Here is an 87154-nt window from a genome sequence, read left to right on the forward strand (position 1 = left end):
GACCGAGGGCCTTTTTTTTGCTCCCATACCCTCTGAATTTTTTTCGCTCTTTTCTTGCCGTGAAACCTTCCGAAGCTCTCAAAAAACACGTTGCTGCGGTTCACGCCTGCGACCGTTGTCCCGCCATGCATAAACCGGTGGTTTCGGGGCCAGCGGTACAAAGTAAAGTGTTGCTCGTTGGGCAAGCTCCGGGGGTTAAGGAACCGATCTTGGGGCGCCCGTTTGCGTGGACGGCCGGGAAGACGATGTTTCGCTGGTTTTCCGAGCAATGCGGCGTGGACGAAGCGACCTTCCGGGAGCGGGTCTATATGGCGGCCGTTTGCCGGTGTTTTCCGGGCAAAAGTGCCCATGGCGGTGGCGATCGCGTTCCGTCGCCTGCTGAAATCAAAGAATGTTCGGCTTGGCTGGAGGCGGAATTGCAACTTTTGAAGCCGCAGTTGGTTATCCCCGTGGGGAAGTTGGCGATTGCACAGTTTCTGGAACCAGCTCCACTGGTTGAAATGATTGGGCAAAGTTTTCGTGCCGAACGGGCGGGCGTCCACTTCGATTTGGTTCCGCTTCCGCACCCGAGTGGCGCGTCGCCGTGGCATCGCACCGAGCCGGGGAAGACTCTTCTGGGCCATGCGCTTGGGAAAATCGCCCGCCATGCAGCATGGAAAGAGAGTGTTCTGCGCAAGGGATGATCCCGAGCGGGCAAAAGTGCTCGATTGCCTGAGCCTTGCTTCCGAATTGACCCGGCACAAAGGGCCGTTTAGGCTCTCAGGTCTTCCATGAAGATAAAGCGCGCACTTATTTCCGTTTCGGACAAAACCGGGCTGGCTGATTTTGCCCGTGAGCTCACCCAATTTGGGGTGGAGATCATTTCGACTGGCGGCACCGCCAAACTCCTGCAACGCGAGGGGATCGCTTGCACGGAAATTTCCGACTACACCGGGTTCCCCGAAATGCTCGACGGGCGGGTCAAGACCCTTCACCCTAAGGTCCACGGCGGCCTGCTTTTCCTGCGCGATAACGAATCGCACATCGCGCAGGTCAAAGAGCACGGCATCGAGCCGATCGACCTCGTGGTGGTCAATTTGTATCCCTTCGAAGCCACCGTGGCCAAGGAGGGCGTAACGCTGGAGGAAGCCATTGAGCAGATCGATATCGGCGGCCCGTCGATGCTCCGGAGCGCCTCCAAAAATTACCGTTCCGTGACGGTCATCGTCGATCCTGTCGACTATAAAGACGTGATCGATTCGATGCGCGACAACGAGGGCGAAACCACGCTCAAGCTTCGCGAGCGCCTCGCCATCAAAGTGTTTGTCACTACGTCCAAATATGACGGCGCTATTGCGAACTATCTGAACAAAGAGCAGGAGACCGCCTGCTCTTTTTCCATTTCGCTGCCTTGTGCCGCGCGCCTTCGTTACGGCGAGAACCCGCACCAGCAGGCGGCGCTTTATGGTAATTTCGACGACTATTTCCAGAAACTCCACGGCAAGGAGCTTTCCTACAATAACATTCTGGATATTACCGCGGCCTCGCAGTTGATCGAGGAATTTTCCGAGCCGACGGTTGCCATATTGAAGCATACCAACCCGTGCGGCGTCGGGGCTGATCCCGACCTGCGCGCCGCCTGGGACAAGGCGTTCGCCACGGATAAGCAGGCTCCCTTTGGGGGGATTATTATCTGCAACCGTCCGCTGACCGAGCCGTTGGCCCGGGCGATTAGCGAAATTTTCTCCGAGGTCATTATCGCGCCCGAATTCGAGCCGGATGCCCGCGCGCTGCTGCAAAAGAAAAAGAATCTGCGCCTGATGAAGAAGCTTGCGAGCGTTTCCGACGGCTCGAACCTCGACATCCGCTCCGTGGCGGGAGGCCTGCTCGTTCAGGACAAGGATCGCGCGGATTTGAAGGACATCGAAAATAAAGTTGTGTCCAAACGCCCGCCGACGGCCGATGAAATGAAGGCCATGGCGTTCGGGTGGAAGATCGTCAAGCACGTTAAGTCCAATGCCATTGTCTACGTCGGCAAGGACCGCACGCTGGGCATCGGCGCGGGGCAGATGAGCCGCGTGGACGCTTCGCGTATCGCCATTTGGAAGGCGAAGGACGCGGGGCTTTCTCTCGCGGGTAGCGTGGTGGCCAGCGACGCCTTTTTCCCGTTCCCAGATGGACTTATTGCTGCTGCGGAAGCGGGCGCGACTGCCGCGATTCAGCCGGGTGGATCGGTCCGTGATGATGCCGTGCTGGCTGCCGCCGATGAGCGGAAGATGGCGATGGTCTTTACGGGCGTGCGCCATTTCCGGCACTAGCTAAACCTATCGATCTCACGCAAGGGCGCGGAAGCGTCTTTGCGTGGGGACAAACCACTTCGATCTTTATGAATACCCTTAGGCTGGGAGTGAACATTGATCACATCGCCACGCTGCGCCAGGCGCGTTACCCTGGGATGCTCGATTCGCCGAACTGCGAGCCGGATCTCGTCGCAGCCGCCGCGATTTGCGAACGGGCTGGAGCGGTGGGAATTACCACGCACCTGCGCGCCGACCGCCGCCACATTCAGGACGCCGACGTTTATCGTCTGCGCGAGAGCCTCCAAACCAAGCTCAACCTGGAAATGGGCAATACGCCGGAGATTGTTGAAATCGCCTTGCGCGTGAAACCAGCGGATGTCTGCCTTGTGCCGGAAAATCGGCGCGAAGTGACGACCGAGGGTGGGCTTGATGCAGCCGGGCAGCTTGATGCGCTGACGCCGACGGTCGCACGGTTGAACGACGCGGGAATTCACGTCAGCTTGTTTGTGGAGCCCGATCCGAAACAGATCGACGCCGCTGTTCAGCTGAAGGCGCATTCCGTGGAACTGCACACCGGGGCGTTTGCGAACACCCAAGGCGAAGCTCACCTGGCTGAGCTCAAGCGCATCCGTGAAGCCGCTGTCTATGCCCACGGGCTGGGGCTTCAGGTCAACGCCGGGCACGGTATTAATTATGTGAACATCGCGGAGATCCGCGAGGTGGCGCACTTAAGCGAATTGAACATCGGCCACACGATTGTTTCCCGCGCGGTTTTCGTTGGGCTGGAGACGGCGGTACGGGAACTCATCGCGGCGATGAAGGGCTAAAGAGCCATGGCCGCGACCCCTCAATGGCTCCGGTGGGCCAAGACGCTCCAGGCTGTGGCCCAAAACGGGCTGACGTTTGCGAAAGATCCGTTTGACGTGGAGCGTTATGAGCAGGTTCGCCAGGTGGCGGCGGAGATGCTTTCGGCTGGTTCGGGCGTGGAGCCGGAGAGGATTCTTTCGCTGCTTGAAAAGGAGGTCGGTTACTGCACGCCGAAGGTGGATACCCGCGCGGCCGTGTTTAATGAGGCGGGTGAGATGCTGTTTGTGCAGGAACGCTCGGACGGGCTCTGGAGCCTGCCGGGGGGATGGGCCGATCCGAACCAGTCGGCGGCGGAATGCGTCGCGCGCGAGGTGCGGGAGGAATCCGGTTTCGATGTGCGCGTGACAAAGCTCGCCGCGGTGTTCGACCGGAGCAAGCATCCGCATGAACCGCCGTTTGCGAGCCACGTCTACAAAATCTTTTTCCTTTGCGAGATCACCGGGGGCAAGGCCTCGGCAACGCTCGAAACGGAACAGTGCGGATTTTTCGCCGAGGATGCGATTCCTCCGCTCTCGTTGAGCAGAATTACGCCCGGGCAGGTGGCCCGGCTTTTCGAATACCACCGCAACCCGGCTCTGGCAGCCGATTTTGATTAAACCCCGCACCCCATGGCTCCTCTGGTTGAAATCCTAGGCACCGGCATCGACCTCGTGGAAAACGCGCGCATTGCTGCGTCGATTGAAAAATTCGGCGACCGTTTTTTGCGCCGGATTTTCACCGAGGACGAAATTGCCTACTGCGCGGCTTATCCCAACCCGGTGCCGCATTACGCGGCGCGCTTCGCGGCCAAGGAGGCGGTCTCGAAGGCGTTCGGGACGGGGATCGGCAAGGCGCTTGGGTGGAAGGAAATCGAGGTCTGGCGCAATGGGGCCGGGGCTCCGTTTGTGCGGCTGCATGCGGGGGGCCTCGAACTGGCCAATCAGCGCGGGGTGACGCAAATCCACGTGAGCCTGACCCACACCGACGCTTATGCGGCCGCTAATGCGCTGCTCGTGGGAGGCGGGCGGAATTCTTCGTAAGCCATGTTTGCTAATCGTTACCATCCGCCCGGCACCGCGCCGGGGACGTTGACCGCGGGAACGAAAACAAATCCGGTATTCACGCTGATTCAGTATGATGCGACGTCATACGATGAGCGGCGCGTGGAGGGCGTGGAGGATTTTTTTGATGTTCGCGGGAGCGGAAAGGTGAACTGGATTGATCTCGACGGCCTGGGCGACCTCGTGGCGCTGCAAAAGCTGGCGGATCGCTTCGCGTTGCATCCGCTGGCGCTGGAGGACGTGCTGCACGCGCCGCAGCGGCCGAAGATCGAGGAATACCAGGACTATTTTTTCATCGTCGCGCAGGTTCCTGTACGGGATGGCGCGCACCGGATTGGATTCGAGCAGGCTAGCCTTTTTTTGGGATCGGATTTCCTGATCACAATCCAGGAGAATCCGAAGACCGATATTTTTTCCGAAGTCCGTTCGCGGCTTCGTACAGGGCGCGGGTTTGGGCGAACGCGCGGGCACGATTACTTGGCCTACGCGATTCTCGATTCCATTGTGGACCAGTATTTCCCGATCCTCGAAGCGCTCGGCGAGACGATCGAAAACCTCGAAGATGAACTGCTCGCCCGGCCTCGGCACGAGAGCCTGGTGCGGATGCATGAGGTGAAGCGGGTGTTATTGAATATTCGGAGAAATATCTGGCCGATGCGCGATTTGTTCAATTCGCTTATTCGCGATGAGTCGGGCCTGATCACTCATGATACGACGCTCTTTTTGCGCGATTGTTACGACCACACGGTGCGCTTGATGGACGTGGTGGAAAGCTATCGCGACCTCATGGCGAGCATGATGGATATTTATCTATCAAGCATCGAAATGCGCACCAATGAGGTGATGCGGGTGCTTACGGTGGTCAGCACAACGTTTATTCCGCTGACGCTTGTGAGCGGAATTTACGGGATGAATTTCGAGGCGATTCCGGGGGCGAAGTCGCCCTACGGGTTTTGGGTTTGCATGGGGGGAATGCTCTTTATGGCGCTGTCGATGTTGGCGATTTTCCGGAAACGCAAATGGATTTAGTGGATAAAACTGAAGGTGCGAGCGGCGGATTCGAACTGGTGCGGCTAAAAAACGGGGAGCCGAGTGTGCGGTGCCTCACGCACCATGAGACGATGCATGTTGGCACGGGGCCGGTGACGGAGGCAGCGGCGCTGCACGTGTGCCAGCAGCGGATCGTGGAGCGGGCCCGGGCGCGCACGGGCGGGCCTATGGTCATCTGGGATGTGGGCCTGGGGCCTGCCGGGAATGCGATTGCCACGCTGGAGGCGCTGCGCGGGGTTGATGCGGCGGTGGAGCTGCATAGTTTCGAGGTGGCGACCGATGTGCTGGAGTTCGCGCTTTGCCATTCAGGGGAGCTGGGCTACATGGCGGGCTGGGAAGAGGCGTTGAGGGGGCTTTTGCAAACGGGCGAGGCGCGGCCGTTGCCTAACGTGCGTTGGGTGCTGCATCGGGGGGATTATGCGGTGCGGATGGCCGATGCGCCGCCGCCCGAGGCGATTTATCACGATCCGTATTCGCCTGCGCGCAATCCCGGTATGTGGAGCCTGGAGGTTTTTCGCGCGGCTCGGGAGCGCGTTGGCGAGGGGGTGTGCCTGCTGACGAATTACACGCGCTCGACGGCGGTGCGGGTGACGTTGGCGCTCGCGGGCTGGTATGTCGGCCTGGGCGTGGCAACGGGGGAGAAGGAGCAGACGACGATTGCGGCGTCGCGACCGGGGATGTTGGCGCTGCCGCTCGGGCGCGACTGGCTGCGGCGGGTGCGGGCTTCGACCAATGCCGCGCCGCAGCGGGGGGCTCGGTATGAGCGTGGCCCGGTTTCGGACGCCGATTTTGAAATGCTGACGGCGCTGCCGCAGTTTGCCGGATAACGCAATCAGCGTTGCCCCGATTGGCGAATCGCGCGAAAGCGGAGATAACGGGCGTCCGATTGTACGGATGCGCCCATGGTTTTTTGTTCGCCGGTTTTTTTGTTTCTGTTTTTGCCGATGGTTCTCGCGGTTTATTTCGCGTTGCCATGGGCTTGGCGTAATGGGTTTCTGCTGCTGGCGAGCCTGCTGTTTTATGCGTGGGGCGAGCGGGGCTATACGCTGGTGCTCGTGGGCTCGGTCGCGCTGAACTACGGCTTCGGGCTCGTGCTGGAGGGGCTTCGCGGGAAGCCGGGCGCGAAGGGGGCGCTGGCGGCGGCGGTGGGGGTGAACCTGACGCTGCTCGGCGGGTATAAGTATCTTAATTTCGCCATGGAGGGCTTGAACCCGATGCTAAAGGCGGCGCACTTGGGGAGCATTGCGCTCGGGCCGGTGCATCTGCCGCTGGGGATTTCGTTTTTCACGTTTCACGCGCTTTCGTATCTCGTGGATGTGTATCGCGGGGACTCGCACGCGGAAAGAAATCCGGGGCGTCTGGCGCTTTATGTGACGCTTTTTCCGCAGCTCATCGCGGGGCCGATCCTGCGCTATCATCAGGTGGCGGGGCAGTTTCTGCGGCGGCGAGTGGACCTGGAGTTGGCGCAGTCGGGGCTGCGGCGGTTCCTCATTGGATTTGGGAAAAAGGTCTTGATTGCCAATACGCTGGCCGCGCCCGCCGACAAGATTTTTGGCGCTTCCGCCGGGGCGCTTTCTGCCGGTGCGGCGTGGATGGGTGTGCTCTGTTACGCGTTTCAGATTTACTTCGATTTCTCGGGTTACTCGGATATGGCCATCGGGCTGGGGCGGCTGTTTGGATTTCGGTTTCCGGAGAATTTTGATTACCCGTATCTCTCCCGCTCCATCAAAGAATTTTGGCGGCGCTGGCACATTTCGCTTTCGCTCTGGTTCCGCGATTATGTCTACATCCCGCTGGGCGGCAATCGCGTGGGGGAGGCGCGGCATCGGCTCAATTTGCTGGCGGTCTTTTTCCTGTGCGGCGTGTGGCATGGGGCGGCCTGGTCGTTCATGGTGTGGGGGCTGTGGCACGGGGTGTTCATTTTGCTGGAGGGGCGCTGGCTGGCGCGGCTGCCGGGGGCGGTGGCGCGCCTGTATACGATGACGGTGCTGGCGGGGAGTTGGGTGATTTTTCGCTGTGAGACGCTTTCGCACGCGGGGCGGTATTTTCGCGCGATGGTCGGCAGCCATGGCGTGCCAGAACATTTCGCGGCGATGTACTTGACGCCGGATGTGCGCCTCGCGTTGTTAGCTGCGGTATTTGGTGTGACGCCGTATCCAGCGCGGTTGGCGCGGCGGTTCTGCGCTTGGCCGGAGAACGCGCTGGCTCGCGCGGTGGCGCAATGCGTGCTCAACGCTGCGCTGGTGGCGATGTTCGTGGGGGGGATCGCGTCCATCGCCGCCGGGACCTACAACCCGTTTATTTATTTCCGGTTCTAGCCATGCCTAATCCGACCGTTGAAATAGCCCCAGGGCGCACGATGCGGCACGCGTTGCGCGGGCCGGCGGTGCTGCTCTTGTTGGCGTTTGCCGTGGCCGTGCTGCTGCCGTTGGCGGCCACTGATTTTCGCGGGGGCCAGCGCCTGAGCGCGACGGAAAAGCGTGCGCTGGCCGAGTTCCCAAAATGGAGCTGGGATGCCGGGGCGCTGGATGCTTTTCCCGCGCGCTTCGAGGCGGCGTTCAATGACCGCTTTGGTTTTCGCGCGCCGCTGGTGGCCTGGCAGAGCCGCGTGAAAGTGCGCGCACTGGGCGTCCCCTCCACGCCCGGCGTGGTGCTCGGGCGGGACGGCTGGCTTTACCTGGCCGAGACGGTGAAGGAGGCGCGCGGCGTGGTGAAGACGCCCCCGGCGGAGGCCGAGGCGTGGGCTCGCTATCTCGCGGCCAAGCAGGCTTGGCTGGGCGCGCACGGCATCGCGTACCTTTTTGTCATCGTGCCGAATAAGGAGCGCGTGTACCCGGAGTATTTGCCGGAGAATTTGTGCGCGGTGGGGGGGGCTCGGTTTTCGGATCAGCTCGTGGCGCGGCTCGGGCGCGAACCGGGGCTGGAGTTTCTTGATTTGCGCTCAGTATTACTTAATGCAAAACCGCGCGGGCTCATCTTCGAGCGCACCGATACGCACTGGAGCCAGCTCGGGGCTTTCCTGGCGGCCAATGCGATCCTGGAGCGGCTGCGCGGGCGTTTCCCCGAGCTGCATGCGCCGCCGCTGCCTGACGATCTCGCGGAAGTCACCGGGCCCGGGGGCGATCTCGCGGTGATGCTCGGCCTGCCCGGGGAGCTGACGGAGAGGCGTCAGATTCTTACAGCGTTTCAAACAGCGTTTCATTCCGCGCCAATGCGGCTTGAGGTGGAGTGGCCCACTGGGTCGTACCACGAACTGCCCCGCGCGTTTGAGGCAAATGACGCCGGGTTACAGCATACCTTGCTGCTGGGCGGAAATTCGTTCACCACGGGGCTGCTCGATTTCCTCCCAGCGCATTTCCGGCGGGTCGTGCGCGTGCGGCCCGTCGTGCCCTATCCCGCCTGGTTCCAGGCGCTTACTCCGAGGCTCGTCGAGGCGGAAAAACCGGATGTCGTCCTGGATGTCTTGAGCGAGCGGCATCTGCGAAAAGCGCCGCGCTGGGAGCTGCCGTGAGCCCCCGCCCCCGTGATAAAAAACTTCCGGATAACTTGTCGCTTGATGGGGGTGCCCGCCTCCTCTAAACAATAGGGAAATGGCTGAAGTTCAAACCAACACTGTTTCGGGCGAAATGTCCCTGCGGTTCATCGAGTTCGTCCAGATGCACTCGCAGAATGCCGCGTTTTGCCTAGGAAAAATCCCGAACCCGCAAACCGGTAAACCCTCCGTGAACCTGGGCCTCGCGCGGCTCTTGATTGACCAGCTTGCAGCCATCGCGCACAAGACCAAGGGCAACCTTTCCGAGGACGAGGAGAAAGTTCTCCAGAACGCGCTCTCGAATCTTCAGATCACCTACGTGGAAGTCCAGAAAGCCGCCGCAGCGGCAAAGTAACCGGCCGTCAGCCTTTGAACATTCCGCGTTCATCTGCGAGATTCGCGCGGAGCAATCCCTCTCTATACTCATGGCCGTAAAACCTCTTAAAATCGGAAACCTGACCCTCGGCGGTAAACGCCCCCTCTTCATCCTTGGCCCGTGCGTCATTGAGAGCGAGAAGTTCGTCTGGCGCATGGCCCGCAAGCTCAAGGAGATTTGCGCCGAGGCCGGAGCGCAGTTCGTCTTCAAAGCCTCCTACGATAAGGCCAACCGCACCTCGGTCGATTCCTTCCGGGGCATCCCCGCCCGCGACGGCTGCCAGCTCCTGGCGGCGATCGGGAAGGAACTCGGCGTCCCCGTGACGACCGATATCCACACCCCCGAGCAGGCCGAAATTGCCGCCGAGTACATCGACATCCTCCAGATTCCCGCCTTTCTCTGCCGCCAAACCGACCTCATCCAGGCCGCCGCCGAGACGGGCCGCGTGGTCAACGTCAAGAAGGGGCAGTTCCTCGCGCCGTGGGATATGAAGAACGTCGCCTCCAAGCTCGAACGTTTCGGCTGCAAACGCTTCTTTTTTACGGAACGGGGCGTCACTTTCGGGTATAATAATCTTGTGGCCGACATGCGCTCATTGTATTGGTTACGCGAAAGCGGATACCTGGTCATGTTCGACGCGACTCACTCCGTGCAACGCCCTGGCGGCGCGGGCGACAAAACTGCCGGTGACGGCATTCTGGCCCCCGTTTTGGCAAGGGCGGCAGTAGCAGCCGGGTGCGATGGCGTTTTTATCGAAACGCATGAAAATCCCGCCAAGGCCCTCTCCGATGGGCCTAATCAAATCCCGCTGGCAAAACTGCCCGCTCTGTTGAAGAAGTTGGGAGCAATCCATGAATTGGCGCGTTAACTCGATTCTCCGCTCCCGGCTCCGGACCTGTTGTTGCCTCCTGTTGGCAGGGGGGATCTTGGGTGGGTTTACCGCCGAGGCCAAGAGCAAGAAGAAGACCCCTTCATCCACTCCCACCCCCGCCGAGAGCCCCGCGCCCGTGCAGGCGGAGACCAAAAAGGGCATCGACATCCCCATCCCCATCAACCACAGCGCCCAGGGCGTGTGCGTCCCCATCTGGACCGACGGCAAGCTCCAGATGCGCTACAACATGGAAGTGGCCTTTCGCGTCGACTCGGACCAACTCCGCCTCACGCAGCTCAAGCTCGAAACCTTTGACGACGACGGCCAACCGGAAATGGTCATCGACATGCCCCAGTCGATCCTCAACCTCCAGACCCGCGTCCTGACCAGCACCGACCCCGTAACCATCCGGCGCAAGGACCTGGAGCTGGTCGGCCAGAACATGACGTTTGACACCCAGACGCGGCAGGGAAAATTTGTCGGTCCCGTGCGGGTGCTCATTTACCAACAAGACCAAGAAGACGAACCGCCAAAAGAGGCCCAGCCCGCGGCGTCGCCCAACCCTTCACCCATTTCCGAATGAAATCCATCGCACCGGCCCTTCTGGGCGCTGCTCTCACCCTTTTCTCACCGGCTCTCTTTGCCCAAGGCGACTTTCGCATCGGCCTCGGCGGCGAAACCGGCCTGGAGACGCCCGCCCCTTCCAAACCCGCCTCCGCCAAAAAGCTGAAAGAGGGCTCCGCCCAGTCCGAAAAAAAGGCCACCGAGATCACCTGCGTGGGCGAGACGCTCTTTGACGGCAAGGCCTCCACGGCCGTTTTCATCAAGGACGTCAGAATCGTCGATCCGCAGTTCACCCTGACGGCCGATAAACTGACCGCCTACCTGAAGAAATCTGACAAGAGCCCGGTGCCTGCACTCCCGGGCCCCGCCACCCCCACTCCGGCGGCCACGCCGACCCCCACGCCCAAACCGGCGGGGGCCAAGGGCGACTCTGCCAGCGGCCTCGAACGGGCCGTGGCCGAGGGGCACGTCGTCATCACCCAAGAGCGTACGGACGAAAAGACCGGCGAAGTCACCGTCTACATCGGCCGCGCGGCCAAGGCGGAGTACGACGCCGCCAAGGGGGAAATGACCCTTTCCGGCTGGCCCCAGATCCAGCAGGGCATGAATAACCAGGTCGCCACAGAGGAGGGCACCGTCATGGTCATGGACAAAGATGGGCACTTGCATACCAAGGGTCCCAGCATGACCTTAATCAAGACCGATTCCAAAAACGACCTGAACAAGAAGAACCCGTGAGCACCGCAGCCGAACCTTCCACAGCCCCCGCAACCGCCGCCTCCGAGCACGCCCCGATCCTCCGGACCGACAAGCTGGTCAAGATCTATGGCGGCCGCGCGGTCGTCAACGGGGTGGACATCAACATCAAGGCCGGAGAGATTGTCGGCGTCCTCGGGCCCAACGGCGCGGGCAAGACGACCACCTTCTACATGGTCGTGGGTCTCGTAAGACCCAACGGCGGCCGGGTCATCTTCAAAGACCAGGACGTCACCGGCTACCCGATGCACCGCCGGGCCCGCATGGGCATGGGCTACCTGCCCCAGGAGGAATCCATTTTCCGCAAGCTGACCGTCGAGGAGAACATCATGGCCATCCTCGAAACCACCGAGAAAACCAAAAAGGAACGCCGGGCCCGGTGCGCGGAGCTATTGAACCAGTTCGGCATCGAGCACGTCGCCAAGCAGCTCGCCCTGACCCTTTCCGGTGGTGAAAAGCGCCGCCTCACCATCGCCCGCTCTCTGGTGAGCAACCCAAGTTTATTAATGTTGGACGAACCATTCAGCGGAGTGGACCCCATCGCTGTCTATGATGTGCAGCAGATCATCGTCAACCTGCGCAAAACCGGCCTCGCCATCTTGATTACCGACCACAACGTTCGCGAAACCCTCTCCATCGTCGACCGCGCCTACCTCGTTTCCGAAGGGCGCATCGAGAGCGAGGGGACCAAGGACTTCCTGATCAACGACCCCATCAGCCGCCAGCTCTACCTGGGCGAGCGCTTCTCTATGTAAACCCACGGTCCGTAAACTTTTGTTCCCAATCAACCCAAATAAGGAGGAAAACCAATGCAAGTAGCCAATGTAAACCTGCCCATCAAAGTCACCGGCCGCCATGTAGCCGTGACCGAGTCTCTCAAGGACTACGCCATTAAAAAGGTGGAAGGGCTGCACCTCGACACCCCGCGCATTATCGAAGCGCAGGTGATCCTGGACGTTCAGAAGTATCGGCAAATCGCCGAAGTCATCCTCCATTGCGCCAATCACATCACGATTGAGGCGACGGCGCAATCCAATGACCTTTACGCAGCCATCGACGAAGTGATGGGCAAGATTGCCCAGCAAATGCGCAAATTCAAGACGCGCATTATGCGGCAAAGCCGTCCGAAACACGCGCAAATCAAGACCTTCAACGAGAAGATCATCGAAGTGGCCTCCTCGACCGAGGAACACCCCATCGAGGTCGAGCCGAAGGTCATCGAAACGGAGCAATACCAGGTCAAGCCCATGTTCGTGGACGAGGCCATTCTCCAACTCGAAGTTTCGGACCGCGAATTCCTGGTTTTCACCAACGCCAAGACCGAGAAAGTCAACGTTCTCCATCGCCGCAAGGAAGGCGGATTCGGCCTGATTGAGCCGATCGTCTAAAACCGGCGATAGCTGACCGCTTCCCCCGGCACCCGCGAGAAGGTTTTTTCTTTCTTGCGGGTGCCATTTTTTTTGGAGGCGCCCGTACGAATAAAATGCGCCTCGTTCCCAATCTCCAGATTGGGAACGTCTTTTTGGTGCGAAACTCTGTTTCGCAGCGGTGGGGGAGGGAATCGGAGATTCCAAGACAAGGACGTTACGAATCTGGAGATTCGTAACGAGGGAGCGGCAGGGGGCATTAAAACAGCACCATATATGAGGCCACGGATTCAGAAAAAGCAGGCACACTCCCGATGTGTCTGTACCTAAACAATTCGGCAAAAATCTTTCGCGATTGCGGGTTGAACACGGCCTGACACAATACCAACTGGCTGCCTATGCGGAGATTAGCCGTTCGTACTTGCAGCGGATTGAAAGCGGGCAATTCCAGCCAACCATCTCGGTGGCTCTTCGCTTGAAGCAAGCACTTGGTTGCTCGTGGGATGTGCTCATGGAAGGCGTGGAGGAGTAGTTCGATTCGGCCCGAGAATCCGTACGAATAAAATTCCTCAAGTTCCTGGGTTCCTGATAAACTTCCTTCCTGTGAAACCGAAGGGCAAATACCCCACCATCACCGTTGGCGACTTCTATACCCGCTACTCCGAGGCGCTCGGGATGACGCTCCTGGGGTCTGCCGCCGGGTTCGACCGCATCGTCAAGGAGCCGACCATCAACCGTCCCGGCCTGGCCCTTTCGGGCTTCTTTGACTACTTCGCCGCCAAGCGCATCCAGGTCCTGGGCGCGGCCGAGCTGGCCTACCTGCGCAAGTGCCCCCCGAACGAAGTCCGCGAACGCATTCGGGCTATCATCCGCCGCCGGGTGCCCTGCCTCGTCATTGCCCGGGGCAGCCGCCCGCCCAAGCACCTCCTGGAGGAGACCGAGGCCGGGCGCATCTCCGTTTTCCAGACCTCCATGGTCACCATGAACTTCATCAACGCCGCCACGCTGGCCCTCGAGCGGGAGTTCGCCCCGACGACCCTTGAGCACGGGAGCATGGTCGATATCCTGGGCGTCGGGACCCTCGTGCGGGGCTCGGCGGGCATCGGCAAAAGCGAGTGCGTCCTGGGCCTCCTGGAGCGGGGCTATCCCCTCATCGCCGACGACGTCACCCGCCTGCGGTTAATCGACAGCCGACATTTAGTTGGCACCGCCCCGGATTTAACCCGCCACCACATGGAGGTCCGCGGCGTAGGAATCATCAATGTTTCCTCCATGTTTGGCATCCGCGCCGTGCGGGTGGAGAAGGTTCTCGATTTGATCGTCACGTTAAAAGACTGGCAAGAATTAGAAGAGCCGGATAGAATAGGCCTCAACCAACAATTTCACGAGATACTGGGCATCCAAGTCCCTCACATTACTATCCCTGTGCGTATTGGCCGGGATCTTTCGCGCTTAGTCGAAGTTGCCGCGCTGGATCAAAAGCTCAAGAGCATGGGGCAGGATAGTGCGAAGGAGTTTAATGACCGGCTCTTGAATTCAATGCAGAGAAAACCGTAATGGGCCTACTAAGCCGTAAAACCACGAGTAACCAAGACCAGACCGCAGCGAAAGAGTTCACCATCCTCAACCGCCTGGGGCTGCATGCCCGTCCCTCGGCGATGTTTGTGAAGGCAGCCAATCGCTTTAAGGCCGAGGTGTGGGTTGAAAAAGACGGCGAGCAAGTCAATGGCAAGAGCATCATGGGCCTCATGATGCTGGCCGCGGGCCAAGGCTCCAAACTGGTCGTCACCTGCGAGGGGGGCGACGCCGAGCAAGCACTGGCCGAAATCGAGTCGCTCATCCAGCGCCGTTTCGACGAGGAGTAGGCCGGAATTCTCAAGAGACCCCCTTGAGAGATCCCTGGCTAGATCCCCTAAGAGGGCCGGGCGTTTGCGAAAATTTCTTTCAAGCAAACGCGCTAATCCCTTGCAGGCGGCTTAATTTGGCGCAAAACTCTGCATTCGCGCGGCCAGAACTTGACCGCGAAACCCAATGAGCGATACCCAGCAGCGAGTAGAACGACGTTTCCATGGTGTGGGCGTATCGCCCGGCATTGCTCGTGGAACCGTCTTCGTACTCCGGCCGGAGGACGAGGAAGCCCCCTCCCGCAGAATCGAGGACTGGGAGGTCCCCGGGGAAGTCGCCCGCTTCGAGGCCGCCCTGCTCCAGACCCGCGAGCAGATCGTCGAAATGCAGAACCGGATCGCCGGGGCCATCGGCGCGAAGGACGCCAGCATCTTTGACGCGCATCTGCTGGTCGTCGAGGACCGCACCCTCATCGACGAAGTGCTGCGCACGCTGGACCGCGACCAGTACAACATCGAGTACATTTTCCAACAAGTCGCCAACCGCTACGCCAAGACGCTGAGCGAGATCGACGACCCCTACCTGCGCGAGCGCGCCCTCGACATCAACGACGTCTGCCGCCGCGTGGTGCGCAACCTGATGGGCAAGGACCCCCGCAGCGCCTCGCAGATCGACGTGCCGCACATCCTGGTGGCCCATAACCTGACGCCCTCGGACACGGCCCAGCTCAACCGCAAACTGGTCCTCGGCTTCGCCACCGACGTCGGCAGCCGCACCTCGCACACGGCCATCATGGCCCGGTCGCTCAACATCCCGGCGGTGGTGGCCCTGCACAACGTCAGCGACTCGCTCCTTTCCGGCGACCATGTCCTCCTGGACGGCTACAGCGGGCTCTTAATCGTCAACCCGAGCGACCAGACCCTCTGGGAGTACGGCGAGCTGGAGGTCAAAAAAACCGAGGTCGAGGACAAGCTGGAGGCCCTGCGCGAGACCGTCTCCACCACGCTGGATGGCCGCCACATTACCCTTTCCGCCAATATCGAACTGCCGAGCGACATCGACTTGGTCAAGCAGAGCGGCGCGGAGGGCATCGGCCTCTACCGGACGGAATTTTTCTACATCAACAAGAACGAGCTGCCCAACGAAGAGGAGCAGTACGAGAACTACCTCGCCGTGGCCAAGGAGATCCCCGACCAGTCGGTGATCATCCGCACGCTCGACTTAGGGGGCGACAAATTCATGAGCGCCTTGCAGCTCCCCTCTGAGCTGAACCCGTTCCTCGGCTGGCGCGCCATCCGCTTCTGCCTGGAGCGCGTCGATGTCTTCAAGACCCAGCTGCGCGCCATCCTGCGGGCCAGCGCCTTGGGGAACATTCGCATGATGTTCCCGATGATCTCCGGCGTGGACGAGCTGCGCCGGGCGAACGCCGTGCTGGAAGAGTGCCGCCAGGAACTCCGCGAGAAGGGCATCCCGTTCAACGAGCACATGGAAGTGGGCGCGATGATCGAAGTGCCCAGCGCCGCGCTCGTGGCCGACCTGCTGGCCAAGGAAGTCGATTTTTTCAGCATCGGGACCAATGACTTGATCCAGTACACGATCGCCGTGGACCGGATCAACGAGCGCATTGCCCACCTTTACGAGCCGACCCACCCGGCGATCATCCGGCTGATCAAGATGATCGTCAACGCGGCCCATGCCCACAACTTGTGGGTGGGCGTCTGCGGTGAAATGGCGGGCGAGATCGCGCTGACGCCACTCTTGGTGGGCCTCGGCGTGGACGAGCTAAGCACCGGAGCCGCGCTGGTGCCCCGGGTGAAGCGGGCCGTGCAAAGCCTCGATATCGGCGTCTGCTTGCAGCTCGTCGACGAGGTGAAGAACATGGAGTCCGCCGAAGCGATTTTGGAGAAGTGCGAGGCCATTGCCAAAGCGCACTATCCGGAGTTGATGGTGTAGAGGCGGCTCCGTCTCAACCATGGCCAACCCCCGGGCTTGACCGGGGTTTACCGTAAGACCGTCGCGGAATGGGTTGCCGTTTTCTGAGGTATGGAGATCGACACCCAAGGACCGCGGTCCAATTCCCGGCAAAATGCAGGCAGCTATCCCCTGATTGTTCACTCCCATCTGAGCTGGGACTGGGTCTGGCAGCGCCCCCAGCAGTTCCTCTCCCGGCTCTCCACCCGGCACCGGGTGCTTTTCCTGGAAGGGCCCTATCCGGATGAGAGGGTTGCCGAGCCGTGCACGATCTTAAGCGAGGTGCCGCAGTACCCCAATGTCACGGTGCTCCGTTCCCTGATGCCCGTGCGACGCTGGCGGGATGGCGCGTGGGTCGACGAGGAGCGCTTCCGGCTGGTGGCGACGCTGCTTTCCGGGCCGCTGGGGGAGGAGTTCCGCGATCCCGTGCAGTGGTTCTACGATCCGATGGCGGTAACGGCTTTCGCGGGGCGGCTGGGGGAAATCGCGGTCGTCTACGATTGCATGGACGAGCTTTCGCAGTTCAAGGGGGCTCCGGCGGAGCTGGTGAAGCGCGAGCGGGAGCTCCTGGCGCTGGCCGATGTGGTTTTCGCGGGTGGGCCGAAGATCCACGAGGCCAAGTCGGCGCTGCATGCGAATTGTTACGCCTTTGGCTGCGGCGTGGACGAGCATCATTTCGGCCTGGCGCGCAATGGCTCGGCGGTGTTGCCGGAGGATCTTGCTCATTTGCAGGGCCCGGTGCTCGGGTTTTTCGGCGTGGTGGATGAGCGGATGGATTACGAGCTGGTGGCGCGGATCGCCGACTGCGAGCCGTCGTGGAACCTGGTGATGGTGGGGCCGCGTACCAAGGTTGAGGAGAGCGTGCTGCCCCGGCGCGCCAATATCCATTGGCTGGGCGGGCGTGACTATGCCCAGCTACCGCACTACGCCAGTCGGTTCAATGTCTGCCTGATGCCGTTCGCCATCAACGCGGCGACGGAATACATCAACCCGACCAAGGCGCTGGAATACATGGCCACGGGGAGGCCGATTGTCTCCTCGGCCATTGAGGATGTGGAGCGGCAGTTCAGCGACGTAGCGCATGTGGCGCATTCGCACGAGGAGTTTATCGCCCTGTGCCGTCAGGTGCTCGACAGCCCGGACCCGGAGCGGATTCAACAGGGCATCGAGCTGGCCAAGCTGCACTCCTGGGATGCCGTGGTGGCCCGGCTGGAGCGGCATGTCGATGACGTGGTGGAAGGGCGCGCGGGGAAGTCGGAAGGGACGGCGGCGTGAGGCGTGCTCGGGCGTGATGCCGGGCAGACGTTTATGACCTTTTTCATGACACTCCGGGAGGGGTGAAGAGGCGGCTTCCCCTGTAAAATGGAGGATGGCACGGCGGTCGCTCTCTCTTCTCTCATTAAGAAATCAGAGGGAGGGGTTATGAAAATGGATCTCTGTCGGGATGATCACGAAATATTGACTGAAGTCGAAGAAGGCACGGAAGCGGTGGACGCCGTGGAGGCGGCGGACGCTGTGGAGGCGGTTGAACCCGTGGAGCCCACGGAGGAACCGGAGGAGACGCTGCCCGCAACGCACGCCTATCGCCGCCGGGGAGCCCGTAAGGCTGCCCAGGATGACGAGACGGACGAGGCGCTCATGACACGGGTGGCGACGGGCGATCCCCGGGCGCTGGAGAAGCTTTTCGACCGGCACGCGGGTGTTGTCAAAAGCGTCATCTTCAAAATCATCCACAACGAGGCCGAGGCCGAGGATGTGCTGATGGAGGTGTTTTTCGAGGCGTGGAACCATGCGTCGAAATACTCGGCGGAAAAGGGCAAGGCGCTCGGGTGGCTGGTGACGATGGCGCGGCGGCGCGGTATCGACCGGCTGCGCAAACGCCAGAGCTATTCCCGCGCGACGGATCGCCTGGAAGTCGAGGTGAAGCACGATCCGGCGGCGTGGATCTCGGGCCGCGATGACGGCGATTCGGAGAGCGCCGATGTGCGGGCCTTCATCCAGGCACGCATGGCCGAGCTGCCTCAGTTTCAGCGCGAAGCGATCGAGTACGCGTTCTTCAAAGGCATGAGCCAGCGTGAGATTGCTGCCCATACGGGCATCCCGCTGGGCACCATTAAGACGCGCATCGAGCTGGGGCTCAAGAAGCTGAGTCTCTCGCTCGAAGTACTCGCGGGGGAGCTCTGAAAAGCTGGACTTGGGAGACGGGGAGAGATGAGGAGACCCGGGGATGGCGCGCTGGTCGCGTCTCTTGGTCTCCTTGTCTCCCGTGTCTTCTGCTAGTGGGCTACGCGGGCGCGGAATTCCACCATGCGCGCGTTGAGGTCCATGAGGGCGGTTTTGATGCCCTGGTAGGTCTTGCCGGTCTTGCGAACGGCTCCCGAACCAACCAGCGATTGAAGCTTTTCGTAGGCCCGAAGGCGGAGCATTTCCTCGCCGCCGCTTGCGGCATTGCGCGCCCGAAGGTTCGCGTAGAGGACTTCAAACAAAGCCTTGAATTCGAACGGATTATTTTTAAGAAGCACCGCGACCAGCTCTTCCGTAATCGTGTCAGGGCCCCGTCGCGAGAAGCCGCTGGAAGTTTGGTTCATCCTTTCCATTACCATGATCCCGGGCAAAATGCGAGCAAAGATCACGTTGCGTTTGAAAAGTTTGCATTTATCTGGTGGCCTGGGCCACACTTCCACCTATGCACGACCCACGTTTTGACAAGCTCGCGGCGGCGCTCGTCGGTTTTTCAACGGCGCTGAAAAAAGGCGATAGAATTTTGATCGACGCCTTCGACATTCCCGAGGAAATGACGGTGGCCTTGATCCGCGCGGCTCGCGCGCTGGGGGCCGATCCCTTGGTGCAGGTGCACCAGGCCCGGGTGGCCCGCGAGATGGCGCGCGAGGCGGGAGCCGCGCAGTATGACGTGATTGCCGAGTTGGAGCTGGCCCGGATGCAAAAGGTGGACGCCTATGTTGCCGTGCGCGGCAGCCACAACATCGCGGAGATGAGCGACATTCCCGCCGACCGCATGAAGCTCGTTTCGCAGAAGATGAAGCCGGTCCTGGATCACCGCGTGGGGAAGACCCGCTGGTGTGTGCTGCGCTGGCCCTCGCCCGCTATGGCGCAGCAGGCCGGGATGAGCACGGAGCAGTTTGAGGATTTTTATTTCAACGTTTGCACCCTGGACTACGCCCGGATGCAGCCCGGCATGGCGGCGCTGGCCGCGTGGATGATGCGCTCGGACAAGGTGGAGATCAAAGGCCCGGGCACGGAGCTCACGTTCTCCATCAAGGGCATCCCGGCGATCCCGTGCGGCGGCAAGCACAATATCCCCGATGGCGAGGTTTTCACCGCGCCGGTGCGCGACTCGGTGCAGGGGGTTATCACGTTTAACGCGCCGACGATTTACCAGGGGACGCCGTTTGACGCGATCCGGCTGGAGTTCAAGGACGGCAAGGTGGTGAACGCCACGGGCAACAATACCAAGCGGCTCAACGAGATCCTCGACTCGGACGCGGGGGCGCGCTACGTGGGCGAGTTTTCCTTCGCGTTTAACCCGTACATTCTCCACCCGATGCGGGATATTTTGTTCGACGAGAAGATTTCCGGCTCGTTCCACTTCACGCCGGGCCAGGCCTACGAGAACGCCGATAACGGCAACCGCTCGCAGGTCCACTGGGACATGGTCAATATCCAGCGCGAGGATTACGGCGGCGGCACGATTCACCTCGACGGCGTGCTGGTGCGCGAGAACGGGCGCTTCGTGCCGGAGGAACTCCAGGCGCTCAATCCAGAAAATCTGGTGTAGGCGATGCGTCCAGCGGCGTGACTCGGACGAGCGCCGCGCTCAGCGACTCCACGAGCACCAGGCCGTGGCCTTCCGTCTCGGCGGCTTCGCCCCGCTCAAGGACGAGGTCGCGAGGGTCGCCCTCCTGGGTGATCCAGACTTTGCCGCCGCGGCATTCGATGTGAAAGCCTCCGCCATCCCCCGGGATGCGGAGGAGGTCCCCTTGGGCGAGGAACTGGACCGGCGAAACCTGGCACGGGCCGGGCAGGGTGGTTTCCGGAGTGATCATGCCCCAAGGGTAAGCTGGAAAGCGGGAGCGGAACAGATTCAGAGCGCGAGGTTTCGGGCCAGTACAGCGGCGCTGGTCGTGGACTGTGCTCCTCGGTTTTTTGCTGAACTGTGACTGTGCTTGTGCCGGTTTGGGGGTAAGCTGCGGGTTGATGACCACGCCCTCTGCCGAAAAGCCGCTGTTGTACGAGGAGCTTGCGGCGCAGCTCCGGGGGATGATTGGCAACGGGACGCTGCGCGCCGGGGAGCGGATTCCCTCCGTGCGGCGTATGGCGCGCCAGCGGCGGGTGAGTATTTCGACGGTGCTCCAGGCCTACGGGGTTTTGGAGAATGAGCGGGCGATCGAGGCGCGGCCGCAGTCTGGCTATTTCGTGCGGCCCCGGGGCTGGAATCGACCCGAGGAACCCGGGATGTCCCGGCCCGCGCCCAAGCCGACCTCGGTGCATGTCAGCGAGCTTTCCCTCCAGGTGATGCGGCTCATGGAAATGACGCATGACCCGAATGCGGTGAAATTCGGCGCGGCGCTGCCCTGCCCGGAGTGGCTCCCCTCGGCGGCGCTCAACCGGATGATGGCGGCGGCGGGACGGCGGCGCAGCGACGGCGGGACGGGCTACGAGATCGTGCCGGGCAGCCAGGCGCTGCGCGTGCAGATCGCCCGGCGCGCGCTGGAAAACGGCACGGCGCTTTCAGCCGATGACGTGATTGTTACCTGCGGCGGCACCGAGGCGCTCTATTTATGCCTGCGGGCGGTGGCCCAGGCCGGGGACACGATTGCCATTGAATCGCCCTCTTACTTCGGGGTGCTGACGTGCATCGAATCCCTCGGAATGAAGGCGCTGGAGATCCCCACGCACCCGCGCGATGGCGTGAGCCTGGAGGCGCTGGCCTTTGCGCTGGAGAGCCAGCCGGTGAAGGCGTGCGTTTTCGTGCCCAATTTCCACAATCCGCTGGGCTGTTGCACGAGCGATGAGCACAAGCGGCAGCTGGCGGAGATGCTGGCGCGCCGGGAGATTCCGCTCATCGAGGACGATACTTATGGGGAGATCGCGTTTAGCCCCTACCGGCCCAAGACGGTCAAATCCTTCGACCGCAATGGGCTGGTGCTCCTGTGCGGTTCGTTTTCCAAGACCTTGGCACCGGGGTATCGCGTCGGCTGGGCGGCCCCGGGGCGCTTCCGGGAGAAGGTGACGCACCTCAAGATGGTCAGCTCGCTGGGCAACGCTACGCTGCCGGAGCTGGCCATTGCCGATTACCTGGCGACCGGGGGCTACGAGCATCATTTGCGCAAATTGCGGAAGCTTTACGCGGAACAGACGACGCTGCTCACTCGGGCCATTGGCGAACATTTCCCCGAGGGGACCCGGGTGACGCGTCCGGCGGGCGGCCAGGTGCTGTGGGTGGAGTTGCCGGAGTCCATCGACGCGATGGAGCTGTTCTACCGGGCGCTGGAGCGGAATATCAGCATCGCGCCCGGCCCGATTTTTTCGCCCAAGCAGAAGTACCGTAATTTTATCCGGCTCAACGCAGGCGTCTCGTGGAACGAGCGCACGGAGGCCGCGCTGGTCGAGCTGGGCCGGATGATGCGGGCGTGAGGCGGGGACAGCTTCCTAATCCGCGTAAGTCGTTGTAATCAAGGCAGCGTTTCGCCGTCATGTGTGCCATGGGGCATCTCGATGTGTGACACTTAACCGATTCGTCGGCAAGGAATTTCATTGATTGAGTTCCTTCTACCGCTTATCCTAGCCTCGCGTATTCGGGCGGTCTTCCACTCCATCGGCGTGCTCGCTTTGATTTCCGCGGAAAGCGCGGACTCGGCCAGCGCTTCGGTCAGGCTCACACTGGGTTCGAGTGGGGGCGGAGCATCTATTTCGATCGGCTTATTCCCAAGCCCTTGGTGCGGCCTGCGGTATTGTAATTCTCCTCGAATTCGTGGAGTAGAGAAACCAGATGGTTCTCTCGAAATACAGCGAAATGGTCCCAACACTCGCTTTTTACTGACTGCACAAACTTTAGGAGGAGGGTCGCCTTTCCAACCCTAATTAACTATTCAACCGCAGAAGGTCTGAACCGCTCCGATATCCGTTCGACACCGCCACGAGGCCCCTCAACAGATTTGAAGCTAGCGGTATCGCTATCCCACCCAGTTTTTGCCGGATATGGATAGATAGGCATATCTAACTCGGTCTTACCATTAACTACGCGTCGGCCGTGGAACATATTTGGCGCATCACCCTTCTCTCGCCAATCGGAGACAAGACCACCTAAGTCCGGCAGATCCATTATTCCCGGCCCTGATCCGTGACCCATTCCTGGTACAATGAAGAATCTGAAAAACGACTTTACTCGATCAATCGCCCCAAAATACTCGATCACCCGTTCATAATAATCAATGGAAGCGTGATACGGAACGCATGAATCCGCAGACCCGAGGAGCATAATCATCTTGCCTCCATGTTTTTCAAATTGGCTCAAGTCGGGATTTTCTGCATTAAGGTAAGGTCCCAGTGCGGCTGTATAGGTATCGATATCGTTTCCAAAATTGATATCCGCAAGGTTCTTATTTGCGCCAAAGACCCATTTGAAAAGGTAGAGATTCCCGTGCGCACCTTCGAAGGAACTGCCAAAAGGAATGCCACAGAATATACGTTCGCCTGTAATAGCATGTCTCGGACCATCAAAGAGCTTTCGGAGAGCATCTACATGCTCACTCGTCAGAGTCGGATCCTTTTGCGCCGCCAAAGCAATCACAGCTTCAATATCTTTTTTTTCGCACCTCGGGTCAGAAACAAATTTCCCGGCAGAGGCGGGTATCTCCCGAGCAGCCATGTATTCATTTCCAGCAGCTATGATGTTGTTTTGCTGGGATTCCGTGAATGGACATTTCTTGAGAATCTGGTCGTTCCAGAGGAAATAGGCATGAAGAGGAGTGCGGCAATGCGCCGGGACGTTCGCAACAATCCCGTCGTAATCATTCGGATAGCGTTGCGCTTCCTGGAGAGCCTGTTGGCCGCCAGTAGAACGGCCGCTGAAATACGAATAGGCCGGATCCTTTCCGTAATATGCCTTAATCACCTGTTTTGCGACAACCGTCATTAGATGCGTTGCCCTAAACCCGAAGTCTTTCCAGACCTCTGGATTTCCGATTCCAACATCGGGGTTTGGCGCGGTTCCCATATCTGTCGTCGCCACAGCATATCCACGGCAAAGTGAACCAACCAGACTACTGACGGGAATGTGTCCTGCGGCCCCCCCCATTTCCGACGCCTACAAAACGGTTATTCCATTTTTCAACCTCTGGCAGCCAAATTTCAACATTGATGTTTGAGCCCTTCTCCGGATTAAGGACGACCTTTACGATGGTTCGCGGCGGTAAATTATTAAGTGTGCTTCCTTGGGGAGTTACTAGCGTTGGCGATAGGTTCCGTTCAGCGAGCACAACAGTGCCGACGTCGAGCTGCAATTTCCTAAGCTCGTCTACGCCGTCACTTTCCTCCGGTGGCGCAGCGAATACCAATCCAGCGCCACAAAGAAAAGCGGCCGCAATGCTGAAACATTTTGTTCGAACCGGTTGAAGGGGGGAGGGGTGAAGGATCATGATTCACTCACTTTCTGAAATTGGCGGATTTCAGGCAATCTGCAATAACTGCGCCTCGTTGCAAGACCTTGGAATCTGCTCGCACAACCTGTGGCGGTGTCTCGCTAATGACGCGATTGACTGCCTCAAACGCGGCATTGGTGAGTCCGCTTTCGCAGAAACCCAGGATGCCATCCCCGTGCTCCTTGCCCCCCCGGCAAGCGCGGCAGATTCAGGCCGTCTGCTACGGGCAGCCCTGCCGTGCCTTCGGGGAACTGTGGTTCCCTGGCGAATTACTTGTCACGAAGCGCATTGTCCTGTTTGCTATAGAGTTCCCGTAGGTCTTGCGGCACTCTCATGTTGAGGTAATAACGACTTTTCCGGCAGAGCAAACCGGACTGGCGAGGCATCGGAATAGGACGGCAATGTGTTTGGTCATGTGTGACAAAACGGCGTTTCCGATGCCTGATTATCAGGGACTTACTTGATTTCCAAGTGCTTACAAGGAAATGGCGGAAGGGGCGGACCTTCCGGCAATCGAGTTGCCGGAAAAGGTGCGTTCCCCAAAATCGGAGTTTGGGAACGAGAGGCAAAAGCTCCTGCCTTTGCCTCCGTGTCCTCTGTGCTCTCTGTGGTGAAATTTAAATCACCGTGCCTGCCGGGATCGTCGTGTTCTTCGGCACGATGATGATGCCTTCGCGGATGTAGTAGTTGGGGCCGTCGAAGTGGGTCGGTTTGCCCTTGGGGCTGATGGTCACGTTGTCGCCGATGCGCGCGTTCTTGTCGATGATCGCGTGGTCGATGTGGCAGTTGCGGCCGATGCCCAGCGGGGTGCAGCCGTCGGTGTTGTCGTGGAGGGCGAGGTCGGCGTCAAAGAAGTCGTTACCCATCAGGATGACGTCTTTAATCGTTGTGCCTGCCTTAATGTAGGAGCGCACGCCTACGACGGCGTGGTCGATCTCGGCGTCCGTGATGGTGCAGCCGTCGGAGATGATGGAGCGGTTGATGCGCGCTCCCTGCATCTTGCTGGCGGGCAGGAACCGGGCGTGGGTGTAGACGGGCCGCGTGGTGTCGAACATCGAGAAGGGGGGCTTTTCGTCGGTCAGCGCCAGGTTGGCGTTGAAGAAGGAGCGGATCGTTCCGATGTCCTCCCAGTAGCCCTGGAAGATGTAGGAGTGAACTTTGTAGTGCTCGATGGAGCGGGGGATGATGTGCTTGCCGAAGTCCACGAGGTCGTTGTCGAGCGCTTCGATGAGTGCCTGGCGGTTGAAGACGTAGATGCCCATGGAGGCCTGGAAGAGCTCCTCGCCGGGGTTGTGCCCGAGCTGCTCCATCAGGTTGCCAGGGATGCGCAGGCTGTCCAGCACGGCCGGGTCCTTCGGTTTTTCCACAAACCGGGTGATCTGCCGGGTGTCGTCGGTGTGCATGATGCCGAATTCGCTGGCGGCCTCGCGGTTGACGGGGATGGTGGCGATTGAGATGTCGGCTCCCTCCTGGATGTGCTGGTTGAGCAGGTCCCGGAAGTCCATGCGGTAGAGCTGGTCGCCGCTCAGGATCACGTAGTATTGGTAGGGGCGGCTGAGGAAGTTTTGCAGGTTTTGACGGACGGCGTCGGCGGTGCCCTGGTACCAGTGGGAGCCCGAGGGGGTCTGCTGCGCGGCGAGGATTTCCACGAACGAGCGCGAGAAGCGGTCAAATTTGTAGGCGCTCGCTATGTGCCGGTGCAACGATGCACTGTTGAACTGCGTGAGGACGTAAATGTGGCGTAAATCGGAGTTGATACAGTTGGAAATCGGGATGTCGACGATCCGGTACTTGCCGCCGAGCGGGACGGCCGGCTTGGAGCGGTCCTTGGTCAGGGGGAAGAGGCGGGTGCCTGCACCGCCGCCCATGATGATGGCCAGGGTGGAATGGGTGACTGAGGAGATTGTGGAGAAGTTCTGCGGATTCATTCTATTTTCCTTCGGGAGGCCTTCTTTTATGGAAACTGGTCGGCGATTTCCTACGGGTATCAGCGGAGAATTAGCTCGTGAAACGCCCGCTTGGCGATCATGTTGCCCTGCGCGGTAAAATTTGTCAGTATCGAAAAACTTATGTGTGGCATTATTGGTTACATCGGCAAATCCGAAGCGGCCCCCGTTCTGCTGGATGGCCTGCGGCGGCTGGAATATCGCGGTTACGACTCCGCGGGGCTCGCGACGCTTAACGGCCAGATCAGCATCCGCAAATGCAAGGGGCGCATTGCGAATCTTGCCGAGCTAATCGAACGGGAACCGGTTTGCGGTTCTGTCGGGATTTCGCACACTCGCTGGGCGACTCACGGCGGTGTGACGGACGAAAACGCTCACCCGCACTTTGACGAAAGCGGCAAGCTGGTTGTGGTCCACAATGGCGTGATCGAGAACTACCAGACCCTCAAGGAGCAGCTCATTGCCGAGGGGCACCACTTTAAGTCGCAGACGGATACCGAGGTGCTGGCGCACTTGATCGGGAAATATTTCGACGCGGCGGGCGGGGAAGCCACCGGCAAGCGGCTCGTGGAGGCCGTGCGCCATGCGCTCAAAGACGTGACAGGGACCTACGGGATCGCCGTGATGCACGAGGCCGTGCCCGGGACGCTCGTGGGGGCGCGCCGCGGCAGCCCGCTGGTGCTCGGCATCGGCAAGGGGGAGAACTTCCTGGCCAGCGACGTCTCGGCCATTGTCGGCCACACGCGCGAGGCGGTTTACCTGCGCGATTATGATGTTGTGGCGCTTACCGACGACAATTTCGAAGTCACTACGCTCAACGGCGGCGCTTCGGGATTTAAGGTCAGCAAGGTGGAGTTCTCCGAGGACGACGTGAACAAGGGGACCTACCCTCACTACATGCTCAAGGAGATCTTTGAGCAGCCCAACTCGCTTCAGGACGCCATGCGCGGACGCCTTTCCCTGGAGGAAGCCACGGCCAAGCTCGGCGGGCTCAACATGACCCCCACGGAGCTGCGCGACATCGAGCGCATTGTCCTGACCGGCTGCGGCACGGCGTGCCATGCGGCGATGGTCGGCGAATACGTCCTGGAAAACCTGGCGCACCTCCCCACCGAGGTGGAGTTCGCCAGCGAGTTCCGCTACCGGAATATGCCGATGAACAAGGACACGCTGGTCTTTGCCATCAGCCAGAGCGGCGAGACGGCTGATACGCTGGCGGCGCTGCGCGAGAGCATGCGCAAGGGCCACCGGACCCTCGGCATCTGTAACAACGTGGCCAGCACGATCGCCCGCGAGAGCGACGGCGGCGTCTACATGCATGCGGGGCCGGAGATCGGCGTCGCGGCGACCAAGTCCTTTACCTCCCAGGTGGCGGTCCTCACGCTCCTGGGCCTGCTCCTGGGGCGCATCCGGCACCTCTCCACGTCCGAGGGCATCCGGATCATCGAGGAGCTTCAGGCGATCCCGGACAAGGTCCGCCTGATCCTGGAGCAGAATGAGAAGATCAAAGAGATCGCCCACAAGTATTCCTACGCCAAGGCGATGATGTTCCTGGGCCGCCAGTTCAACTACCCAGTGGCGATGGAAGGGGCGCTGAAGATGAAGGAGATCAGCTACATCCACGCCGAGGGACACCCGAGCGCGGAGCTTAAGCACGGCGTCATCGCGCTAATCTCGCCGGAAGTCCCCTCGGTCTTCATCGCGCCGGACGACTCGGTGCTCGATAAGAACATTTCCAACATCGAGGAAGTGCGCGCCCGCAAGGGGCCGGTGCTCGCCATCGGCACGGAGGGCAACACGAAGCTCGCGAAGGTGGCCGACGATGTGATCTACATTCCGCGCTGCCCGGATTACCTTTCGCCGCTGCTGACGGTGATCCCGCTCCAGCTTTTTGCCTACCACACGGCGGTGAAGCTCGGGTGCGATGTTGATAAGCCGCGCAACCTGGCCAAGAGCGTTACGGTCGAGTAGTGGCCGCCGAGTTGGGGGATTCATTTCTCTAATGGATGAGAAATGAAATAATAAGGAGGCTGGCGCAGGTTCTTTTTGACAAAGTGGAGTTTAAGAGAACCTTACCCCCATGGCAAAACGGTTTTTCCCCCCGTATTGGCTTAAGAGGAGGGGTGGGGCCGCAAATGCCGGACCCACCACCCATTGGGCGTTGAAGCGCGGTACCACCGTGATGGTGGCTGCTGCCTTATGCGCGGTGATCTCGGTAGGGTGGCTTTCGTATCACCTGGCCACCCATCATACCGCCCTGCTGGTGCTTCCGGCGGGCACGCTCCTGAGCGTGTTGGTGCTGGCTGCGGGCGCTTTCCGGCTCAACCGGGAGGCGGCTTCTGTCAGGACCGCGCATGAGCGGGCGACCCGGGATTTGATCGAATCGATCAGCGACGGTTTTTTTGCCCTGGACCGGGAGTGGCGCTATGTCCGCATTAACTCCGCCGCGCTCAAGATGCTCGGCAAGCGGCGCAATGAGGTGCTGGGGCAGGTGGTCTGGGAGGTGACTCCCGAAATGAAGGACCTGGCCTACGAGCGGCAGTTCCGCAAGGCGATGTGGGAGGGGATGCCGGTCCGCTTCGAGGAGGCCGACCCGAGCCCGCGCGGCGAGTGGTTCGAGATCCGCGCCTACCCGACCGCACGGGGGCTGAATGTCTTTTTCAACGACATCACCGGGCGCAAGCAGACCGAGGACCGCCTGCGGCAACTCTCCCGCGCCGTGGATCAGAGCCCGGCGGTGGTCATGATCACCGACATACGGGGGCATATTGAGTATGTGAACCCGAAATTCACCGAGATCACGGGCTACACGTTCGAGGAGGTGCGGGGGCTGAATCCGAAGATTTTGCGGGGCCCGGAGTCAATCCCCGGCCAGGGCCGGGAGCTTTGGGAGACGCTCCGCGACGGGGGCGAGTGGCGCGGCGAATTCCACAACCGGAAGAAAAACGGGGAGGTCTATTGGGAATACGCCTCGATCAGCCCCATCACCGACGACCATGGCCGGGCGACGCATTTCATCGCGATAAAGGAGGACATCACGCGGCGCAAGGCGATGGAGGCCTCGCTCCTGGAGGCAAAGAAAGAGGCCGAGGAGGCCAACCGCACCAAGGATGGCTTCCTGGCGATGCTTTCCCACGAGCTGCGCACGCCGCTGGCCCCAGTGCTGCTGATGGCGAGCGTTTCCGAGACGGATGAGGCGCTCTCGCCCGACGTGCGCGAGCAGTTCCAGATGATCCGCAACAGCATCGAGCTGGAGGCGCGCCTTATCGACGATCTGCTGGACCTGACCAAGGTGACGCGCGGCAAGCTTTCGCTCTCACTTAAGCCATTCAACGCGGACGAGCCGCTGGAAAAGACGCTGGAGATGCTGCACCAGGATTACGCGGCGAAGGCGCTGAAGCTGGACTGGGTGCGGGAGGCCGCCAGCACGATGGTCTGCGCCGATATGGCCCGGCTGCACCAGGTCTTTTGGAACCTGCTCAAGAACGCCATCAAGTTTACCCCCGCGGGCGGCGTCATTACGCTGCGCACGTTTAACCCCGACGAGGCCACCCTGGCTGTGGAAGTGCGCGATACGGGGGTGGGGATTGCGCCGGAGTATCTGGAGGAGGTCTTTCAGCCGTTCCGGCAGGGGGCGGCTACGGGCAAGCCTCAGTTTGGCGGGTTGGGGCTGGGGCTGGCCATTACCAAGGCCATTGTGGAGATGCACGGGGGAACGATCCTCGCGGCCAGTGCCGGGCAAGGGATGGGGGCCACGTTTACGGTCCGGATGCCGCTCTGCAAAGAGCCGCAGGTTGCGGCGGTGGGCGTGGCGGGCCCAGCCCAAAAGGGGGCGGCTCCGTTGCGGATTCTTCTGGTGGAGGACGATAAATCGACCCGGACGGTCCTCGCGCGGTTGTTGCGCAGGGACGGGCACCAGGTGGTCACGGCCGGGTCGTGCGCCGAGGCGCTCAATGTGCTGCGGGAGCAGCCGGAGGCCCAGCCTTTTGAGAGCCTGCTATGCGACCTCGGGCTGCCCGACGGCAGCGGGCTGGACTTGGTGGGGCCGATCAAGGAGCGTTCGCCGGGGGTTGCGGCCATTGCGATTAGCGGCTTTGGGATGGCCGAGGATTTGCGCCGCAGCCGCGAGGCGGGGTTTGATAGCCACCTGGTGAAGCCGGTGAATATCGAGGATCTGCGCTCCACGCTGGCGCATGCGGCGTAAGGGCTTGCCGTTGCTTGCCCGGGCCGCTTTTCCCAGGGCGTTGCGCAGGCATCTTTGGGCTGGCGAATTGCCCGGAACGGTTCAAAATAAGCAAACCATGGCTTCATTCCAGTTCGAAACGTTGGCGCTTCATGCCGGTCAGAAACCCGATCCCACGACGGGTTCGCGGGCGGTGCCCATTTACCAGACGACCTCGTACGTTTTCAAAGATACCGAGCAGGCGGCGAACCTGTTTGCCCTGAAGGAATTCGGGAATATTTACACGCGGTTGATGAACCCCACCAATGACGTTTTCGAGCAGCGCATCGCGGCGCTCGAAGGGGGCTCTGCCGCGCTGGCGACGGCCTCGGGCATGGCGGCTATTAGCGGGGCGCTCTTGGCCATTACGCGCTTGGGTGACGAGATCGTTTCCGCCGATAATCTCTACGGCGGCACCTATTCGCTCTTTGCCCACACCTTTCCGAAGCTCGGGCGCACGGTGAAGTTCGTTAATTCGCAGGACGTTGAGGCGTTTGCCCGGGCGATTACGCCCCGCACGCGCGCGATCTATGCGGAGACGATCGGCAACCCGAAGCTCGATGTGCCTGATTTCGAGGCGCTGGCCAAGATCGCCCACGAGGCGGGTATCCCGCTCGTCGTGGATAACACGGTGGGCGTGGGGCTGGTGCGGCCGATTGACCACGGCGCGGATATCGTGGTGATCTCGGCGACGAAGTACGTGGGCGGCCACGGGACGACCCTGGGCGGCGCGATTGTGGACAGCGGCAAGTTCGCCTGGAATAACGGGAAATTCCCGGAATTCACCGAGCCCGACGCGAGCTACCACGGCCTGATTTTCTGGGACGCGCTGGGCAATGTTCCCGGGCTGGGCAACGTGGCGTTCGTTTTTAAAGTGCGCCTGCAAATCCTGCGCGACCTCGGCGCGGCGCAGGCTCCGTTTAATTCCTGGCAGCTCATCCAGGGGCTGGAGACGCTGCCGCTGCGGATCGTTCGCCATAGCGAGAACGCGTTGGCGGTGGCGAAGTTTCTGGAAAGCCACCCGGCGGTGGCGTGGGTCAACTATCCCGGCCTGGAGAACCACCCGAGCCATGCCACGGCGGTGAAATACCTGCGCGGCGGCTTCGGCGGCCTCGTTGGCTTCGGCATCAAGGGCGGGCTGGAGGCGGGCAAGCGGCTGATCAATTCGGTGAAGCTCTTCTCGCACCTGGCTAACATCGGCGACGCCAAGAGCCTCATTATTCACCCGGCCTCGACCACCCACTCGCAGCTCACCCCCGAGGAGCAGGCAACCACCGGTGTCACTCCCGATTTCATCCGGCTCTCCATCGGCCTGGAGGCGGTGGAGGACCTGACCGCCGACCTCGACCAGGCTCTGCGGGCGGCCACGGCGTAAATCGCTGTTTTTCCCGCGAATTTCGGTTAAGCTAACCCCATTCAAAATGAAGCGTCTCAAAGACTCCATCGGCAAAGTTCAAACCCGTTTCTTCGAATTCTGTGACGGCGCGAACCCGATGCGGCTCCAATGTGGCACCGAACTGGAGCGCTTTACGCTGGCTTACGAGATGTACGGGAAGATGAACCGGGCCAAGTCGAACGTCATCCTGCTCTTCCATGCGATGACCGGCAGCCAGCACGCGGCGGGGATCAATACCGACGTGCCGGGGCTTGATGGCCGTTGGTCGGAGGAGCTTTACGAGGGCTGGTGGGACGGCTACATCGGGCCGGGCAAGGCGCTCGACACGACGAAGTATTGCGTGATTTGCGCGAACTACCTCGGCGGCTGCTACGGCTCCACGGGCCCGGCTTCCATCGACCCCGCCACGGGCAAACCCTTCGGGCCCGCTTTCCCCGTGCTGCGCATGAGCGACATGGTTGATTCCCAGGTGCGCCTGCTGGATCATCTCGGCGTTTACAAGGTGCACGCGCTGGTTGGGCCGTCGCTGGGCGGGCTGCTGGCGCTGAGCTTTGCGACGCGTTACCCGGAGCGCGCGGGGATTGTGATCCCGATCGGCAGCGGTCAGGAGACGACGATTTTGCAGCGGATCATGAATTTCGAGCAGATCACGGCCATCGAGTCGGACCCGAACTTTCGCGGCGGCGCCCATTACGAGGGGCCGCTTCCGGCGACGGGGCTGGCACTGGCGCGCCGGATCGCACACAAAACGTTCATCTCGCTGGAAGCGCTCAAGGAGCGGGCCCGCAATGTGGTGGTGAGCGATGCGCCGCCCTTTGGCTGGTATGCCATGAACAGCCCTGTGGAGTCGTACATGCTCCATCAGGGGGTGAAGTTCGTGAGCCGCTTTGACGCCAATTCATACCTGCGCATTCTCGATGCCTGGCAGTGGTTCGACCTGCTGCGGGAATCGGGTGCGAAGAACTGCGTGGAGCTTTTCGCCCGCTGCCAGGGGCAGGAGTACCTGGTCTTTAGCATCGACTCGGACGGGGCCTTCCCGCCGAGGGAGCAGGGGAAGCTGGTCAAGACGCTCAAGGCCGCGCACGTGCCGGTGATCTGGATTACGGTTCACTCGGACAAGGGGCACGACTCGTTCTTGCTCGAACCGCATCTTTTCACCCCGCATTTGACGGCGGCTCTGGCGGCGCACGATCCAGAGGCGGCTCCCCGGCCTTCGGCGCGTGCCCGGGCGAAGGCGAAAACGAAGCCGAAGGCGGTTGGTAAAACTGCGAAACGTCCAGTTCGGAGCGGCGCGCGATGATGAAGGAAATGGACAACAAGCTCCCCCGCTATCGCCCTAACGTTGCCAGTATTCTCCAGCGCACCGATGGCCGCATCCTGATTTGCGAACGCATCCACGAGCCGGGCGCATGGCAGTTCGCGCAAGGCGGTATCGACGCGGGCGAGACGCCGCGCCAAGCGCTGATTCGCGAGATGGGCGAGGAGCTTTCGCTGCGGGCGAAGGATTTTCTGATCATCTCGCAGAAGGGGCCCTACCGGTATCTCTTCGGCAAGGGGCGCAAGAAGAAGGGGTTTGACGGGCAGGAGCAGATTTATTTTCTGACGCTGATGACCTGCCTGGAAAGCCGCGTCAATGTGGCGACGGGGCATCCGGAGTTTCAGCAGACGCGCTGGATCAAACCGGCGGAGTTCGATATGTGCTGGCTGCCGGACTTCAAGCGCCAGGTCTACCGCGATGTGCTCTTCGATTTTTTCGGGGTGGAGAAGTAGGCGGAGTTATTTGCCTCCGTTGAAGACGACTCTGGGGGATGAGCCATCGCCGTAATAGGCGATCACTTTGTTGCGCGTGACGCGCCAGTTCCGGACGTACGGTTTTTCATTAGGGGTGCCGATGTCGTGATCGCTTTGGCTGCCTTTGGCGACGCGCTTCTGCCGCTTGACGTCGTAGACGACAAACGTATCCCAATGCCGGGAGTGAATGGTTCCGAGAAGATAGCGAAAGTTGATCCAGGTTAGGTTGTTTAGGCCATCATCTGCGCACGGAAACGACCAAAGGATTTTATGGGTGGCAACGTCGATGCCCTCCAGGTTTGGGTGCATGCCGTCGATGACATTGGGGGAGAGAATGGGAGCGCTGACCGCCGCGAGGATTCCTTTGCAAGGGAACGGGGTAATGGTCTCGATCTTGCCCTTTTCGTCCGGGATGGCGAATTCGGGATTGTCCCCGGGCAGGGCGAGGCAGAGTTTCCGGTCGTCGAGCGCGGTGACCCAATAGGAATCGCCTTCTACTGGCGAGAGGCCACTCCAGGGCATCATGGTAGTGAAGACGCCTGGTTTGAGGCTGTCGAAAAGCTGGGCGATATCCTTGCAAATTGGAATTTCCCGGTTTCCCTCGACCTCGTTGCAGGTGAGCTTCAGTTGCCCGTCTTTGATTTCTACGCGTTCGGGGAGGTAATAGGCGCTAAAGCGCTCGTCAATCAGCGCCACGCTTCCGGTGACGACAGGCCCGGTGCATCCTTTCACCATGTAAGCCTGTACGACTTTTACTTGATCCGAGCCTCCTTTGGGCGCGGCGAATAACGGCGAGACAAGAGCGAAGGTGAGAAGCACCGCGAGAATGGTTTTCATGGGGGGGGCTCTATTTGGGGCTGATCCGGCGGATCGTGCTGTAATGTTACTCTGTTTAAAAGCGAAATTCGTTGACGCGTACCGGGGTGTGGGAGCACAACTGTTCTCATCATGCTGACGTTTGGGACGTTTCTGCTCCTATTTTGTTTATTCTTAGGCGGCGTTTGGTGGGCTTGCGCTACGGAAGACCGGGTTCAATAGGCCCGGTTTTTTTTCATTAATTCGGCACGGATTTCCCGGCCGAGTCTTTCTGCTTTTCCCGCGCGCGGTTTGGCCGCATCTTGGGGGAGTATGGTCGCCAATATTTCCAATCCCACTTTTACCGGCGGTGTGAATGTCGCTATCAAGGTGCCGCTGCATCAGTACGACGCCACGGTGGCGTTTTACCGCGATACTTTGAATCTGCCGCTTGTGGAGGAGGAGCCGGAGGGGTGCATTTTCCAGTTCGGCCCGGTGCGGCTTTGGGTGGATAAGGCGCCGAACTTGGCCCGCTCGGATGTGTGGCTGGAGCTGGAGACTTCCGATACGATGTCGGCGGCCCGGTATTTGAAAAATCACGGGGTGCCCCGGTGTGATGAGCTGGAGAGCTTGCCGGAGGATTTTGATGGGTTTTATGTTTCCGATCCCGCCGGGGTGGTTCACTTGGTGGTGGGGGAGACGGATTACTAGATGACTCTGGGGGCTCCGGAGCCGAGTGCCCGGGATAAGCGCCCAAAGGCGGCGCTTGGCGGATTCGCTTCGCTCTCCATCGTGGGGCAAGGCGGGGGGTGGTTTTTGGGAAAGGCCCGGCGCATTTTGAGCCCGCCTTGCCAGGTGGGGTGGATGCTGGGGCTCTGCCCCAGTCCCCGGCAAGGGGCTTACCCCTTGCATCCCTTTTCGGAAACTGCGTTTCCGTTTACGGGGCGGCGGTTTTTTCTACCGGCTGGGCTTGCGAGGAGGTGATGACGACGGGCCCGGTGCTGTTGGGGTTCGCTGTGGGGATGTTGTTGGAGGCGACGGGGAGGGATTGCCGCGGCCCGACGGCGTTGCGGTAGTTCTGTACGGCTTGGAGGATGGAGGTGGCCATTTGCTGCCGATACATTGGGGTGGCGATGCGCCGGGCGTCGTTGGAGTTGCTTAAGAAACCGCCTTCGATCAATACGCCCGGGGTGGCGTTGTCCCGCAATACGACGAACCGGGCGCGCTTGATGCCCCGGTCAAACATGGAGGAGTTGTAGACCAAGGTGGCGTGTGCGGCGCAGGCCAGGGCGATGTTCTCGGCATCCCGCTGGTTGCCGGGGCACGGGATGAGGTCGGATAGGGCCGGTCCGTCGGTGGCCATGGAGGGGACGCCTCTCGGGGCCAGGGTGTAGGTTTCTACTCCGGAGGCGTCGTTGCCGCTGGAGTTGAAGTGGATGGAGATGAAGAGGGCGTTGGGGTAGCGGCTGGCGATGGTGGCGCGCTCTTCGAGGGGGACGAAGCGGTCGGTGGTGCGGGTCATGATGACGCGAAACCCGGAGTTTTTGAGGATTTCCCGGGCTCGCAGGGCGACGTCGAGGGAGTAGTTTTTCTCGCTGCCGAAGAGGGAGGTGGCGCCGTTGTCTTGGCCGCCGTGGCCGGGGTCGAGGATGACGGTGTCGACTTTTGTAAAGTTCTGGATGCGGCTGGGGCGCAGGACTGGCTCCAGGAGTTTGGTGAGGTCCATCCGCGAGATGCTCGGCCGGCCGTTGATTTCGGCGACGGGGTAGCTCAAGACGAATTTGAGGTTGTTGATGTAGAACTCGGGCGAGCCGACCTGGCCGCGCAGGCTGCGGTTGCCGGTGTTGAGGATCAGGTTGTTGCCGGTGCGCTGGATGGGGCCGAGTTGGTAGAATTGGCCGACGTTGTCGAGGGTGACGTAGTCGCGGCCGTCGCGTTTGAGCAGGGACCACTCCCCGGCTCCAAACAGCCGCGTGGCCGTCAGGAGAAGCAGGCAAATGAGGATGGGGGGAAGCCGGAACATGCCGCCCCAGAGTTTGCCCTTACCTTTGGGGGCGCGCAAGCGGGTTTTTTAGAGGGTGCTCTACGGATTTTGCGTAAAAAAAAAGAGGACGGTCGCCGAAGCGCCGTCCTCTTGAAGTTAAGCTGTTGGACTTTTTTAGCCCTTGATGCAGTCGTCCAGCCAGGTGAGGAGCTCGGAGATGGTCGCCTCGGTCTCGTCGCCCATGTTGGAGATGCGGAAGGTGGTGCCTTTGATCTTGCCGTAGCCGCAGTTGATCATGGCGCTGTAGCGCTTTTTGAGGAGCGCGTTGACGGCTTCCATGTCGAGGCCCTTGTTGTTGGAGATGCAGGTGAGGGACTTGGAGCGGTAGCCTTCTTCGGCGAAGAATTCGAAGCCGCGGGCGACGACCCAGTCGGCCACGAGCTGGTTGGTCTTGGCCTGGCGGGCGTAGCGGGCTTCAAGGCCTTCGGCGAAGATTTCCTCGACCTTGCTCTGCAACGCGTAGATCTGGCTGATGCAGGGGGTGCTGGGGGTCATGCTGCCCTCGGCGTTTTTCTTGAATTCGAGGAAGTCGAAGTAGTAGCCGCGGCCCTGGATCTGGGCGGCGCGTTCGAAGGCGCGCTCGGAGCAGGCGAAGAGGGAGAGGCCGGGAGGCAGGGCGAGGGCTTTCTGGCTGCCGGTCAGGAGGACGTCGATGCCGAGTTCGTCCATCTTGATCGGGACGACCGAGAAGGAGGAGACGGTGTCGACGATGGAGATGACGTTCGGGTATTTCCGGAGGACGGCGGCGAGCTCTTCGATGTTGCTCATGACGCCGGTGGAGGTCTCGTTGTGGATGATGGTGACGGCGTCGTATTCGCCGGTGGCCAGCTTCGCGTCGAGGGCTTTCGGGTCGACCGGCTTGCCCCATTCGGCCTGGAGGCCGTCGGCTTGCTTGCCGCAGCGGCGGGAGACGTCGAGCCACTTATCGGAGAAAGCGCCGTTCATACAGTTGAGCACTTTTTTGCCCACGACGTTGTTGATGGCCCCTTCCATGACGCCCCAGGAGGAGGAGGTTGAGAGGAACACCGGTTGCTTGGTGTAGAAGAGGGCCTGAAGCTGGGGCTGGATGGCCGCGTAGAGCTTTTTGAAGTCGCCGCTGCGGTGCCCGATCATCGGTTTGGCCATTGCTGCGAGAGTTTTTTCCGAAACTTCGATCGGACCCGGGATGAAAAGCTTGATATGAGGCATGTAGGGATTCGGTTTAAGGCAAAGAACCAGTAAACCGGAAAAAGGCGCGGGGCAGAAGGAAAAAAATTGCCGCATGGGGTCGCTCCCAGGGAAAAAACCGCTGCATCCGTGCGCCTGCGCGCCTGCGATGCCGAGGCATCTATGGATTCTGTGGGCGCTTCTCGCAGGGAATTTATCCTCAAAACGGGCCTTCTGGCGGCGCTTTCGGCGACCGTGGGGATGCCCGTGGCGGCTTGGGCGGCAGAGGAGACCCCGAAGGCCAAGGCCCCGGAGATCGAGGTGTTGCCCGCAGAGGATCTGATGCGCGAGCACGGGGTGCTGCGCCGGGTGCTGCTGATCTACGGGGAGGCGGTGCGGCGGATCGAGGCCCGGGAGGAGGTTCCCCCGGACGGGCTGACGGCGGCGGCCTGGATGATCCGCTCGTTTGTGGAGGATTACCACGAGAAGCTGGAGGAGGAGTATCTCTTTCCCCGTTTCTGCAAGGCGGAGGTGCTGACGGACTTGGTGGAGGTGCTGAGCCGCCAGCACAAGGCCGGGCGGCGGGTTACGGGGCTGGTGCTGGAGCTAGCCACGCCCGGGGCGCTCAAGGACGCTGGGAACCGGCGGCGGCTGGCCGATGCGCTGCGGATGTTTATCCGGATGTACGCTCCCCACGCGGCGCGGGAGGATACGGTGCTTTTCCCTGCGATGCACAGGCTCTGGACGCCCGGGGAGTACCGGGAGATGGGGGAGGTTTTCGAGAAGCGCGAGCGGGAGCTTTTCGGCGAAGACGGGTTTGAAAAGTGGGTCGCGCAGGTCGCGGAGATTGAGAAGCAGTTCGGGATTTACGAGCTGGCGCAGTTTACGCCGGAGATTGCGGGATAGGGGGCGGCTAGATTTGGGAAATCAGGCAAGAAATGCCGCAGGGCCCCATCTGGTGACGCGGTTTGTGGGGTTTCTAGAGTTGCCCTGCCGCCTCTGATTGACGTGACGGTTGGGGGGTGAGCCGATGGCCTTTTTTGGCCTTTGGGTACGCTTATCGACACGGTTTTGCCAAAACCCGTTGCCAAGTGCCGGTTGTGGACTATTTTCCTCTGTTGAGTGCCGACCGGAGAGGGGGCTAGGGCAATATCCGGTGATAGGTTCGCAGAAAAAGTTGATTGTTCTTCGGGGTTTCTTTTCCCTGGGGATAGGATTTTTGCCGTTTTTCTTTTGAACGGCGGGGGAGGTGTGCTGTCCAATCATTCACAGAAGACGCTTCCGGAACTGTGCGTGCGGGACGGACAATGACTGTCCGTCAGCCGTATCTCTTTAAGGAGGCTCCTGTTCCATAAACATTATGGCTGCTGAAGACACAGATTCCGGTATCAAGATTTACCTCCGGGAAATCGGTCTCATTCCGTTGCTTACTCCGGAACAGGAAATCGAACTTGCCGCCCTTATTAAGGTGGGCGACAAGGAGGCGCGCAGTCTCATGATTCGCGCGAATCTCCGGCTGGTGGTCAAAATTGCGCACGATTACGCGAACCTTGGCCTGCCGCTGCTCGATTTGATTTCCGAGGGGAATATCGGGCTGATGAAGGCGGTGGAACGCTTTGACCCGGCCAAGGGGGGTAAGCTCAGTACGTATGCGGCTTGGTGGATTAAGCAGTCGATCAAACGCGCGCTGGCTAACCAGAGTAAGACGATCCGGCTGCCGGTTCATCTGGTGGACAAAATTTCCAAGATGCGGCGGGTTTCGCTCCAGATGAGCGAGGAACTCGGGCGCGAACCGACCGACGAGGAACTGGCCGATGAGGTGGGGCTCTCGACGGCGAAGGTGTCGCATCTTAAGACGGTGGCGATTCGCCCGGCTTCGCTCGACGCTCCGGTGAGCGATGATGATTCGACGGCTTTCGGCGAGATTGTGGGGGATGAGGACGCGCTGACGCCGTTCGAGATGCTCCGCGATAAGAATCTCCACGATGAGATGGATGACTTGCTGTCGGTGCTTGATGACCGGGAAAAGAAGATCATTTTCTCCCGCTTCGGGCTCGATGGCGGTAAGCCGCGCACGTTGGAGGAGGTGGGCAAGAAGTTCGGGGTGACGCGGGAGCGCATCCGGCAGCTTCAAAATATCGCTCTCTCCAAGCTGCGCCGCGCGCTCCAGAAGAAGGAGCGGCCCGCGATCCCGGGCTATGCCGGGGTGCTGCCGGAACGCGATTCGGAGGAGTAGAATAGCTGGTTTCCCGAGGTAGGATGGGCTGCAAAAAGGCGCAAAAAGCGCAAATTTAAAGGGCTCCTCTGGAAACCGGCGGCACGTTATCCATTTTGTCTTTTTGCGCCTCTTGCGCTTTTTTGCGGCTATTCCCATCGCCGCTTTTAGGTTCAATCGGTTGACAGGCCGACCTAGCTACCGCGTGGCCCCTTTGGGGCGCGCGAGTAGCGGGTCTGGCGGCGGCAGGCAGGTAGCGGTGACGCGGTCGAATTCGGCCAGGGCGGCGTTGTAGGTGCCGCGGGCTTGCAGCTCGGTGGTTCGGGCGATGGCGAGCTGGACGGTGGAGTTGAGGACGTCGAGCTGGGTGCCGGCGCCGACGCCAAGGCGCTCGCGGGCTTCACGCAGGGCTTCGGCGGCTTGCCGGATGGTTTCCCGGCCGCCGCGGATGGTTTCCTGGGCGTTGAGGAGGTTGGACCACGCTTGCTGGACCTGGAGCTCGACCTGCTGCATGGTGTCTTCGTAGTTGACCCGGGCTTGTTCGAGCCGGGCTTTGGCTTGTTTGACGCGCCCGTAGGTCTGGAGGCCGTCGAAGATGGCCCAGCTCCCCTGGACGTTGAAGAACCAGCCGTTGACGGTTTCGCCCAGGTCGCGCGAGAGGCGGTCGTTGCGCAGGGTGTAGCCGACGTTGGCGCTGACGGTGGGCTTGTACCCGGCGCGCTGGACGGCGATGTCCTGGACTTCGATGCAGATGGAGAGCCGCTGGGCCTGGAGCAAGGGGTTGCGCTCCCGGGCGGTCCAGAGGCCTTCGGCAAGGTTGATCCGGGGACAGGGGGTGTTGAGCTGGCCGATGAGGAGGAAGGGCTCCTGGTTGGCGGCGATGCAGCGGGTTTCGTAGCCGAGGGTTTTGGCGAGCTGGAGGCCGGAGATGTGGTAGGCGTTACGGGCCTGGATCAGGTTGGGCCGGGCGTTGGCCAGGGAGACCTCGGCCTGGAGGACGTTGAACTGCGGTACGGAGCCGACGCGGTAGCGGGCTTGCTGTTCGTTCCATTCCCGGGTGAGGAGGGCGACTTGCTCTTCCTGGACGCCGATGAGCTCCCGGTTGACCATGGCGTTGTAGAACTGGGTCCGGACGTCGGCGATGACGGTTTGCACGGCGTCTTCCAGGCGCAGGCAATCGGCGTCGCGGGTGAGCTTGGCCATTTTGACGCTTGCGACGACCTGGCCCCCCGCGTAGATGAGCTGGCTGGCCTGGATGTTGACTTGCCACGATTTGTCCTGGATGAACTGCGAGGGGGTGGGGGCGACGGTGGGCGAGGGAACTGGGGTGGGCGTGGGGGTGACGCCGGGGCTGGGGGTCGGCGTGGGCATGGGGCGCGGGGTCGGCGTGGGGGTGTTGGCGATGAGCGAGGTGCCGGAGTTGGCGGCCATGGAGCCGTTGCCTTCAATAAGGCGCCGATCTTGCTGCTGGTAGACGCCGGTTAGTACGATCTGCGGCAGCATCTGGGCGCGCACTTCGATGATCTGCCCCCGGGCGCGCTCGATCTCGGCCTTGGCGGTGAGGATTTTCGGGTTCTGCTTCAGCGCGATCTGGATGGCCTCCTCCAGGGTGAGCGGCAGGGTGCCGACGCCCAGGAAGGGCTGGGCTTCGCGGGCACCGAGGAGGCTGCCTGCCGCTGCCAGGAGCAGGAGGAGGATGTGGGAGCGTTTCATCGGGGACGTTCCACCTGAATCGCACGCGCGGTTGCCCCGGGTTGGCGGCAACATCGTCCGGGTTTGCCGCAAGGGTGCCAATACTCTGTTGGAAATGAGCAAAATAGGACGAGCGCTTTGCATGCACTCCTGACAATCTCTACGCTGGCGGCGAGAACGTCGCTGCCGCCTGTCATCCTATGAAATCATCCTGTCGAAGTTTCTTCCTCCCGGCGCTATTTTCGTTAGCCGGGTTCCTGCCATCTGTAGCCCGTGCCGGTGATGCCGACCTCGCGCTGCCTTCCGCCGTCGAACGCGCCAAAATTACGTTCGATTTTCTCGGAGCGCAGCTCTCCGGTTCTGCCATTCTCAGCATCGGGCTCGTCATTGCCGTTCTCGGAGTCCTTTTCGGCCTCTATGAATGCTTGAACCTGAAAAAACTCCCTGCTCACAAGAGCATGCTGGACATTTCCTCCCTCATTTACAGCACGTGCAAAACGTATCTTTTGCAGCAGGCCAAGCTGCTCCTGGGGCTGGAACTCATTATCGGCAGCACGATGATTTACTACTTCGGCTGGCTCCAGCACCGGACGCCGCCCACGGTGGCTCTGATTATTGGCTGGTCGCTCCTCGGTATCGCGGGTTCGCTCGCGGTGGCTTGGTTCGGCATGTTCATCAATAACATTGCCAACAGCCGCATGGCTTTCGCCGCTCTCAAGGGCAAGGCGCTGGCGGTTTCCGAGATCCCGACTCAGTCGGGCATGAGCATCGGCGTGCTGCTGGTGAGCATTGAGCTTTTCATGATGCTGGCGGTGTTGCAGTTCGTGGAACCGGCGCTGGCTGGCTCCTGCTTTATCGGCTTCGCCATTGGTGAATCCCTCGGCGCTTCGGTGCTCCGGATTTGCGGCGGTATCTTTACGAAGATCGCCGACATTGGCTCGGACTTGATGAAGATTGTCTTCGGCATCAAGGAAGACGATGCCCGTAACCCTGGCGTGATCGCCGACTGCGCTGGCGACAACGCGGGCGACTCCGTTGGGCCAACCGCTGACGGTTTCGAAACCTACGGCGTGACCGGCGTGGCGCTGGTGACGTTTATCCTCCTGGCCGTTCAGGCGGAATTCCGCTGGACGTTCATCGTCTGGATCTTCGCGATGCGCATCGTGATGGTTCCCCTCTCGGTGATTGCCTGGAAGATCAATTCCTTTATTACGCGCGGCGTTTTCGCCAAGCAGAAGCCGTTTAATTTCGAGCATCCGCTGACCCTTCTGGTGTGGATCACCTCGATTCTGTGCATCGGCGTTACCTTTATCGTCAGCTACTTCATGCTGGCCAAGGATTACCCCACCATCTGGTGGCGGCTTTCCACGATCATTAGCTGCGGCACCATCGCGGCGGCGATCATCCCGGAACTGACCCGGATGTTCACCAGCACCGGCAGCGCCCACTGCCAGGAAGTCGTTAACGCGAGCAGCGAGGGCGGCGCGGGTCTGACGATCCTCTCCGGCTTGGTCGCGGGGAACTTCTCCTGCTTCTGGAAGGGCCTGACGATCACCATCCTGATGGCCGTTGCGCTCATCGTGAGCACCGGTACGGATGCCTTCCTGGCCTACATGACCTACCCGGCCGTGTTTTCCTTCGGTCTCGTGGCCTTCGGCATGCTGGGCATGGGCCCGGTGACGATCGCCGTGGATAGCTACGGACCGGTTGCCGACAACGCCCAGAGCGTTTTTGAGCTCTCGACGATCGAGCAGCTCCCTGGCATCGAGGACGAAGTGAACCGCGATTTCGGGTTCCGCCCGGACTTTGAAAACGGCAAAACGCTGTTGGAAGAAAACGACGGCTGCGGCAATACCTTCAAGGCCACGGCCAAGCCGATGCTCATCGGTACTGCCGTTGTGGGGGCCACGACGATGATCTTCTCGCTCATCCTGATGCTCCAGAGCCACTTCGGGTGGAAAGATCTCTCTTCGCTGAGCATCACTGAAGGCCGCATCATCCTGGGCCTCCTCATGGGCGGCGCGGTGGTTTTCTGGTTCGCCGGGGCTTCCCAGCAGGCCGTGACCACGGGCGCTTACCGCGCGGTGGACTACATTAAGAAGCACATGCACCTCGACGGAGCCACCAAGGCCTCGACCAAGGATAGCAATGAAGTGGTGAAAATCTGCACGCAGTACGCGCAGCAGGGGATGTTCAATATCTTCATCGTGATCTTCTCGCTGGCGCTTTCCTTCGCCTGCATTGATCCGGTGTTCTTTGTCGGCTACCTGATCTCGCTGGCGGTGTTTGGCCTCTTCATGGCTATCTACATGGCCAATGCGGGCGGCTGCTGGGATAACGCCAAGAAGATTGTGGAAGTGGAGCTCCGTGCGAAGGGGACGCCGCTGCATGACGCCACCGTGATCGGTGACATCGTGGGCGATCCTTTCAAGGACACCTCTTCGGTGGCGCTGAACCCGATCATCAAGTTCACGACGCTCTTTGGCATCCTGGCCGTGGAGATCGCGATCCAGATCACTTCGAACTCGGTTCGCTACAGCCTCGCGGGGGTCTTCCTCGCCATCGGCCTGTTCTTCGTGTGGCGTTCCTTCTACGGGATGCGCATTTCGGCGCTGAGCCCGGCTGAGCACATTCTCCAGAATGGCAAAAGCCAGGCGGTGAAGGAAAAGCCTGCCACGGTGTAATCGACCGCCTCGCTTAACCTAAAAAACGTGGAGCGCGCCTCAACCGGGGCGCGCTCTTTTTGCCTTTACATCGGTTTCATAAAGCGCTTTTTTGGCGCTAGCTGGTGAGAGCCAGCCGGGACTTAGTAACCCCGTAATACACGGCTGGCAATAGCCGAAAATCTATTGCCGTTTCCGGGCTATATTCATATGGCCGGGAGGCGACGGCATATGTCCAGGCCACCGGCTAAAAGCCGTCGCGGCTGTTGTATTACGGCTTACTAACTCCCGGCCTCCTTTCGGAATAACCCGGAGGGGGGCTCGAGTTAAAACTTAAAACAGCCCAAGGACGATGATGACGCCGTGTATTTCCGCTCGCTGGTATTACGAGGATGCCAATAAGAATTTGCAAGGCCCCGTAAGCATTGTAGCTCTCGATGTCTTTTTTATGGAGGGCTTCATTTCCCTCAGTACGCGGATTATCCGCGAAAACGGAACGGATTTTCGTCCTTACAGTTCCATTTTTACCGCTTCCAGCCCGAGGACTCTGTTTTTTTGAAAAGCGCGCCTCAACCGGGGCGCGCTCTTTTTGGGTCCGGTTTGCGGTTTATTTCTTATCCGAGACGTCCTCGCCGGTGGCGGAGGGGCCGACGGCGAGCCGGGCCTGGGCCAGGGCTTCGCGCGGGTTGTCGGTGGGCTTGAAGTCGCCGCGCAGGAGGCGCAGGGCGTCGCGCTCTTCCTCGATTTCGGCCTGGGTCCGGAAGCCGAGCCGCCGCAAGATCGGGACGGGCGGGGCCCAACCGGTGAGGGCGAAGACTAGCAGAAAGCCTCCGACTAGGGCCGACCAGGCGTAAATGCGCCGGTCGACGAAGCGGCCCAGGACGAGCCCGAGCAGGATCTGGATGGAAGCGCCTGCCTGAAGGGCCCGCTCGACGTCCCATTCGTGGTCGAGTTCCTCCAGGCGGCGGGCCAGGGTTTCCTGGTCCGTTCCGCAGAATTGTTCTACGTTCTTTTGGGTTTGATTGAAGATTTGTTCGTTGACCTTCCGGCATGTCCTTTCCGAGACCCGGCTGGTCGTTTTTGGCAATGTAAAATGCACCATGGTGTCCACCTCCTATAGAGAAGGTATCGGACGCTGGAGGCGGGAAAAGCTTCCGCCTACGCCAACAGGGTCTCGCGCGAGACGCCGTGGAGGGCGAAGACGCGGAGGATGGTTTCTTCGATCAGGTTGTTCGGGCAGGAGGCTCCGGCAGTGATGCCGATGGTGACGGGGCCGGTGGGGAGCCAGTGCTTGGTGACGATTTCCCGCCGGGTCTGGAGGTCGTAGTGGTAGATGTGCTCGCGCGAGCCTAGCCGCGCGGCGTTGCCGATGAAGAAGGTGGGCAGGACTTCCTGGCCCAGTTCGGCCAGGTGGGAGGTGTTGGAGGAGTTGTAGCCGCCGACGACTAGCAGGAGGTCCATGCGCTCGGTGAGCATTTGCGTGAGCGCGTCCTGGCGTTCCTGGGTGGCGCCGCAGATGGTGTCGAAGAAGCGGAAGTTCTCCCGGGCCAGTTCGACGCCGTCGCGGTCGGTGATGGCGGCTTTGATGCGGTTCTGTACTTCCTCGGTCTCGCCCCGGAGCATGGTGGTCTGGTTGGCTACGCCGACGCGGCGCAGGTGGAGGTCGGGGTCGAATCCGGGGGAGGTGGCGCCTTTGAAGCGGGCCAGGAAGGCGGCTTTGTCGCCTCCGTGGCGGATGTAGTCGCAGACGAAATCGGTTTCGTCCAGGGTCAGGACGACGAGGTAGTGGCCTTTGCCGCCGGAGACGGCCCGGCTGGCGGTGGCTTTGGTCTCTTCGTGCTGGGCTTTGCCGTGGATGATGGAGGTGATGTCGCCCGCGGCGTTGTGCCGGACGCGCTTCCAGACGCTCATGACGTCGCCGCAGGTGGTGTCGACGATCTGGCAGCCGCGCTCTTTGATGCGGGCCAGGGTGTCGACGTCGGTGCCAAAGGCGGGGACGATGACGACGTCGTCGGCTTCGAGGCGGCTAATGTCGGGCGGGCCGTGGTGGCCGACCATGTTGCAGATGCCCAGGGCCTGGATTTGCTCGTTGACCTCGGGGTTGTGGATGATTTCGCCCAGGATGAAGAGGCGGCGGTCTTTGAAAACTTTGGCGGCGGCGTAGGCGAGGTCGATGGCGCGCTCGACGCCGTAACAGAAGCCAAATTGCTTGGCGAGTTTGACGGTGAGCCCCCCGGCGGTAATTGAGCCGCCATTGGCCCGGAGGTGTTCGACGACTTCGCTGCGGTAGTGGGACTCTACGAGTGCCTGCACTTGGGTCATCACTTCCGGAGTTCGCAGATTGACCCTTCGAGGCGGGTTGGCAGGTGATGGCGTGGGCATCGTCGGTAGTTGATTTGGGGGGGGTGCTCACGAGAGGAGTCGAACCTCCACGGGTTGCCCCATACGGTCCTGAGCCGTACGCGTCTGCCATTCCGCCACGTGAGCATTATCCCCAAGCTTACCCCTGGAAAGGGTAAGGGTGGGTGACAATGCCCGGTTTTATTTCCAATTGCAACGGAAAAACGTGGGAGGAATGAATCAGGGACTTGAGAAACTTGAGAAATAAAGACGGATTCCCATATTCCACAGATGGGGCTCCACGCGGCATGAAAAGGGGGGATTTTATTCTCACGCAAAGGCGCAAAGGCGCAAAAAAGACAAAGGCATGAGTTTCCCCCTTTGCGCCTTTGCGTGAGCCTTCTGCCTTTTTTATAGGGCACCGGGGGAAAATAAAAAAAACCACGGGGAAGAGTTTTCCCCCGTGGTTTTTTTAAAGATGGGCGGCGGGCTCGGTTAGGGCAGGACTTTGACGGGGGTGCCGACGCTGACGTTGCGGAAGAAGGACTCGGCCATGAAGCTCGGCATGCGGATGCAGCCGTGCGAGGCGGGCATTCCGGGCAGGAAGCCTTCGTGCATGCCGATGGCGGGCATGATTTCCATGAAGAAGGGCATCTTGGCTCCGTCGTATTTCGCTCCGGGCGGTTTCGGGTCTTTCAGGGTGTCGATGTCTTTTTTGATCGGCGCACCGGTGACGGCGTCGATGTAGTCGCCGTAGCGCGAGGAGGCGTGGTCTTTGTCTTTGCGAATGATTTTGTAGCTGCCGGTGGGGGTGTTGTGGCCCTCGCGACCGGTGGAGAGGCTGGAGACGCCGACGAGTTGCGGCCCTTTGTAGAAGTAGGCGCGCTGTTCGCTCAGGCGGATGATGATGGAGGGGGGGCCGCTGATGCTGTCGCCGTCCCAGTAGGAGATGTTGTCGAAGTCGGGCCGGCCGCGGTCGGCCTGGGAGGGGATGGCTCCGTTGCTGGTGAGGTACTGTGTGCCGCGGTCAAGGCGCGGGTCGGTGCTACATCCCGTGAGGAGCCCGGCACCGGCCATGAGAAGAACGAAAAGAGAACGTCGCATAGAGAATGTAAGGGAAAATCGGACTTTTGACTTAAGCGCGGTTGGCCAAAGCCGTCAAGAACGCTCGCGCACGATTCCTTTGGGTTTTGCTTGCTTAAGGTGGGTTGGGGTTGAAGAAACGTGCGGTTTTTGGTAAAAGGTGTGGTTCTACAAAGACCTATGCCGACTTACGATTATCAGTGCGAAAAGTGCGGAAAGAAATTCGAATACTTCCAATCCATGAAAGATGAACCGCTGGCGATTTGCCCGGAAAAGGCTTGCCAGCAAAAAACTTGGGGGAAAGGTAAGGTGAAACGCTTGATCGGAAGCGGGGCCGGGATTATTTTCCACGGCACCGGCTTTTATTGCACCGATTTTAAGAACGGCACGAGTGCCGCGCCGAAGTCGCCTGCAAAAAGCTCCTAGCTTCCCCTTTTAAAAAAAGTAGGTTCCCCACTCATTTATGCCTCCCCTCCCCACGCTGGTTTGCAAGCAATGCGGCTACGTGAATGAAGGCGAACGGGTTTATTGCCACGCTTGCGGGGTAAAGCTCGACCGCGATGTCATTGCCGCCCGGCAGCAGGAAAAGATTCCTTCGCCCGAAGACCGCCATCGGGAGGTGCAGAAGATTATGTCGCCTCGCCGGGGGATGGGCGGGAGGTTCGTTCGGGGGTTCTTACAGACGCTGGCTGTGGCCGCGGTGGTGGCGTTTTTCGTGACGCTCGGGCACGCTCCGCAGGGGGCGCTGCCGCTGGATGCCAAGAAGGAGCTGGTGGATACGCCGCCCTTGGAGGAGATGGTGGAGCGTTATCTCGCCCAGCCGGTGGCTCAGCGCCGTTCGCTTGGGGAGAAGGAGGTGACGCTCTTTCTGCGCAATGAGCGCTTCCGCAATGTGCCTTCGTGGGTGTTGGAGGTGCTGGCGCTGAAGCGGGTTTATGTGAATTTCGAGGGGGGCCAGGCCCGGCTGACGGTCGGCGGGCTCTTCTGGGGCTACCCGCTTTATGCTGGGTGGACGGGCTATTTTGAAAAGGGGCCGGGCGGTGCGTTGACGCCGGTTTGCACGGGGGGCTTCATCGGCCGGTTGCCGGTGCACCCGAAGCTGGCTCGGCTCACGGTGGGGGCGCTCCCGGCGGTCGTCAGCTCTGCGGAGCGCGCGATGAAGCTGATTGCGCGGCTTGATTCGGTGCAATTTGTCAGTGAACAGGTGATTTTCGGGACGCGCGAGCCGGTGCCTGCGGTGGCGCCCGCTGCTGCGGCAAGACCCCCGGTGGCGGCGTCGGCTCCTGCGGCGAGGCCCTCGGCTAAAAAATCCGCCACTCCTGCTGGCTCTGCCGCTCCGTTGCAAGCGGGGTTCCGATGAAACGCCTCGGCTTGCTGGTTTGGGTGTGCCTGGCGGCGGCGGTGGGCGTTCGCGCGGCTGATCCGCTGCCTGCGGAGGTGCTGCCGGAACCGACGCCGTTGCGCGAGCCGCTGGTGCCGCAGATGGCCCGGGGGATGGGTGCGGCGCAGCGGAGTATCAGCCAGTCGGGGCAATTCGTGGTTTACTGCCCGGATGTGCGGATGCGGTTGGCGGTGTCGAGCTTTGCCGAGACGTTGAAGCGGGATGTGCTGGAGACGCTCAAGATGGGCGACCACTGGAAGATGCCGGTGGTGATCGACTTGCGCCTGCCGAGCTCTACGGAGCCGAACCGGATACTCAGCCGGGTGCAGCTGATCCAGACCGACGGGGGGTGGAAGACGGAGGTGGATATTACGCTGCGGGAGGGGCAGTTTAAGGAGGTTCGCTTTCCGCAGCTGATGGTGCGGGCGATCTTGCTGGAGATGGCTTACCGCGACCGGCCGCCGGAGGTGGGCCTGCGCTATAATGAGCCGCCCGCGTGGCTGGTGGAGGGGCTTTCGCAGATCAGCCAGCGCCGGGCGACGGGGGCCTCGCCCAATGCGCCGCTTTTCCGGCAGATGATCGAGACGGGCAAGCTCCAGGGGATTGGCGCTTTTCTGCGCAGTAATGTGGCTCCGATGGATGCGACGTCGCTGGATGTCTACGATATGTGCGCGGCGAGCTTGGTGAATTTGCTCATTGAAATGCCGGGTGGGGTGGCGGGGATCGCGAAGCTGCTCAAGGAGTTGCCCGCCTCGGACGGGGATCCGGTGGCGCTGCTTTTAAAAAGCTTTCCCTCGCTGGGGGGCTCGGAGACGTCGCTGGAGAAGTGGTGGACGCTCGGGCTGGCGCGGACTTCGGTTTCCGACGGGGCCTCGACGATTACGGCGGCGGAGACGGATGCCCAGCTGACGCCGATTTTAACGCTTTCGCTGGTGACGGATGAAAAGAAGAAGACGAAGGCGGATTTCGCGCTTTCGGACTACAAAATCTACTTAAAGAACCCCGGGGCGCGGCCCGCGCTGGCGGCCAAGGGGGGGGCGCTGGCGGTGTTGCTGGCCCAGGCGCACCCGCTGATGCGCCCGGTGGTGCAGGAGTATTTGCGGATTGTCTCGATGCTGGCCCAGGGCCGCTCGCGCGGGATGGATAAGGCGCTGGTGGATGTGGCGGCTTACCGCTCGCTGATCGTGGAGCGGATGGACAAGATCGAGGACTACCTCAACTGGTACGAGGCGACGCAGATGCCCGAGCAGAGCGGGGCCTTCGCCGATTACATGAAGAATGCAAAGGCGTTCGAAAAACAGGCCCCGCCGAAGCGTAATGACGCGATTTCGCGTTATATCGACCAGCTGGAGCGGGAGTTTAACTAGAGCCCGCGAGCGGTCTTGGCCTGCTTATTCGTGCAGGTGGCTTTGGAGGAACCAGAGCAGTTTGTCGAGCGTGCGGGACTGGCCGGTGAAGAGATCGGCGGTGTCGGCGTCGCCTAGGTTCTGCGAGGTCGCGATGGCTTCGCGCGTGGAGGCGGCAAGCTCTGCGTAGCGTTCCACGAGTTCCTCGACGACGGCAAGGTCTTCCACGACGTCCAGGGGCAGCTCGGGGATGCGCGAGGCGGCGGAGGCCAGCCGGGCGGTGCCCAGGGCTTCGCCGCCCAGGGCGGTGGCCCGCTCGGCGATTTTGTCGATGTATTCGAAGACTTCTTCGGCGAGGGTGTCGAAGAGGAGGTGGACCTGGATGAAGTGCGGGCCTTTGACGTTCCAGTGGGCCTGCTTGGTCTGGCTGAAGAGGTCGAAAGTGTCGGCTAGCTGCTGGTTTAAAAGGGCGACGATTTTGTCCCGGCTCCCAACGGGGATCTGGACTTTGCTGGGAAAGGTAGAAATGTTTGGCATAGTTGTTCCTTATTCGAAACTCACGCGGGAGGAGGGCGGCTGAATAAGGGCTTCCGTTGCGGCTTGATTTTCCGCTAACCTCACCCGCCTATGCAAACGATCGTGATCGGCCACAGAAACCCGGACATGGACTCGATCTGCGCGGCCGTGGGCTACGCGGAGCTCAAGCGCCTGACGGGGCATCCGGAGGTGGTTGCGGCTCGGGCGGGCAATACGAATGAGCGGATCGAATACGTGCTGAGCAAGTTCGGCGTGGAAGCCCCGATGCTGGTGACGGATGTTGCGCCCCGGGTGGAGGACGTGATGGAGGATGAGGTGATTTCGATTACGGCCAATTCGTCGATTTACGAGGCGATCCAGCTGATCGAGCGCAAGCAGATGCGCGGGTTGCCGGTGATCGACGGGCAGTTCCGCTGTCTGGGGCTGCTCTCGGCCTTTAAGGTGCTCTCGCACTTGGTGCCTTCGCGCGAGGAGACCTCCACGGCGCGCGTTGTGCGGGCTTCGCTGGAGGAGATTTTCCACACGTTCGCGGGCCGGATGATCCAGGGGGAACCGGCGCTGGATGAGCGCGATTACCTGCTGCTGGTCGGCGCGATGGGCGAGGCTTCGTTTACGGAGCGGGTGAAGCGTTACGCGGGCCGCCATGTGGTCCTGATCGTGGGAGACCGCGAGGAGATCCAGCTGACGGCGATCCGGGGGGGCGTGGTGGCGCTGGTGGTGACGGGCGGTAAGCCGGTGAGCGCGGCGGTGTGCGCCGAGGCGATAAGGTATGGCGTGACGATCGCCACTTCTCCGCACGATACGGCCACGACGGTGCTGATGGCGCGCGGGGCGGTGAAGGTGGGCCGCAAGCTCGACGGCGAATTCATGAGCTTCTCGCGCGAGGCGCTGCTGGAGGATGCCCGGGAGGAGGCGGCTTCCTCGGGGCAGTTCGTTTTCCCGGTGCTGGAGGAGGGGCAGCTCGTGGGGATTCTTTCGAAAAGCGATTTTTTAAAGCCGATCCCGCGCCAGCTGATCCTAGTGGATCACAATGAGCTCTCCCAGGCGGTGGCGGGGGCGGATAAGCTGCCGATTGTCGAGGTGCTCGATCACCATCGGCTGGGCGGGTTCGCTACGAGTTTGCCGATTCTTTTCTGGAATAACCCGGTCGGGTCGACTTCCAGCATTGTGACGCTCTGTTATGAGCAGCTCGGGGTGCCGATCCCGAAGCCGATCGCAGGGCTCCTGATGGCGGGGCTGATTTCCGATACCTTGAACCTGACTTCGCCGACGGCCACGCCGGTGGACCGCCGCATTCTGGAGCGGCTTTCGCAGATCGCGGAGACGGACCCGACGAAGCTGGCGGAGGAGATTTTCTCGGTCGGTTCGCCGCTCTTGACGATGACGCCGAAGCAGGCGATTACGGCGGATTGCAAGGAGTACGAGGAGGATGGGCGGCGCTTCTCGGTGGCGCAGATCGAGGAGCTGAGTTTCTCGAATTTCCACCGTCGGCGCGAGGAGCTTGCGATCGCGCTGACGGAGTATTGTGGCAAGAATAGCTACTATTTTTCGGCGCTGCTGGTGACCGATGTTTATTCCCAGACTTCCATGCTGCTGGTGACGGGCGCTGATGAGTTCCTGCACCGGATCGACTACCCTCGCGAGGGGCGCAACGAGTGGAAGCTCGATGGCGTGGTCTCGCGCAAAAAGCAGCTGCTGCCTTACCTGCTCGATTTGCTGCACGGGCTGAAACGCTAGAAAGGCCAATGGGAGGCGCCAGTTTTTTCCTATGAAAGCACACGCGGAGACTTTTGAAATCACCACCCGGGGCAAGGGGACCTACGAGATCACCGACGAGGTGGCGCAGATCGTGCGCGCAAGCGGCGTGCAGACGGGGCTGGTGACGGTTCTGGTGCAGCACACGAGCGCGAGCCTGGTGCTTTTTGAAAACGCTGACCCATCGGCGCGGCGGGACCTGGAGCTGTTCTTCGAGCGCCTGGTGCCGGAGGATTCGCGCGGGTTCGTGCACACGGCGGAGGGGGCGGATGACTCGCCCTCGCACATCCGCATGGCGCTGACGCGCTCCGGTGAGTCGATCCCCGTGGCCGGGGGCCGGATGGCGCTCGGGACGTGGCAGGGGATTTTCGTTTTCGAGCATCGGCGCTCGTTGCATCGCAGAAGGCTGGCGGTGAGTGTCATCGGGGTGTAGATAGGAAGGGGACTAACCATGAATCAATCCGCTTCGGAGTTTTTGGATATCGGCGTGGCCCGCGTGGATGTGGGCCGCAGGGACCGCTGTGGTTTCCCGGAGGTGATTTTCGGCCCCGGAAAGACGCCTGAAGACCTGGCCCGCATTGCGCGGACCATTGTGGACCGGCACGGTGTGGTGCTGGCGACGCGCGTGGACCCGGCCCAGGCGCACGCGGTGTGCGAGGCGATCCCCGAGGCCGTGTGGCACGAGCGCGCCCGCTGCGTTACGGTGGAGCGCGAGCCGCTGCCCAAGTATGACGGAGCCGTGGCGGTGGTCTGCGCGGGGACGTCGGATCTACCCGTGGCGGAGGAGGCTGCGGTAACACTGGATGTGCTCGGGAATCGCGTGGAGCGGTTTTTTGACGTAGGTGTGGCGGGGATTCACCGGCTGCTGGCGGTGCGCGATGCCATTGAGGCGTGTAACGCGGTGGTGGTGGTGGCCGGGATGGAGGGGGCGCTGCCGAGCGCGATTGCGGGGCTGGTGAGCAAGCCGGTGGTGGCCGTGCCGACGAGCGTGGGCTACGGGGCGAGCTTCGGCGGGCTGGCGGCGCTGCTGGGGATGCTTAACAGCTGCGGGAGCGGGGTCACGGTGGTCAATATCGACAACGGATTCGGCGCGGCCTATTCGGCGGCGACGATCAACCGTCTGCTGCACCTCGCGGCTCATCGGGAGTGATTTTTCATCGCGGGCCCGGCGCCCGCTTGCCATTTTGCCCGGCGCGCCGCAACGGTGCCCGGCATGAGTACCGTTCATATTTGTCTAAAAGACATTCTGGGCGTGTCAGTGAAATGCGAAGTGATCTTCTATCCCGGCGATACGCCGTTCCAAAATGGAGCGGCGCTGGCGGTGTCGGGACGGCGTTCGGTGTGGCTGGACGCGCAGGGCAACGGCGAAACAGAGCTTCTCGCGGGAAGCTACGCCGTGCGCTTTGGAGGCATCACGGGCAATACGGACACGCTGATTATTCAAGTTCCCGACGACACAGCGACGCATGAGCTAACCGCGCTGATCACGGCTGGAAACTGGGCCCTGCCGATGCGCGACTGGATGCAGCGGGAGAAAAACCTCGCCGATGTCGCGGATGCCCCCGCGGCGTTCGCGGCCATCAAGCAGGCGGCGACCTCTGCGGCGACGGGTGTGGTGGCCCTGGCGACCCAGGCGGAGGTGGACGCCGGGAGCGACACGGCCAAGGCCGTGACGCCCGCGACGTTGGCCGGTGCGGCGGCGGTGGCGAGTCTTGCGACGACTCTCGCGACCAAAGCGGATGCGACGGCGGTGGCGAGTCTTGCGACGACTCTCGCGACCAAGGCGGATGCGACGGCGGTGGCAAATCTTGCGACGATCCTTGCAACCAAGGCGGATGCGGCAAGTCTCGCCGCCAAGGCGGATGCCTCGGCGCTCGCCCAGACGGTGACGGTGGCCGATTCGGCGGCGCTTTTTGCTCTAGGTAAAAGCGACGTCAAGGTGGGCGATCGCGTGGTGGTGACGGCGGGCGATACCGGAACTACGGAGTATTATGAAGTAATCGACACGGCAAATCTCGGGGGCCATGCGGCCTTCGGGACGCTCCGCAACGGGCCGCTTTCTTTCGACGCGGACAAGATCAAAAGCAACGGCAACGGGGCTGTGATCTTCAACGGGCCGGACGGGATCGAACGGATGCGGATGTCGGGAACCGAGTACCAGGACTTCCTCGGAGTGACCTGTGCCTCGATTAGCATGAGCAATGATGGGGCCGCCCCTGTCGTGATCTCCTCCGATTTGTTGGGCGATCTGCTCATCAACGCGCCTGCGGTCAAACTCACCACGCCCTATATTTCGTGGGGTACCTACCTCTCGATGAGCGTGATCGACGACACGCACCCGGGCATCCATCTGGCGAGCAACCGGTTGGTATTCCTTGGTGTTGACAACGAGATCGGGGCCATCGCATGGGACGGGCTTTACCTCAACGGCAGCTTCGGAGTTTTCGGCAAGACGCCTGTGCAGACCCAGCCCTCGGCAATCACGAATGCCACGGACCTCGCCTCGGCGATCACGGCTATTAATGCGTGGCTTGTTGTCGCGCGGAAATACGGGCTGATCAAGTCATCCTAAATCATATTTAAATTTTTTAACCACGGATCGGTTTTATGTCTATTACCAATACATCAACCAACCAGGCTGGCGCTTACGCGACCGGCATTATTTCTCAACTCAACCAGGTGACGGCCTTCGTTTCCAGCGCCAATAACAAGGTGACCAACGGGACTGTTGCCGTAACGGCTTCGGGGATTCCCGCGGTGACGGCCGACGAACTAAAGGCTGCGCTCGGAACGACTTCGACGGCGAAAATTATTCTGCTCGGTGCGGCTCTGGCCGCGAGCGATGACACGAAGCTCGCTGCCGCGCTCGCCGCCTTGGCGTAAGCGCGTGGGCGGGGACGGGTGGCCGCCGGGTTCCGGAGGGCCGCCCGTCCTTTACTTTTTTTAATGACATGGGCGTTACAGACGAACAAATCCAACGGATCTACGACCGGCTGGATGGGATTGAAAAGAGCCTCGATCGGCGGCTGCGGGCGCTGGAGATCTGGCAGGCTTATCAAACGGGCCGCTTGACGGCGCTGGCGGTGTTCTTCAGCGCGCTCGGGGCGCTGGTGGTGGGGGGGGTGGGCTTTTGCGTGCGGCATCTCAAGCTGATGGCGGTGGCCGTCGCGGCGGTGATGCTGGCGCTGCTTTCGGGGTGTGCCAGCGCGCCAAGGACGGGCGCGGATTTCAGCACGCAGCTGACGGCTTCGCATGTCGCGTCGGCGACTCAGTATGTCGAGGCGGCGGCGGTGTCGGCGGGCGCGGCGCGGCGGGGATTGGAAAAAATCAAGGCGGCCTGCGCGGCGGCTCCGAAGCCGAAGGATCCCGCGCTCCAGGCGTCGCTTGAGCGGATCGATGAAGGGCGCATCGAGGCGGAGGCGCAGCTGGAGCAGGTGACGCTCAAGCTGGCCAATGCGCGCCAGGAGCAGCAGCGCACGCAGGTGGCGCTGGAGGAGACGCAAACGAAGATCGACTCGCTGGAGGCTTACAACGTTTCGCTGACCCGGGATCGGGACGCGGCGGTGGAGCGGGCGGAGGCGGTCCAGAAGACTAATACGCAGCTTTCGCACCGGCTCTCGCGCCTGGCGCTGGCGGTGGCCGCTTGCGCGGCGCTGCTGGCTTGGGTGGTCGCGCGGGCGGTGGGGTTCAAGGCGCTGCCTTTGCCCTACTGCTATGCGTGGCCGGGGGTGGCGGCGGCGGCGGCCGGGGCGGCTGCGTTCGCTTACCTGAGGTACTGGCTATGAGCAAGCGAACGCACCCCTGGGCCAGCAGGAAGCTCTGGATGACGCTGGCGGCCAACGGAATGATGTGGGCGGCGTATGAACTGGCGCTGCGCCACCTCTACGCTATCCCGGAGGTGAAGGTGGCGGCCTTTACGGCGCTGACGCAGACGGTCCTTTACGGGATTACGGCGGTTTCGGCGGCGTATGTGGGCGTGACGGGCTTTGTGCAGATGCGCCAGCAGGTGGGCAGCGGCGTGGCCCAAAGCGTGGAGGATCGGGTTGAACGGACCTTTGCGCCGAAACAATTTGATGACCCCAGCGTATGAGTGGCCCTTATTCCCAACGCTTTTCGGCCTTCATGCCGTTCATTTTCAAATGGGAAGGCGGCTATGATAATGACCCGGATGACCCGGGCGGCGAGACGAAGTTCGGCATCGACAAGCGCAGCCACCCGAACATCGATATCCGCTCCCTGACGCGCGAGGGGGCCATGGAGATTTACTGGTGCTCGTACTGGGTTCGCTACGGCTGCGAGTGGCTGGCGGAGCCGGTGGGGGAGGTGTTTTTTAACGCCTGCGTCAACTGTGGCGCGGCACGGGCCCAGGCGCTCCTGGAGGCGGCGCCGATCCCCCACACGGCGGGCGGGTTCCTCGATGCTCAGGAGGCGTTTTACCGGCGGTTGGCGGACGCGCGGCCCGCCCTGCGCAAGTACTTGAAAGGGTGGCTGAACCGGACGGCTGATTTGCGCCGCTGGGCCAGCCGTTAAGCGCCTTGCGATATCTCCCGGACCGCCTTTTTTCCCAGTTGAATAAGGGCGGTTCCGGGAGTATTCGTAATCATGAAAATCTCGCGGCCGGTATCAGGAAAGATCCTCAGCCATGACGAGGGGATGGGCACGCCATCCGCCTACACGGTTCGGCAGCGGGCCCTCGAGCTGGCGCGCATCGAGGGCAGGCACGCCCCCAACGAGGCGGATTGGAAACGGGCCTTCCTGGAGCTCCACGGCGGCCACCATGACCCGAATCCGCGCGAGGAGGAAAACGAAATGCTCGGAGCGATCACGGAGACCTACAGTGTGGCGCCGACACTGGGCCGCTCGATCCATGAACGGGACATGGACGGGAGCGACAACCTGGGCGAGGAACTGGTGACCGAGGGGATCGAAGAGGCCGCCCACGACCAGATGCTGGAATCCCGCGAAGCCGAGGATAAGGAAGAGCAAGAAGAGGGATAGCCGCAAAACGGCGCAAAAATTGCAAAAACGGCCCCCCTTTAGCGAGATTACCCTGTTTCCATTCCCTCTATCTTCCCCTCCGTTTCCTCTGTGGTGAAATCTTCTTCCACTCTGGCTTGCAAACCGGCTCGGGCCGCTTTTCAATCCCCCCGTGGCTGAAAATTTCGTTACTACCACCCTTGAAACCCCCGATACGCCCTTCGATATTTCGTTGCGGCCCCCCATGTTCAGCGAATTCGCCGGACAGGAGAAGGTCTGCGAACGGCTCGAATTGATGGTCCAGGCGGCCAAGGGACGCGGCGACGTACTCGACCACGTCCTCCTAAGCGGCCCTCCCGGCCTCGGCAAAACGACCCTGGCCTACATCCTCTCGGGCGCCATGGGCGTCAACATCAAGAACACCAGCGGGCCGACCATCGAAAAAGCGGGCGATCTCGCCGGGCTCCTGACCACTCTGGAGCGGGGCGACGTCCTCTTTATCGACGAAATCCACCGCCTCCAGCCGACCATCGAGGAATACCTCTACCCGGCCATGGAGGACTTCAAGCTGGATATCATCATCGACCAGGGCCCCAACGCCCGGAGCGTCCGGCTCAACCTGCCCAAATTTACCCTGATCGGCGCGACCACCCGCTCGGGCATGATCTCCGCGCCGCTGCGGAGCCGCTTCGGGATGAGCTGCCGCCTGGACTACTACGTGGCCGAGGAATTGCAGAAAATCATCCTGCGCAGCGCCCGGATCCTGAACGTCGACGTGGACGAGGCCGGGGCGCTCGAAATCGCCGCCCGTTCCCGGGGAACGCCGCGAATCTCCAACAACCTGCTGCGCTGGGTGCGCGACTACGCCCAGGTGAAGGCCAACTCCAAGATCGATCGCGACGTGGCCGACCGGGCCCTCTCGATGCTCGACATTGACGCCGACGGTTTCGATGAAATGGACAAGCGCATCCTGGAGGCGCTCATCCACAAGTTCCAAGGCGGCCCCGTGGGGCTCAACTCGCTGGCCGTGGCCATCGGGGAGGAGTCGGGGACGCTGGAGGAGGTCAACGAACCCTACCTCATCATGCAGGGCTACCTGAAACGGACCCCGCAAGGCCGCGTGGCTCTGCCGCCCGCCTACCGCAAGCTGGGCGTGGAGGTGCCCAAGCGCGCCGGGGATCTGTTTTAAGGGGCGGGCTGAGTTTTTTCCCAAGGCATGAAGGATGCGCTGCCAGAATGGAGGACGTTCGGGGTCAAGGCCGCGATCAAGCGCTATTTCCAGAAACGCGCCCGGACCCGCCTGATGATCTGGGGCGTGTTGGGCTTTACCGGGGCGGTTGGCTTTTCGGTTTCCTACACGTTGCTTGCCGCTGGCGTCGGCGCGATGTGGATCCGCTATCCCCTGGCGGTTTTGGCCGGGTATGTGGTCTTCCTGGGTCTGGTCCGGATGTGGGTGGAATGGGAGCAGGAGCGCTTTGAGGCACAGCGGCAGGCGCAACTCGGACCGGATTTTCTCGATGAGAAGCTCTCTGTCCGACCGTATAAAGCCTCGGGATCGTCAGATTGGCCCACCTGGCTGGAATTTCTAGACATCCCTAGCCTTTCCTTCGAACCCGAAGGGTGCCTGGCCGCCCTGGGCGGGCTGGTTGCCCTCGCCGGGGTCGCGGTCCTGGTCCTGGGCTTGATCAATGCCGAAGCGCTGATTGCCGAAGGGTTCGTGGATACGTTTCTGGTCTTGGGGCTCTACCGGCGGATGCGCAGGGCTGCCCGGGAACACTGGCTGGGCGGGATGGTTCGCCAAACCTTGGCCCCGGCGGTAGTGGCGGCCCTGGTATTGGGCTTTGGCGGCTACCTGCTCCAGCAGTATGCCCCGGAGGCAAAGTCGATCGGGCCCGCCGTGCGGGTTTTGCTCCGGGGAAAATGACGCGCGGCTCGACAAGCGGCCTCCTTACGGGGAGCTGTTTTTGCAAAGTGCAAATTCCTTGATAAAACCTTCTTGGCGGGCATGATGCGGGCCGATGCGCCTCCCCCCCCGAAGGATTTTGCCAGCCTTGACCGGAGCCGCCCTTATGGCAGCTCTTGTCGTGGCTATCCATGACCGGCTCCCGTGGTGGAAAGCCCGGGAACACCCCAAAACGGCGGGGCAGCTCTCGGGGAAACAACTTTACAAGCTCGGCCTGGAACAACCTTTCTGGAATGGAAAGGTTGCTTTGGATAAAATCAAGTACGATGCCAACAACCCCGGCACTCTCGTCATATCCGGACGGTTTATCGGGTGCAATCCGTTGGAAATCAGCGTCTTTGGTTGCATTCGGGAAACTCCCGACGGAGCAGAGAAGTCGCAGTCCCTTTCCTCCTTCTCTCGTCCCCGCGATAACGGGCAAATGGAAACCGCGTTCTCGTTTGAGTTTCAAAATGCGCCCGTAACTGCGGAAACCCTCTACTGCCGCATCTATGGGATCCAGAAAGGGTTTAAAAAACCGATCCCGTATGCGCTGGCGGATTTCTCCTTTCCCAACCCGCTGCGCCTCCGGGTCCAACCCTGGAAAGCCGAGCCCCTTCCAGCCACCCGGATAATCGGGCCGCTGACGGTAGAGCTCATGGGGGTGAACTCTGGGCCTCCGGAGGCGGTGCAGAGCACCGGGTACAGCAAGCTGTCTTTGCGAGTATTTGAAAAAGGAGTGGGCACCTACCAGTGGCGGCTTATAGGGATCGAATGTTCCTCCGTGCTTGGGGACTCCTATTACGGATTTGGAAGCGCCATAGGCACCAATGATATTAAAGGAACTCTCTGGAAATGCCTGGCACCGTGGAAGATCAAGGTATCCCTGATCCGGGATGCTGATTTTCGCCCCGGGGAGATCATCGAAATCCGGGACATCCCCATTCCCGCAGAGGGCCAGGCGATCTCGTTTAACCAGAAATGGGAGGTCGCTGGTCAGGAGCTGAAATTCGTTCAGATTGCCAAAGGTGAACCCCAAGTGCGAGGGTGGAAGCGGCCTATGGTAAAGTCCTCCGTTACGATGCATTTTACCCTACCCGATCAGGGGTATTGGTCGCTGAAGCTGCTGTCCGTCGCCGATGCCGAGGGAAAAGTGCTGTGGGAACCCGTGGAAGAATTTGTGGTACGCGAGAAGAGCAACAGCCGGAACGTGGGGCTTGTTTTTGGGCCAGAGATGGGGCCGTTGCCCGCAAAAATCTCCTGTAAATTTGGCGTCGTATGGGAAAAACGCGAGGCGGAGTTCACCGTCAACCCCACCTACGAGGGGAAGCCGTTCCGGCCGAAGGTGGAAATTCAGTAGCAATCCGGTAAAGTGTTTTGGCGGCTCGACAATCGCCCGCCTTGCGCTCAAATAGGAGGAACTCCCATGCGTCTCCTAGCCATTGACCCCTCTCTGCGTTGCACCGGTTTTGCCGTCCTGGAACGGCTGGAGGCGCGCAAGGTCCGGGCGCTGGAGTACGGGACCATCCCCAACCCGCCCAAGATCCCCGCTTCCTCCTGTCTGGTGGCTATTCACGACCGGATCTCCGGCCTGATCACCCAGTACCAGCCCGAATGCGCGGCGGTCGAAGCGGTGATCTTTGTCCAGAGCCACCGGACGGCTATTACCCTCGGGGCGGCCCGGGGCTCGGCGATCCTCGCGCTGGCCCAGCGGGGCGTGCCGATCTTCGAGTATTCCCCGAAGGACGCCAAGCAAGCCGTGGTCGGTCGCGGGGGAGCGGACAAAGCCCAGGTGGCCTTCATGGTGCGCGCCATGCTGGGCCTCACTGAGACGCCTTCTCCTGATGCCGCCGACGCCCTGGCCATCGGGTTGACCCATCTCCAGAGCTATGACTCGGCGCAACTGGGCGTCAAGGTGCTCAAAAGGATCTAAAATCTTCTGGCGGATTAAAAAAAATCCCCCTCTTCCCGTCGCGTGGGGTTCCTGCTAAATTCGCCTTTCACGCATGAAACTCGAAACCCGCTGGCTTGGACGGATCAACTACGAGGAAGCTCTGAAGCTCCAGGAGGCGCTCGTGGCCGGGAGAATCCACGGCACGGAGCAGGACGTCCTGCTGCTCCTGGAGCATGAGCCGGTTTACACCATTGGGCGGACGCCGGATCAATCCAGCCTGCGCGACGCGGCTCACCTGCCTTACCCCGTCGTGCAGATCAACCGGGGCGGCCAGGCGACCTTCCACGGCCCGGGGCAGCTCGTGGGCTACCCGATCCTCGACCTTACCCCCCGGGGGCAGGATCTCCACCGTTACCTGCGGGACCTGGAGGGTGTGTTGATCGAATTGCTGGCCCTCTACGGCGTGCAAGCCGGGCGGCGCGAGGGGCTCACTGGCGTCTGGGTCGGCCCGCGCAAGATCGCCTCCATCGGCGTCGGCGTGCGCCACTGGGTCTCCATGCACGGCTTCGCCCTCAACGTCTGCGGGGACCTCACGCCTTTTAACGAGATCACCCCGTGCGGCATCGCGGGCGTGGAGATGACCAACCTGGAGCGCGAGAGCGGCAAGGCTGTGGACGTGCGCTCGGTGGCCGACTGCGTGGCCGGGCTGTTCGCCGAGCGCTTCGGGAGGGAGCCCTCGGAATGAGCGGGCACCCCCGGGTTCATCGCTGGCTTCTGTTGCTGACGGCCCTGGCGGCCTTCGCTCTCTACCTGCCCACCCTGGGGTACGATTTTGCCTACGATTCGCTGGTCCAGGTGGGCCTGGACGACTATATCCACCAGCCCGCGCATTTGCTCGACTGCCTTTCCCTCCGGGTGCTGGGCCAGGACGTCCTCGACTTTAACCGGCCCCTGAACTTGGTGAGCCTCATCGCCGATGCCCAGCTCTGGGGGAAAAATCCCGCCGGGTTCCGCTTGACGCACCTCTTCTTGCACGCGGCGGTGGCCGGGTTGCTCTTTCGCTGGTTGCGCATTATCACCGGCAGCACGGGGGCCTCGGCCCTGGCGGCGCTAATTTTCGCGCTCCACCCGCTGCATGTCGAGACGGTGGTGGAGATCGGCTACCGGGAGGATCTGCTGGTGGCTTTCTTCCTGCTGGCGGGGCTCAATGCCGCGACGGCCTTCGAGCCGGGTCGCCCCGGGCGGGTCTGGGGGCCGGGCGTGCTGACGTTCGCCTGCCTCGTTTGCGCCGCGGCCTCGAAGGAAAACGGCATCGCCGGGCCGGTCGCGCTCGCGGCCTACTGGGCCCTGCTGCGCCGCGAGCCGGGCGCGCCCAAGGGCCCCTGGCTGGCGCTTATTGGCGCGACCTCCGTGGCCGTGGGGGCCTTTTACGCGCTCCGGTTTGGCCTGGAGCCGAAGCATTCGATCATTTTCGCCCAGCCCGCTCCCCGCCTGGCCGCCGATCCGATGGAATGGCTGCTGACTCAATCCCGCATCTGGACCGCCGAACTTTGCCGGGTCGTATGGCCCACGGACCTTTGTGCCGATTACGGGCCGTACAATTTGCGGAACATCGACGCCGTTTGGGCGCTCAGTCTGGTCTTTACCCTGGCCGTGGCCGGGGGCGTCTGGGCGTTTTTGAACCGCCGGGCCGCCTTGGGAGTCGTCATCGTCCTGGCGGCCATCGCCCCGGTCTCCAACCTGCTGCCCATCTACCGCCCCATGGCCGACCGCTACCTTTACCTGCCGATGACCGGCCTGGCCCTCCTGCTGGCCCTCGCCCTGGCGCGGCCCGGTCGCTGGCGGCCCGCCGCGTGGACCGGCGCGGGCCTCGTCGCCGCGCTGCTGGCCGCCGCGACGCTGCGCGAGGAGCCCTTTTGGCGCAATGGAGCGGCGCTTTGGGCAGAAGTTGCCCGGGTCAACCCCTATTCCGTCAACGGCTGGCTGGGCCAGGGCGACATGGCGCTCGACTCGGGCCGCTACGGCGAGGCGCTCGCGTATTACCAGAAGGGCGAGGTCGTCGCTCATGGCGGTTCGGCCCAGGTTTGCGCCGGGCTGGCCCTCGCCTTCGAAGCCCTGGGCGAGCACCGGAAAGCGGCGGAAAACCTTCAGCGTGCTACAAAGCTTGATTCCCGCTTCGCCCGGCCCGAAACTCTCGTCCGCGCTTTGATGTATCGCGACGACGATGCACGGCGTCTGAGCCTCATCAACCAGCGCGCACAAACTCACTAAGTATGTTCTTCACTCCTCGATACCTGAAAGAAGGCCGCGAGCTGCTCCACGGCGCGCGTAAGATGTACGCCTACAAGCGCGACCTCCTCTCCCCGCACGACCTGGAAACAGCCGAGGCGGCCATCGCGGAACTGGAGGAAGCCCTCCGTAAACGGGACCGCAAGGCCGTGGAAGAGGCCTCCGAACAGGTCAATACCTTCTTCGGGAAACGTTTCCCCACCCCGGCCCACGCCGACTGGGCGGAGAACACCGAAGTCTTCCTGGTGGCCATCATCATCGCGCTGGGCATCCGCTCCTTTTACCTCCAGCCCTTCACCATCCCCACCGGCTCCATGCAGCCGACCTTGAACGGCATCCGCGTCTTTGAAATGACCGCCCCCGTGCCGAACCTCGCCGTGCGCGGGCTGGAGTGGGCCTGGTACGGACGGAGCTACTTCGATATCGTGCCCAAGGTCGATGACGTCGTCGAAGGCATGGAGGAGGTCACCCGCTTCTGGTTCTTCCACTACACCCGCGTCGTCGGCGCCCGCGAGAGCTTCCTCATCCCCGCCCCGGCCAGCGGCTTGGTGGGCGCGTTTCGGCTCCAGCCCGGTGCCCGGCTCCAGGCGGGCCACCCGCTGCGGGGCTATGCCGACACCGGCGACCACGTTTTCGTCAACAAAATGGCCTACAACTTCCGCTCCCCGAGCCGGGGGGAAGTCTTCGTCTTTAGCACCAACGGGATCATGACCGACGAGAACCGCCGCAACCCCGGCGGCCCCTCGCAGTACTACATCAAGCGCCTGGCGGGCCTGCCGGGCGACGAACTGCGGATCGACCCGCCGCGCCTCTTTGTCAACGGCTCGGAAGCCAAGGAATACGGTTTCCGGCGCGTCATGAGCGGCTCCCCCTACGCCGTCGGCGGCTACCGGGGCTATGCCAACGGGCCCCTATTTCTGACCGCCCCTGACGCCCCCTACAAAGTGCCCGACAACCGCTACATGGCCCTGGGCGACAACTCCTATAACAGCTCCGACTCCCGCTACTGGGGCACCGTTCCCCAGGATAACCTGATGGGCTGCGCGCTGTTCGTCTACTGGCCCTTCAGCCCGCACTGGGGCCTGATCAAGTAAATCCAATGAGTGAACGTGAAGCATTATTAAAACTAGCCCAGTGGGCGGGTAGCCATCCGGCTCGCCTGGCGCTGGACGGCGAGGGAGCCGCGGCCGCGCTGCTCCCCTCCGGAACGACTTTTGCGGTGAGTGCCGCCCTTTCCAAACTGGCCCGGCTGACGGCGGATCGGGTCGTCGAATGCGACTTAGGCAAGACCCGCGCGCTCATCGAAGGCGAGCCCGAGCCCGCCCCCGAAGTGCTGGCCGAGATTCAGCTCGACCCCGCCGCGCCGCTCCCGAGCGCCGACGTCTTCACCTTCGCCGACCTCTTCGCCTTTGACGGCGTGCGCTTCGCCCTGCACACCCAGCCCATCCCCGTCAACCAGATCGTCTGTTCGCCCCGGGCCCGGCAGTTTTCCGACCGGCGCAACCTCCCGCACGAGATCGTCGCCTGCGGCCAGTCGAGCGTACTCGTCCCCTTTATGCCCCCGGGCGTCCTCCTGGCGCGGGAAATCCGGCGCAAAATCGCCCTCTGGCGCGACCGCTACAAAGAAACCCCCCGCTTGATCCTCATCCAGAACCACGGCATGATCGCCCTCGGAGCCACCGCCGAGGAGGTCCAGACCGTCACGGAAATGGCCGTCAAATACGCCGAAATCTTCGTTGGCGCGGCGATGCTCGGCGGCCCTGAATTTTTAAAGCCGAATTACGTCACACAAATGGATGCAACCAAACGCGTCTAGCGGCGCGAATCAGGACTCCGAATTCGCCTTTTCCCCTCTGCAACCCGATGCCTACCCTCTCCGCACTCAATCTTACCGGCTCTCACGAGTCCGCGGGCGAGCGGCTTTGTGGCGTCACGGCTGAGTTTGAGCCCGCATCGCTCAACCTCATCCACGGTCCCCGCGGCTCCGGGGTCAACCTCCTGCTGCGCTACCTCGGCCTCATGGAGCGCCCCCACCAGGGCGAAGTCCTCCTGACAGGCGAATCCACCCGCGCCTGGACCGACGCCCGGTGCATCGAAGCGCGCAGCCGCCACTTCGGGTTCGTCTTCGAGACGCCGCTCTTAATCCCCTCCTTCAACGTGGCCGAGAACGTCGCCATGCCCTTCTTCAAGCTCACCCAGGCCAGCCCCGAGCTGGCACGGGAAGCCACCGCGCGGGCGCTCGACCACGTCGGCCTCGCTCAGTACGCCGAGGAGACCGTTGACGCCCTGCCGCTCTGGGCGCAGCAGCGCGTGGCGCTCGCCCGGGCCCTTGTCACGCGGCCCCAGGCGCTTTTCGTCGAGAACATCGACGCCCTTTTCCGGGACAGCGAGTTGATCGCCATTCTCGAACTTCTTTCCAGCACCCGGCGCACCCTGGGCTGCTGCATCATCGCCACCGCCGCCCACTCCGACGTAGCCCACTTCGCCACCCGCGCCATCGAGATGGCCGCTGGCCGCGTGGCGCGCGACTGGCAACCGGGAGGATTCCTTTCATGAACGCCGCAGCAGCCGCCGCAAACCACCAGAACGTCACCGCCGAGGCGATCACCCGCAAGAGCAAGAGCAGCTTCGCCTTCGCCTTCCTTTCCCTACCGCCCGAGCGCCGCCGCGACATCGTCACCTTTTACGCCTTCTGCCGCGTCATCGACGACATCGCCGACGAAGCCGACGCTCCCGTGGCCGAGCGCGCCGCCCGGCTGGAAGCGTGGAAGCGGGCCCTCACCGAGAGCTTTGCGGGCGAGCCCGAGCTGGCCCCGGCCATGCGCGACCTCATGGAGCGCTATCAGCTCGACCGCGAGGTCGTCGCCCTCATCATCGAAGGCTGCGCCTCTGACCTCGCGCCCGTGCACTTCGAGACCTTCGACCAGCTGCTCGGCTACTGCTACCGCGTGGCGAGCGCCGTGGGGCTCGTCTGCATCGAGCTTTTCGGCTGCCGCGACCAGGGGGCCCACCGCTACGCCGTCTCGCTCGGCTACGCCTTGCAGCTCACCAACATCCTGCGCGACGTCGCCAAGGACCTCGCCAACGGCGGCCGGATCTACCTTCCCGCCGAGGACATGGCCCGTTTTGGCGTTACCGAGGAGGATCTGCGCGAGCGCCAGGGTGGCCATCGTTTTGGCTCGCTCATGGCCTTCGAAGCCGAGCGGGCCGAGGCGCTCTACGCCCAGGCCCTCGCCGAGCGGCCCTTCCGCGACCGCCGCGCCATCATGCCCGCCGAGATGATGCGCCTTATTTATTACAAAATCCTCACAGGGATGCGTCAGGATGGCTTCCGGGTTTTTGAGAAAACCTACCGCGTCGGCAAGCTCGGCAAGCTGGCCATTGCCCTGCGGGTCTTTCTCTGGGCGGCGTAACCGGTGGAAAGCCGGTAGCTTTTGCCGCGCGCGCAAGGGGGAGCAAGGCTCCGATGCCCCTTGTGACATGAAAACGTTTCCCTTACTCACCACCGCGGTACTCGGTCTGGCTTTGGCAGGGTTGACCGGCTGCGAGACGCCGACCCAGGGCGCGGCGACCGGCGCAGCCACCGGAGCCATCATCGGCGGCATCGCGGGCGGCAATATTCGCAGCGCCGCCATTGGCGCGGGTGCGGGGGGCCTCACGGGCGCCGCCGTCGGGCAGCTCAATAAAGAGCAGCGGGCTAACTACGGGTATTATTAGAGCGGCATGGTTTGGCCATTGAAAATAATATTGGCCTTCGATTGAATAGATCGGGCGCTCCCGGCGTCTATACGAACACCAATCCTATGAGAATTTTCCTTCCCATTGCAGTGATGAGCGGTCTGGCCGTGGTCTCCATGAGCTTTTCCGGATGCGAAACCCCGGCACAAGGGGCGGTCTCCGGCGGCGCGGCTGGGGCCATTATCGGTGCCATTTCGGGCAACTCGCTACGCAGCACCGCCATTGGCGCGGGCGCGGGCGCGGTGGCCGGGGCGGTGATCGGCAAGATGGTCGCCGACGACCGGCGCGCCAACTACGAAGGCGGCCCCGTGGCCTACGGTGGCCCGGAGTACCGCGTGGCCACGCCCTCGCGCTACTACGGCTACGTCATCAGCCCCTACCGGCCCCACGCCACGGTGGACGTGCGCGGCATCCGTCCGGGCGCTCGCGTGGTCGATCCCGTCAGCGGCTATATTTTCATCAACCCCTGATTCGGGGGTAGCAGGTTAGCCCTTCTGCGTCGCGAGCCGGTCGAGGACCTCCTTGACCCGCTCCGGCGGCGTACGGAAACAGAGCGCCACGGTTGTCGCGACGAGCGTACCGGCGGTAATCCGCCACGGGAACTCGATCGTTGGCAGCCAATCCAGCTTCCAATGCTGGAAGGGGACCCCCGGGTGCGCCTGTTGCCAGGCGAGGAAAGCGGGGTTGTCCGGGTGCAGGAGATTCCAGACGTCGTTATGCAGCCCGCTTAGGAAGCAGACAGCCACGATGCCGCAGGCCATGGCGATCAGGTTGCCCCGCTCGCTACCGCGTGTCCGGGTCAGCATCCCCACCAGGAACACTCCGAGGAGCGAGCCGTAGGTGTAGCCAAAAATCCCCAGCACGATCGGGATAATCGAGCTTTTCAGCACAATGGCCGCGTAGGCCGTCGTCGCCCCGATGATCACCAGGAAAAACGAGAAAACCACCGTGCTCCGGCGCGCGGCTCGCACGATGTGAGCGGGCGTGGCCTCGGGGTGGATGTAGGGGAGGTACCAGTCCTCCGTAAAGCTCGTGGCCAGCGCGTTGAGGGCCGTCGAAAGGGAGCCCATCGCCGTGGCGAACACCCCCGCGATCATCAGCCCGCGCATCCCCGGGGGCGTTTCGTGCAGGATGAAGTAGGCGAACGGATGGGAGAGATCCGGGTTGCGGTAGTGCGCCCAGAGGAGCACCCCGATCGTCAAAAAGCAGAACACCAGCGGCAGATCAGCCAGGCCGGAGAGGATGAGGGCCATGCGGCTCTTGAAGTGATCCTTGGCCGTGAGCATCCGCTGCACCATGTCCTGGTCCGTCCCGTGGGTGGCCATGGTGATAAAGGTCGAGCCGAAAAGCGCTGCCCAGATCGTATACTCGCTCCCGAGCACATTGCGCACATTGGTCAGGAAAGGGAGATTCGCGCTGGTGCCGGTGTCGAGGAAGACCAGATCCTTCGGGCCGCTGAGGGCCGCCTGCGCCCCGGCCCAGCCACCCGGGATCATCCGGAGCAGCGCCCAGACCGCAAACGAAAGCGAGGCCACCATCACGCACGCCTGGATCACGTCCGTCCAGACCACCGCCTTAATGCCCCCCAGCGCCGTGTAGACCGCCGTCGCCGCCGTCAGGAAAATCAGCGAGCCGACGTAAATAAAGACCTGCTGCATCGGCGAAAGCGCCACGCCGGAGAACATCTCATAACCCAGCACCAGCACCACAGCCGCCACGTAAAGGCGCGTCCCGCTGGCCAGCGCCCGCGTCACGAGGAAAAGCGCGCTGGCCCCGTTCTTCGTTCGCGGCCCGAAGCGGATATTCAGAAATTCGTAAATCGAAACGACCTTATAGTCGTAGTACGGCTTGATGAAAACGAACGCCACGATCACCCGGGCGAGCACCGTGCCGATGGCCAGCTGGGCGTAGGTGAAATTCCGGGTCCGGTAGCCCTCGTCAGGCGCGCCCAGGAACGTCGCGGCGCTCATCTCCGCCGCGATAATCGAAGCCAGCACCGCCCACCATGGGATACTGCGGTTGCCGACGGCGAAGCCCTCCATCGTCTTGCTGCCGCGCCCCTTGTAGAGGCCGATCCCAATGACGATCACAAAATAGGCGAGGATCACCCCGCTATCCAGAAGCCAATCCATAGAAGCCGCAACTATCCATCATCCAGCGGGAAACGCAACCTCCGGACAAAAGATGTTTACTTTGTGTGGGGTGTTTGTTGCACCTTTTGCCGATTATTGAGATAAAAGCGGAATGATGCAGGGGAATTTATGCAGCGGGATAGATCCACATCTGACCAATCAGAAACGGGTTGTTTGGCTGGAAGTGTCGAGAGTTTTGGCGACGTTTCTCGTGGTATGGGAGCATATGCCATACCCTTACGGAATTCACTTCGGAAAATTTGCCTTTCTCCGGGGGAGCGTCCCGTTCTTTTTCTTTGTTGCGGGATTGCTGTCGATGCGCAAAGGGGTAGTAAAAGGGCAATGGTTCAATTGGAGTCGGGCTGTTTTTCTTCTGGTTCCCTTTGTCATATGGGAGGTGGTGGCGATGGCGAATGCCCTCTTTTTGGGAAAGGAAATCTGGAGCTTTCCTCATTCCCTGGTTGTGCTTACCTGCATCAACAAGCCTCTATGGTTTATGCGGGATCTGATTTTGCTTTCGCTGGTTACCCCTTTGCTTCTTCGGTTTCACTCGAAACTTATAGCATTGGCCGTAGCTATAATGGCTTTTGACTACTCCTTTGGTCCCGATAACCGGCTGCTCCCGTCTACCTGGGGGATTTATATCCTTGGGCTTGGGCTGAACCGCTATGATTTAGACGGCTTTCGGAAATTCTTGGACAAAAACGGGATATACATCATTGGACTCACTTTTACTTTAGCTGCCGGATTCATTCTCAAAGGCCGGGATCAAATGCCGGTGAGCGAATTATTCCACATATTTCACGGGGCTTGTTTTGGAGTCTTTGGCTTGATCCTTGGAGCGATGTCCATCATGAGCGCTGGAGTCCTGATCGAGAAGTATCTTCCCTCTGTTGCCAGTCGAATCGCCCCGATAGGGATTTCCTCTTTCCTTATCTATGCCGTTCATTGGCCATTTTTGGTTTTGATTTGTTCCTTTATCGGGATTCGCCCTTATTGCCCGGTAGGGAACTGGAATTTTTGGGGCCATATCCCGGTTTTTATTGCTGCTGTTGGGGTCTACGCGGTCATCCATTGGGGATATTTGCTAATAGAACGTTTTTTCCCCAGGATGTTGCCCTTCCTTGCAGCGCAACGCATTCGTGACTTCGGGAGCGCAAAACGAGAAGTTTTGGGCTCATTGAGCGAAGCGGGAACCCGGTAGCTGTTTTTTTGAACACCCATCCCTTCGCGCTGTCTTATTCTGCGACCCTAAGAGATAGTAACCTTATGCTTACGAACTACATCGTCCTGATCATTATTCCCGCGATCCTGGGAATCTGGGCCCAATTCAAGGTCAAGCGTGCGTTCGAACACTATAGCCAGGTGCCGGTCTCCACGGGCCGGACCGGGGCCGACGTCGCTCGCGAGATCCTCGACGCCGCCGGGATCCACGATGTGGAGGTCGAGGAGATCGAAACCATGCTGGGGGACCACTACGACCCCACCAACAAGCGCCTCTGCCTCTCGCCCGACGTCTACAACACCGCCACCGTGGCCGCCGTCGGCATCGCCGCACACGAAACCGGCCACGCCATCCAGGACGCCCGGGGCTATGCTCCTCTGAAAGCCCGCATGGCCGTTGTGCCGATTACCCAGTTCGCCTCGCAGCTCCTCCCCTTTGTCCTTATTGGCGGATTTTTCTTCGGGATGTTCGGGCTCATCAAGCTCGGCATCCTCTGCTACCTCGTCCTGACCGTCTTCCAGTTGATCACCCTGCCGGTGGAGTTTGACGCCTCCCGGCGGGCCAAGATCATCCTCGGGCAGATGGGCGTGGTGGCTCCGGGCGAGGAAACCCAGGGTGTTGAGCGGGTGCTCAGCGCCGCGGCCCTCACGTATGTGGCGGCATTTATTGCCTCCCTAGGAAACCTCCTTTACCTCTTATCCATTGCAAATCGCCGCAACGATTAATGGGAACTGTGGGAATGGGATTGCCGGATTGGCCCGAAAATTGATAGGCAATCCGGTGATGACCGAAGAGACTGCGCCGACCAACGAAGACGCCCGGCTGGTTGCCCGCACTCAAGCGGGCGATCCGGCGGCCTTCGACGCGCTTGTCGTCAAGTATTCCCCGCGCCTCTACGGGCTGGTCTACAACATGACCTCCAACCACGAGGACACCAACGACCTCCTCCAGGATGTCTTCGCCAAGGCCTACCGCTCCATTGGCGGTTTTAAGGGAAATTCGGCCTTTTACACCTGGGTCCACTCCATCGCGGTCAACATGACCATCAACTTCCTCAAAAAACGGGGCAGGCGCATGACCATGAGCCTGGATGACATGGACGCCGGGGTGGAGAACGACAAAGACTTCATCGAGCTGACCGCCACTACCAACCCCGTCAGAGAGGCCGATTTGGGCGAACTCCAAATCAGATTGAACGAGGCCATGATGAAGTTGTCTCTAGATCATAGAGCGGTGGTTACCCTGTTTGACATCCAGGGCTTGCCACACGCCGAGATCGCCAAAATATTAGGGGTCTCGGAGGGGACCGTGCGTTCCCGGCTCTTCTACGCGCACCGGCAGCTCCAAAACTACCTCGAAGAATTCCGACAATAATTTGCCCAACCGCCAACCCACCCCCGATTCGTTTTATGCCCGTTGATGACCAGACTATCTCCAAGCTACTGAGGCTGAAGCGATTTGAACAACCGCCCGCCGGGTACTACGACGCCTTTCTGCGTGAATTCCAGGAGCGCCAACGAGCGGAGCTGTTGAAAAGGCCGGTATGGCGGATCTTCCTCGACCGGCTCGACGTGCTGCGCGAGGAGTACCTGACCCTGTCCAATCTTTCTTACGGCATGGCCAGCGCGGCCGTCCTCGCCGTGGCCGCGGCCTTGAGCTTTAACATGCTGGCCCACCCGGGCACCGGTGTCGGGTCCTCGGCGGCCACGCTCGCGGCCCATGTGAACGTGCCGGTGAATGTGACCATGCCGGAGGAATCCCTCCGCGTCGCTTCCGCGCCCGTTCCGATGAACGCCGCCCTTACCCCGCAGATCCGCATTCCGGACGCTCTGCTTGAGTCCTCCTACGTCACCCCGGTTCCCGGGGATCAGCCTCCGCGTTACATCCTGGACGCGCGCCCGGCCAGCTATGAGCCTCCGTTCACTTTTTAGTTCCACGGCCCTGAAATCCGCCGTGGTCTGCTGCGGCGTATGGGCCTATGCAAGCGGCGGACGCGTTTGGGCCGGGCCCGTAGCCGAGTCGCTTTCCAACGAAGTCCGGGGAGTCTTTGAACAAACGCGCGGAGCCATCGTCAAGGTGGAGGGTAGCGACAAGACCGGCTCGCTTTGCGGCACCGGGTTTTTCATCGACCCGAACGGCACCCTGCTCACCGCCTATTCCGTCGGCGGCGAGAGCAGCAACCTCTCGGTCATTTTGCCCGGCAACCATAAAGTCCCCGCGCGTTGCCTCGTAGCCGATGCCCGGGCCGGGATCGCGATTTTAAAGGCCGATGACGTCCCGTGCGGCACCCCGTTTTTGCCCCTCGCCTCGGGAAGCTTGCGGGTAGCCACGCCCGTCGTAACGGTAGCCTATCCGATGGACATGCCCGTGACGCCCAGCTTCGGGCTCATCTCCGGGATGGACCTCAAATACCTGGGCCGGTGCTTTGCCACCAGCCACATCCGCGCCACCGTCTCCGTCCAGCGGGGGCAGGGCGGCGCGCCGCTGCTCAATATGCAGGGCGAAGTGGTGGGCGTCATCGTCAGCAGCATTGATAACGGCTCCGCCTGCTTCGCGCTGCCCACGGTGGCCGTGGAGAAGATCCGGCACGACTACGACCGCTACGGCGCGGTGCGTCCGGGCTGGCTCGGCGTGCGCGTGCAGGTCGTCGCATCTGGCAGCACGGGCTTGGCGGTGGAAGTCGACCGCGTGGAGGAGGATTCCCCAGCACAGAAGGCCGGTTTGGAGCCAGGCGACCGGGTAGTCCGGATTGGCGATACCGTCGTCACCTCGCCGGAAGACGTGCTTGACGCCTCGTTTTTCCTTACCGCCGGAGAGAAAGTCGCCGTCACCGTGCGGCGTGGCGAAGTCGAGCGCGTGCTGCAAGCCAAGCCGATCGAGCGCACCGACCGGACCGCGTGTGAGGTCCTGGCCCCGGAGGGTGTCAAAGTTCACACCTCCTCGGCCCTCAACGGCGACATCACGCTGCGGCTCAACCCGTAGCCCTGCGTTTTCGCGCTGGCTTCCCGTGTCCCTTCGGGCATAGAACCGGGGTATGACGCTTCGGAAATGGATTTTTGCCGTGATGATCGGCACTCTAGTGGCCGGGGCGGGCTGGGCTTATTGGAACGGAAAAAACGCGGGATTGCGCCTCCCGGTTCCTGTCGTTGCGGCACCGTTTGCCAGTTCAACCTCGGATAAATTCGAGGGAGGGGGAATGATTTTTGAGGGGACTACACATTCCTTTCCTGCCGCTCGGCCTTGCTGGTCAACGAAAACGCCGATCCGCTGATCGCCGAAGTGCTCAAGACGCTCCAAGCCCGGCTCAAGCCATCCATTGAGGTCAACACGTGTTCCCCGGGCCTGGAAAATCCGTGGTTGCCCGAGGGGCGGCGATTGCCGGACCTGGTGATCCGCGTGAAGCTGCTTGCCCGGACGCGGAGTGATCATACCGACTGGTCCACGATATGGGTATCGACGGGGCAGGGTCCGTGGAATTCGCGGCATTCGTATTGGGGGCCGGATTCGCTTCCATTGGCTCAGACCTTCAGGACGGGGTGGCTAGATCATAAAAGCACGTTTGAGGAGCCGACCCTGGGCGATCACCTTGGTGCTGCTCTGGCGGAAAGCTTGCGCAAGCAAATTGAGGAGGAGCAAAAGCGACATAGCGTGCTGCCGCTCCTGCCGTCTTCCTTGGAAGGGCCTTTTCACCCCGCGCCGCTGCTGTTGCTGCCGGAGACCGCCTCGGCCTGCCGGGTTCTCTCCGGGCAGGGCTTGTTTTGCCACAACGAAACCTACTGGCGACTGAACGCCCCGCCTGGTGCGGGGCTCCTTGAGGATTTGCGCGCCAGGTACGAAGCGGCGGGATGGAGCGCCGAGGCGAGTTCGGAGAGCTATCTGCGGCTGACCCGGAACCGGGAAACCGTGGAATTCTACCCCATCTGGGACGAAGAGGTTCTCCCCGACCTACTGGCTGCGCCTCCGTCCAAGTTTGCCGCCCATTACCGGGAGGATTACGACGCGTCCGAGCGCGCGGCGGCAGCGGAGAGGCTATTTGCCGCCGGTCTGCCGCCCGAGAGCGTGTATCGCTTTGCCGGGCTTTCCTCGGAAGAAGCGCGCCGGGTGTTTTTCGCGAAAATCCGGCCGGGCCAGTGTTTTGTTCCCGAGGTTTGGCTTGAGGCGAGCAAGTTCCAGGAACCGGAGGCGGCATGGCATTCTCTGAAACGCGCCAAGGCGCTCTTAATCACCCGGGAGAAATCGGACGCCTTAAGCCGGGCCATCATCGACGCGGGCGTGAAGCTGCGCCGGAATTTGACGCTTTCAGCGGAGGATTTCCGCGAAACCGGGTTCGAAGCGCTGCCCACGGAGCCCGGGGAGATTGACCGCGCCGAGGGGAAGCCCGTTCTGGTTTACTGGGAGACCGGGGGCGCGTTTTATTCCGCCTTGATTGAGGTGCAAAACGGCGGGCAGATGCTCCATATCGTGTTTGGCGAAGATGGCTATGTTCGGGGATGGTCTCGCGGGACTTTTGCGAAGGACTCCCCATTTTCTGCCGATCTCAGAAACCAATGCCCTATCCGCCTGAGCGTTTCCAAGCAGCCGGGCGGCTATCGTTATTTCATCAAGCCGTTTACAGGGCCACTTTAGCCCCACATTTTCTCAACCTCCAGGCTGGCGCGCGGGGAGCCGTTGCATTAAGCAATTAAGCCTGAACATTCTCCCGTGAACGGCCTCTTCCTCCATACCGGCAACCGCCTCGAACTCCTCGCGGATGAACTGGCCGGGGTGACGGCCGGGCCGCTCGCCTCGCCGTTTTCGCGCGAGGTCATCCTGGTGCAGAGCCTCGGGATGAGCCGCTGGCTCTCGCTCCAGCTCGCCGCGAGGCGCGGGGTCTGCATGGCCACCGAGTTCCCGTTCCCGCGCGCTTTTTTGGACGAAACGCTGCGCCGGTTCGTGCCCGAGATGGCCGCGAGCGATGCCTTCGCGCCGGACGCCATGGCGTGGAACATTTACGAGCTGCTCCCGGGGCTCCTTTCGCGACCGGAGTTCGCCCCCGTGCGGGGCTACGTGGCCGACGGCGACGCGCTCAAACGCTTCCAGCTTTCCGAACGCCTCGCCGGGGTGTTCGACCAATACCTCGTCTATCGCCCCGAATTGCTGCTCGAATGGGAGGCCGGGACCGCGCCCGAGGGCGACCTCTTTGCCCCGGCGGGCGACGCCGCGTGGCAGGCCGCGCTCTGGCGTGAGCTTAACCGCGCGCGCGCGCTGCACTTCGGCGCGGTGCTGGAGCGGCTCCGCCGGGGGCGCGTGGAGCCGGGCGCGGAATTTCCCGAGCGCGTTTCGATCTTCGGCATCGCCTCGTTGCCGCCCGCCCAGGTCGAGGTCTTTTTCTGGCTTGCGGCCCACTGCCCGGTGCATCTTTTCCTGCTCGCCCCGTCGAGCGAATACCACGGCGACGACCTCACGCCCCGCCAGCGTGCGCGCCTCGGGCTGGTCGAAGAACCGGGCGAGGGCCACCCGCTCCTGACCTCGCTCGGGCGGCTCAACGCGCAGTTCACCAACGTCCTCCTGGAGGCCGACGAGCGCGCCGGTCACCGCCTGGAATACCGCCCCGAGCGTTTCGAGGAACCGCCGGGCGACTCCGTGCTCCACCATCTCCAGCGCGATATCCTCCACGCCCAAGCCCGTGGGGAACCCGTGGGCGAACCGCCGCTGGAGGCCGCCCCGGACGACCATTCGGTGGAAATCCACGTCTGCCATTCGCCCATGCGCGAGGTGGAGGCGCTCTACGACCGGCTTCTCGACCTCCTGGCCGCCGACCCGACGCTGCGCCCACGCGACATCCTCGTCATGACGCCCGATATCGAGAGCTACGCGCCCTTGATCCATGCCGTCTTTGGCGGCCCGGAGAATCCCGCCTGGCGCATCCCCTACAGCATCGCCGACCGCCAGCCGCGCAACGAAAGCCCGGCCATCCGGTTCTTCCTGGCGCTGCTGGGTGCGGTCGGGACACGCTTTACCGCGCCGGAGGGCTTCGCGCTGTTGCAGAGCCCCGTGATGCGCGCCCGCTATGGCTTTGACGACGCGGAGCTAGCCCGCCTGCGCCAGTGGATTGCCGAATCGGGCATCCGCTGGGGCATTGATGCCGACGAACGCTCCGAGCTGGGCCTGCCCGCCACGCCCGAGGCCACCTGGCGGCGCGGCCTGGAGCGTCTCATTCTCGGCTACGCCATGCCGGGCGACCGCCGCACGCTTTTCGAGGGCATCCTTCCCGAGGAGGACGTGGAGAGTTCCGATGCCGGGCTGCTCGGGCGCTTTGTTTCGGCCATGGAGGATCTTTTCCGGACCTTCTCCGAGCTCGCCCGCGCGCGCCCGCTGCCCGAGTGGTGCGAGGTGCTCGACGGCGTCATCGGGCGCTTCTTCACGGGCCTGCCCGACGAGGCGCAGATCGACGACGTGCGCGCCCTGCGCGAAGCCGTGGCGCGGCTGCGGGAAATCGCGGGAGCGGTTTCCGGCCTGGTGGAGTTCGCCGTCATTCGCGAGCACCTGGGCGGGCAGATGGAGCAGGCCGCGCAGCGGGGGGGCTTCCTCGCGGGCGGCGTCACCTTCTGCGCGCTCAAGCCGATGCGGAGCATCCCGGCCCGCGTCGTCTGGCTCATGGGCATGGACGAATCCGCCTTTCCCCGGCGCAACCAGCCCTTCCCCTTTGACCTGATCGGCGCGCATCCCCGCCCCGGCGATCGCTCCCCGCGCGACGACGACCGTTACCTTTTCCTCGAAGCCATCTTGAGCGCCCGCGACCGTCTGCGCGTGAGCTACGTCGGGCGCTCGCTGGTGAGCCGCGACGAATTTCCGCCGTCGGTGATGGTGAGCGAATTCCTCGACGCGCTGGAGGCCGGGTTCCGCTTCCCCGGCGGGTGCAATGCCCGGCAGGCGCTTAGCTTCGAGCACCGGCTCCACTGCTTCAGCGCGGATTATTTCCAGCCCGGCGGGCGGCTCTTTAGCTACTCGGCGGCCAACGCTGCCGCCGCCTCGGCTCGGCCCGCGCCCGCTGCGCCGTTCTTCACCCGCCCGCTGCCGGAGCCGGACGCCGAGTGGCGCACCGTGGCGCTGGCCGACTTGATCCGCTTTTTCCACAACCCGGCGGCCTACCTGCTCAAGCGGCGCCTCGGCGTGGCGCTCGACCTGCCGGACGAGCCGCTGGAGGAATCCGAGCCGGTGACGCCCGACGCCCTCGGGCTCTACACCGTGGCCAACGAGATTTTCGAAGCCCGCTTCGCCGCCGAGCCGCCTCCGGGCGAAGCCGCGCTGGCCGCCCGGGCGCTGCTCCCCGTCGGGAGCGTTGGTGCTCAATATTACCAGGACCGCGACCGCGCGGCGCGCGAACTGCGGGAACGCCTGCTGCCGTTGTTGCCCGGTGCGCGCCGGGATGATCCTATCACCCTGGATCTGCGCATTGGCGAATTCACGCTTACAGGGCGGCTGGAGTCGGTCTACGGCGGCACGCTCGCGTTTTTCCGCCCCGCGAAGCTCAAGGCCCGGGACTGGCTGCGCGCGTGGATCTCGCACCTCGCCTGGTGTGCCGCCGCCGGACGGCCCGCGCCGACCGTGCTTGCCGGGGATGACGAGGCCATCCGTTTCGCAGCCGCTCCGGAGGGGGCGCTTGCGGGGTTGCTGGAGCTTTACTGGCGAGGGCTCTCCGCACCGTTGCCATTTTTTCCCAAGGCGTCCATCGAGTTCGCCAAGCCGCCGGGAAGCCGTTCCACCCGCACGCCGCTGGAGCGCGCCACGGCCGTCTGGCTCGGGAATATGCGCGAGGCGGGCGAGGCCGAGGACCCCGCCGTGCGGCTCTGTTACGGAGACGCCAATCCGCTGGGCGAGGAATTTGAAACCGTAGCCCGTGCCGTCTGCGGGCCGATGCTGGAGGCCGTCCAATGACGCAGCCCATTCCGTTTACCCCATTTGATGCCGTCACGTTCCCGCTCGAAGCGGGGACCACCCTTATCGAAGCCAGCGCGGGCACGGGCAAGACGTACTCGATCGCCGCGCTCTACCTGCGCCTTGTGCTGGAGGAGGCGCTCCCCGTGCAGGCGATCCTGGCCGTCACCTACACCACGGCGGCCACCAAGGAACTGCGCGAGCGCATCCGCTCCCGGCTCCACGCCGCGTGGGTGGACCTCCGGCGGGGCGCTTCCGAAGACGCCATCGTGGCCAAGTACCTCGCCGCGCACGCCGATCCGAAGCCGGGCGAACGGTTGCTCAACCTCGCCGTGCAGTCGTTCGATGACGCGCGAATTTTCACCATCCACGGATTTTGCCAGCGCGTCTTGCAGGAGAGGGCGTTTGAGAGCGGCGCGCGCTACGGCGCGGAGCTGACACCCGATGCGCGCCCATTGCTGGAGGAGGTTGCCGCCGATTTTTGGCGCATCCGTTTCCACGAAGCCCCGGCGCTCGTGGCCGCGCTGGCCGTGGCGCGCGGCGAGTCGCCCGAAGCGTGGGTGGAGCTGCTGGAGCAGACGCGTAACCATCCCGATCTCGTGCTGCGCCCCAGCCCCGAGGCGTGCGTGGCCTCCGTGCTTGCGGAGCAGCTGGGCGAAACCTTCGAAGCGCTGCGGCAGGCATGGCTGAGCGAAGGCTCCTGCCTCGAAGCCGTGCTGCAAGCCGACAAAACCCTCCGCCCCGCCGAACTCAAGCGCCGGATCGCCGCGCTGCCAGTGCTGGCGCGGCTTGGCGCGGAGCCCGATGGCGAACTTATCGCTGCGCTGGGAGATTTCACGAGCACCGCGATCGCCGCCGCCGCCGGGAAAAACAAGACACCCCTTTCGCACCCCTTCTTTGCTCGTTGCGACGCGCTTTTTGCGCTGGCCGACGCATTCTTTAACCAGCTCACGCACGAGGCGCTGGCCTACGCCGCCGAGGAGATCCCCGCGCGCAAGCTTCGCCGGGGCATCCTCACCTACGACGACCTGCTCACCCAGGTCCACGCCGCGCTGACGGGCCCGCGTGGGGCGGCACTCGCCCGGGCGGTCGGGGGCGGCTACCAGGCCGCGCTCATCGACGAATTCCAAGACACCGACCCGCTGCAATACGCGATCTTCGAGCGTTTTTTCGGCGGCGGCGCGCACCGGCTCTTTTTCATCGGCGACCCGAAGCAGGCCATCTACGGCTTCCGGGGCGCGGATATCTTTACGTATCTCAAGGCGGCCCGGGCCGCGCGGCGGCGCGCCACACTTGCGGTCAACTGGCGCTCGGACGAGGCTCTCCTTGCCGGGTTTAATGCGCTCTTTGCCCGGCGTGAGGACGGCGCGCCCTTTGTGGTGGAACAAATCCAGTATTATCCGGTACATTCCAATAAACCGGAGATTCCGCCTGGGACGCCGCCCGCCCTGGAGGTGCGCTACCTGCCGAGCGATGCGGAAAAAGGCTTTGCACAGGAGGCGGCCATGCACGCGCTGGCGGCTGCTGCTGCAAGGGATGTGGCGCAGCTGCATGTTAGCGGGGGAGGGGAGTGGCAATGGGGCGACCTGGCCATCCTCGTGCGCACCCACCGGCAGGCGGAGGCCGTCTACGAGGCGTTGGCCCGGCGTGGGTTGCGCGGCGTCATGCACACCGAGGCAAGCGTCTTCCAGTCGCCCGAGGCGGCGGAGATGCGCTTGCTTTTGGAAGCGGCGCTGGAGCCCGGGTTGCGCGCGCGGCTTCACGCGGCTCTGGTCACGCCGTTCGGCGGCCTGAATGGCAATGAACTCGCGGAGCTTTCGCCCGAGGATCACCAGCGCTGGGTGGAGCGGTTCGCCGGGCTGGGCACGCTTTGGCGCGACGCCGGGTTCGCCGTGATGTTCCGCCGTTTGCTGGCCGGGGGCGATCTCTACCGGCGCGTCATGGAGGCGGCGCGGGGCGAGCGGCGGCTGACGAATTACCTGCACCTCGCCGAGTTGCTGCACGACGTTGAGACGGCGGGCGGCTTCACGCCCGAGGCGCTGGTGGATTGGCTGGCACAGCAGCGTGTGAACCCTCGCGAGGCCGCCGAAGCGGCTCAGCTCCGGTTGGAGAGCGACGGCGACGCCGTGCAGATCGTCACCGTTCACCAAAGCAAAGGGCTGGAATATCCAGTCGTACTCTGTCCGTTTCTCTGGTGTCCGGCTGACACACCCCGGCGCAAGCGGGTGCAATTTCACGACGCCGAGGGGCGGCTCACCTTCGACCTCCGCGGCAAGGATGGGGCTGATCCGGAGGATATCGAGGCCCACGGTCGCGAGGCGCTGGCTGAGGAGGTGCGGCTGCTTTACGTGGCCGTCACAAGGGCTGAGCATCGCTGCATAATTTACACGGGTGACATCCAGCAGCCGGGTGTTTCGGCGCTGGGGCACGTGCTGGGCGACGGGATTCGGGAAGGCGCGCGGGCCCTGGCTGCGAGCTGCCCGGAACACGTTGCGCTGACGATGATCGAACCGGAAGAGGGGCCGCATATTTCACCATTCGGTGCGCCGGAGGAAAAGCCTGTTTGCGCGGCGCGAGTATTTCCGGGTATGATCCGAACGCCCGCGTTTCTGACCAGCTTTACGGGGCTCACGGCGGGCACCGGTGGGGAGTTGCCCGAACGCGATGCGCTTCCGGCCGCGCTTCCGGCGGCAGGTGACGAAGCCGAGCCGGTCGCGGGGATTTTCCAATTTGAGAAAGGCGCGCGCGCCGGGGAGTTCCTACACGACGTGCTGGAGAATCTCGATTTTCGCCACCCGGAGCAGATCGCGCCGCTGGTGGAGGCGCGCCTTGGGGCTTACGGGCTCAAGGGATCGCCACACTCCGGGGCGGTCGTGCAGAAATTGACGGAGCTGCTCGAAGTGGAGCTGGCCCCGGGCCTGACGCTTTCGCGCATTGGCCTAGACGACCGGCTTACGGAGGCCGAGTTCTCCGCGCGGTTGCCGTCGCTCAAGCCCGAGGACCTGCGCGCGGTGTTCGCGGATTTCGCCTCGCCGGTGATTGATCCCGCGGCGCTTGGGGCGCTCCGGTTTACGCCGGTGGAGGGGTTTTTGCGCGGGTTCGTTGATTTGTTTTTCCGGCACGAGGGGCGCTACTATATTGCCGACTGGAAATCGAACTGGCTTGGCGAGCGACCCTCGGACTACGACGCCCCGGGCGTGGAGGCCGCCATGCGCGCCCATCATTATGCGTTGCAGGCGCATCTTTACGTGCTCGCTGCCGACCGCTTTTTGAGCGCGCGGCTGCCCGGGTATGATTACGAGCGGGATTTCGGCGGGGTGTTCTATGTGTTCCTGCGCGGGGTCGAGCGCGGCAATCCGGAACGCGGCATTTGCCGGATGCGCCCGCCGCTGGCGCTGGTTGAAAAACTGCGGAGGCTTTCCCAAACGCGATGAATCAAAAATCTCACACGAAGGCGCGAAGGCACGAAGGCGCGAAGGGCGGGGAACGGTCGCTCGCGGATTTCGCTGATCTCGATTTGCATTTCGGGCGCTTTATGGCACGCTTTGGGGGCGGGGAGCGCGTGGCGTTGGCGGCAGCGCATTTGAGCCGCGCCGTCTCGCGGGGAGACATCTGCCTGGATCTAAAAGAAGCCCCGGCGGGAGAAACTGCGTGGCCGTCGTTGGACGAGTGGCGGGAGGTGCTTGGCTGCTCGCGGGCGGTGGCCGCAGCGGATTCGGACGCGATGACGCCGCTGGTGCTCGATGGCGCGGGGCGGCTTTATTTGCGCCGATTTTTCATCCAGGAGGCGGCGCTTGCCGAGGCGCTGCTTGATCGCGCGACGGAAGCGGTTCCGGCGGCGGTGGCCGAGGGACAGGAAGCGGCGGCGGAACTCGCGGTGAGCAGCCGTTTGTCCATCCTCTGCGGCGGCCCCGGCACCGGTAAGACAACGACAGTTGTGAAGATTCTACTTCGCCTCACGCCGCCGGGATCGCCCGCGCCGAGGCTCGCCCTGGCGGCTCCCACCGGCAAGGCGGCGGCGCGGCTTGAGGAGGCCGTGCGTGAAGGACTCGCTCGCGCGGAGCGGCCCGATTTGCTGGCCGCGCTGCCCCGGGCTACCACGCTGCACCGATTACTGGGTGTTACCGGAGGCCCCGGCTTCCGGCACAATGCGCGTAACCCGCTTGCGCTCGATTTCCTGGTCGTGGACGAAGCCTCTATGGTCCCGCTGCCGCTCATGGCTAGCCTCTTCGATGCCCTTCCGTCCTCGGCCCGCGTGCTGCTGTTGGGCGACCGCGACCAGCTTGCCTCGGTCGATCCGGGCAGCGTCCTGGCCGATATTGTCGACGCCGCCTCGCGGCCCGGTGCGCCGCTCCGGGGTTCGCTCGCCGTGTTGCAAAAGAATTTCCGCTTCGGCAACGACCACGCTATTTACCGCCTCGCCCAGGCCGTGCGCGAGGGGCGGGGAGCCGACGCGGCGGGCCTACTTGCCACTCCGGGCAATGGGCTGGGGCACCGTGCGACACCGAGCCCTGCGCATCTCAATGAAGCCCTGCGCGCGGCGGCAGTCGATGGCTACGGCCCGGTGCTGCGGGAGCGCGACCCGGCGCTGGCGCTCGAAGCGCTGGGGCGGTTCCGGATTCTCTGCGCCGTGCGGCAGGGGCCTTGGGGCGTGGAGGAGATCAACCGGCGAGTGGCAGCGCTCCTCTGCGAAGCGGGGTTATTGAGAGGCGAGGGGCCGCTGTTCGCTGGGATGCCGCTCCTCATCACCCGCAACGACCCGCAACTGGGCCTGTTCAATGGCGACATCGGCCTGCTCCTGCCCGATCCCGCCGCGACGGAGGGCTCCGAGCGTTCCCTGCTGGCCTGGTTCCCCGGCGACGGCGAGGCGGCCGTCCTGCGGCGCTTCACCCCGGCTCAGCTTCCCGCCTTCGAGCCCGCTTTTGCCATGACGGTCCATAAAAGCCAGGGGTCGGAGTTCGACCGCGTGCTTTTTATCCTGCCGGAGCGGGAATCGCCCGTCGTCACCCGCGAGCTGATCTATACCGGCGTTACCCGCGCCCGCTCGCACGTCGAGCTTTGGACCGACCCGGCGCTCTTTGCCCAGGGCGTTTCGCGGCGGATCGAGCGCGCCTCCGGGTTGCGCGAGCGGCTCGCCGGGCGGGGGTAGGCAGGTTTTGCCGCCGCCGGATTTTTCAGATTGATTTGAGAAACCGCCGCTCTAACCTGCTCGGATGTCAGGTCATTCAGTTTCCTCAATTTCAGACGCCCTCGCCCCCGCCGACTCGTTTCTCCGGCGGCACCTCGGATCGAACGCCATCGACACGGCGGCCATGCTCGCCTCGCTTGGGTTTGACTCCATTGACGCCCTTGCCGACGCCGCCGTCCCCACCGGCATTCGGCTCCCTGCCCCGCTCGATCTCCCCGCTGGCCGCGGCGAACACGAGGCGCTCGACGAGCTCCGCACGCTCATCGGCGAAGGGAACGACCTCTACCGCAGCCACATCGGCATGGGCTACCACGACACCTTCACCCCGCCGGTGATCCTGCGCAACATCCTCTGCAACCCCGGCTGGTACACCGCCTATACCCCCTATCAGTCCGAAATTTCCCAGGGCCGCTTGGAGGCGCTCCTCAACTTCCAGACCATGATCGTCGACCTGACGGGCCTGGAAATCGCCAACGCCTCGATGCTCGACGAAGGCACCGCCGCCGCCGAGGCCGTCAACCTCTGTCGCGCCCAGTCCAAGAACGCCGTCCACAAGACCGTTTTCGTCTCCAGCGCTTGCCACCCGCAGACCATCGCCGTCGTTCGCACCCGCGCGGGCGCGCTCGGGCTGCGCGTCATCGTGGGTGACGTCGAGAGCCTCGATTTTGCCGAAAAACCGTTCGCCGTCCTGCTCCAGGTGCCCGCCACCGACGGCGCGCTGGCCGACCCCACCGCGTTCATCGCCAAGGCGAATGCCGAGGGGGCCCGCGTCATCGTCGCCGCCGACCTGCTCGCGCTCACCCTCATCAAGTCCCCGGGCGAAATGGGGGCCGATGTCGCCGTGGGCACCACCCAGCGCTTCGGCGTTCCCATGGGCTTCGGCGGGCCGCACGCCGCCTACTTTGCCACCCGCGACGCCTTCAAGCGCTCCATGCCGGGCCGTCTGATTGGCCTTTCGCACGATACCCACGGTGCCCCCGCCCTGCGCCTGGCGCTTGGCACCCGCGAGCAGCACATCCGCCGCGAGAAAGCCACCAGCAACATCTGCACCGCCCAGGTGCTCCTCGCGGTCATGGCCTCCATGTACGCCGTTTATCACGGCCCCGATGGGCTGCGCCGCATTGCCACGCGCGTCCACCTTTTCGCCGCCGCGCTGGCCGCCGGGTTGAAAAAACTCGGCTGGACGGTCTCGCCCACCCCGTTCTTCGATACCGTGCGCGTGGAGCTCGGATGCACCCCTGCCGCCGAAATCGTGCGCCTTGCCGAAGCCCGCAAGCTCAATCTGCGCGTCCTGGACGAGCACACCGTCTCCATCGCCCTTGACGAAACTACCGACGGCATCGCCGATCTTCTGGCCGTCTTCAACGGCGGCAAGGAGGCCGGGTTCGACGTCGCCGCGCTGGCCGCCGAGGCCGGGGAGGTCATTCCCGAAGCCCTGCGCCGCACGAGCCCCTACCTCACCGCGCCGGTCTTCAACCTCTACCATACCGAGATGGAGATGATGCGCTACATCCACCGCCTGGAGGTGAAGGACCTGGCGCTCAATACGTCCATGATTTCCCTGGGCTCCTGCACAATGAAGCTCACCGCCACCAGCGAAATGCTGGCCCTCACGTGGCCGCTGGTTGCCAAACTCCACCCGTTCGCCCCCGCCGAACAGGTACGCGGTTACGCCGCCCTCTTCCGGCAGCTTGAGGGGTGGCTCGCCGCCATCACCGGCTTCGCCGCCGTTTCGCTCCAGCCCAACGCCGGGGCCGCAGGGGAATACGCCGGGCTCCTCACCGTCCGCGCCTACCATGCCGCCAAGGGCCAGGGCCAGCGCGACGTCTGCCTGATCCCGCACTCCGCCCACGGTACCAACCCCGCTTCCGCCGCCATGGCCGGGTTCAAGGTCGTCGATATCGCCTGCGACGATGCGGGCAACATCGACGTCGCCGATCTCAAGGCGAAAGCCGAGGCCCACCGCGACACGCTCGCCGCCCTCATGGTCACCTACCCGAGCACCCACGGCGTCTACGAAGAGACGATCCGGGAAATCTGCGAGACCGTCCACGCCAACGGCGGCCTGGTCTACATGGACGGCGCGAACATGAACGCGCAGGTCGGCCTTACCAGCCCCGGCCACATCGGCGCGGACGTCTGCCACTTGAATTTGCACAAAACCTTCGCCATCCCGCACGGCGGCGGCGGTCCCGGCGTCGGCCCCATCGCGGTCGCCGCGCACCTGGCCCCCTACCTCCCTTCGCACGGAGTCGTTGAGACCGGCGGCCCGGGCAAAAGCGGCGCGGTGGCCTCGGCTCCGTGGGGCAGCGCGTCCGTGCTCGTCATCCCGTGGATGTACATCCGCATGATGGGTGGCGACGGGCTCAAAGCCGCCACTGAGTACGCCATCTTGAACGCCAACTACATCGCCAAACGCCTCGGCGAGTACTACCCGGTCCTCTACACCGGCCGGGGCGGCCTCGTCGCGCACGAGTGCATCCTCGACCTTCGCCCGCTCAAAGAGCGCACCGGCATCGACGTCGAAGACGTGGCCAAGCGCCTCAACGACTACGGCTTCCACGCGCCCACGATGTCCTTCCCCGTCCCCGGCACGCTGATGGTCGAGCCGACCGAGAGCGAGCCCAAGGCGGAACTCGACCGCTTCTGCGACGCCATGATCGCCATTCACGGCGAAATCCTGGCGGTCGAAAGCGGCAAGCTCGACGCCAAGGATAACCCGCTCAAAAACGCCCCGCACACGGCGCAATCCGTAACGAGCGACGCGTGGACCCACCCGTACAGCCGCGAACAAGCCGCCTTCCCGGCCCCATGGGTGCGGGCCTCGAAGTTCTGGCCAGCCGTGGGCCGCGTGGACAACGTCTACGGCGACCGGAATTTGGTTTGCACCGGTTGCTTGTAGAATTTTTCACCACAGAGGACACAGAGGGCACGGAGGAAAAGGCAGAGGGAAGAGCGAAAAGCACTCTTTGCTAGGCCCTCGTGCCCAAACTCTATTTGGGCACGCATTTGGTCCTGCAACTCCATTGCGGCAATTGAGTTTTCCTCGTTACGAATCTCTAGATTCGTAACGCAAGATGTCCGGGAAGCTCCAGATTCCCCCCTCCCGTGCGAATCTCTGAGGGTAATGTCCGCTTTAGCACGAATCCATATACGTAAAGTGCTAGCGGACAATGAAAAACAGATATATCGAGCATGCGCACATTTCCGAGAGGAAATTTAGGGCGATTTTGCATCATTTCGCTCATGTCTGTCGCCGTTTCATCGTTTTGTCCTTGTTATGAATTTTCCTATTCGTAAGGCCCTCATTGCCGCTGCTGA

Annotated in this window: 79 protein-coding genes and 1 tRNA gene; 66 read left to right on the forward strand and 14 right to left on the reverse strand. The window is 62.3% G+C overall.

Translation table 11 applies throughout. The annotated features are described in order from the left end of the window. The first annotated feature begins 59 nt into the window (after positions 1–59). The 21 genes from B2828_RS15500 to B2828_RS15600 all read left to right on the forward strand — a co-directional run bounded on the left by B2828_RS15500 (position 60) and on the right by B2828_RS15600 (position 18702). Complete coding sequence (locus B2828_RS15500; protein ID WP_479634755.1) at positions 60–683, forward strand: uracil-DNA glycosylase family protein; 624 nt, start codon at positions 60–62, stop codon at positions 681–683. A gap of 87 nt (positions 684–770) precedes the next feature. After that, positions 771–2297 (forward strand): bifunctional phosphoribosylaminoimidazolecarboxamide formyltransferase/IMP cyclohydrolase, encoded by a 1527-nt coding sequence (gene purH / locus B2828_RS15505; protein ID WP_479634679.1) that lies wholly within the window; start codon positions 771–773, stop codon positions 2295–2297. Between the two features lie 68 nt (positions 2298–2365). Further along, positions 2366–3106 (forward strand): pyridoxine 5'-phosphate synthase, encoded by a 741-nt coding sequence (locus tag B2828_RS15510; protein WP_479634680.1) that lies wholly within the window; start codon positions 2366–2368, stop codon positions 3104–3106. A gap of 6 nt (positions 3107–3112) precedes the next feature. Further along, on the forward strand, positions 3113–3742 hold the full coding sequence (locus tag B2828_RS15515; RefSeq protein WP_479634681.1) for an NUDIX hydrolase: 630 nt from the start codon (positions 3113–3115) through the stop codon (positions 3740–3742). Positions 3743–3754: 12 nt separating this feature from the next. After that, positions 3755–4165 carry a holo-ACP synthase gene (gene acpS, locus B2828_RS15520; RefSeq protein ID WP_479634682.1) on the forward strand — a complete coding sequence of 137 codons (411 nt, stop codon included), beginning with the start codon at positions 3755–3757 and terminating at the stop codon, positions 4163–4165. A 3-nt stretch (positions 4166–4168) separates the two neighbouring features. Next, complete coding sequence (gene corA, locus B2828_RS15525; protein ID WP_479634683.1) at positions 4169–5215, forward strand: magnesium/cobalt transporter CorA; 1047 nt, start codon at positions 4169–4171, stop codon at positions 5213–5215. Continuing rightward, positions 5215–6063, forward strand: coding sequence for an MnmC family methyltransferase (locus tag B2828_RS15530; protein ID WP_479634684.1), 849 nt, complete (start codon positions 5215–5217; stop codon positions 6061–6063). The genes corA and B2828_RS15530 overlap by 1 nt, the downstream gene beginning before the upstream one ends. A 117-nt stretch (positions 6064–6180) precedes the next feature. Next, positions 6181–7554 carry an MBOAT family O-acyltransferase gene (locus B2828_RS15535; RefSeq protein ID WP_479634685.1) on the forward strand — a complete coding sequence of 458 codons (1374 nt, stop codon included), beginning with the start codon at positions 6181–6183 and terminating at the stop codon, positions 7552–7554. Positions 7555–7556: 2 nt separating this feature from the next. Next, positions 7557–8747 carry an alginate O-acetyltransferase AlgX-related protein gene (locus tag B2828_RS15540; protein ID WP_479634686.1) on the forward strand — a complete coding sequence of 397 codons (1191 nt, stop codon included), beginning with the start codon at positions 7557–7559 and terminating at the stop codon, positions 8745–8747. Between the two features lie 79 nt (positions 8748–8826). Then, positions 8827–9123, forward strand: coding sequence for a DUF1844 domain-containing protein (locus B2828_RS15545; RefSeq protein WP_479634687.1), 297 nt, complete (start codon positions 8827–8829; stop codon positions 9121–9123). Between the two features lie 70 nt (positions 9124–9193). Continuing rightward, positions 9194–10012: a 3-deoxy-8-phosphooctulonate synthase gene (kdsA, locus tag B2828_RS15550; protein ID WP_479634688.1), complete on the forward strand. Its 819-nt coding sequence runs from the start codon at positions 9194–9196 to the stop codon at positions 10010–10012. Further along, entirely contained in the window at positions 9996–10598 is a 603-nt protein-coding gene (lptC, locus tag B2828_RS15555) for an LPS export ABC transporter periplasmic protein LptC (RefSeq protein WP_479634689.1), read from the forward strand. Before kdsA ends, lptC begins: the two co-directional genes overlap by 17 nt. After that, positions 10595–11317, forward strand: coding sequence for an LptA/OstA family protein (locus B2828_RS15560; RefSeq protein WP_479634690.1), 723 nt, complete (start codon positions 10595–10597; stop codon positions 11315–11317). The genes lptC and B2828_RS15560 overlap by 4 nt, the downstream gene beginning before the upstream one ends. Then, positions 11314–12090 carry an LPS export ABC transporter ATP-binding protein gene (lptB, locus tag B2828_RS15565; protein WP_479634691.1) on the forward strand — a complete coding sequence of 259 codons (777 nt, stop codon included), beginning with the start codon at positions 11314–11316 and terminating at the stop codon, positions 12088–12090. The genes B2828_RS15560 and lptB overlap by 4 nt, the downstream gene beginning before the upstream one ends. A 54-nt stretch (positions 12091–12144) precedes the next feature. After that, a complete protein-coding gene (gene hpf, locus B2828_RS15570; protein ID WP_479634692.1) occupies positions 12145–12723 on the forward strand; it encodes a ribosome hibernation-promoting factor, HPF/YfiA family in 579 nt (192 codons plus the stop codon). A 295-nt stretch (positions 12724–13018) separates the two neighbouring features. Next, complete coding sequence (locus tag B2828_RS15575; RefSeq protein WP_479634693.1) at positions 13019–13234, forward strand: helix-turn-helix domain-containing protein; 216 nt, start codon at positions 13019–13021, stop codon at positions 13232–13234. A gap of 71 nt (positions 13235–13305) precedes the next feature. Next, a complete protein-coding gene (gene hprK, locus B2828_RS15580; RefSeq protein WP_479634694.1) occupies positions 13306–14259 on the forward strand; it encodes an HPr(Ser) kinase/phosphatase in 954 nt (317 codons plus the stop codon). Further along, positions 14259–14567 (forward strand): HPr family phosphocarrier protein, encoded by a 309-nt coding sequence (locus tag B2828_RS15585; protein WP_479634695.1) that lies wholly within the window; start codon positions 14259–14261, stop codon positions 14565–14567. Before hprK ends, B2828_RS15585 begins: the two co-directional genes overlap by 1 nt. Positions 14568–14733: 166 nt before the next feature. Then, positions 14734–16500, forward strand: a complete 1767-nt coding sequence (gene ptsP / locus B2828_RS15590) for a phosphoenolpyruvate--protein phosphotransferase (protein ID WP_479634696.1) — start codon at positions 14734–14736, stop codon at positions 16498–16500. Positions 16501–16590: 90 nt separating this feature from the next. Then, positions 16591–17793, forward strand: coding sequence for a glycosyltransferase (locus B2828_RS15595; protein WP_479634697.1), 1203 nt, complete (start codon positions 16591–16593; stop codon positions 17791–17793). A gap of 147 nt (positions 17794–17940) precedes the next feature. Beyond that, a complete protein-coding gene (locus B2828_RS15600) occupies positions 17941–18702 on the forward strand; it encodes a sigma-70 family RNA polymerase sigma factor (RefSeq protein WP_479634698.1) in 762 nt (253 codons plus the stop codon). Positions 18703–18794: 92 nt separating this feature from the next. Here B2828_RS15600 and B2828_RS15605 read toward each other — a convergent pair whose 3' ends face one another. Further along, positions 18795–19106 (reverse strand): hypothetical protein, encoded by a 312-nt coding sequence (locus tag B2828_RS15605; protein ID WP_479634699.1) that lies wholly within the window; start codon positions 19104–19106, stop codon positions 18795–18797. 98 nt (positions 19107–19204) lie between these two features. Here B2828_RS15605 and B2828_RS15610 point away from each other — a divergent pair, with 98 nt between their 5' ends. Beyond that, on the forward strand, positions 19205–20314 hold the full coding sequence (locus tag B2828_RS15610) for an aminopeptidase (protein WP_479634700.1): 1110 nt from the start codon (positions 19205–19207) through the stop codon (positions 20312–20314). On the opposite strand, the gene B2828_RS15615 is transcribed toward B2828_RS15610, so the two are convergent. Then, positions 20292–20582 carry a DUF2917 domain-containing protein gene (locus B2828_RS15615; protein WP_479634701.1) on the reverse strand — a complete coding sequence of 97 codons (291 nt, stop codon included), beginning with the start codon at positions 20580–20582 and terminating at the stop codon, positions 20292–20294. The two genes, B2828_RS15610 and B2828_RS15615, sit on opposite strands and share 23 nt — an antisense overlap. A 151-nt stretch (positions 20583–20733) precedes the next feature. Here B2828_RS15615 and B2828_RS15620 point away from each other — a divergent pair, with 151 nt between their 5' ends. Further along, on the forward strand, positions 20734–22173 hold the full coding sequence (locus tag B2828_RS15620) for an aminotransferase-like domain-containing protein (protein WP_479634702.1): 1440 nt from the start codon (positions 20734–20736) through the stop codon (positions 22171–22173). A 451-nt stretch (positions 22174–22624) separates the two neighbouring features. On the opposite strand, the gene B2828_RS15625 is transcribed toward B2828_RS15620, so the two are convergent. Together B2828_RS15625 and B2828_RS15630 are read right to left on the reverse strand one after the other, a co-directional pair. Next, positions 22625–23836, reverse strand: coding sequence for a tannase/feruloyl esterase family alpha/beta hydrolase (locus B2828_RS15625; RefSeq protein WP_479634703.1), 1212 nt, complete (start codon positions 23834–23836; stop codon positions 22625–22627). Between the two features lie 960 nt (positions 23837–24796). Beyond that, positions 24797–26107, reverse strand: a complete 1311-nt coding sequence (locus B2828_RS15630) for a glucose-1-phosphate adenylyltransferase (protein ID WP_479634704.1) — start codon at positions 26105–26107, stop codon at positions 24797–24799. A gap of 141 nt (positions 26108–26248) precedes the next feature. On the opposite strand from B2828_RS15630, the gene glmS reads away from it, so the two are divergent. The 5 genes from glmS to B2828_RS15655 all read left to right on the forward strand — a co-directional run bounded on the left by glmS (position 26249) and on the right by B2828_RS15655 (position 33513). After that, on the forward strand, positions 26249–28096 hold the full coding sequence (gene glmS / locus B2828_RS15635) for a glutamine--fructose-6-phosphate transaminase (isomerizing) (protein WP_479634705.1): 1848 nt from the start codon (positions 26249–26251) through the stop codon (positions 28094–28096). Between the two features lie 190 nt (positions 28097–28286). Beyond that, complete coding sequence (locus B2828_RS15640) at positions 28287–30329, forward strand: hybrid sensor histidine kinase/response regulator (protein ID WP_479634706.1); 2043 nt, start codon at positions 28287–28289, stop codon at positions 30327–30329. A 97-nt stretch (positions 30330–30426) separates the two neighbouring features. Continuing rightward, positions 30427–31722 carry an O-acetylhomoserine aminocarboxypropyltransferase/cysteine synthase family protein gene (locus tag B2828_RS15645; RefSeq protein ID WP_479634707.1) on the forward strand — a complete coding sequence of 432 codons (1296 nt, stop codon included), beginning with the start codon at positions 30427–30429 and terminating at the stop codon, positions 31720–31722. Positions 31723–31768: 46 nt separating this feature from the next. Further along, a complete protein-coding gene (metX, locus tag B2828_RS15650; protein WP_479634708.1) occupies positions 31769–33043 on the forward strand; it encodes a homoserine O-acetyltransferase MetX in 1275 nt (424 codons plus the stop codon). A gap of 8 nt (positions 33044–33051) precedes the next feature. Further along, positions 33052–33513, forward strand: a complete 462-nt coding sequence (locus tag B2828_RS15655; protein WP_479634709.1) for an NUDIX domain-containing protein — start codon at positions 33052–33054, stop codon at positions 33511–33513. Between the two features lie 6 nt (positions 33514–33519). Here the strand turns inward: B2828_RS15655 and B2828_RS15660 are convergent, their stop codons facing one another. Next, positions 33520–34371, reverse strand: coding sequence for a hypothetical protein (locus B2828_RS15660; RefSeq protein WP_479634710.1), 852 nt, complete (start codon positions 34369–34371; stop codon positions 33520–33522). A gap of 330 nt (positions 34372–34701) precedes the next feature. Here B2828_RS15660 and B2828_RS15665 point away from each other — a divergent pair, with 330 nt between their 5' ends. Then, positions 34702–35040, forward strand: a complete 339-nt coding sequence (locus tag B2828_RS15665; RefSeq protein ID WP_479634711.1) for a VOC family protein — start codon at positions 34702–34704, stop codon at positions 35038–35040. Between the two features lie 226 nt (positions 35041–35266). Here B2828_RS15665 and B2828_RS15670 read toward each other — a convergent pair whose 3' ends face one another. Next, complete coding sequence (locus B2828_RS15670) at positions 35267–36352, reverse strand: N-acetylmuramoyl-L-alanine amidase family protein (RefSeq protein ID WP_479634712.1); 1086 nt, start codon at positions 36350–36352, stop codon at positions 35267–35269. A 135-nt stretch (positions 36353–36487) separates the two neighbouring features. After that, positions 36488–37561, reverse strand: coding sequence for a pyridoxal-phosphate-dependent aminotransferase family protein (locus tag B2828_RS15675; protein ID WP_479634713.1), 1074 nt, complete (start codon positions 37559–37561; stop codon positions 36488–36490). Between the two features lie 141 nt (positions 37562–37702). On the opposite strand from B2828_RS15675, the gene B2828_RS15680 reads away from it, so the two are divergent. Both B2828_RS15680 and B2828_RS15685 read left to right on the forward strand, forming a co-directional pair. After that, complete coding sequence (locus tag B2828_RS15680; protein WP_479634714.1) at positions 37703–38425, forward strand: hemerythrin domain-containing protein; 723 nt, start codon at positions 37703–37705, stop codon at positions 38423–38425. Between the two features lie 454 nt (positions 38426–38879). Continuing rightward, positions 38880–39755: a sigma-70 family RNA polymerase sigma factor gene (locus tag B2828_RS15685; protein ID WP_479634715.1), complete on the forward strand. Its 876-nt coding sequence runs from the start codon at positions 38880–38882 to the stop codon at positions 39753–39755. A gap of 177 nt (positions 39756–39932) precedes the next feature. On the opposite strand, the gene B2828_RS15690 is transcribed toward B2828_RS15685, so the two are convergent. Continuing rightward, positions 39933–41447, reverse strand: coding sequence for a TolC family protein (locus B2828_RS15690; protein ID WP_479634716.1), 1515 nt, complete (start codon positions 41445–41447; stop codon positions 39933–39935). A 179-nt stretch (positions 41448–41626) separates the two neighbouring features. Here B2828_RS15690 and B2828_RS15695 point away from each other — a divergent pair, with 179 nt between their 5' ends. Further along, positions 41627–44110, forward strand: a complete 2484-nt coding sequence (locus B2828_RS15695) for a sodium-translocating pyrophosphatase (protein WP_479634717.1) — start codon at positions 41627–41629, stop codon at positions 44108–44110. Positions 44111–44696: 586 nt separating this feature from the next. On the opposite strand, the gene B2828_RS15700 is transcribed toward B2828_RS15695, so the two are convergent. From B2828_RS15700 to B2828_RS15715, 4 genes are all read right to left on the reverse strand, one after another. Continuing rightward, positions 44697–45191, reverse strand: coding sequence for a hypothetical protein (locus B2828_RS15700; protein ID WP_479634718.1), 495 nt, complete (start codon positions 45189–45191; stop codon positions 44697–44699). Between the two features lie 56 nt (positions 45192–45247). Further along, on the reverse strand, positions 45248–46471 hold the full coding sequence (locus B2828_RS15705) for a 4-hydroxy-3-methylbut-2-enyl diphosphate reductase (RefSeq protein WP_479634719.1): 1224 nt from the start codon (positions 46469–46471) through the stop codon (positions 45248–45250). 24 nt (positions 46472–46495) lie between these two features. Then, positions 46496–46576, reverse strand: a tRNA-Leu gene (locus B2828_RS15710). 348 nt (positions 46577–46924) lie between these two features. Beyond that, a complete protein-coding gene (locus B2828_RS15715) occupies positions 46925–47533 on the reverse strand; it encodes a L,D-transpeptidase family protein (RefSeq protein ID WP_479634720.1) in 609 nt (202 codons plus the stop codon). Between the two features lie 159 nt (positions 47534–47692). On the opposite strand from B2828_RS15715, the gene B2828_RS15720 reads away from it, so the two are divergent. The 3 genes from B2828_RS15720 to B2828_RS15730 are packed head-to-tail and all read left to right on the forward strand — an operon-like array spanning position 47693 to position 50260. Further along, positions 47693–47938 (forward strand): FmdB family zinc ribbon protein, encoded by a 246-nt coding sequence (locus tag B2828_RS15720; protein ID WP_479634756.1) that lies wholly within the window; start codon positions 47693–47695, stop codon positions 47936–47938. Positions 47939–47975: 37 nt separating this feature from the next. Further along, positions 47976–48872 (forward strand): transposase family protein, encoded by an 897-nt coding sequence (locus tag B2828_RS15725; protein WP_479634721.1) that lies wholly within the window; start codon positions 47976–47978, stop codon positions 48870–48872. Then, positions 48869–50260 (forward strand): hypothetical protein, encoded by a 1392-nt coding sequence (locus B2828_RS15730; RefSeq protein ID WP_479634722.1) that lies wholly within the window; start codon positions 48869–48871, stop codon positions 50258–50260. The genes B2828_RS15725 and B2828_RS15730 overlap by 4 nt, the downstream gene beginning before the upstream one ends. A gap of 24 nt (positions 50261–50284) precedes the next feature. Here B2828_RS15730 and dps read toward each other — a convergent pair whose 3' ends face one another. Further along, entirely contained in the window at positions 50285–50776 is a 492-nt protein-coding gene (gene dps / locus B2828_RS15735) for a DNA starvation/stationary phase protection protein Dps (RefSeq protein WP_479634723.1), read from the reverse strand. Positions 50777–50866: 90 nt separating this feature from the next. Here dps and B2828_RS15740 point away from each other — a divergent pair, with 90 nt between their 5' ends. The 21 genes from B2828_RS15740 (at position 50867) to B2828_RS15840 (ending at position 67841) form a co-directional block, all read left to right on the forward strand. Next, positions 50867–52513: a putative manganese-dependent inorganic diphosphatase gene (locus B2828_RS15740; RefSeq protein ID WP_479634724.1), complete on the forward strand. Its 1647-nt coding sequence runs from the start codon at positions 50867–50869 to the stop codon at positions 52511–52513. A 31-nt stretch (positions 52514–52544) separates the two neighbouring features. Then, positions 52545–52964: a secondary thiamine-phosphate synthase enzyme YjbQ gene (locus B2828_RS15745; RefSeq protein WP_479634725.1), complete on the forward strand. Its 420-nt coding sequence runs from the start codon at positions 52545–52547 to the stop codon at positions 52962–52964. A gap of 18 nt (positions 52965–52982) precedes the next feature. Further along, positions 52983–53681 carry a nickel pincer cofactor biosynthesis protein LarB gene (gene larB / locus B2828_RS15750; protein ID WP_479634726.1) on the forward strand — a complete coding sequence of 233 codons (699 nt, stop codon included), beginning with the start codon at positions 52983–52985 and terminating at the stop codon, positions 53679–53681. 63 nt (positions 53682–53744) lie between these two features. Further along, the gene (locus B2828_RS15755) at positions 53745–55103 is read left to right on the forward strand and encodes a hypothetical protein (RefSeq protein ID WP_479634727.1); all 1359 of its coding nucleotides are present in this window, start codon (positions 53745–53747) and stop codon (positions 55101–55103) included. Positions 55104–55138: 35 nt separating this feature from the next. Then, complete coding sequence (locus B2828_RS15760) at positions 55139–55414, forward strand: hypothetical protein (protein WP_479634728.1); 276 nt, start codon at positions 55139–55141, stop codon at positions 55412–55414. Positions 55415–55482: 68 nt separating this feature from the next. Next, positions 55483–56316 carry a hypothetical protein gene (locus B2828_RS15765; protein WP_479634729.1) on the forward strand — a complete coding sequence of 278 codons (834 nt, stop codon included), beginning with the start codon at positions 55483–55485 and terminating at the stop codon, positions 56314–56316. After that, positions 56313–56621 (forward strand): hypothetical protein, encoded by a 309-nt coding sequence (locus tag B2828_RS15770; RefSeq protein WP_479634730.1) that lies wholly within the window; start codon positions 56313–56315, stop codon positions 56619–56621. Before B2828_RS15765 ends, B2828_RS15770 begins: the two co-directional genes overlap by 4 nt. Beyond that, the gene (locus B2828_RS15775) at positions 56618–57061 is read left to right on the forward strand and encodes a glycoside hydrolase family 108 protein (protein ID WP_479634731.1); all 444 of its coding nucleotides are present in this window, start codon (positions 56618–56620) and stop codon (positions 57059–57061) included. The genes B2828_RS15770 and B2828_RS15775 overlap by 4 nt, the downstream gene beginning before the upstream one ends. A 72-nt stretch (positions 57062–57133) precedes the next feature. Then, positions 57134–57529 (forward strand): hypothetical protein, encoded by a 396-nt coding sequence (locus tag B2828_RS15780; protein WP_479634732.1) that lies wholly within the window; start codon positions 57134–57136, stop codon positions 57527–57529. 151 nt (positions 57530–57680) lie between these two features. Beyond that, positions 57681–58697 (forward strand): Holliday junction branch migration DNA helicase RuvB, encoded by a 1017-nt coding sequence (gene ruvB / locus B2828_RS15785; RefSeq protein ID WP_479634733.1) that lies wholly within the window; start codon positions 57681–57683, stop codon positions 58695–58697. A gap of 27 nt (positions 58698–58724) precedes the next feature. Then, on the forward strand, positions 58725–59432 hold the full coding sequence (locus tag B2828_RS15790; RefSeq protein ID WP_479634734.1) for a hypothetical protein: 708 nt from the start codon (positions 58725–58727) through the stop codon (positions 59430–59432). A gap of 145 nt (positions 59433–59577) precedes the next feature. Then, on the forward strand, positions 59578–60810 hold the full coding sequence (locus B2828_RS15795; RefSeq protein WP_479634735.1) for a hypothetical protein: 1233 nt from the start codon (positions 59578–59580) through the stop codon (positions 60808–60810). A 66-nt stretch (positions 60811–60876) separates the two neighbouring features. Further along, the gene (gene ruvC, locus B2828_RS15800; RefSeq protein WP_479634736.1) at positions 60877–61383 is read left to right on the forward strand and encodes a crossover junction endodeoxyribonuclease RuvC; all 507 of its coding nucleotides are present in this window, start codon (positions 60877–60879) and stop codon (positions 61381–61383) included. A 58-nt stretch (positions 61384–61441) separates the two neighbouring features. After that, complete coding sequence (gene lipB / locus B2828_RS15805; protein ID WP_479634757.1) at positions 61442–62089, forward strand: lipoyl(octanoyl) transferase LipB; 648 nt, start codon at positions 61442–61444, stop codon at positions 62087–62089. Next, positions 62086–63615, forward strand: coding sequence for a tetratricopeptide repeat protein (locus tag B2828_RS15810; protein ID WP_479634737.1), 1530 nt, complete (start codon positions 62086–62088; stop codon positions 63613–63615). Before lipB ends, B2828_RS15810 begins: the two co-directional genes overlap by 4 nt. Positions 63616–63617: 2 nt before the next feature. Continuing rightward, on the forward strand, positions 63618–64727 hold the full coding sequence (gene lepB / locus B2828_RS15815) for a signal peptidase I (RefSeq protein ID WP_479634738.1): 1110 nt from the start codon (positions 63618–63620) through the stop codon (positions 64725–64727). A 5-nt stretch (positions 64728–64732) separates the two neighbouring features. Next, positions 64733–65449: a class II aldolase/adducin family protein gene (locus B2828_RS15820; protein ID WP_479634739.1), complete on the forward strand. Its 717-nt coding sequence runs from the start codon at positions 64733–64735 to the stop codon at positions 65447–65449. Positions 65450–65496: 47 nt separating this feature from the next. Beyond that, the gene (locus tag B2828_RS15825; protein WP_479634740.1) at positions 65497–66189 is read left to right on the forward strand and encodes an ATP-binding cassette domain-containing protein; all 693 of its coding nucleotides are present in this window, start codon (positions 65497–65499) and stop codon (positions 66187–66189) included. Then, positions 66186–67046, forward strand: coding sequence for a phytoene/squalene synthase family protein (locus tag B2828_RS15830; protein WP_479634741.1), 861 nt, complete (start codon positions 66186–66188; stop codon positions 67044–67046). Before B2828_RS15825 ends, B2828_RS15830 begins: the two co-directional genes overlap by 4 nt. A 67-nt stretch (positions 67047–67113) precedes the next feature. Further along, a complete protein-coding gene (locus B2828_RS15835) occupies positions 67114–67350 on the forward strand; it encodes a glycine zipper domain-containing protein (protein ID WP_479634742.1) in 237 nt (78 codons plus the stop codon). Positions 67351–67436: 86 nt separating this feature from the next. Continuing rightward, entirely contained in the window at positions 67437–67841 is a 405-nt protein-coding gene (locus B2828_RS15840; protein ID WP_479634743.1) for a glycine zipper domain-containing protein, read from the forward strand. 15 nt (positions 67842–67856) lie between these two features. On the opposite strand, the gene B2828_RS15845 is transcribed toward B2828_RS15840, so the two are convergent. Further along, on the reverse strand, positions 67857–69503 hold the full coding sequence (locus B2828_RS15845) for a sodium:solute symporter (protein WP_479634744.1): 1647 nt from the start codon (positions 69501–69503) through the stop codon (positions 67857–67859). A 112-nt stretch (positions 69504–69615) separates the two neighbouring features. On the opposite strand from B2828_RS15845, the gene B2828_RS15850 reads away from it, so the two are divergent. The 10 genes from B2828_RS15850 (at position 69616) to gcvP (ending at position 86735) form a co-directional block, all read left to right on the forward strand. After that, complete coding sequence (locus B2828_RS15850) at positions 69616–70707, forward strand: acyltransferase family protein (RefSeq protein ID WP_479634745.1); 1092 nt, start codon at positions 69616–69618, stop codon at positions 70705–70707. 65 nt (positions 70708–70772) lie between these two features. Continuing rightward, positions 70773–71453 carry a zinc metallopeptidase gene (locus B2828_RS15855; RefSeq protein WP_479634746.1) on the forward strand — a complete coding sequence of 227 codons (681 nt, stop codon included), beginning with the start codon at positions 70773–70775 and terminating at the stop codon, positions 71451–71453. 58 nt (positions 71454–71511) lie between these two features. Further along, positions 71512–72102, forward strand: coding sequence for a sigma-70 family RNA polymerase sigma factor (locus B2828_RS15860; protein ID WP_479634747.1), 591 nt, complete (start codon positions 71512–71514; stop codon positions 72100–72102). A gap of 35 nt (positions 72103–72137) precedes the next feature. Further along, complete coding sequence (locus B2828_RS15865; protein WP_479634748.1) at positions 72138–72659, forward strand: hypothetical protein; 522 nt, start codon at positions 72138–72140, stop codon at positions 72657–72659. Continuing rightward, positions 72637–73710, forward strand: a complete 1074-nt coding sequence (locus B2828_RS15870; protein WP_479634749.1) for a S1C family serine protease — start codon at positions 72637–72639, stop codon at positions 73708–73710. The genes B2828_RS15865 and B2828_RS15870 overlap by 23 nt, the downstream gene beginning before the upstream one ends. A gap of 258 nt (positions 73711–73968) precedes the next feature. Beyond that, on the forward strand, positions 73969–75354 hold the full coding sequence (locus B2828_RS15875) for a hypothetical protein (RefSeq protein WP_479634750.1): 1386 nt from the start codon (positions 73969–73971) through the stop codon (positions 75352–75354). Between the two features lie 75 nt (positions 75355–75429). Continuing rightward, on the forward strand, positions 75430–78645 hold the full coding sequence (gene recC / locus B2828_RS15880) for an exodeoxyribonuclease V subunit gamma (RefSeq protein WP_479634751.1): 3216 nt from the start codon (positions 75430–75432) through the stop codon (positions 78643–78645). Next, on the forward strand, positions 78642–82079 hold the full coding sequence (gene recB, locus B2828_RS15885; RefSeq protein WP_479634752.1) for an exodeoxyribonuclease V subunit beta: 3438 nt from the start codon (positions 78642–78644) through the stop codon (positions 82077–82079). The genes recC and recB overlap by 4 nt, the downstream gene beginning before the upstream one ends. Beyond that, positions 82076–83794 carry an exodeoxyribonuclease V subunit alpha gene (recD, locus tag B2828_RS15890; protein WP_479634753.1) on the forward strand — a complete coding sequence of 573 codons (1719 nt, stop codon included), beginning with the start codon at positions 82076–82078 and terminating at the stop codon, positions 83792–83794. The genes recB and recD overlap by 4 nt, the downstream gene beginning before the upstream one ends. 64 nt (positions 83795–83858) lie before the next feature. Beyond that, entirely contained in the window at positions 83859–86735 is a 2877-nt protein-coding gene (gcvP, locus tag B2828_RS15895) for an aminomethyl-transferring glycine dehydrogenase (protein ID WP_479634754.1), read from the forward strand. Positions 86736–87154: the final 419 nt, after the last annotated feature.

Source organism: Spartobacteria bacterium UBA695, from assembly GCA_002298145.1.
Classification (GTDB): domain Bacteria; phylum Verrucomicrobiota; class Verrucomicrobiia; order Chthoniobacterales; family Chthoniobacteraceae; genus UBA695.

Bases quoted from the DNA above. Each gene is read 5' to 3' on its own strand.
- purH (WP_479634679.1), top strand. From the start codon at position 771: ATGAAGATAAAGCGCGCACTTATTTCCGTTTCGGACAAAACCGGGCTG.
- B2828_RS15510 (WP_479634680.1), top strand. From the start codon at position 2,366: ATGAATACCCTTAGGCTGGGAGTGAACATTGATCACATCGCCACGCTG.
- B2828_RS15515 (WP_479634681.1), top strand. From the start codon at position 3,113: ATGGCCGCGACCCCTCAATGGCTCCGGTGGGCCAAGACGCTCCAGGCT.
- acpS (WP_479634682.1), top strand. From the start codon at position 3,755: ATGGCTCCTCTGGTTGAAATCCTAGGCACCGGCATCGACCTCGTGGAA.
- corA (WP_479634683.1), top strand. From the start codon at position 4,169: ATGTTTGCTAATCGTTACCATCCGCCCGGCACCGCGCCGGGGACGTTG.
- B2828_RS15535 (WP_479634685.1), top strand. From the start codon at position 6,181: ATGGTTCTCGCGGTTTATTTCGCGTTGCCATGGGCTTGGCGTAATGGG.
- B2828_RS15540 (WP_479634686.1), top strand. From the start codon at position 7,557: ATGCCTAATCCGACCGTTGAAATAGCCCCAGGGCGCACGATGCGGCAC.
- B2828_RS15545 (WP_479634687.1), top strand. From the start codon at position 8,827: ATGGCTGAAGTTCAAACCAACACTGTTTCGGGCGAAATGTCCCTGCGG.
- kdsA (WP_479634688.1), top strand. From the start codon at position 9,194: ATGGCCGTAAAACCTCTTAAAATCGGAAACCTGACCCTCGGCGGTAAA.
- lptC (WP_479634689.1), top strand. From the start codon at position 9,996: ATGAATTGGCGCGTTAACTCGATTCTCCGCTCCCGGCTCCGGACCTGT.
- B2828_RS15560 (WP_479634690.1), top strand. From the start codon at position 10,595: ATGAAATCCATCGCACCGGCCCTTCTGGGCGCTGCTCTCACCCTTTTC.
- hpf (WP_479634692.1), top strand. From the start codon at position 12,145: ATGCAAGTAGCCAATGTAAACCTGCCCATCAAAGTCACCGGCCGCCAT.
- B2828_RS15585 (WP_479634695.1), top strand. From the start codon at position 14,259: ATGGGCCTACTAAGCCGTAAAACCACGAGTAACCAAGACCAGACCGCA.
- ptsP (WP_479634696.1), top strand. From the start codon at position 14,734: ATGAGCGATACCCAGCAGCGAGTAGAACGACGTTTCCATGGTGTGGGC.
- B2828_RS15595 (WP_479634697.1), top strand. From the start codon at position 16,591: ATGGAGATCGACACCCAAGGACCGCGGTCCAATTCCCGGCAAAATGCA.
- B2828_RS15600 (WP_479634698.1), top strand. From the start codon at position 17,941: ATGAAAATGGATCTCTGTCGGGATGATCACGAAATATTGACTGAAGTC.
- B2828_RS15605 (WP_479634699.1), bottom strand. From the start codon at position 19,106: ATGAACCAAACTTCCAGCGGCTTCTCGCGACGGGGCCCTGACACGATT.
- B2828_RS15610 (WP_479634700.1), top strand. From the start codon at position 19,205: ATGCACGACCCACGTTTTGACAAGCTCGCGGCGGCGCTCGTCGGTTTT.
- B2828_RS15615 (WP_479634701.1), bottom strand. From the start codon at position 20,582: ATGATCACTCCGGAAACCACCCTGCCCGGCCCGTGCCAGGTTTCGCCG.
- B2828_RS15620 (WP_479634702.1), top strand. From the start codon at position 20,734: ATGACCACGCCCTCTGCCGAAAAGCCGCTGTTGTACGAGGAGCTTGCG.
- B2828_RS15625 (WP_479634703.1), bottom strand. From the start codon at position 23,836: ATGGGGGGGGCCGCAGGACACATTCCCGTCAGTAGTCTGGTTGGTTCA.
- B2828_RS15630 (WP_479634704.1), bottom strand. From the start codon at position 26,107: ATGAATCCGCAGAACTTCTCCACAATCTCCTCAGTCACCCATTCCACC.
- glmS (WP_479634705.1), top strand. From the start codon at position 26,249: ATGTGTGGCATTATTGGTTACATCGGCAAATCCGAAGCGGCCCCCGTT.
- B2828_RS15645 (WP_479634707.1), top strand. From the start codon at position 30,427: ATGGCTTCATTCCAGTTCGAAACGTTGGCGCTTCATGCCGGTCAGAAA.
- metX (WP_479634708.1), top strand. From the start codon at position 31,769: ATGAAGCGTCTCAAAGACTCCATCGGCAAAGTTCAAACCCGTTTCTTC.
- B2828_RS15655 (WP_479634709.1), top strand. From the start codon at position 33,052: ATGGACAACAAGCTCCCCCGCTATCGCCCTAACGTTGCCAGTATTCTC.
- B2828_RS15660 (WP_479634710.1), bottom strand. From the start codon at position 34,371: ATGAAAACCATTCTCGCGGTGCTTCTCACCTTCGCTCTTGTCTCGCCG.
- B2828_RS15670 (WP_479634712.1), bottom strand. From the start codon at position 36,352: ATGTTCCGGCTTCCCCCCATCCTCATTTGCCTGCTTCTCCTGACGGCC.
- B2828_RS15675 (WP_479634713.1), bottom strand. From the start codon at position 37,561: ATGCCTCATATCAAGCTTTTCATCCCGGGTCCGATCGAAGTTTCGGAA.
- B2828_RS15680 (WP_479634714.1), top strand. From the start codon at position 37,703: ATGGATTCTGTGGGCGCTTCTCGCAGGGAATTTATCCTCAAAACGGGC.
- B2828_RS15685 (WP_479634715.1), top strand. From the start codon at position 38,880: ATGGCTGCTGAAGACACAGATTCCGGTATCAAGATTTACCTCCGGGAA.
- B2828_RS15690 (WP_479634716.1), bottom strand. From the start codon at position 41,447: ATGAAACGCTCCCACATCCTCCTCCTGCTCCTGGCAGCGGCAGGCAGC.
- B2828_RS15695 (WP_479634717.1), top strand. From the start codon at position 41,627: ATGAAATCATCCTGTCGAAGTTTCTTCCTCCCGGCGCTATTTTCGTTA.
- B2828_RS15700 (WP_479634718.1), bottom strand. From the start codon at position 45,191: ATGGTGCATTTTACATTGCCAAAAACGACCAGCCGGGTCTCGGAAAGG.
- B2828_RS15705 (WP_479634719.1), bottom strand. From the start codon at position 46,471: ATGCCCACGCCATCACCTGCCAACCCGCCTCGAAGGGTCAATCTGCGA.
- B2828_RS15715 (WP_479634720.1), bottom strand. From the start codon at position 47,533: ATGCGACGTTCTCTTTTCGTTCTTCTCATGGCCGGTGCCGGGCTCCTC.
- B2828_RS15720 (WP_479634756.1), top strand. From the start codon at position 47,693: ATGCCGACTTACGATTATCAGTGCGAAAAGTGCGGAAAGAAATTCGAA.
- B2828_RS15725 (WP_479634721.1), top strand. From the start codon at position 47,976: ATGCCTCCCCTCCCCACGCTGGTTTGCAAGCAATGCGGCTACGTGAAT.
- B2828_RS15730 (WP_479634722.1), top strand. From the start codon at position 48,869: ATGAAACGCCTCGGCTTGCTGGTTTGGGTGTGCCTGGCGGCGGCGGTG.
- dps (WP_479634723.1), bottom strand. From the start codon at position 50,776: ATGCCAAACATTTCTACCTTTCCCAGCAAAGTCCAGATCCCCGTTGGG.
- B2828_RS15740 (WP_479634724.1), top strand. From the start codon at position 50,867: ATGCAAACGATCGTGATCGGCCACAGAAACCCGGACATGGACTCGATC.
- B2828_RS15745 (WP_479634725.1), top strand. From the start codon at position 52,545: ATGAAAGCACACGCGGAGACTTTTGAAATCACCACCCGGGGCAAGGGG.
- larB (WP_479634726.1), top strand. From the start codon at position 52,983: ATGAATCAATCCGCTTCGGAGTTTTTGGATATCGGCGTGGCCCGCGTG.
- B2828_RS15755 (WP_479634727.1), top strand. From the start codon at position 53,745: ATGAGTACCGTTCATATTTGTCTAAAAGACATTCTGGGCGTGTCAGTG.
- B2828_RS15760 (WP_479634728.1), top strand. From the start codon at position 55,139: ATGTCTATTACCAATACATCAACCAACCAGGCTGGCGCTTACGCGACC.
- B2828_RS15765 (WP_479634729.1), top strand. From the start codon at position 55,483: ATGGGCGTTACAGACGAACAAATCCAACGGATCTACGACCGGCTGGAT.
- B2828_RS15770 (WP_479634730.1), top strand. From the start codon at position 56,313: ATGAGCAAGCGAACGCACCCCTGGGCCAGCAGGAAGCTCTGGATGACG.
- B2828_RS15775 (WP_479634731.1), top strand. From the start codon at position 56,618: ATGAGTGGCCCTTATTCCCAACGCTTTTCGGCCTTCATGCCGTTCATT.
- B2828_RS15780 (WP_479634732.1), top strand. From the start codon at position 57,134: ATGAAAATCTCGCGGCCGGTATCAGGAAAGATCCTCAGCCATGACGAG.
- B2828_RS15790 (WP_479634734.1), top strand. From the start codon at position 58,725: ATGAAGGATGCGCTGCCAGAATGGAGGACGTTCGGGGTCAAGGCCGCG.
- B2828_RS15795 (WP_479634735.1), top strand. From the start codon at position 59,578: ATGGCAGCTCTTGTCGTGGCTATCCATGACCGGCTCCCGTGGTGGAAA.
- ruvC (WP_479634736.1), top strand. From the start codon at position 60,877: ATGCGTCTCCTAGCCATTGACCCCTCTCTGCGTTGCACCGGTTTTGCC.
- B2828_RS15810 (WP_479634737.1), top strand. From the start codon at position 62,086: ATGAGCGGGCACCCCCGGGTTCATCGCTGGCTTCTGTTGCTGACGGCC.
- lepB (WP_479634738.1), top strand. From the start codon at position 63,618: ATGTTCTTCACTCCTCGATACCTGAAAGAAGGCCGCGAGCTGCTCCAC.
- B2828_RS15820 (WP_479634739.1), top strand. From the start codon at position 64,733: ATGAGTGAACGTGAAGCATTATTAAAACTAGCCCAGTGGGCGGGTAGC.
- B2828_RS15825 (WP_479634740.1), top strand. From the start codon at position 65,497: ATGCCTACCCTCTCCGCACTCAATCTTACCGGCTCTCACGAGTCCGCG.
- B2828_RS15830 (WP_479634741.1), top strand. From the start codon at position 66,186: ATGAACGCCGCAGCAGCCGCCGCAAACCACCAGAACGTCACCGCCGAG.
- B2828_RS15835 (WP_479634742.1), top strand. From the start codon at position 67,114: ATGAAAACGTTTCCCTTACTCACCACCGCGGTACTCGGTCTGGCTTTG.
- B2828_RS15840 (WP_479634743.1), top strand. From the start codon at position 67,437: ATGAGAATTTTCCTTCCCATTGCAGTGATGAGCGGTCTGGCCGTGGTC.
- B2828_RS15845 (WP_479634744.1), bottom strand. From the start codon at position 69,503: ATGGATTGGCTTCTGGATAGCGGGGTGATCCTCGCCTATTTTGTGATC.
- B2828_RS15850 (WP_479634745.1), top strand. From the start codon at position 69,616: ATGATGCAGGGGAATTTATGCAGCGGGATAGATCCACATCTGACCAAT.
- B2828_RS15855 (WP_479634746.1), top strand. From the start codon at position 70,773: ATGCTTACGAACTACATCGTCCTGATCATTATTCCCGCGATCCTGGGA.
- B2828_RS15860 (WP_479634747.1), top strand. From the start codon at position 71,512: ATGACCGAAGAGACTGCGCCGACCAACGAAGACGCCCGGCTGGTTGCC.
- B2828_RS15865 (WP_479634748.1), top strand. From the start codon at position 72,138: ATGCCCGTTGATGACCAGACTATCTCCAAGCTACTGAGGCTGAAGCGA.
- B2828_RS15870 (WP_479634749.1), top strand. From the start codon at position 72,637: ATGAGCCTCCGTTCACTTTTTAGTTCCACGGCCCTGAAATCCGCCGTG.
- recB (WP_479634752.1), top strand. From the start codon at position 78,642: ATGACGCAGCCCATTCCGTTTACCCCATTTGATGCCGTCACGTTCCCG.
- recD (WP_479634753.1), top strand. From the start codon at position 82,076: ATGAATCAAAAATCTCACACGAAGGCGCGAAGGCACGAAGGCGCGAAG.
- gcvP (WP_479634754.1), top strand. From the start codon at position 83,859: ATGTCAGGTCATTCAGTTTCCTCAATTTCAGACGCCCTCGCCCCCGCC.